This is a genomic window from Rhizobium sp. P1_B8, from assembly GCF_056406515.1.
In genome coordinates this window covers 1-114574 of sequence record NZ_JBFTZZ010000015.1, presented here as the reverse complement: position 1 = coordinate 114574, position 114574 = coordinate 1, and the positions used below count along the sequence as shown (strand labels likewise).

The 114574-nt window shown below is 61.0% G+C and carries 103 protein-coding genes and 3 pseudogenes (1 of these 106 cut by a window edge); 54 read left to right on the top strand and 52 right to left on the bottom strand.

Annotated elements, in window-relative coordinates; genetic code table 11:
• From AC1D2N_RS18265 to AC1D2N_RS18255, 3 genes are all read right to left on the bottom strand, one after another.
• A protein-coding gene (locus tag AC1D2N_RS18265) for a response regulator (RefSeq protein ID WP_018245930.1) crosses the window boundary here: on the bottom strand, nt 1–86 show its start. Its footprint begins 583 nt before the window's first position; only the first 86 of its 669 coding nucleotides appear in the window; its start codon is at nt 84–86; its stop codon lies off the left edge, out of view.
• 99 nt (nt 87–185) lie between these two features.
• Complete coding sequence (locus AC1D2N_RS18260; protein ID WP_018245931.1) at nt 186–1094, bottom strand: carbohydrate-binding protein; 909 nt, start codon at nt 1092–1094, stop codon at nt 186–188.
• 124 nt (nt 1095–1218) lie between these two features.
• Complete coding sequence (locus tag AC1D2N_RS18255) at nt 1219–3015, bottom strand: heparinase II/III domain-containing protein (RefSeq protein WP_018245932.1); 1797 nt, start codon at nt 3013–3015, stop codon at nt 1219–1221.
• Nucleotides 3016–3146: 131 nt separating this feature from the next.
• Between AC1D2N_RS18255 and AC1D2N_RS18250 the strand changes: the two genes are divergently transcribed.
• The 7 genes from AC1D2N_RS18250 (at nt 3147) to AC1D2N_RS18220 (ending at nt 11256) form a co-directional block, all read left to right on the top strand.
• Nucleotides 3147–4133 carry a carbohydrate ABC transporter permease gene (locus tag AC1D2N_RS18250; protein WP_131702024.1) on the top strand — a complete coding sequence of 329 codons (987 nt, stop codon included), beginning with the start codon at nt 3147–3149 and terminating at the stop codon, nt 4131–4133.
• Nucleotides 4130–4966, top strand: coding sequence for a carbohydrate ABC transporter permease (locus AC1D2N_RS18245; RefSeq protein WP_018245934.1), 837 nt, complete (start codon nt 4130–4132; stop codon nt 4964–4966). Before AC1D2N_RS18250 ends, AC1D2N_RS18245 begins: the two co-directional genes overlap by 4 nt.
• A 4-nt stretch (nt 4967–4970) precedes the next feature.
• Entirely contained in the window at nt 4971–6143 is a 1173-nt protein-coding gene (locus tag AC1D2N_RS18240) for a glycoside hydrolase family 88 protein (RefSeq protein ID WP_018245935.1), read from the top strand.
• A 15-nt stretch (nt 6144–6158) separates the two neighbouring features.
• Entirely contained in the window at nt 6159–7268 is a 1110-nt protein-coding gene (locus tag AC1D2N_RS18235) for an ABC transporter ATP-binding protein (protein ID WP_018245936.1), read from the top strand.
• A 20-nt stretch (nt 7269–7288) separates the two neighbouring features.
• Nucleotides 7289–8014, top strand: coding sequence for a DUF624 domain-containing protein (locus AC1D2N_RS18230; protein ID WP_018245937.1), 726 nt, complete (start codon nt 7289–7291; stop codon nt 8012–8014).
• A gap of 40 nt (nt 8015–8054) precedes the next feature.
• Nucleotides 8055–9329, top strand: coding sequence for an ABC transporter substrate-binding protein (locus AC1D2N_RS18225; RefSeq protein WP_026188722.1), 1275 nt, complete (start codon nt 8055–8057; stop codon nt 9327–9329).
• Between the two features lie 76 nt (nt 9330–9405).
• Nucleotides 9406–11256 (top strand): DUF2264 domain-containing protein, encoded by a 1851-nt coding sequence (locus tag AC1D2N_RS18220; RefSeq protein ID WP_020493440.1) that lies wholly within the window; start codon nt 9406–9408, stop codon nt 11254–11256.
• Nucleotides 11257–11303: 47 nt separating this feature from the next.
• Here the strand turns inward: AC1D2N_RS18220 and AC1D2N_RS18215 are convergent, their stop codons facing one another.
• Nucleotides 11304–11810 (bottom strand): HIT family protein, encoded by a 507-nt coding sequence (locus AC1D2N_RS18215; RefSeq protein ID WP_018245940.1) that lies wholly within the window; start codon nt 11808–11810, stop codon nt 11304–11306.
• A 249-nt stretch (nt 11811–12059) separates the two neighbouring features.
• Between AC1D2N_RS18215 and AC1D2N_RS18210 the strand changes: the two genes are divergently transcribed.
• Together AC1D2N_RS18210 and AC1D2N_RS18205 are read left to right on the top strand one after the other, a co-directional pair.
• The gene (locus tag AC1D2N_RS18210; protein ID WP_018245941.1) at nt 12060–12323 is read left to right on the top strand and encodes a hypothetical protein; all 264 of its coding nucleotides are present in this window, start codon (nt 12060–12062) and stop codon (nt 12321–12323) included.
• Between the two features lie 44 nt (nt 12324–12367).
• Nucleotides 12368–12637, top strand: a complete 270-nt coding sequence (locus tag AC1D2N_RS18205; RefSeq protein ID WP_018245942.1) for a hypothetical protein — start codon at nt 12368–12370, stop codon at nt 12635–12637.
• 148 nt (nt 12638–12785) lie between these two features.
• On the opposite strand, the gene AC1D2N_RS18200 is transcribed toward AC1D2N_RS18205, so the two are convergent.
• The 4 genes from AC1D2N_RS18200 to AC1D2N_RS18185 form a co-directional block, all read right to left on the bottom strand.
• Nucleotides 12786–13205, bottom strand: coding sequence for an HD domain-containing protein (locus tag AC1D2N_RS18200; protein ID WP_032981504.1), 420 nt, complete (start codon nt 13203–13205; stop codon nt 12786–12788).
• 5 nt (nt 13206–13210) lie between these two features.
• Nucleotides 13211–13537 (bottom strand): DUF2934 domain-containing protein, encoded by a 327-nt coding sequence (locus tag AC1D2N_RS18195; RefSeq protein WP_026188723.1) that lies wholly within the window; start codon nt 13535–13537, stop codon nt 13211–13213.
• Between the two features lie 53 nt (nt 13538–13590).
• Nucleotides 13591–13947 carry a hypothetical protein gene (locus AC1D2N_RS18190; protein WP_018245945.1) on the bottom strand — a complete coding sequence of 119 codons (357 nt, stop codon included), beginning with the start codon at nt 13945–13947 and terminating at the stop codon, nt 13591–13593.
• 108 nt (nt 13948–14055) lie between these two features.
• The gene (locus AC1D2N_RS18185; RefSeq protein ID WP_018245946.1) at nt 14056–14346 is read right to left on the bottom strand and encodes a hypothetical protein; all 291 of its coding nucleotides are present in this window, start codon (nt 14344–14346) and stop codon (nt 14056–14058) included.
• A gap of 351 nt (nt 14347–14697) precedes the next feature.
• Between AC1D2N_RS18185 and groES the strand changes: the two genes are divergently transcribed.
• From groES to AC1D2N_RS18170, 3 genes are all read left to right on the top strand, one after another.
• Nucleotides 14698–15012, top strand: a complete 315-nt coding sequence (gene groES / locus AC1D2N_RS18180) for a co-chaperone GroES (protein ID WP_018245947.1) — start codon at nt 14698–14700, stop codon at nt 15010–15012.
• 159 nt (nt 15013–15171) lie between these two features.
• Nucleotides 15172–16800, top strand: coding sequence for a chaperonin GroEL (groL, locus tag AC1D2N_RS18175; RefSeq protein WP_018245948.1), 1629 nt, complete (start codon nt 15172–15174; stop codon nt 16798–16800).
• Between the two features lie 54 nt (nt 16801–16854).
• Nucleotides 16855–17112 carry a hypothetical protein gene (locus tag AC1D2N_RS18170; RefSeq protein ID WP_018245949.1) on the top strand — a complete coding sequence of 86 codons (258 nt, stop codon included), beginning with the start codon at nt 16855–16857 and terminating at the stop codon, nt 17110–17112.
• Here AC1D2N_RS18170 and AC1D2N_RS18165 read toward each other — a convergent pair.
• Both AC1D2N_RS18165 and AC1D2N_RS18160 read right to left on the bottom strand, forming a co-directional pair.
• Nucleotides 17093–17842 carry an SDR family oxidoreductase gene (locus AC1D2N_RS18165; RefSeq protein WP_018245950.1) on the bottom strand — a complete coding sequence of 250 codons (750 nt, stop codon included), beginning with the start codon at nt 17840–17842 and terminating at the stop codon, nt 17093–17095. The two genes, AC1D2N_RS18170 and AC1D2N_RS18165, sit on opposite strands and share 20 nt — an antisense overlap.
• Nucleotides 17835–18584 carry an SDR family NAD(P)-dependent oxidoreductase gene (locus tag AC1D2N_RS18160; protein ID WP_018245951.1) on the bottom strand — a complete coding sequence of 250 codons (750 nt, stop codon included), beginning with the start codon at nt 18582–18584 and terminating at the stop codon, nt 17835–17837. The genes AC1D2N_RS18165 and AC1D2N_RS18160 overlap by 8 nt, the downstream gene beginning before the upstream one ends.
• A 98-nt stretch (nt 18585–18682) precedes the next feature.
• On the opposite strand from AC1D2N_RS18160, the gene ydiJ reads away from it, so the two are divergent.
• Both ydiJ and AC1D2N_RS18150 read left to right on the top strand, forming a co-directional pair.
• A complete protein-coding gene (gene ydiJ, locus AC1D2N_RS18155) occupies nt 18683–21742 on the top strand; it encodes a D-2-hydroxyglutarate dehydrogenase YdiJ (RefSeq protein WP_018245952.1) in 3060 nt (1019 codons plus the stop codon).
• Between the two features lie 45 nt (nt 21743–21787).
• Nucleotides 21788–22519, top strand: coding sequence for a FadR/GntR family transcriptional regulator (locus AC1D2N_RS18150; protein WP_018245953.1), 732 nt, complete (start codon nt 21788–21790; stop codon nt 22517–22519).
• 204 nt (nt 22520–22723) lie between these two features.
• Here AC1D2N_RS18150 and AC1D2N_RS18145 read toward each other — a convergent pair whose 3' ends face one another.
• From AC1D2N_RS18145 to AC1D2N_RS18120, 6 genes are read right to left on the bottom strand one after another with little or no spacing between them, the layout of a single operon-like run.
• Nucleotides 22724–24409, bottom strand: a complete 1686-nt coding sequence (locus AC1D2N_RS18145; RefSeq protein ID WP_018245954.1) for a thiamine pyrophosphate-binding protein — start codon at nt 24407–24409, stop codon at nt 22724–22726.
• 21 nt (nt 24410–24430) lie between these two features.
• The gene (locus tag AC1D2N_RS18140; protein WP_018245955.1) at nt 24431–25624 is read right to left on the bottom strand and encodes an NAD(P)/FAD-dependent oxidoreductase; all 1194 of its coding nucleotides are present in this window, start codon (nt 25622–25624) and stop codon (nt 24431–24433) included.
• A gap of 9 nt (nt 25625–25633) precedes the next feature.
• Nucleotides 25634–26446 carry an NAD-dependent epimerase/dehydratase family protein gene (locus tag AC1D2N_RS18135; protein WP_018245956.1) on the bottom strand — a complete coding sequence of 271 codons (813 nt, stop codon included), beginning with the start codon at nt 26444–26446 and terminating at the stop codon, nt 25634–25636.
• Nucleotides 26447–26458: 12 nt separating this feature from the next.
• Entirely contained in the window at nt 26459–27670 is a 1212-nt protein-coding gene (locus AC1D2N_RS18130) for a pyridoxal phosphate-dependent aminotransferase (RefSeq protein ID WP_018245957.1), read from the bottom strand.
• Nucleotides 27667–29334 carry a hydantoinase B/oxoprolinase family protein gene (locus tag AC1D2N_RS18125; RefSeq protein WP_018245958.1) on the bottom strand — a complete coding sequence of 556 codons (1668 nt, stop codon included), beginning with the start codon at nt 29332–29334 and terminating at the stop codon, nt 27667–27669. Before AC1D2N_RS18125 ends, AC1D2N_RS18130 begins: the two co-directional genes overlap by 4 nt.
• 10 nt (nt 29335–29344) lie before the next feature.
• Nucleotides 29345–31426, bottom strand: a complete 2082-nt coding sequence (locus AC1D2N_RS18120; protein ID WP_026188724.1) for a hydantoinase/oxoprolinase family protein — start codon at nt 31424–31426, stop codon at nt 29345–29347.
• Between the two features lie 308 nt (nt 31427–31734).
• On the opposite strand from AC1D2N_RS18120, the gene AC1D2N_RS18115 reads away from it, so the two are divergent.
• The 5 genes from AC1D2N_RS18115 (at nt 31735) to AC1D2N_RS18095 (ending at nt 36816) form a co-directional block, all read left to right on the top strand.
• The gene (locus tag AC1D2N_RS18115; RefSeq protein ID WP_018245960.1) at nt 31735–32850 is read left to right on the top strand and encodes an ABC transporter substrate-binding protein; all 1116 of its coding nucleotides are present in this window, start codon (nt 31735–31737) and stop codon (nt 32848–32850) included.
• Between the two features lie 179 nt (nt 32851–33029).
• Nucleotides 33030–33947 (top strand): ABC transporter permease subunit, encoded by a 918-nt coding sequence (locus AC1D2N_RS18110; RefSeq protein WP_018517823.1) that lies wholly within the window; start codon nt 33030–33032, stop codon nt 33945–33947.
• A gap of 15 nt (nt 33948–33962) precedes the next feature.
• The gene (livM, locus tag AC1D2N_RS18105; RefSeq protein ID WP_018245962.1) at nt 33963–35273 is read left to right on the top strand and encodes a high-affinity branched-chain amino acid ABC transporter permease LivM; all 1311 of its coding nucleotides are present in this window, start codon (nt 33963–33965) and stop codon (nt 35271–35273) included.
• Nucleotides 35270–36085: an ABC transporter ATP-binding protein gene (locus tag AC1D2N_RS18100; RefSeq protein ID WP_018245963.1), complete on the top strand. Its 816-nt coding sequence runs from the start codon at nt 35270–35272 to the stop codon at nt 36083–36085. The genes livM and AC1D2N_RS18100 overlap by 4 nt, the downstream gene beginning before the upstream one ends.
• Nucleotides 36082–36816 (top strand): ABC transporter ATP-binding protein, encoded by a 735-nt coding sequence (locus tag AC1D2N_RS18095; RefSeq protein WP_018245964.1) that lies wholly within the window; start codon nt 36082–36084, stop codon nt 36814–36816. The genes AC1D2N_RS18100 and AC1D2N_RS18095 overlap by 4 nt, the downstream gene beginning before the upstream one ends.
• A gap of 155 nt (nt 36817–36971) precedes the next feature.
• Here the strand turns inward: AC1D2N_RS18095 and AC1D2N_RS18090 are convergent, their stop codons facing one another.
• Genes AC1D2N_RS18090 through AC1D2N_RS18080 form a run of 3 tightly spaced genes read right to left on the bottom strand, consistent with a single transcriptional unit; the run spans nt 36972 to nt 39378 of the window.
• Nucleotides 36972–37250: a DUF6522 family protein gene (locus AC1D2N_RS18090; RefSeq protein WP_018245965.1), complete on the bottom strand. Its 279-nt coding sequence runs from the start codon at nt 37248–37250 to the stop codon at nt 36972–36974.
• A gap of 35 nt (nt 37251–37285) precedes the next feature.
• Nucleotides 37286–38416, bottom strand: coding sequence for an HPP family protein (locus AC1D2N_RS18085; protein ID WP_018245966.1), 1131 nt, complete (start codon nt 38414–38416; stop codon nt 37286–37288).
• Between the two features lie 56 nt (nt 38417–38472).
• Nucleotides 38473–39378 carry a LysR substrate-binding domain-containing protein gene (locus AC1D2N_RS18080; RefSeq protein ID WP_018245967.1) on the bottom strand — a complete coding sequence of 302 codons (906 nt, stop codon included), beginning with the start codon at nt 39376–39378 and terminating at the stop codon, nt 38473–38475.
• A 259-nt stretch (nt 39379–39637) separates the two neighbouring features.
• On the opposite strand from AC1D2N_RS18080, the gene AC1D2N_RS18075 reads away from it, so the two are divergent.
• Both AC1D2N_RS18075 and AC1D2N_RS18070 read left to right on the top strand, forming a co-directional pair.
• Entirely contained in the window at nt 39638–39949 is a 312-nt protein-coding gene (locus AC1D2N_RS18075) for a hypothetical protein (protein ID WP_018245969.1), read from the top strand.
• 428 nt (nt 39950–40377) lie between these two features.
• Nucleotides 40378–40578, top strand: coding sequence for a hypothetical protein (locus AC1D2N_RS18070; RefSeq protein WP_026188725.1), 201 nt, complete (start codon nt 40378–40380; stop codon nt 40576–40578).
• Between the two features lie 133 nt (nt 40579–40711).
• Here AC1D2N_RS18070 and AC1D2N_RS18065 read toward each other — a convergent pair whose 3' ends face one another.
• On the bottom strand, nt 40712–41632 hold the full coding sequence (locus tag AC1D2N_RS18065) for a GNAT family N-acetyltransferase (protein ID WP_018245971.1): 921 nt from the start codon (nt 41630–41632) through the stop codon (nt 40712–40714).
• 261 nt (nt 41633–41893) lie between these two features.
• Between AC1D2N_RS18065 and argE the strand changes: the two genes are divergently transcribed.
• From argE to AC1D2N_RS18035, 6 genes are all read left to right on the top strand, one after another.
• Nucleotides 41894–43015: an acetylornithine deacetylase gene (gene argE, locus AC1D2N_RS18060; RefSeq protein WP_018245972.1), complete on the top strand. Its 1122-nt coding sequence runs from the start codon at nt 41894–41896 to the stop codon at nt 43013–43015.
• Nucleotides 43016–43041: 26 nt separating this feature from the next.
• Entirely contained in the window at nt 43042–43965 is a 924-nt protein-coding gene (locus tag AC1D2N_RS18055) for a 2-hydroxyacid dehydrogenase (RefSeq protein WP_020493441.1), read from the top strand.
• Nucleotides 43966–43990: 25 nt separating this feature from the next.
• Entirely contained in the window at nt 43991–44344 is a 354-nt protein-coding gene (locus AC1D2N_RS18050; RefSeq protein WP_018245974.1) for a cupin domain-containing protein, read from the top strand.
• Nucleotides 44345–44473: 129 nt separating this feature from the next.
• Nucleotides 44474–45937 carry an aldehyde dehydrogenase family protein gene (locus AC1D2N_RS18045; protein WP_477981710.1) on the top strand — a complete coding sequence of 488 codons (1464 nt, stop codon included), beginning with the start codon at nt 44474–44476 and terminating at the stop codon, nt 45935–45937.
• Nucleotides 45938–45946: 9 nt separating this feature from the next.
• Nucleotides 45947–46990 carry a tartrate dehydrogenase gene (locus AC1D2N_RS18040; protein ID WP_018245976.1) on the top strand — a complete coding sequence of 348 codons (1044 nt, stop codon included), beginning with the start codon at nt 45947–45949 and terminating at the stop codon, nt 46988–46990.
• A gap of 28 nt (nt 46991–47018) precedes the next feature.
• Nucleotides 47019–48476: an NAD-dependent succinate-semialdehyde dehydrogenase gene (locus AC1D2N_RS18035; RefSeq protein ID WP_018245977.1), complete on the top strand. Its 1458-nt coding sequence runs from the start codon at nt 47019–47021 to the stop codon at nt 48474–48476.
• Between the two features lie 72 nt (nt 48477–48548).
• Here AC1D2N_RS18035 and AC1D2N_RS18030 read toward each other — a convergent pair whose 3' ends face one another.
• The 4 genes from AC1D2N_RS18030 to AC1D2N_RS18015 form a co-directional block, all read right to left on the bottom strand.
• On the bottom strand, nt 48549–49823 hold the full coding sequence (locus AC1D2N_RS18030; protein WP_018245978.1) for an NAD(P)/FAD-dependent oxidoreductase: 1275 nt from the start codon (nt 49821–49823) through the stop codon (nt 48549–48551).
• A gap of 13 nt (nt 49824–49836) precedes the next feature.
• On the bottom strand, nt 49837–50505 hold the full coding sequence (locus AC1D2N_RS18025) for a haloacid dehalogenase type II (protein WP_026188726.1): 669 nt from the start codon (nt 50503–50505) through the stop codon (nt 49837–49839).
• Between the two features lie 173 nt (nt 50506–50678).
• A complete protein-coding gene (otnC, locus tag AC1D2N_RS18020) occupies nt 50679–51353 on the bottom strand; it encodes a 3-oxo-tetronate 4-phosphate decarboxylase (RefSeq protein ID WP_018245980.1) in 675 nt (224 codons plus the stop codon).
• A 16-nt stretch (nt 51354–51369) separates the two neighbouring features.
• Nucleotides 51370–52368 carry a LacI family DNA-binding transcriptional regulator gene (locus AC1D2N_RS18015; RefSeq protein ID WP_018245981.1) on the bottom strand — a complete coding sequence of 333 codons (999 nt, stop codon included), beginning with the start codon at nt 52366–52368 and terminating at the stop codon, nt 51370–51372.
• Nucleotides 52369–52607: 239 nt separating this feature from the next.
• On the opposite strand from AC1D2N_RS18015, the gene AC1D2N_RS18010 reads away from it, so the two are divergent.
• From AC1D2N_RS18010 to AC1D2N_RS17960, 11 genes are all read left to right on the top strand, one after another.
• Nucleotides 52608–53924: an MFS transporter gene (locus AC1D2N_RS18010; RefSeq protein ID WP_020493442.1), complete on the top strand. Its 1317-nt coding sequence runs from the start codon at nt 52608–52610 to the stop codon at nt 53922–53924.
• A 69-nt stretch (nt 53925–53993) separates the two neighbouring features.
• Nucleotides 53994–54938, top strand: coding sequence for an L-threonate dehydrogenase (gene ltnD / locus AC1D2N_RS18005; RefSeq protein ID WP_018245982.1), 945 nt, complete (start codon nt 53994–53996; stop codon nt 54936–54938).
• A 14-nt stretch (nt 54939–54952) separates the two neighbouring features.
• Nucleotides 54953–55729, top strand: a complete 777-nt coding sequence (gene otnI, locus AC1D2N_RS18000; protein WP_018245983.1) for a 2-oxo-tetronate isomerase — start codon at nt 54953–54955, stop codon at nt 55727–55729.
• A gap of 3 nt (nt 55730–55732) precedes the next feature.
• Entirely contained in the window at nt 55733–57013 is a 1281-nt protein-coding gene (gene otnK, locus AC1D2N_RS17995) for a 3-oxo-tetronate kinase (protein WP_018245984.1), read from the top strand.
• A 202-nt stretch (nt 57014–57215) separates the two neighbouring features.
• On the top strand, nt 57216–58052 hold the full coding sequence (locus AC1D2N_RS17990) for a GNAT family N-acetyltransferase (RefSeq protein WP_018245985.1): 837 nt from the start codon (nt 57216–57218) through the stop codon (nt 58050–58052).
• Nucleotides 58053–58065: 13 nt separating this feature from the next.
• Nucleotides 58066–59442, top strand: a complete 1377-nt coding sequence (locus AC1D2N_RS17985) for an aspartate aminotransferase family protein (RefSeq protein ID WP_018245986.1) — start codon at nt 58066–58068, stop codon at nt 59440–59442.
• Nucleotides 59443–59663: 221 nt separating this feature from the next.
• Nucleotides 59664–60377, top strand: a complete 714-nt coding sequence (locus tag AC1D2N_RS17980) for an HAD-IA family hydrolase (RefSeq protein WP_018245987.1) — start codon at nt 59664–59666, stop codon at nt 60375–60377.
• 65 nt (nt 60378–60442) lie between these two features.
• On the top strand, nt 60443–62053 hold the full coding sequence (locus tag AC1D2N_RS17975) for an ABC transporter substrate-binding protein (protein WP_131705601.1): 1611 nt from the start codon (nt 60443–60445) through the stop codon (nt 62051–62053).
• Nucleotides 62054–62144: 91 nt separating this feature from the next.
• Nucleotides 62145–63095: an ABC transporter permease gene (locus AC1D2N_RS17970; RefSeq protein ID WP_018245989.1), complete on the top strand. Its 951-nt coding sequence runs from the start codon at nt 62145–62147 to the stop codon at nt 63093–63095.
• Nucleotides 63092–63958, top strand: coding sequence for an ABC transporter permease (locus tag AC1D2N_RS17965; RefSeq protein ID WP_018245990.1), 867 nt, complete (start codon nt 63092–63094; stop codon nt 63956–63958). The genes AC1D2N_RS17970 and AC1D2N_RS17965 overlap by 4 nt, the downstream gene beginning before the upstream one ends.
• On the top strand, nt 63955–65610 hold the full coding sequence (locus AC1D2N_RS17960; protein ID WP_018245991.1) for an ABC transporter ATP-binding protein: 1656 nt from the start codon (nt 63955–63957) through the stop codon (nt 65608–65610). The genes AC1D2N_RS17965 and AC1D2N_RS17960 overlap by 4 nt, the downstream gene beginning before the upstream one ends.
• A gap of 370 nt (nt 65611–65980) precedes the next feature.
• On the opposite strand, the gene AC1D2N_RS17955 is transcribed toward AC1D2N_RS17960, so the two are convergent.
• A complete protein-coding gene (locus AC1D2N_RS17955) occupies nt 65981–66457 on the bottom strand; it encodes an Lrp/AsnC family transcriptional regulator (protein WP_018445089.1) in 477 nt (158 codons plus the stop codon).
• A gap of 235 nt (nt 66458–66692) precedes the next feature.
• Between AC1D2N_RS17955 and AC1D2N_RS17950 the strand changes: the two genes are divergently transcribed.
• Entirely contained in the window at nt 66693–68018 is a 1326-nt protein-coding gene (locus AC1D2N_RS17950) for an NAD(P)/FAD-dependent oxidoreductase (protein WP_018517818.1), read from the top strand.
• A gap of 344 nt (nt 68019–68362) precedes the next feature.
• Entirely contained in the window at nt 68363–69544 is a 1182-nt protein-coding gene (locus AC1D2N_RS17945; RefSeq protein ID WP_018245993.1) for an aminotransferase class V-fold PLP-dependent enzyme, read from the top strand.
• A 172-nt stretch (nt 69545–69716) separates the two neighbouring features.
• On the opposite strand, the gene AC1D2N_RS17940 is transcribed toward AC1D2N_RS17945, so the two are convergent.
• Nucleotides 69717–71255, bottom strand: coding sequence for an FAD-dependent monooxygenase (locus AC1D2N_RS17940; RefSeq protein ID WP_018245994.1), 1539 nt, complete (start codon nt 71253–71255; stop codon nt 69717–69719).
• 67 nt (nt 71256–71322) lie between these two features.
• On the opposite strand from AC1D2N_RS17940, the gene AC1D2N_RS17935 reads away from it, so the two are divergent.
• The gene (locus AC1D2N_RS17935; RefSeq protein WP_164903070.1) at nt 71323–71976 is read left to right on the top strand and encodes a TetR/AcrR family transcriptional regulator; all 654 of its coding nucleotides are present in this window, start codon (nt 71323–71325) and stop codon (nt 71974–71976) included.
• Nucleotides 71977–71994: 18 nt separating this feature from the next.
• Here the strand turns inward: AC1D2N_RS17935 and AC1D2N_RS17930 are convergent.
• The 7 genes and pseudogenes from AC1D2N_RS17930 to AC1D2N_RS17900 form a co-directional block, all read right to left on the bottom strand.
• Nucleotides 71995–72143, bottom strand: a pseudogene (locus tag AC1D2N_RS17930) (sugar ABC transporter ATP-binding protein); the annotation flags it as partial.
• A 3-nt stretch (nt 72144–72146) separates the two neighbouring features.
• The gene (locus tag AC1D2N_RS17925; RefSeq protein WP_018245997.1) at nt 72147–72896 is read right to left on the bottom strand and encodes a ribonuclease activity regulator RraA; all 750 of its coding nucleotides are present in this window, start codon (nt 72894–72896) and stop codon (nt 72147–72149) included.
• A gap of 20 nt (nt 72897–72916) precedes the next feature.
• Entirely contained in the window at nt 72917–74080 is a 1164-nt protein-coding gene (locus AC1D2N_RS17920; RefSeq protein WP_018245998.1) for a mandelate racemase/muconate lactonizing enzyme family protein, read from the bottom strand.
• Between the two features lie 33 nt (nt 74081–74113).
• Nucleotides 74114–75211 (bottom strand): ABC transporter ATP-binding protein, encoded by a 1098-nt coding sequence (locus AC1D2N_RS17915; RefSeq protein WP_018245999.1) that lies wholly within the window; start codon nt 75209–75211, stop codon nt 74114–74116.
• 10 nt (nt 75212–75221) lie between these two features.
• On the bottom strand, nt 75222–76112 hold the full coding sequence (locus tag AC1D2N_RS17910) for a carbohydrate ABC transporter permease (protein ID WP_018246000.1): 891 nt from the start codon (nt 76110–76112) through the stop codon (nt 75222–75224).
• Complete coding sequence (locus tag AC1D2N_RS17905) at nt 76109–77068, bottom strand: carbohydrate ABC transporter permease (RefSeq protein ID WP_018246001.1); 960 nt, start codon at nt 77066–77068, stop codon at nt 76109–76111. Before AC1D2N_RS17905 ends, AC1D2N_RS17910 begins: the two co-directional genes overlap by 4 nt.
• A gap of 75 nt (nt 77069–77143) precedes the next feature.
• A complete protein-coding gene (locus tag AC1D2N_RS17900) occupies nt 77144–78622 on the bottom strand; it encodes an ABC transporter substrate-binding protein (RefSeq protein ID WP_018246002.1) in 1479 nt (492 codons plus the stop codon).
• A gap of 209 nt (nt 78623–78831) precedes the next feature.
• Between AC1D2N_RS17900 and AC1D2N_RS17895 the strand changes: the two genes are divergently transcribed.
• The 4 genes from AC1D2N_RS17895 (at nt 78832) to AC1D2N_RS17880 (ending at nt 83406) form a co-directional block, all read left to right on the top strand.
• Nucleotides 78832–79542, top strand: coding sequence for a GntR family transcriptional regulator (locus tag AC1D2N_RS17895; RefSeq protein WP_018246003.1), 711 nt, complete (start codon nt 78832–78834; stop codon nt 79540–79542).
• Between the two features lie 53 nt (nt 79543–79595).
• Nucleotides 79596–80762 carry a mandelate racemase/muconate lactonizing enzyme family protein gene (locus AC1D2N_RS17890; protein ID WP_018246004.1) on the top strand — a complete coding sequence of 389 codons (1167 nt, stop codon included), beginning with the start codon at nt 79596–79598 and terminating at the stop codon, nt 80760–80762.
• 68 nt (nt 80763–80830) lie between these two features.
• The gene (locus tag AC1D2N_RS17885) at nt 80831–82192 is read left to right on the top strand and encodes a mandelate racemase/muconate lactonizing enzyme family protein (RefSeq protein WP_018246005.1); all 1362 of its coding nucleotides are present in this window, start codon (nt 80831–80833) and stop codon (nt 82190–82192) included.
• A gap of 17 nt (nt 82193–82209) precedes the next feature.
• On the top strand, nt 82210–83406 hold the full coding sequence (locus AC1D2N_RS17880) for a mandelate racemase/muconate lactonizing enzyme family protein (protein WP_018246006.1): 1197 nt from the start codon (nt 82210–82212) through the stop codon (nt 83404–83406).
• 151 nt (nt 83407–83557) lie between these two features.
• Here AC1D2N_RS17880 and putA read toward each other — a convergent pair whose 3' ends face one another.
• Both putA and AC1D2N_RS17870 read right to left on the bottom strand, forming a co-directional pair.
• Nucleotides 83558–87265, bottom strand: coding sequence for a trifunctional transcriptional regulator/proline dehydrogenase/L-glutamate gamma-semialdehyde dehydrogenase (putA, locus tag AC1D2N_RS17875; protein WP_018246007.1), 3708 nt, complete (start codon nt 87263–87265; stop codon nt 83558–83560).
• A 28-nt stretch (nt 87266–87293) separates the two neighbouring features.
• A complete protein-coding gene (locus AC1D2N_RS17870; protein WP_018246008.1) occupies nt 87294–87500 on the bottom strand; it encodes a hypothetical protein in 207 nt (68 codons plus the stop codon).
• 151 nt (nt 87501–87651) lie between these two features.
• On the opposite strand from AC1D2N_RS17870, the gene AC1D2N_RS17865 reads away from it, so the two are divergent.
• On the top strand, nt 87652–88146 hold the full coding sequence (locus AC1D2N_RS17865; protein WP_018246009.1) for an Lrp/AsnC family transcriptional regulator: 495 nt from the start codon (nt 87652–87654) through the stop codon (nt 88144–88146).
• A 163-nt stretch (nt 88147–88309) separates the two neighbouring features.
• On the opposite strand, the pseudogene AC1D2N_RS17860 reads toward AC1D2N_RS17865, so the two are convergent.
• A pseudogene (locus AC1D2N_RS17860) lies at nt 88310–88399 on the bottom strand (winged helix-turn-helix transcriptional regulator); the annotation flags it as partial.
• Nucleotides 88400–89296, bottom strand: a complete 897-nt coding sequence (locus AC1D2N_RS17855; protein ID WP_018246010.1) for a LysR family transcriptional regulator — start codon at nt 89294–89296, stop codon at nt 88400–88402.
• Between the two features lie 94 nt (nt 89297–89390).
• Between AC1D2N_RS17855 and AC1D2N_RS17850 the strand changes: the two genes are divergently transcribed.
• From AC1D2N_RS17850 to AC1D2N_RS17840, 3 genes are read left to right on the top strand one after another with little or no spacing between them, the layout of a single operon-like run.
• The gene (locus tag AC1D2N_RS17850) at nt 89391–90578 is read left to right on the top strand and encodes an MFS transporter (RefSeq protein ID WP_018246011.1); all 1188 of its coding nucleotides are present in this window, start codon (nt 89391–89393) and stop codon (nt 90576–90578) included.
• A gap of 28 nt (nt 90579–90606) precedes the next feature.
• Entirely contained in the window at nt 90607–91353 is a 747-nt protein-coding gene (locus AC1D2N_RS17845) for an SDR family oxidoreductase (protein ID WP_018246012.1), read from the top strand.
• Nucleotides 91354–91366: 13 nt separating this feature from the next.
• Nucleotides 91367–91837, top strand: a complete 471-nt coding sequence (locus AC1D2N_RS17840; protein ID WP_018246013.1) for a cyclophilin-like fold protein — start codon at nt 91367–91369, stop codon at nt 91835–91837.
• 294 nt (nt 91838–92131) lie between these two features.
• Here AC1D2N_RS17840 and AC1D2N_RS17835 read toward each other — a convergent pair whose 3' ends face one another.
• Nucleotides 92132–93169: a class I SAM-dependent methyltransferase gene (locus AC1D2N_RS17835; protein WP_018246014.1), complete on the bottom strand. Its 1038-nt coding sequence runs from the start codon at nt 93167–93169 to the stop codon at nt 92132–92134.
• A 180-nt stretch (nt 93170–93349) separates the two neighbouring features.
• On the opposite strand from AC1D2N_RS17835, the gene AC1D2N_RS17830 reads away from it, so the two are divergent.
• Nucleotides 93350–95347 carry a putative bifunctional diguanylate cyclase/phosphodiesterase gene (locus tag AC1D2N_RS17830; protein ID WP_018246015.1) on the top strand — a complete coding sequence of 666 codons (1998 nt, stop codon included), beginning with the start codon at nt 93350–93352 and terminating at the stop codon, nt 95345–95347.
• A 336-nt stretch (nt 95348–95683) separates the two neighbouring features.
• The gene (locus AC1D2N_RS17825; protein ID WP_018246016.1) at nt 95684–97336 is read left to right on the top strand and encodes an acyltransferase; all 1653 of its coding nucleotides are present in this window, start codon (nt 95684–95686) and stop codon (nt 97334–97336) included.
• Nucleotides 97337–97351: 15 nt separating this feature from the next.
• On the opposite strand, the gene AC1D2N_RS17820 is transcribed toward AC1D2N_RS17825, so the two are convergent.
• Nucleotides 97352–98239 (bottom strand): LysR substrate-binding domain-containing protein, encoded by an 888-nt coding sequence (locus AC1D2N_RS17820; RefSeq protein WP_018246017.1) that lies wholly within the window; start codon nt 98237–98239, stop codon nt 97352–97354.
• A gap of 111 nt (nt 98240–98350) precedes the next feature.
• Between AC1D2N_RS17820 and AC1D2N_RS17815 the strand changes: the two genes are divergently transcribed.
• The 3 genes from AC1D2N_RS17815 to AC1D2N_RS17805 are packed head-to-tail and all read left to right on the top strand — an operon-like array spanning nt 98351 to nt 102013.
• Entirely contained in the window at nt 98351–99604 is a 1254-nt protein-coding gene (locus tag AC1D2N_RS17815) for an aromatic ring-hydroxylating oxygenase subunit alpha (protein ID WP_018246018.1), read from the top strand.
• Nucleotides 99594–100685, top strand: a complete 1092-nt coding sequence (locus AC1D2N_RS17810; RefSeq protein WP_018246019.1) for an FAD-binding oxidoreductase — start codon at nt 99594–99596, stop codon at nt 100683–100685. Before AC1D2N_RS17815 ends, AC1D2N_RS17810 begins: the two co-directional genes overlap by 11 nt.
• 47 nt (nt 100686–100732) lie before the next feature.
• Nucleotides 100733–102013: a M24 family metallopeptidase gene (locus tag AC1D2N_RS17805; RefSeq protein WP_018246020.1), complete on the top strand. Its 1281-nt coding sequence runs from the start codon at nt 100733–100735 to the stop codon at nt 102011–102013.
• A 6-nt stretch (nt 102014–102019) separates the two neighbouring features.
• On the opposite strand, the gene AC1D2N_RS17800 is transcribed toward AC1D2N_RS17805, so the two are convergent.
• From AC1D2N_RS17800 to AC1D2N_RS17740, 13 genes and pseudogenes are all read right to left on the bottom strand, one after another.
• Entirely contained in the window at nt 102020–103033 is a 1014-nt protein-coding gene (locus AC1D2N_RS17800) for a GlxA family transcriptional regulator (RefSeq protein ID WP_018246021.1), read from the bottom strand.
• A gap of 56 nt (nt 103034–103089) precedes the next feature.
• Entirely contained in the window at nt 103090–104088 is a 999-nt protein-coding gene (locus tag AC1D2N_RS17795) for a 4-hydroxyproline epimerase (protein ID WP_018246022.1), read from the bottom strand.
• A gap of 16 nt (nt 104089–104104) precedes the next feature.
• Entirely contained in the window at nt 104105–104956 is an 852-nt protein-coding gene (locus tag AC1D2N_RS17790; protein ID WP_018246023.1) for an ABC transporter permease, read from the bottom strand.
• Complete coding sequence (locus AC1D2N_RS17785; protein ID WP_018246024.1) at nt 104953–105801, bottom strand: ABC transporter permease; 849 nt, start codon at nt 105799–105801, stop codon at nt 104953–104955. Before AC1D2N_RS17785 ends, AC1D2N_RS17790 begins: the two co-directional genes overlap by 4 nt.
• 5 nt (nt 105802–105806) lie before the next feature.
• Complete coding sequence (locus tag AC1D2N_RS17780; protein WP_018246025.1) at nt 105807–106952, bottom strand: quaternary amine ABC transporter ATP-binding protein; 1146 nt, start codon at nt 106950–106952, stop codon at nt 105807–105809.
• A gap of 46 nt (nt 106953–106998) precedes the next feature.
• Nucleotides 106999–107850 (bottom strand): glycine betaine ABC transporter substrate-binding protein, encoded by an 852-nt coding sequence (locus AC1D2N_RS17775; protein ID WP_018246026.1) that lies wholly within the window; start codon nt 107848–107850, stop codon nt 106999–107001.
• Nucleotides 107851–107929: 79 nt separating this feature from the next.
• A complete protein-coding gene (locus AC1D2N_RS17770; protein WP_018246027.1) occupies nt 107930–109276 on the bottom strand; it encodes an NAD(P)/FAD-dependent oxidoreductase in 1347 nt (448 codons plus the stop codon).
• Nucleotides 109273–110790: an aldehyde dehydrogenase gene (locus AC1D2N_RS17765; protein ID WP_018246028.1), complete on the bottom strand. Its 1518-nt coding sequence runs from the start codon at nt 110788–110790 to the stop codon at nt 109273–109275. The genes AC1D2N_RS17770 and AC1D2N_RS17765 overlap by 4 nt, the downstream gene beginning before the upstream one ends.
• On the bottom strand, nt 110783–111694 hold the full coding sequence (locus tag AC1D2N_RS17760) for a dihydrodipicolinate synthase family protein (RefSeq protein ID WP_018246029.1): 912 nt from the start codon (nt 111692–111694) through the stop codon (nt 110783–110785). The genes AC1D2N_RS17765 and AC1D2N_RS17760 overlap by 8 nt, the downstream gene beginning before the upstream one ends.
• Complete coding sequence (locus tag AC1D2N_RS17755) at nt 111691–112407, bottom strand: GntR family transcriptional regulator (protein ID WP_018246030.1); 717 nt, start codon at nt 112405–112407, stop codon at nt 111691–111693. The genes AC1D2N_RS17760 and AC1D2N_RS17755 overlap by 4 nt, the downstream gene beginning before the upstream one ends.
• Nucleotides 112408–112906: 499 nt before the next feature.
• Nucleotides 112907–113479 carry an S-(hydroxymethyl)glutathione synthase gene (gene gfa / locus AC1D2N_RS17750; protein ID WP_018246031.1) on the bottom strand — a complete coding sequence of 191 codons (573 nt, stop codon included), beginning with the start codon at nt 113477–113479 and terminating at the stop codon, nt 112907–112909.
• A gap of 54 nt (nt 113480–113533) precedes the next feature.
• Nucleotides 113534–114370 (bottom strand): S-formylglutathione hydrolase, encoded by an 837-nt coding sequence (gene fghA, locus AC1D2N_RS17745; RefSeq protein ID WP_018246032.1) that lies wholly within the window; start codon nt 114368–114370, stop codon nt 113534–113536.
• Nucleotides 114371–114373: 3 nt separating this feature from the next.
• Nucleotides 114374–114574, bottom strand: a pseudogene (locus tag AC1D2N_RS17740) (S-(hydroxymethyl)glutathione dehydrogenase); the annotation flags it as partial.

Genomic DNA, 114574 nt, shown 5'->3' with positions numbered 1-114574 from the left:
ATGTCGATAGCGTATTGTGCCTGTCGCAGGGCTTTACCCAGCCAGGCCGCCAGATCCTTGTTGTCCTCCACCACAAGCAGTCTCATCTGACCTTCCTAGCACGTGCAAACGGTCTGACAAGCGTGACACAGTTTCCACCGCTGATACCTGGCCTCTGTTCCCGACCGAAGCAGAAGGAGATGGTATCACCTGCGATCGGTCTCCGCGTCGTCAAGACGAACGCTGACAGGAACGGAAGTTTTCAGGCGCCCATGAGCCCTCCCGGAATCGCCTTCGACCGCAACCGGGACGTCCTGGTCTCCAGCACCCGACGCCTCGATTCCCCAGATTTCGATCTGGGTCAGCGCCGGATAGGGCGAGGCGTCCTCGGCCTTGATCAGCCTGTGCAGTTCCACCCATTCGACGATGCAGGGCTCTATCAGAAAGGCTTGAGCGACGCCCGATTTCACCAACGGAAAACAGGAGGTCTTGCCGTTCGAGAAGGTGACGCTGGCCTTTTCCCACCAGGAATCATGCGGAAAGTCGGCCCGGAGATAGAAAACGATCTCGTCGATCCTGACCGGCCGGCCGAATTCCACCGTTAGCGCCGCGTGAGGATCGCGATTGATGCCCCAGCTCGTATAGGGCCAGAAGCCGTGATCATCGTTGGCCTTTTCGCCGTCGATCGCGTTACGCGCGGCAAAGACCGCTTCGCCCCGGGTTTCGACATTGGCGCGCGCATGCGGAAACAGCGTCCGATTGGCGTGATCGTCCCAGGGGTTGAGAGCGAGATTGCGCCGGTGAATGATCTCGTCCGGCCGCGTGCTTCGCGCTGATAGCCGGTGGATATCGCCCCTGAAGGCATTCGGGGAATAGGGCTTGCGTTTGTCGCCGAAGGGCACAGCGAGCGAATAGGCGCATTCCTTCATATAGACCAGGCCGGGTTGGATCGCGCCATCAAGGGAGAGGAAGACATGTCCGGGCTCGGAGACCTCCACGACCACGCGATCGCCTTCGCGATAGCTCTGGCGATAGACCAGGAACGTCTCGTCCCGGCCTGCGGAACTGGCCAGCACTGCCCCATCGGCATCCACGATCTTCAGCGTCAATTCCATGCTCGTCCTCCCCAGAGCATGATGCCGAAAAGTGTGAGCGATTTTCGGACGACATCATGCTCTAACTCTTTAATTTAGAACAGGATTCAGATTTTAGGCCGACCCGGCCTAAAATCATCCTGTTCTAGACGATCCGCAATCTCAGGAGCCTGCCGGCAAACGGCAGGCGCAGCCGATAGATTTTCTCGGGCCAGGCCGATCTCAGCCGGGCGTCGTCCACGACGATTTCATCAATTTCGATCTCGCCGGTGCCATCGACGAAAATTCTGCCGAGGTCGGCCAGATCGATCCTATCGGGGCCGACAGTCGGCACCACGCATGTCATCAGAGACAGGACCGCCGGCTTGCCCCCGTCATAGGTGTCGACGATCTCGACGTGGCGGCCGCGCAGCAGGGAAACGACGCGCCGGTAGCTGTGCAGCTGCGCCTCGGGGGAATAGGCGCCTGATATATCGAGCGATATGCGCGCGCTCCGTTCGTCAAACTCGACCTCGACATCGCGCGCGCCAAAGGCTTCGCCGGCCGACTGCATGACGCCTGCGAATGTCGGCAGGTTGTGGAAAGCCGACTGCATCGTCCATATCTCGTAGCGCCGCGCCGAAAAGGTCTTTGCGGTATAGGTCTCGACGCCGACATCGATCAGGAACGGATGTCCGTTCTTGTAAAGCGTGACACTTCCGACATCGTTATGATTGTGGCCCTCGCCATTGTTGCCGCCCTTGACGGCAAGCGAAAACTGCCGGTCGCGGGCGATGAACAGGCCGATGCCGGGATAGAAGATATCGCGCCCGGATGCAGGAGGTGGCTCGGCGGCGGCGGGGATTGCAGGGCCGACCAGCAGTTCCTGCACGCGATACCAGAGGTTCCATTCCCCGGGCAGGTGCGGATTGTCGGAAGCGGCCCTGTCGGATGCAGCGAACTCAGCCAGCATCTCAGAGCCGACCGCCTGTCCGAACAGGTATTCCCGCGCGCTGCAGGGTTCGACCACCGCGGAGGAATCCGCGAAGTTGAAATAGTAGCGGCCGGCCACATGCATATGGGCAATATATTCGGCCATGTTGCGGATCTTCGGCTGCTGCCAGACCCCGGCGAACAGGCCGGGCGCCACGGCATCCAGGATGGTCAACGCGCCATGCAGGCAGAGTGCGGCGTGGCGGTAGTAGAGCACGCCCTCCTCGCAGGCCCCGTCCTCGGCATAGTCCTTCAGGAAGGCGTCGAGGCTGCCGAGCGCCTTTCTGACGACGGCGTGACGCGTGGGCTGATCGGTTTTCAGGGAGAAGACCGTCAACAGGACGTTCTGGCTTATCCACGCCGTCCAGTTGTTCATCCGCTCCTGACCGCGGCCCATCCACCAGAAATGCCGGCCGAGATAGGGCGAAAGGATGCGGGTTTCGATCTCGCGTTCCACGCGTGCCGTAATCTCGGGGCTGATGCCGTCGAGCTCGTCGCGAAGCAATGCAACGATGGTGGCAAGCAGCGCCGCCGTTTCGGCGGCGAAGAGATCGACGACAGGCTGCGAATTGTCGGGAAGCGGCAGGCGCGCGCCGCTTCGTTCATAGGCGTTATGCGCCGGAAGCTGCCACCCGCTCTCCTCCGCAATCAGGAAGATGCCGTCGACGACCTTCGGCAGGAACCGCGCCTTGCCTTCGATGAGTTCGCCGAGCACCAGATTGTTGAGCATCCGCCGCCGCGTGAAATAAAGCTCCTCGAAGCGCGCGCGGTTGCCCGTTGCGGTGAACTCCCGGTAATCCGAAGCCGCAATCAGCGGCAAGGCGCGCGCAAGCGTCTCTTCGGCCTCGCGAATGATCAGATCCCGTACCGCTTGCGGCACAGCGCTCCATCTGGCGCGATCGGAGCAGACCGCCCCGGGCGTGAAATCGCCCAGCACATCCGGCAGCTCCCCTGAAATCTCGCTGAGCATGTCTCTCCCCGTACCGGAAAAGCATCGATGGGCGTTTGGTCTGCATGCTCACCTATCATATGTATTTTGCGCTTTCCATAAAATTCGTATGACCTATTCAGAACTTGTTTGACCAATACCGGATATGTGCTATGTCGTTGCTGGAGGAAGAGGAGGCATCGGTGTCCCTATCGAATTCGGTCATCGCGACGGATGGCGCCATGGCAACCTCCGGTCGGAAGGTCGCGGTCCTGTCCAAGCGCCAGCGCAGGATCCGCAACGCGATCGTCGCCTATTCCTTCATCGCGCCGAACTTCATCGGCTTTGCCGTCTTCACGCTCGGCCCGATCCTGTTCGCCTTCGTGCTTGCCTTCATGCATTGGGACGGTTCGAATGCGATCACCTTCGCCGGCCTCGACAATTTCTGGCGGCTCTTCGATGACAAGGCTTTTATCGCGGCGTTCTGGAACACGGTCATCTATACGGTCGCTTCCGTGCCGGCGACGCTCATATGCGCGCTTGGCCTTGCCGTACTTCTCAACCAGAAGATCGCGGGGCGCGATTTCTTCCGCACAGCGATGTTCTTCCCCTATGTCGCCTCGCTGGTGGCCGTCGCGGTCGTCTGGAACATGATCTTCAATCCCGAGATGGGACCGGTGAACATGATCCTCTACACGCTCGGCCTCGATCCCAAGAACATGCCGGGATGGGCGGCCGATCGCCACTGGGCGATGGTGACGGTGATCCTCTTCGGCATCTGGAAGAACATGGGCTATTACATGGTCATCTATCTGGCCGGCCTGCAGGGCATCAATTCGGAGCTCTATGAGGCCGCCGATCTCGATGGCGCCAATTCCTGGCAGAAGTTCATCCATGTCACGGTGCCGCAGCTCGGGCCGACGACCTTCTTCGTCACCGTCATGCTGACGATCCAGTCCTTCAAGGTGTTCGACCAGATCTACATGATCACCCAGGGCGGACCCGGCACCTCGACGCTCGTCCTCGTCTACCACATCTATAACGAGGCCTTCATTTCCTGGGATCTCGGCTATTCCAGCATGGTTGCGCTCGTTCTGTTCTTCCTCGTGCTCGCCGTCACCGTCTTCCAGTTCCGGCGCCAGAGGGAGGATGGTGAATGAGGATCGCAGGACGCAAGGTGACCCTCAAATCGGTCGCGATCTACGCCATCGTCATCGCCGTCACGCTCATCATGCTGATGCCCTTCGCCTGGATGCTCTCGGCATCCCTGAAGCTCAGCCGCGACGTCTTCGCCTTCCCGATCGAGTGGATACCGTCCGAGCCGCAATGGCATAACTACGTCGATATCTGGACGAAGATCCCGCTTGCGCTCTTCATCTACAACACCTCGAAGCTGACGATCATCGTCACGCTGCTGCAACTTTTGACCTCCAGCTTTGCCGCCTACGCCTTCGCCAAGCTGAATTTCCCCTACAAGAACACCCTGTTCCTCGGCTACATCGCCACCATCGCCATGCCCTGGCAGGTCTATATGGTGCCGCAATTCCTGCTGATGCGCGAATTCGGCCTCAACAACACCCATCTGGCACTGATCTGCCTGCAGGCTTTCACCGCCTTCGGCGTCTTCCTGATGCGGCAGTTCTACATGTCGATCCCGACCGAGCTCTGCGAGGCGGCCCGCATCGACGGCATGAACGAGTACCAGATCTGGGCGCGCATCATGCTGCCGCTGTCGAAGCCCGCGCTCTCGACACTGACGATCTTCACCTTCGTCACCACCTGGAACGATTTTCTCGGGCCGATGATCTACCTGACCAAGACCGAGCTGAAGACCGTCCAGATCGGCCTTCGCATGTTCATCTCGCAATATTCGGCCGAATACGGGCTCATCATGGCGGCCTCTGTCGTCGCCCTCATTCCGGTTCTCGTCGTCTTCCTCTCTCTCCAGCGCTTCTTCGTCGAGGGTATCGCCTCGACCGGACTGAAGGGTTAAATCCATGAACGCCGTCTCGTCCGTCGCCCCGCAGCCGATCACCGACCAGGAGGTCAAAGCCGCGCTCGATCTTGCCGTCGGGCAGATCAGGCGCAACCTTCCCGCCTTCACCCATGCCTCGCAGAACCATTCAAGCGTCGGAAATTTCTATCCCGCGGTGGCGAACGACCAATGGACCGCGGGTTTCTGGCCCGGAGAGCTGTGGCTCGCTTTCGAGCACAGCGGCGAGGCGGTTTTCCGCGATGCCGCGCAGATCCAGGTCCAATCGTTCCTGCATCGGATCGTGAACCGCATCGAGACGGATCATCACGACATGGGCTTTCTCTATTCGCCCTCCTGCATCGCCGCCTGGAAGCTTGTCGGAGATGAGGATGGCCGCAGGGCCGCCATCCTGGCAGCCGACCAGTTGATCGAGCGTTTCCAACCCGTCGGCCAGTTCATCCAGGCCTGGGGCCGCAAGGGGGTGGCGGAAGAATACCGCTACATCATCGACTGCTTGCTGAACCTGCCGCTTCTCTACTGGGCGAGCCGCGAGACCGGCGATCCGAAATATCGCGAGATCGCTCTCATTCACGCCCGCACCACGCTCGCCAATTCGGTTCGGCCGGACGATTCCACCTATCACACCTTCTACATGGACCCGGTCACGGGAGCGCCGGTGCGCGGCGCCACCAAGCAAGGTTACAGGGACGACAGCGCCTGGGCGCGCGGACAGGCCTGGGCCATCTCGGGAATGGCGCTCTCCTATCGCTATGAGCGGATCGAGGAATACCGCCAAACCTTCGACCGGCTGCTCGCCTTCTATCTCAACCGGCTGCCGGCCGACATGGTGCCCTATTGGGATCTCGTCTTTTCGGACGGCGACGGCGAGCCGCGCGACAGCTCGTCGGCGTCGATCACCGCCTGCGGCCTTCTGGAAATGGCCGATCTCGTCGAGCCGGAACCGGCCGCACGCTATCGCACCCTGGCGCGCCGCATGATGAAGAGCCTTGCCGATCACTACGCGGTCAAGGACCCAGCCGTCTCCAACGGCCTGGTGCTGCACGCCACCTATTCGAAGAAATCGCCCTTCAACACCTGCCGCGGCGAGGGTGTCGATGAATGCGTCTCCTGGGGAGATTATTATTACATGGAAGCTTTGACGCGCCTTTCGCGCAGCTGGTCTTCCTATTGGTGAATTCAGGAGGACCCGATGGCCAGCATTTCGCTTAAAGAGCTGAACAAATCCTACGGCGCGCTCACCGTCGTCCACGACATCGACCTCGAAATCGCTGACAAGGAATTCATCATCCTGGTCGGCCCCTCCGGCTGCGGTAAATCGACGACGCTGCGGATGATCGCCGGCCTCGAGGAGATATCGGGAGGAGAGCTCAAGATCGGCGGCGACGTCATGAACGACGTTCCCTCCAAGGATCGGGATATCGCCATGGTTTTCCAGAACTATGCGCTGTACCCGCATATGACCGTCTACAAGAACATGGCTTTCGGTCTGCAGCTGAGGAAGGTGTCGCGCGACTTCATCGATGCCCAGGTGCAGGACGCCGCCAGGATCCTCGACATCTCTCATCTCCTGAACCGCAAGCCGAAGGCGCTTTCGGGCGGGCAGCGCCAGCGCGTCGCGCTCGGCCGTGCGATGGTGCGCAATCCGGCGGTCTTCCTTCTCGACGAGCCGCTTTCCAATCTCGATGCCAAACTGCGCGGCACGATGCGTTCGGAAATCACCAAGCTGCACAAGCGCCTCAACGCCACCTTCATCTACGTCACCCACGACCAGGTGGAGGCCATGACCATGGCGGACCGGATCGTCGTCATGAAGGACGGGCACATCCAGCAGGTGGATACGCCGCAGAACCTCTACGACCGTCCCGTCAACATGTTCGTCGCCGGCTTCATCGGCGCGCCGCAGATGAACATGCTGCCCTCGACCATTTTGCGCCGGGACGACGGCTATATCGCCGTCTTCGACGGCCGGGAACTGCCGCTGCCTGCCCATTTCGACAAGGGCAGGATCGCCCCCTACGAGGGCCGCGAACTGGTGCTTGGCATCCGTCCGGAGAATTTCCACGAGCTGCCGCCGGCCGACATCGCACCGGAGAACCTGGCGCCCCTCAAGGCGGTCGTCGAACTGGCCGAGCCCATGGGCTCGGAAGTGCATCTGAACATGGTGGCAGGCGGGCGCAATCTCATCGCCCGCGTCTCGCCGCGCTACCGGCCTGATATCGGCGAGGAGGCGACGCTGGTCGCCGATATGACCAATGCGCAGCTGTTCGACAAGGAAACGGAACGCTCGATTCTATACTGAGGCGCCTGCGGGAGACGGCTATGCAGTGGTTGCGGGACATGTGGACGAGGGAGGGACCGGGCATTGCGAAGGATGCGCCGAAGAGGACCGGCCTTGCTCTGTTCGCCGAGATCCTCGTCCGCGAATGGTGGGAGATGGTCAAGCTGAACATCCTCTTCATCCTGGCCGGCCTCTTCGTCGTGACGCTGCCGGCAGCCCTCGCCGCCATGGCCCGGGTCTCGGTCGCCTTGGTGGAAGATCGCAACACCTATCTGCTGCGGGACTTCACGGAAGCCTTTCTGCGCTACTTCTGGCGCGCCACCGCCTGGGGCCTGGCGTTGAGCGGCGCGCTTGCAATCGGTATCCATGCGATTGTCACCTATGCCGCCGGCGCACGCGACAATCTGTTGCTGAGCGCACCACTGACGATCGCCCTCGTCGCCACCGCTTTCATCGCGGTCCTCGCCTGCCATCTCATCGTTCTCATGGTGATGCGCGATCTGCCGGCTTCTAGGCTGCTGCGCCTCGCCGCGCTCGCCTCGGTCATCCGCCCGCTCCCGGCGCTAGCCGCGCTCGCCTTCGCCGCCAGCCTGTGGCTGGCGCATATCCTCTTCTATCCGGTTTCGGTGTTCATGCCGGCAACCTTCAATTTTTCACTCGGAATGTTCGCCGTCGCATTCGGCGTCCATCGGGCGGCGGTGACGGTTCTAGACCTGCCAAACGCAACGCAGCCGCACCGCGAACCGCATATACGAGACGCTTCATAAAACAACTGATCCAGAGATGATCCAGGGAAGGAGAACGGGAATGTATTTGGATAAATTCGGGAGGACGATGAGACTTGCCTTGGCAGGTTTCACCTTGGCCGCAACGACGGCCGGCGCAGCGCTTGCCGAGGACGCCGTGACGCTCAAATGGGCTTTGTGGGACTGGGACAAGACCGCCTATTACAAGCCGTTGATCGAGGCCTATCAGGCCAAACACCCCAACGTGAAGTTCGAGCCGATGGACCTCGGCTCGCAGGACTATCAGCAGATGATCTCGACGCAGCTGACCGGCGGCTCCAAGGATATCGACATCGTCACCATCAAGGATGTGCCGGGCTACACCAACCTGGTGCGCGCCGGCAACATCGCCGATCTCAGCAGCTTCGTGAAGGATCAGAAGATCGACCCGGCTCCCTATGGCGGCCTGATCGAGGAACTGACCATCGACGGCAAGGTCTATTCGCTGCCGTTCCGCTCCGACTTCTGGATCGTCTATTACAATAAAGACATATTCGACAAAGCAGGCGTCCCCTACCCTACCAATGACATGACCTGGGCGCAATTCGACGCGACTGCCGAGAAGCTTACCGGCGGCATGGGCACCAACAAGACCTACGGCGCGCTCCTGCATACCTGGCGGTCGACCGTTCAGCTGCCCGGCGTCCTCGACGGAAAACACACGCTGGTCGACGGCGACTACGACTTCCTCAAGCCCTGGTACGATAGGGCGCTCACCCTGCAGAAGGATGGGGCGATTCCCTCCTACGCCTTCCTGAAGACGTCAAACACGCATTATTCGGCGCTCTTCTTCAACGGCACGATCGGCATGCTGCCGATGGGAACCTGGTTCGTCGGCACCCAGATCACCAAGGTGAAATCGGGTGAATCGAAGAGCAAGAACTGGGGCATCGTCAAGTTCCCGCATCCCGACGGCGTCGCGGCCGGGACAACGGCCGCGCAGATCTCCGGGCTGGCGGTCAACGCCAATTCCGACCACAAGGATGCAGCTCTCGATTTCATCAAGTTCGTCACCGGTCCTGAGGGCGCTGATGTCATCGCGTCGACGGGCACCTTCCCCGCGCTCAAGACGGATGACGTCAGCGCCAAGATCGCGGCAACGCCGGGCTTTCCTGAGGATGCGGCCAGCAAGGAGGCGCTGAAGCCGTTGAAAACCTACCTTGAGATGGCGGTCAACCCAAACGCCGCCAAGATCGAGGTGGTGCTCAACCGTGTGCATGACGCGATTATGACCGACAACACCACCGTCGACGACGGGTTGAAGGAAATGACCGAAGGCGTGAAGGCCATCAAGTAGGCCCACGAGATATCGACGGCCGCGGGTTACCATCCGCCCGCGGCCGATCGGGTTTTTCATGAATTTCGAGCTGACAATGATATATGATCCCGCCCGGGCCAATCCGCTTTTCGGCAATCCCCTGAAGACACGCGACGACCTCTCCAAGGCCGTCATCGATCTGTTCGAACCGCTGCTGCCGTATTTTTCCGAAGGCGGCGCTCGTGTGCGCCTCGGTGCAGCCGGCGCGATCTTCGACCGGGCAGCGGCGGACCTGGAAGGATTTGCGCGGCCGCTCTGGGGAATTGTTCCGCTCGCTGCCGGCGGCGGTGCGTTCCCGCATTGGGAGCTCTATCGGCGCGGGCTCGCAAACGGCACCAATCCTGCTCATCCCGAATATTGGGGCGATCTTACCGACCGCAATCAGCGGCTGGTCGAGCTCGCCGCCGTCGGCTTCGCCCTGGCGCTTGTCCCCGAGCATATCTGGGAACCGCTTGACGACAGCGATAAGAAGACGGTCGCTGCCTATCTTCTCAGAGCGCGCGAGCTGGAATTCATCGACAACAACTGGAAATTCTTTCGTGTGCTCATCGATCTCGGGCTGGAACGCGTAAGCGTGGCGTTCGATCACCGGAAAACCCTCGCCTATCTCGAAGAACTGGAAGCTTTCGACCTCGGGGAAGGCTGGTATCGCGACGGACCGGTCCGGCGGGTCGATCATTACATTCCCTTCGCCATGCATTTCTACGGCCTGATCTATGCGGTGCTGGCGCGAGGCGACGAGGCGCGCAAGGACCGCTTCCGGCGTCGCGCCCAGACCTTTGCCGGGGATATCCGCCACTGGTTCGGCCCCGATGGCGCGGCACTTGCCTTCGGCCGCAGCCAGACCTACCGCTTCGCGGCGGGCGGCTTTTGGGGCGCGCTTGCCTTTGCCGGCGTCGAAGCCCTGCCCTGGGCCGAGATCAAGGGCTATTACATGCGCCATATCCGCTGGTGGTCGGCGATGCCGATTGCCGAGCGCGACGGCGTTCTCTCCGTCGGCTACGGCTACCCGAACCTCTTCATGAGCGAGAGCTACAATTCTCCCGGGTCACCCTATTGGGCGCTGAAATTCTTCCTGCCGCTCGCTCTTGCGGGGGATCATCCGTTCTGGACCGCCGAGGAGGCGCCGCAGCCGGAATTTCCGGAGCCGGTCGCTTTGACGCCGGCGGGAATGGTCGCCATGCACACGCCGGGAAACGTGGTTGTGCTCTCCTCGGGGCAGCAGCACGACAAGATGCTCGGCGCAAACGAGAAATATTCGAAATTCGTCTATTCCACGCGCTACGCTTTCAACATCGAAGCCGACGACCGGAATTTCTCCGCCGCAAGCTTCGACGGCATGATCGGTCTCTCAGACGACGGCGTCCATTTCCGCATGCGGGAAACCCTCGAAGAGGCGTTGATAACAGGCGACCTGCTCTATTCGCGCTGGCGCCCCTGGAACGACGTCACCATCGAAACCTGGCTGCTTCCCGAAAACCCGTGGCACATCCGCCTACACCGCATCGCTACGCCGCGCGCCCTCAGCACCATCGAAGGCGGCTTTGCGATCGAACGCGCGGATTTCAATGCCGACCGCTCCGATGCAAGGGATGGCCGGGCTGTCTGGTACGGGCAGACCGACGTCAGCGCTATCGTGGATCTATCGCCCAATCCGAGGGCCGGCCATGCGATGAGCCCGATCCCAAACACCAACCTCATCCACGCCAAGACCCTGCTGCCGCAGCTGCGCGGCGAAATCGGCCCCGGAACCATCGTGCTCGCAACTGCGGCAATGGCCCTGCCCAGTCGCGAGAATTGGGCAAATGCGCTCGATAACCCGCCCGCCAACCCCCGCCTCGACGAGGTGGAGCGGCTCTTTCGAGAGAAAGGCGCGGGGGTGCCGGCATTCGCTCTCGGGACGTAGCTCGGAGGCACTGGCTTCCGGGTTTCAACCGCGAGCCGGACGGTTGATTATCGGGCGGTCAACTCGGAACGATATGCTTCGGCAATGCGCTGCGCCAACTGTGCCATTTGATCGTCAGGTATCTGCAGAACCCCGTACTCCGCCATCAGCGCGTGGTATTGCTGCTCTTCAAGAGGCACACCAGAGGCTAAGGGAACGACATGAAAATGCAGGTGGCTATTGGCTTGCTGGCTGCCGAGCGAAAGCACATAAATTCGTTCGGCGTCGAACACGCTTTTGAGCGCGCGAGACAAAATATGCACATTCTCCTGTAGTCGAAGATATTCATCGGTCGACATGTCTCGCGCCAGATCCTCGAGGTGCTCCCTCGGACAGACAAGGCAATAGCCGGGCAGAGTGGGATACTTGCTCAGGAAGATGATCGTCTCGTCGTCTTCAAAAACGCGATGATGAAAGAAGTCGGGGTCATTCCTGACCAATCCGCAGATAAAGCATGACCTTGTTCCGATGTCGTGCACATAGGCCCTGAGATCAAATGGTCGGCGTTCGTTCATCCTGAACCTCCGTCGTCTCTCGCGCGGCGGTCGCGGACGCCTGAACTATTGCGAAAGCCATTGCCGGAAAAATAACACGCGCCAAAACCGGTGGCCAACCGTAATATTTTCGGATTACTCCAAATAATTATATTTATATCTTCGGTAGAAATAGCAAAACACCCCCTCATCGCAATATTGTTGAACTAAAGTTTAGCAAAGCGTAGTGATGTACTGGCCTTTCATTTTTCAAGGCCAGAGGAGGATGCAATGCCTACCATAATGGTCCATCACAATGTCAAAGACACGAAGCACTGGCTCGCTTCACCCATCCGCAAGCAGGTATTGGAACCGATTGGCGTCACGAACATTCGCACGTTTACAGACCCTCAAACGTCTAATCGCGTTGGTTTGGTCATGGACGTTGCTGATATGGAAAAGTTGATGGCCTTCATGCAGACCAAGGCAGCGGCCGATGCGATGGCGAATGATGGTGTCTTGCCCGAGACCATGGTGTTCCTCGTGCAATCGTAAAACGCCTCTCAACCAAACCTGGAAATGCAACGCGGGAGGATGATATGACGACGTTATTCGTAAGGCACGAGGTCTCCGATTACGCCGCCTGGCGCAAGATATATGATGCGTTTTCGCCGGTGCAGAAGGCCAATGGGGTGACGGCGCAAGCCGTTTATCGAGCCATCGACAATCCGAACGATATTACCGTCACCCACGAGTTTGCCACGCTTGAAGCGGCGCAAACGTTCAGCAAGCTGGACGAGCTGAAGACGGCGATGCGCACGGGAGGCGTGCTCGGCGCGCCGACCGTGTGGTTTACCAACAAAGCATGAAATAGAGCCAACGACCTCCGCCGCTGCAACCGGAGGCCAGGTTGCAGTCGCGCTCGGCACATGACATGGAAGCCGAGCAGTGCGCTCTTGCGCCGATTGCCAACCTTGGTGGCAGTTGCAGGCGAACTGCGCAAATTTGTCCGAACTCCTATTGTCCGTTCCTGATGTCGCGCAGAAGATCCAGGCCGCGCTGGTATTTTTCCGTTTTCTTGCCAGCTTGTTCGGCCTGCCGGAGATTATCTTCGAGATCGGCCCGTTTGACGGGCAAGGCCAGCGGGTTTGATGCCGCACGTCTGACGAAGTCGTCATCCGGCTCGTCCGGCCGCCTTGTCAGAGCATTCACCGCCGAGATGATCGCCGGCGGAAAGCCTTCTTCCCTCAGCCTGTCGAGCGTCCAGCCGCTTCCCTTCTCGACGACGTCATGAAGATAGGCGACCGTTCGCGTCTCGTCACCGGAAACCAGAAGGGCTACCCGCTGGCAGTGCTCGAAGAACGGCCGGCCGGTTTTGTCCGCCTTACCTTCATGGGCCGTAAGAGCAATCTGGATGGCATGGTCGAGATGCTGCATGGCGATCACGGTCCCTCGGTCTTCCTGATCTTCCGTCGGGAAGGCTTTTCGCCCGTCGTCATCTCGATGCCAGGGACGGGAGCCACGGCGGCCTGGACAGGCCTCGCCGGCCGCCGATCGAGATCGCCGCTCTCACCGGCGCCTTGAAGCAGCGCTGCATCATCCCTATCGTCTTCATCGAGCAGGTTCTGCAGCGTCTCATGCTCATCCTCGCCGGCAAGTTCGTCGCAGGCTTGAAGCCAATGGCGCTCGTCGGCGCCATCCGGGCGGCCCTCGGCCTCCCAGATCTCGTAGGCACGGCGACGGATCTGCTCGTGCTTGTCTATAGCCATGATCGCCTCCAGGGGCATTTGATGAGCCATCCGAGGAACGGGCCCAGTCGCTTTCACGGCGTGTTGACGGTTGGAAGAAAATCCTCCACCTGTTTGCGCTTGCCCTTCGAAAGCGTCTCCACCCGTTCCTTCCAGAACCGCTCGGCCTCGGGCGGATCCTCATCCCATTGGCGAACATCGGTGATGTTGTCGTCGATCATGGACCGACGGTGGCCGCCAAGGCTGAGATATTCTTTCGCAAGCTTCAGGCTTGGGGTTTCAGTGCCGCTATCGCGATCTGATGTCGAACTCACGTTGCGCCGGGCATTTTCCAATGCTCGCTTGCGATCGGTCTCGGCTCGCTCCGTATCGGCGGAACGAGCGTCATCTGTCCCGCTCTCGGGCGGCACGTTGGATCTGGAAGTCATCATGGATCACCTCTCGATGTTGTGATCCAATAACCTTTGCAAGCAGTGAGAGTTCCGCGTGGGTTGCGATTGATTTGAGCGGGCGATCGAGCCGCACCGTCCGGGCGGCAATCAATGAACGGCCATACTCACCATTCGATAGGGGTGCACGGCCTCGAATTGCGAGATCATCGCCGTCGCCTGCTGAAATACGAGCTCGGCATTTTCTGGATCGTCACGGGCGAGTTCATCGGCATTGACGCGGATCGCTTCGGCCATGTTGTTGGAAAGTGCGGCGAAATGCGTATTGCCTTCGACATAGGCCTCACGCGCCGTGTCCTCCAGCGTTCGAGCGATATCGACGAGGATTTCCTCGCGTTCCTCGATACTGAGGTCTTTGATTATATTGGTCTTCTCTTCCATGTCACTCACTCCAAAAGACGTGGGACGCTGCTCGAGCTCATTAAGCCTCGATCATCAAAGAGTTKGGAACGCCGAAATCCGGATTCAAGTTCAGTATAGCTCGAACTCGCCTCCGGTACGGCGCCATCGCCTTCATCATTCGAACGCGGGAGCCGATTTTCTGTTCCCTGACAGGCGTTGGCACTCACGGGCAGGGAGTGCTAATTTTTCTTTCATCCCTCTTGAATTGCAAAGCCGTCGAACCAAATCATTCTCGCACGGCTCGCGGCTCGCGCGCTGCGCACCCGCCCGGATTGGTCATCCGGTCCGGCTAGGGAACAACGTCATCATTGTTTGTCGATGGAGGAAGACATGTCGTTCCGACCGCTTCATGACCGCATTCTCGTCCGCCGGGTCGATTCAGAGGAAAAGACCAAGGGCGGCATCATCATTCCCGATACCGCCAAGGAGAAACCGCAGGAAGGCGAGGTCATCGCCGTCGGCCCCGGCGCACGCAACGACGCCGGCCAGATACAGGCGCTCGACGTCAAGGCCGGCGATCGCATCCTATTCGGCAAATGGTCCGGTACCGAGATCAAGATCAACGGCGAAGACCTGCTGATCATGAAGGAAAGCGACGTGATGGGCATCATCGAAGCCCAGGGCGAAAAGAAGCAGGCCGCATGAGATCCCTGCGGACATCAGTCAATGCAGGGCAGGAGCGCATCAGCTTTTCATGGAAACGCAGAACCGCTCGAAGCTTTTATTTCTGACGCAATTCCGAACGGAAAAACCGCTACGCACTTTTCCTGGAATTGCTCTGGCTGCCTATGAAGGAGTGAGGACATGGCTGCTAAAGAAATCAAATTCAGCACCGAAGCCCGCGAGAAGATGTTGCGTGGCGTCGACATCCTGGCCAACGCCGTGAAGGCGACCCTCGGTCCGAAGGGCCGCAACGTCGTGATCGACAAGTCGTTCGGCGCCCCGCGCATCACCAAGGACGGGGTTTCGGTCGCCAAGGAAATCGAACTCGAAGACAAGTTCGAGAATATGGGCGCCCAGATGGTCCGCGAAGTTGCTTCGAAGACCAGCGACATTGCCGGCGACGGCACCACCACCGCAACGGTGCTGGCCCAGGCGATCGTCAAGGAGGGCGCCAAGGCAGTTACCTCAGGGATGAACCCGATGGACCTGAAACGCGGCATCGATCTTGCGGTCGCCGCCATCGTCGCGGAACTGAAGGCCAATGCCCGCAAGATCTCAAACAATTCCGAAATCGCCCAGGTCGGCACGATCTCCGCCAATGGCGATGCCGAAATCGGCCGCTTTTTGGCGGAAGCCATGGAAAAGGTCGGCAATGATGGCGTCATCACCGTCGAAGAAGCCAAGACCGCCGAAACCGAACTCGAAGTTGTCGAAGGCATGCAGTTCGATCGCGGCTATCTCAGCCCCTACTTCGTGACTAATGCCGACAAGATGCGGGTGGAGTTCGAAGACCCTTATATCCTCATCCACGAGAAGAAGCTCTCGAACCTGCAGTCTATGCTGCCGGTTCTCGAAGCCGTCGTCCAGTCCAGCAAGCCGCTGCTCATCATCGCTGAAGATGTCGAAGGCGAAGCCCTCGCAACGCTCGTCGTCAACAAACTGCGCGGCGGCCTGAAGATCGCCGCCGTCAAGGCGCCCGGCTTCGGCGACCGCCGCAAGGCCATGCTCGAAGACATCGCCATCCTGACCGCCGGCACCGTCATCTCCGAAGATCTCGGCATCAAGCTCGAATCCGTCACGCTCGACATGCTCGGCCGTGCCAAGAAGGTGTCGATCGAGAAGGAGAACACCACAATCGTCGACGGTTCGGGCGCCAAGACGGACATCGAAGGTCGTGTGGCCCAGATCAAGGCTCAGATCGAAGAAACCACCTCCGACTACGACCGCGAGAAGCTGCAGGAGCGCCTTGCCAAGCTCGCGGGCGGCGTTGCCGTCATCCGCGTCGGCGGCTCGACGGAGGTCGAGGTGAAGGAGAAGAAGGACCGCGTCGACGACGCGCTTCACGCAACCCGCGCGGCGGTCGAGGAAGGCATTCTGCCGGGCGGCGGTGTGGCGCTGCTGCGCGCCGTCAAGGCGCTCGACGCCGTCAAGACCGCCAATGGTGACCAGCGCGTCGGTGTCGACATCGTTCGCCGCGCGGTCGAGGCGCCGGCTCGCCAGATCGCAGAAAACGCCGGCGCGGAAGGCTCGGTCATTGTCGGCAAGCTGCGCGAGAAGAGCGAGTTCTCCTACGGCTGGAACGCTCAGACGGGCGAATATGGCGACCTTTATGCACAGGGCGTCATCGATCCGGCCAAGGTGGTTCGCACCGCGCTGCAGGATGCGGCCTCCATCGCCGGCCTTCTCGTCACGACGGAAGCCATGATCGCCGAGAAGCCCAAGAAGGACGCGCCGCCGCCAATGCCCGCCGGCCCCGGCATGGATTTCTAAGGCGTTTGCCGGCCCGCCGGCCTCGCCGGGCGGGCCTCATCCGAGGGAATAGAGATGGTTCAAACGATCAAAAACCGATCGCAGGTGCCGCTGGACTCCCGCGATCTTGAAACCTGCCAGCGCGTCTTCGACAGGCTCAGCGCCGATTACGGGGTGGCAAGGGACAGCGACGAAGCCGAACGAATGGCGAGCATCGTCATCGAGCTCTACCGACAGGGCGTGCGCGACCCCGATCACCTGCAGTCGATGGTCGAGGCGGCCCGCGGCCTCTTCGAAGCGAGCGAGCGCCCGCCTACTGCTCCGGGAATTTGACCATGGTGCCGCCGCCGGTCGCCTGGTCCGTCGGGAAGACCTCTATCCTGGCGACGTCGACGAAGACGGGAAGCTCGATGGCGTTGGAGATGATCGAGGCGATGTGGGAAGGCTGGATCGGACGGTAGCCGTCATAAAGCAGGGTCCGCGCCTGGTTGCCCGCTATTGCGGTTCGATAAAGCTCCGTCTGGACTCGACCCGGCACCACCTCGGTCACGCGAACCGAGGTCCCGAGCAGGTCGCAGCGCAGATTGTCGCAAAACAGGCTGAGCCCGGCCTTCGACGGGCCGTAGGCCGCCATGTTCGGATAGGGTGCCTGGCCGCCGCTCGAACCGATATAGATCAGGTGGCCGCGCTTTCGCTCGACCATAGCAGGCAGGAATGCGCGGGTCAGATGCATCGGGGCTTTGAGATTGATGTCGATCATGGCATCGATCTCGGACGGTTCGATCTCGCTGAATGTCGCCCGTGTCGAGAGAATGCCGGCATTGTTGACCAGGATGTCGACGTCTGTTCCGTGAAGCTGCTTGACGATTTCGGCGGTATCGCGCACATCGGCACGGACCGGCTTCGCCCCGCTTTCCCGCGCCAATTCCTCGAGCGCCTCGGCGTTTCGGCCAACGGCATAAACCGTCAGCCCCATCTCGCGTAGTTTGCCGACGGTGGCGCGACCGATGCCGCTCGTCGCACCGGTGACCAGGGCAACCTGATAGGGCAGCGGCTCAGACATAGATGTAGCCTCCGCTGACGACGACGTTTTCGCCGGTGGCATAGGTGTTGCGGCTCGATGCCATCATGACAATCCACTCCGCCATTTCGACCGGCTCGGCTGCGCGGCCAAGCGCGCTGGCCTTGGCCAGTTCCGGAAGAAATCCCAGCTCCCTGGCGCGATCCGTCGCAAAACCGGCAGGAGCGACGGAATTGACAAGGATCTGGTCCTTGGCGCATTCCTGGGCAAAAGATTTCGTCAGACTGACGACAGCCGCCTTGGTTGCGGCGTAATGCGCATTCTGGGGATGAGCCTTGAAAGCATCGACCGAGGTCACGTTGACAATCCGCCCGGTAACCTCGGGCGCGTTCACGTGCTGGCGCATATGAAGAACGGCGGCCACCATCATATGATAGGTACCCTTCACGTTGATCGCATTTTCGAGGTCCCATTCCTCGTCGGTGATCTCGAGGATAGGGCGTCTCGGATAGATGGCGGCGCTGTTGACGAGCACGTGAATCCGACCGAGCTTGCCGGCGATCTCATTGAACCCGCGATGAGCCGTTTCCGCCCGGGAAATGTCGGCAACCGCCGTTTCCACCTCGGCGCCCAGAGCGCGAAGCGCATCGGCCGAGACGCCGAGCAGCTGCTCGTTGCGATCGATGAGCCCAATCCTGGTCGCCCCATGCGATATCATCAGCTTGGCCGTCGTCAATCCGAGCCCGGAAGCGCCGCCGACGATGATTGCGGTCTGGTTCTTCAAAGTTCCACCTCAGTATTTTCAGTTACGCCACTAGCATTGTATGTTATCACTTATATGCCAACTTCGACAAAGCTCAAGTGCATTCTGAAGGTCTCGAAATGATTCCACGCCTCCGGCCGAACGGTTCAATCCCCCTTCCCGCTGTGGGATTCTTCCAGCGGCTCATCGAGGCAGGGTTCGATGGCGACATCGAAACCGGTGCGGCGAGCCGGACCGTTTTTTCGACCGACAATTCCATCTATCAGATCGAGCCGACCGGTATCCTCTTCCCCAAGGGCATCGAAGACCTGCAGATTACGGCGGCCGTGCTGTCGGAACCGGCCTTTCGCGGGATCACTGTCGCCCCGCGCGGCGGCGGAACCGGCACGAACGGTCAATCCCTCACGTCGGGCATCGTCGTCGACTGCTCGCGACATATGAATTCCATTCTCGAGATCGACCCGATCAGGAGAATTGCGCGGGTCCAGGCGGGTGTGGTCAAGGATCAGTTGAACCGGGCGCTGAAACCCTACGGCCTGTTTTTTGCGCCTGAACTCTCCACCTCCAATCGCGCCACCATCGGCGGCATGGTCTCCACCGATGCCTGCGGCCAGGGTTCATGCCTCTACGGCAAAACCAGCAACCATGTGCTGGGATTGCGCATCGTGCTTGCGAATGGGACCGACTGGTGGTCGCGCCCGCTCGATCCTGAGGTACTCGCGGAGATCGCCGGGCGACAGGACCGTGTCGGCGAAATCCACAGGACGGTCGACCGCATCGCGCGCGAAAAACGCGACCGGATCGCCGAGATTTTTCCGAAACTCAACCGCTATATGACCGGTTACGACCTCGCTCACATCCGGCGGGACGACGGACGCTTCGACCTCAATGCCATCCTCTGCGGCTCGGAGGGAACGCTGGCGATGATCGCCGAAGCCGAACTCAACCTTCTGCCAATCCCCGCCCATGCGGCATTGATCAACATTCGCTACGGGGACTTCAACACCGCATTGGAGGATGCCCGCACGCTTGTGGCACTCAAGGTCGCCTCGGTGGAAACGGTCGATGAGAAAGTTCTCGGGCTCGCCAGGGGCGACATCGTTTGGACGGGCATTGCCCGCTTTTTTCCCGACAATGCAGGCGGAACCACGAACGGCATCAATATCGCCGAAGTGCTCGCCGACGATGAGGCTGAACTCGAACGCAAACTGGCCGAGGTGACCGCCGCGCTTGCCACGGGCGCGAATGCCCGTCACCTGGGTTATACGATCGCGCGGGATCATGCCGATGTCGAGGCGATCTGGTCGATGCGCAAACGGGCGGTCGGCCTGCTCGGCAATGTGGACGGACCGGTCAGGCCTGTCGCCTTCGTCGAGGACACCGCCGTGCCGCCGGAAAACCTCGCGGCCTATATCCGCGAATTCCGCGCATTGCTTGATGGCGCGGGCCTTTCCTACGGCATGTTCGGCCATGTCGATGCCGGCGTCCTGCACGTGCGGCCTGCCCTCGATCTCACCCGCGATGACCATGTCCGGCTGGTCCGGGAGGTCAGCGACGCCGTCGTGGCGCTGACGCGTAGATATGGCGGCGTGCTCTGGGGGGAGCACGGCAAGGGGGTACGTTCCGAATATGTGCCTGAATTCTTCGGCGACCTCTATCCCAGCCTGCAGGAGATCAAACGGGCTTTCGATCCGGAAAACCGCCTCAACCCTGGCAAGATCGCAACGCCTTCCAGCGGCCAAGAGCTGCTGAAGATCGACGAGGTTCCGCTGCGGGGAGACGTCGACCGCATCATCGGCAACGAGATCCGCGCAGCCTTCGACAACGCTGCCTATTGCAACGGCAACGGCGCCTGTTTCGATTTCGACGAAACGAGCCCCATGTGCCCCTCCTACAAGGCGACACGCGATCGGCGTTTTTCGCCCAAGGGCCGCGCCGCTCTGATGCGGGAATGGCTGAGGCAGCTTGCCGAGAAGGGCATCGATCCCCGCCAGGAGGCAAAACGCCTGCGGCAGAGCGTTCCGCTCGCGAGCTTCGCGCGGCGTGTCTTCAACTCCCTGAACCCTCAAAATCGGGACGACTTTTCCCACGAAGTCCGCGCTTCGATGGACACCTGTCTGGCGTGCAAAGCCTGCGCGGGACAATGTCCCGTAAAAGTCAGCGTCCCGGCCTTCCGCTCCAAATTCCTGGAACTTTACTACGGGCGCTACCTCCGTCCGCTGAAGGATCCGCTGGTAGCAGCCATCGAGACCACCCTGCCCCTGGTCCATCGGATACGGCCGGCCTACAACCTGGTCGTCGGCACGCGAGCCGGCAGGATGATGATGCGCGTTGCCGGACTGACGTCCCTGCCCCACCTGCCGCGGCTCTCTCTGGCGAAGGAGGCCGCCCGCCTTGGCGTGCCGCTTGCGACCCCTCGGCGGATCGAGGCATTGTCGCCGCGTGAGAGGGAGCAGAGCGTCATCTTCGTCGCCGATGCGTTTACCGCCTATTTCGATCCTGAGGTCGCTCTCGCCGCGATCGGGCTTGCGCGGAAAATGGGGCTTTCGCCGTTCCTCGCCGCGTCCCACGTCAATGGCAAAGCCCTGCACGTTCATGGCTACCTCGGACGTTTCGAGGCTGCGGCCGGGCGGACCGCGCACTATCTTCAGCAGTTGAATGACGCGGGCGTGGCGCTTGTGGGGCTCGATCCGTCGATGACGCTTGCGTTCCGCAGCGAATACAAGGGGGTGCTGAAGGCGAGCATCCTCCTTCCGCAGGAATGGCTGGCCGCCAACCTCGGCCGCCTTGCCGCATCACCCTCCGCCGCCAAAGGCAGGAGCTTCCGGTTGATGGCCCATTGCACCGAACGCACCAATGCGCCCGCCTCCATTGCGCAATGGAAACAGGTGTTCGGCAGCCTCGGCATCGACCTTCAGGCAGCAGAAACGGGTTGTTGCGGAATGGCCGGTACCTTTGGCCACGAGGCCCGCAATCGACCGATCTCCGAGCGCCTCTATGCGATGAGCTGGAAGCCGGAGGTCGATGCCGCCGGCGACAACGACAGTCTCATGGCCACCGGATATTCATGCCGCTCGCAGGTGAAGGAAATCGACAACAAGCGCCTCCCGCACCCCTTTCAGGTCATCGATAAGATAATGTCTGAAAGAGCCGACATTCCGCAATCAGACGTGGCATGATATGTGATATGTGCTAAATTTGATCGTGAAAATCGGAGCAAACCAGTGTCAATCATCACGCAACGAGGCAATCTCGCGGAAATCGTCGTTGCGAAGCTGATGGAACGGATCGACTCCGGTCTTTATGCTCCCGGCGAGAAAATTCCGTCAAGTGCCCAGCTGTGCGAAGAGTTCGGCGTGTCCCGAACCGTCATTCGCGAGGCGCTCACCTCTCTCAAGGTTGGCGGACGTGTGACCGCGCGACAGGGTGCCGGCGTCTACGTGAGCGACAAGGACGCAAAGACCCTCAATTTCGAAATCAGCCGCATCGAGGACATTCGCTCCGCGATGCAGATCCTGGAATTGCGGCTCGGCGTCGAGATACAATCCGTCGCCCTTGCAGCGTCGAGGCGCACGCCGGAGGCGCTGGCTGAAATTGCCCGCGCCTACGACAACCTTGAAAACCTGGTGACGGACGATGCCGAGGTCGAAGCACGCGCCGATTTCGAGTTTCACCTTGCGATCGCCCGTGCCACCCGCAATCCCCACTTCCCGAGTTTTCTGGAAGCGGTGATAGAGAGCATCAATTTCGACCTCGTACTCAAGCATCGCCAATCGGCGCGCGGCTACAGCACCTACCTGAAGAAGATCAACAAGGAACATGCCGCGATCCTGGCCGCCATCACCCAGGGTGATGCCAAGGCTGCGAAGGCCGCGCTGATCGTCCATCTGGAGGAAAGCCTCCATCGTTACCGCACGATGCTCAATGAGCCGACGAGCAGCGAAACGGAGAATTAAGTCAGGGGAAGGAAAGGATGATCCGCCTGCTGCTACGCTTCCTGCGCTCCTATCTTACCGTTTTCCACGACCGAAAGGATCAAGGATCAGCGCCGCTGGCTTACCGTTGGGGGTGATCCTTGTCGGCGCCCCTCAAGCGACTTCACTTTCCGCTGGTCTGCTGCGGCGCCGCCCGGCTTTTTGAGGCGGCGCCTTTTCCTGCGATCACTTTCCCTGTGCGATCGCCTGGTCGCGAATTTGCGTCAGGCTCATTTTCGGCGTCAGCGCTTCCGGGTCGATCCGGATTTCGATGAGACCCGGCTTGCCGGAAGTCTCGCAGCGTTGGAAGGCGCCGGCGAAGTCCTCGGTCCTTTCCACGGTCTCACCATGGAGGCCATAGGATCGCGCCAGCGAGGCAAAGTCCGGGTTCGTCAGGCGGGTGCCGGAGACGCGGCCGGGATACTCACGCTCCTGGTGCATGCGGATCGTGCCATACATGCCGTTGTTGATGACGAGAAAGATGACGCGAGCGTCATACTGCATGGCGGTTGCGAGTTCCTGACCGTTCATCAGGAAACATCCGTCGCCGGCAAAGGCAACGACCGTGCGCGCGGGATCGGTGATCTTGGCGGCGATCGCCGCCGGCACGCCGTAGCCCATGGAACCATTCGTCGGTCCGAGCTGGGTGCGGAAGGTGCGATACTGATAGAAGCGATGCGCCCAGGCGGAATAATTGCCGGCGCCGGTGGTCAGAATGGCGTCCGGCTTGAGATGGCCGCGCAGCCATTCCATGATATCGCCCATCTGCACCGGACCGGGCACCTCAGGATGCGCGAGATTTTCGAGATAGTCGGCATGGGCCGTCCTGGTCCAGTCCTTCCACACCGGCGCAGCCCGCGGCTTCAGCTTTGCCGCCTGCGAGAGGAAACCCGCGACGCTGGCATTGATCGGCAATCGCGCGTGATAAACGCGCCCCAGCTCCTCCGCGCTCGGATGAATGTGAACGAGCAACTGCTTCGGGACCGGAATGTCGATCAGCGTATAGGCGCCAGTGGTCATCTCCCCGAGACGGGCGCCGATGGAGATCAGAAGGTCGCAATCCTTCACATGGCGGATCAGCTTCGGCCCTGCGGCAAGACCGAGGTCGCCGGCATAGTTTTCGTGCGTATTGTCGAACAGATCCTGGCAGCGGAAGGAAGCTGCGACAGGCAGGCAGAAGGCTTCCGAAAACGCCTTCAGGTCGGCAACGGCCTGCTGCGTCCAGCCGCCGCCGCCAACGACAACCATCGGGCGTTTCGCCTCGGAGAGAAGGCCGAGCAATTCCTCGAATTGCGGCGGGCCGGCAAAGCCCTCAACTCGCTTGTAGGGCGGGGTGTCGGCGACATCGACCATATCGGTCAGCATGTCTTCAGGAAGAGCGACGACCACCGGTCCCGGCCTGCCGTTGACAGCTCGGTGGAATGCCTGGCTGATGAGCTCAGGGATGCGGGCGGCATCCTCAATTTCGACTACCCACTTTGCCATTTGGCCGAACATGCGGCGATAATCGATCTCTTGGAACGCTTCGCGCTCCATCTGATCGCGCGCCACCTGCCCGATGAACAGGATCATCGGTGTCGAATCCTGGAAGGCGGTATGCACGCCCACGGACGCGTTCGTCGCGCCCGGCCCGCGGGTGACGAAGCAGATGCCGGGTTTGCCGGTCATCTTGCCGTAGGCTTCCGCCATGTAGGCGGCGCCGCCTTCCTGCCGGCAGACGATGAATTCGATGGCGTCTTCCACGTCGTGAAAGGCGTCGAGGGCAGCAAGATAGCTTTCGCCCGGCACGCCGAACACGCGCTCGACACCATGGATGCGCAAGGCATCGACGAGCGCCTGGCCGCCGCTGCGCTTGGATGTTTCGTTTTTCATCGGGAGCCCCTCTCCTATGCTTTAAATGACGGCGTCTTCAAGGAAGGGGCGGTCAGCTGCCACCCGCTCGTAGCCGAATGGCGAAAGATCAAGCGTCTTGAAGCCGCCATAGGCAATCAGTTCCGAGAGACCCCGTCCCATTGCCGGCGACTGCTGGAGACCGTGCCCCGAGAAGCCGTTTGCGAAGAGGAAATTGCTGACCTCAGTATGCGGTCCGAGGACGACATTGTGATCGAGGGTGCAATAGTCGTAGTGGCCGGCCCAGGAATTGACGACCTTGATCGCCTCAAAGGCCGGCACCCGGTTCGCCAGGATCGGCCAGATTTCCTCGTCGAATTCGTCATGCATGACGTCGAAATCGTTCGGATCTACCTCAGGGTCATGTTTGGGATAGGTGCCCATCAGATAGAACTTGCCCTCGGGCCGGAAGAAAACGCCGGTGGGGTCGATCGTCAGCCCCACCTTTCCTTCCAGGGGCGTTCGGCAATCGACGACGAACAGCGAGCGTCGGCGTGGCTCCACGGGGACGTCGAGCCCAGCCATCCCAGCGACTTTCTTGCCGTTGGTGCCTGAGGTGTTGACCATCGTGCCACAGGCAATCGTCTGGCCGCTCTTCGTCGACACGGAAACGATGCGGTCTCCCTCTCGGTTGATGGCGACGACTTCGTCTTCGATGTATTCGACGCCGAGCGAGCGCGCCTTCTTGCGAAAGCCCTGCAGCAGACCGACACTGTCGAACCAGCCCTCGCCCCGCTCGCCGGTGCTGCCGAGCGTCAATCCTTCGAGGTTCAGCCAGGGAAACCGGCGGCCGAGACCATCCGGATCGAGCAGCGTCACCTCCGCGCCGCACGAGACCTGGGTCTCGTGGTTGCGCCGGAGAACCTGATCGCCGCGATCGTCCTCGGCGAGGAACAGATAACCGGCCTCGTGAAAACCAATCTCGGGCGTGTCGTCGTCGACAATGACGTTTTCCTTGAAGTGGCGGATGAACTCCGTCCCGAACTGCGAGACTTTGACATTGATCGCATTCGAAAACTGGTGGCGGATGGAGCTGGAGGATAGCGCCGTCGCCGAACGCTGATAGGTCCAGTCCTTCTCGATCACCAGGACCGATCCGTTGAAGTCCGGGTTGGTCGCCAGAAAATATGCCGTCGAACTGCCGACCACTGCACCGCCGACGATCACCACGTCATAGGACGACTTGGAAGCTTGCATCAGGGCGTCTCACTTCTTCTCGTCTTCATAGTGGCCGGCGGCGGCAAAGCTGCCGCCCTGGAAGCGCACCGCCGGATCGTTGGGATCGCCCTGTTTCGTATTCTCGAAAACCTTGTCCGCGTAATCGTCGGCGCTGTCTTCCGGCCTGTATCCGAGCGATGCCGCCGTGCGGTTGTCCCAGAACGCCCGGCTGTTGTTGGACATGCCATAGGCGACCATGAAGCCGACGCGTTCGGCCGACAGGCTCTTTTCGACGAGCTGGCGGCAATCGCGATAGGAAAGCCAGGTGATGAGATGGCGCCGGTCCGTCGGCTCGGGGAAAGACGAGCCGATACGCAGGCTCACGGTCTCGATCCCGAACTTGTCGAAATAGTAACGGCTGAGGTTTTCGACGAAGGTCTTCGACACGCCGTAGAGACTGTCGGGGCGGGTCGGAACGTCGCCGTCGATCGTCTCGGTGCGCTCGTAAAAACCGATGGCGTGAACGGAGCTGGCATAGACGATGCGCTTGACGCCATGCTGCCGGGCTGCCTCATAGATGTTGTAGCTGCCGACGATGTTGGCGTTAAGAATGGTGTTCCAGGGGGCCTCCAGCCCTTGACCACCCATATGAATGATGGCGTCGCAGCCCTCCACGGCTTTCGAAACAGCGTCGAAATCGGAAAGGTCCGCCGGGAAATCCTCCTCGTGCGGCTCGAGGTTCTCGCAAGGCTTGCGTGCAGACAGCCTGAGGATCTTGCCAAGCCTTGTTCCTGACTTGCGCAGCTGGGTTCCCAGAGCGCCGGCCGCGCCGGTCAGAAGCGTGCGCTGATAATCGGTCATCGAATTTTCCCTTTAGCGAAGTTTGGCCAGTGCATCGGCGGTGCGCTCGATGGCAATGGCAAGATTGTCACGCGATGTCGCGAAGGAAAGGCGAATATAGGGTTCGACACCGAAAGCGGCACCGGGAACGGTGGCGACCTTGCCTTCCCTGAGGAGATAGGAGGCCAGTTCCGTATCGTTGGAAATCCTGGCGCCGTCTGGCGCCGTCTTGCCGATATAGTGGGCGCATTTGGGAAAGAGGTAAAAGGCTCCTTCCGGAGCCCGCACATCAAGACCGGGTATCGCGCTGAAGCCCCTTGCGACCAGTTGACCGCGCGCCTTGTATTCGGCAACCGCCGTCGTGACGAAGTCCTGGGGACCGTTGAGCGCGGCGGCGGCGGCAAACTGGGTGATCGAGGACGGGCAAGTCGTGCTCTGGGACTGAAGCTTGTTCAGCGCCTTGGTCAGTTCGCGCGGACCGGCCGCATAGCCGAGGCGCCATCCTGTCATGGCATAGGCCTTGGATACGCCGTTGATGATGAGCGTGCGGTCCTTCAGCTCCGGGCACGCGACGACGAACGACGTGAAGGGCACGTCGCCGCAGACGATATGTTCGTAGATCTCATCCGACATGATCGCCACGTGGGGATGCCGTGCCAGCACTGCACCAAGCGCCCTCAGTTCGTCCGCCGTATAGATCGCCCCCGTCGGATTGGACGGAGAATTGAACAGGAACCAACGCGTCTTCGGCGTGATAGCTGCTTCCAGCCGCTCGGCTGTGATCTTGAAGGCATCCTCGACACCGCAAGGCACGATCTTCGGAATGCCGCCGTGCAGGACGACGATGTCGGTGTAGGAGACCCAGTAAGGCGCCGGCACGACCACCTCGTCGCCGGGCTCCAGCGTGGCCAGGAATGCATTGAAGAGGATCTGCTTGGCGCCGTTGCCGATGGAGATCTCATCCATGGCGTAGTCGAGGCCGTTCTCGCGTTTGAACTTGGCGACGATCGCCTCGCGCAGCTCCACCAGGCCGTCCGGCGCGGTATAGCGGGTAAGCCCCTTGCGCATGGCCTCGATCGCCGCCTGAACGATATGATCAGGAGTGTCGAAATCTGGCTCGCCGAGCGACAGGTCGACGACATGCTCTCCTTTGGCCCGCATCGCCTTGGCGGCGACCGACACCGCCATGGACGGCGAGGATTTGATCGTCGCGACGCGTGTGCTTTCGAATGCAATCATGTTCATGCCTTGCCTCCCTTAGTCCGGCTCCTGCCATAGGCTTCAGCCTGTTCTTCGGTGATGTATCCATGCTTCAGGTCCTGCTCGATCGCCTCAGCCGGGCGATGTGCCGGATCGCCGTAACCGCCGCCGCCCGGAAGCGACAGAACCAGGCGCCTGCCTTCCGGCACGAATTGCAGCCCCTTGCCCTTGAGAACCGTACCGTCGTCGAGCGCGACTGCGCCGGCCGTGCCGCTCAGTCCGCCTTCGCGGCCGCGGGCGGGGTGGCCAAGCCTGTCGAACATGGCGGAGAAGCGGAAGCTGAAGCCTTCGGCCGCTTCGATCTCGATCATCTGGCCGAGACCGCCGCGTTGCGCGCCGGCACCCCCTGACCCCTCGCGCAATTCCTTGCGCCAGACGATGACGGGGCCGACATTCTCCGTCGCCTCGATCGGCATCGTGTGGACGCCGCTCGGAAAGGCAGTGGCGTTCAAGCCATCGAGAGCGGCGCGTGCGCCGGTGCCGCCGGAATTGAACATCAGGATTTCTGCGCCCCTGCCGCCGATCTGATCGGAGACGGGGCGCACGCTCATATGCAGGTTCCAGAGTGCGCTGGCACCTTCCGCAGGCACCTGGCCTGGAAGCGCCTGATGCAGCGCGCCCAGCACGAGATCCGGGACAAAATGGCCGAGAACGTGGCGGACAGCGACCGGCGCCGGCCGCTTGGCATTGAGGATGCAACCTTCCGGCGCCACCACCTCGAAAGGTGCAAGCGAGGCAGCGTTATTTGGAATTTCCGGCGCCACGACGCATTTGATGCCGTAGCAGGCATAGGCCTTGGCATAGACGAGCGGCACATTGATGCCGAACTTGCTCATGCCTGAGGTGCCGTCGAAATCGACCACGATCCCCTCGGGGCCGATGCTCAGCTTGGCGGCGAGATGCACCGGCTCATCATAGCCGTCGAGATCGAGGCTGTAGTTCCAGGAGCCATGCGGCAGCTTCTTCAGCCGCTCCAGCGTTGCCTCGCGGCTGTGCTTGAGGATGAAGCCGCCGATCGTCGACAGATCAGGGAGATTGAATTCCGTCAGCATGTCGACGAGCCGGCGCTGGCCCGTTTCGTTGCAGGCGGCGAGCGCATAGAAGTCACCGACGACCTTATCGTTTTCGCGAACATTGTTTCGGACGATATGGATCAGCGTCCGGTTCAGCTCGCCGCGCTCGAAGAATTTCATGATCGGGATGAAGAGGCCCTCTTCATAAACTTCGCGGGCATCCGGGCCGAAACCGCGGCCGCCGACATCGACGACATGCGCGGTCGAGGCGAAATAACCGACCAGCTTGCCGCGATGGAAGGAGGGCGTGACGACGGTGATGTCGTGCAAGTGGCCCGTTCCCTTCCAGGGATCATTGGTGATGTAGACGTCGCCTTCAAAGACATTGTCCGGCCCGATGTCGCGAATGAAATGCGCGACGGATTCCGCCATGGCGTTGACGTGGCCGGGCGTGCCGGTAACCGCCTGCGCCAGCATACGGCCTTCCAGGTCGAAGACGCCGGCCGACAGATCGCCCGCCTCGCGCACGGAGGTGGAGAAGGCCGTGCGGATCAGGGTCTGCGCCTGCTCTTCAACGACAGAGATCAGCCGGTTCCACATGACCTGCATATGGATATCGATCATGGATTGGTTCATGTGACTATCCTCAGATCCGGGTTGCGAGAAGGCAGCCGTCGTGCTGAACGATGGCGTTGAAGGAGGAAGTGAGAACGGTTGAGGTCTCACGCTCGACGATGACGGCGGGACCCTTGATCACGTCGCCGGACTTCAGGCCGGTGCGCTCGTGAATGCCGGCTTCGAGATAGGCGCCTTGGGAGGCCTCGAACAGGCGTCGGGTCTTGCCCGGCTGCACGATATTGCCTTCGGCGACGGAGGGAATGCGTTCGACCGGCGGGAGCGGCGAACTCGCCTTGACCGACCAGCTGACGATCTCGATATCGAGACCCTCGATGGCGCGGCCGAAGAAGCGCTCATATTCCTTTTCGAAAGAGGCCGCGATCGTCTCGGCGCTCGCAGGGTCGAAATTGTCGTCGGCAAGCGGGACCGGGATATCCCAGCCCTGCCCGGCATAGCGCATGAACAGCGTGCGCTCGATCACCGGGGAGCCGGTGTCGAGCCCGCCTTCGACAAAGCCGAGTGCTTCGGCCTTCATGGCTTGCAGCAGGCGGTTGGCCTCTAAATATTCGAAATTCGACAGGCTGAAGACGGCGCTGCGGACGGATTCGTAGCCGAACGGCGCCTTGAGGAAGCCGATCGCGGAACCGACGCCGGCGCCCGGCGGAACGAGGAAGGTCGAGATCCCCATCTTTTCGCAGAGGCGTGCGGCATGCAGCGGTCCTGCGCCACCGAAGGTGATCATGGTGAAATCGGAAATGTTCTTGCCGTTCTCGACGGTGTGGACGCGGCCGGCATTGGCCATGTTCTCGTCGACCATTTCGCACGTGCCGTAAGCGGAAGCCTCCGGGTCGAGGCCGATGACCGCGCCGATATCGTCGCTCATCGCCTGGCGGCTCGCCTCGACGGAAAGCGGGATCGCGCCGCCCGCGAAATTGGCGGGATCGAGCTTGCCGAGGATCAGATCCGCATCGGTCACGGTGGGGTTCTTGCCGCCGCGCTGGTAACAGGCTGGGCCCGGCTCGGAGGCTGCCGAATGCGGGCCGACGCGGATCTGGCGCATTGCGTCGACCGAAGCGATCGAACCACCGCCTGCGCCGATTTCGACCATCTCGACGACGGGAATGGAAATCGGCATGCCGGATCCCTTGCGGAATCGATAGGTGCGCGCGACCTCGAAAGTCTTGGCCGTCTTCGGTACCTGGTTTTCGATCAGGCAGATCTTGGCAGTCGTGCCGCCCATGTCGAAGGAAAGAACCGTATCGAGACCGTATTGACGGGCGATGTCGGCCGCGAAGATCGCGCCGCCCGCTGGACCGGATTCGACGAGGCGCACCGGAAATTCGGAGGCGCTCTCGACCGAGACGATCCCACCGCCGGAGTGGATCATGAAGACCGGGCAGCGGACGCCGATATCCTTCAGCGACACGACGAGACGGTCGAGATAGGATTTGATCGCCGGCTTGACGTAGGCATTGGCACAGACCGTGTTGAAGCGCTCGAATTCGCGCATCTGCGGAGAAACCTCCGACGAGATCGAAACGGAGAGGCCAGGAAGGCGCTTCAGGATCGCGTCGCGGACGGCGATCTCGTGTGCGCCATTGGCATAGGCATGAATGAAGCCGATCGCGACACTTTCATAGCCGCCTGCCGCGACCTTCTCGACGACGGCTGCAACCGAAGCATCGTCCAGATCAAGCAGAACCTTGCCCGCCGCATCGATACGCTCACGCACGACGAAGCGGTCAGCGCGCGCGATGAGAGCCGGCGGCAGGGAAATATTGAGATCATACTGCTCGAAACGGTTCTCGGTGCGCATCTCGAGCACGTCGCGAAAACCTTCCGTCGTCACGAAGGCGGTCCTGGCGCCGCGCCGCTCGATCAGCGCGTTGGTGGCAAGCGTCGTGCCATGGATGAGGATGCCGATCTCTGAAAGAGCGACGCCCGCCATGTCGGCGACGGCCTTCACACCCTTGAGGATCGCCCTCTCCGGCGCCGTATAGTCCGTCAGGATCTTCGTCGAGTGAAGCGTCCCGTCGAGGTCGAGAGCGATATCCGTAAAGGTGCCGCCGATATCGACGCCCACCCGGCAGTTTCGTGGCGTGCTGCTCACCGTCTTGTTCCCCGCTTTCTTAACGTTCGAGGCCGCGCTTGCGCGATCATCGATCCTGCCATTCTTCACTGTTGCAAGCGATGCCGCAACATTTCCGCTTGACGGTCTTCGTATATGTCACTTATCATATAAGTGTCAATTAAGAAAAGGACCGGAAATCTCGAAAATCGCTCTTCGCAGCGGCTGAGACAAAGAGAATTTACCTAACAAAAATAATAGCTTCACCTTCAAGGCGAAGCATGAACGCGGGCTTAAACCGCGTCGAGAACGACTAAAAATCGAACAGCTTCAACCAGAGGGAAAAACACATGAAATCCATATCGACACTTCTTAGCGCCACCGCCGTCGCCTCCGCCTTGCTGTTTTCCAACGCTTTGGCGGCCGACACGATCAAGATCGGCGTCGCCGGCCCCTTTACCGGCGCCAATGCGACCTTTGGCGAGCAGGTGTTCAGCGGCGTGTCCGCCTACGTCACCGACGTCAACGCGTCGGGCGGCATCAACGGCAAGAAGATTGAACTGGTGAAGGGTGACGACGCCTGCGAACCGAAGCAGGCCGTTGCCGTCGCCAATCGTTTCGTCGACCAGGACAAGGTCCAGGCGGTGATCGGGCATTTCTGCTCGTCCAACACGATTCCCGCTTCCGAAATCTACAATGATGCCGGCATCCTCGAAATGACGCCGTCCTCCACCAATCCGACCGTCACCGATCGCGGTTTCGACAATCTGTTTCGTGGCTGCGGCCGTGACGACCAGCAGGCCGTCGTCGCCGGCAGCTTCATTCTGGATACGCTGAAGCGGGACAAGATCGCCCTCATCCATGACAAGGACACCTATGGCCAGGGCCTGGTGGACGCCGTCAAGAAGACGATCGAAGCGCGCGGAATCAAGCCTGTGATGTACGAAGGCCTGACCCGTGGCGAACGTGACTTCAATGCGCTCGTCACCAAGATCAAGAGCTCCGGCGCCAACGCCGTGTACTTCGGCGGTCTCATTCCCGAAGGCGGCCCACTGATCCGCCAGCTCAAGGAGCAGGGTGTCGACGTGGTCATCGTCAGCGGTGACGCGTTCGCCCAGACGGAACTGGTCGCGGCAGCCGGCGGCGCTGAGAACCTCAAGAACGTCTATTATTCGGCAACACCGGATCCGCTGGCGGATCCCTCCACGCAGGGCGTCCAGGACGCGCTGAAGAAAGCCAACATCACGCCGGCAAACTACGTGCTCTATGGCTATGCCAATGCGCAGGCCGTCGTTGCCGCGCTGAAGGCCGGCGACGAACTGAAGGCCCAGGCCGACTATCTCCGCAGCAACACCGTCGATTCCGCCATCGGCAAGATCACTTGGGACGCCAAGGGCGACATCAAGGACTTCAAGTTCGTTTTCTACAACTTCGACGACAAGGGAACCCCTGTCTTGGTGAAGTAAGGCATTTTGCCCGAGCCGGCCGGACCTAAAGCTTGTCGCGCAAAAGTGTGCAGCGGTTTTGCGGTAGCGACATGCGGAAAAATAAAGACCTAAAGCGCGATCAGAGACTCTGAAAGATCGCGACGCGCTTTAGGTTCGGCCGGCTTATCCATCCCCGAAAACCATAAGAGGGGTTCACCATGGACTTTTACATCCTGGTTCAACAATTGTTCAATGGCATCACGCTGGGGACGATCTACGGCCTGATCGCGGTCGGATACACCATGGTCTACGGCGTCATCCGGATGATCAACTTTGCTCATGGCGACGTCTATATGGTATCGGCCTATATCGCCGCCATCACGCTTGCCGTCCTTGGCTATTTCGGCGTTCAGTCGGTTCCCTTCGCCTTGATATCCGTGCTGGTGATCAGCTGCGCAATCACGGCCGTCTATGGCTGGGTGATCGAGCGCGTCGCCTATCGGCCGCTTCGCGGCTCGACCAAGCTTGCTCCGCTGATATCGGCCATAGGCATCTCGCTGATGCTGCAGAGCTACGTCCAGATCGCCCAGGGCGCACGCGACCAGGGCGTGCCGACGCTCATCCAGGGGGCGTTTCGCATCGGCAACGATACCCACTTCGCACAGATCACCTACATGCAGACGGTGATCCTGTTTGCGTCACTGATCGCCATGGGGGTGCTGACCTATGTGATCAACTACACCAGGATCGGCCGCGAATGCCGCGCCACCCAGCAGAATATCCGGATCTCCGCGATACTCGGGGTCAATACCGACCGGATCATTTCGACGGTCTTCGTCATGGGTGCGGCCACTGCCGCCGTCGGCGGCACGCTCGTCACCTTCAACTACGGCTCTTTCAACTTCTTCATCGGCTTCGTCATGGGTATCAAGGCTTTTACGGCCGCGGTGCTCGGCGGGATCGGCTCGCTGCCCGGCGCCGTGCTCGGCGGCATCGTCCTCGGCCTGACCGAGGCGCTGTTCGCCGGCTATGTCAGCACCGACTACAAGGACGTCTTCGCTTTCGCATTGCTCATCACCCTCCTGTTTTTCCGACCCTATGGCCTGCTTGGCCGGCCGGAAATCCAGAAAGTCTGAGGAGGAGCAAGAACGATGGAATCCAACCGCCTTCGCGCACTCCTCAAGCAAGCGCTCCTCACTTTTACAGTCTCCCTTATCCTGTTCGGCCCGATCTCGGGGCTGGTTCTCGCCGGATTTTCGTTCACGAACGAACTGATGCGCGCGGTACTCCTAGCGGCCGTCGTCACGGCAGGACGTCTAGCGCTCTCGCTGTTCCAGATCAGCAGCCTCGGCCGAAAACTCACCCGGCGCATGGCCGGCAACGGCGCCGGTGTGACCGTCATGACCGGCAAGGAAAGGTCGCCGCTGCTGGTCCTTTCCCTGTTGTTTGTCGCCGGGTTGAGCTTGCCGTTTTTTGCCGACAAATACCTCCTGGGTATCGCGATTCTTGCCCTGATATACTGCCTTCTCGGCCTGGGGCTTAACATCGTCGTCGGGCTTGCTGGCCTGCTCGACCTCGGCTACGTCGCCTTCTACGCCGTGGGCGCCTATCTCCTGGCGCTCGGATCGCAATATCTCGGGATCGGCTTCTGGGGCGCTCTGGTGCTCGCCCCATTCCTGGCCGGCCTCTTCGGCATGATCCTCGCCTTTCCCGTTCTGAAGATGCATGGCGACTATCTTGCCATCGTGACGCTCGGATTCGGCGAGATCATTCGTCTGGTGTTGAACAACTGGCTGGAATTCACCGGCGGGCCGAACGGCGCCCCGGTTCCGGCACCCACCTTCCTCGGCCTCGAATTCACCCGTACCGCCAAACAGGGTGGCGTTCCCATTCATGAATATCTGGGCATCGCCTACAGCGCGGACTACCGGTTCTGGTTTCTCTATTTCGTGCTGTTTCTTGTCGTCTGCTTCGTCATCTACGCCGTGGAGCGACTGCGCGTCATCCCTCTCGGCCGCATGTGGGAAGCGCTGCGGGAAGACGAGATCGCCTGCCGTTCGCTCGGCGTCAATCACGTCTTCACAAAGCTCACGGCCTTCATGCTCGGCGCCTCCACGGGCGGCCTCGCCGGCGTCTTCTTCGCCGCACAACAGGGCTTTGTGAACCCGACATCCTTCACGTTCTTCGAATCCGCGCTCATCCTGGCGATCGTCGTCCTTGGCGGCCTCGGATCGACGGCGGGCGTCATCTCGGCCGCACTCGTTCTCACCATTCTTCCGGAGCTTCTGCGTGAGTTCGCCGAATACCGCGTTCTGGTCTTCGGTATCCTGATGGTGGTGATGATGTTCTGGAAACCGCGCGGCCTGGTCCGCATCAAGCGCCCGGCATTCTTTCCGAGCTCGATGAAAGAAGGCATCGGCAGCGAACTGTCCTTTGAGGGCAAGGCGGAGGCTGGACGATGAGCCCCATCCTCGAAGTACAGAATGTCACCATGCGTTTCGGCGGCATCGTCGCCAACCGGGACGTCAGCTTTTCTGTCGAACGCGGCACGGTGACCGCCCTGATCGGTCCCAACGGCGCCGGCAAGACGACGATGTTCAACTGCATCACCGGATTCTATCGCTCCAGCGAAGGCCGCATCATGCTGAACGGACGCGATGGTCCGACGGATATCGGCCAGTTGGTGACCAAACCGATGACCGGCGGCTCACACCTTGTGACGCGCGCCGGGATTGCCAGGACGTTCCAGAACATCCGCCTGTTCAAGGAAATGTCGGTCATCGAGAACCTTCTGATCGCCCAACATCTCGCCACCCGCAACAACATCCTCAGTGGCGTTTTCCGGACCCGGGCGTTCCGCAAGGCCGAGGCAGAGGCTGTCGACCGCGCCTATCACTGGCTTGGGCAAATGAAGCTTGCCGACGACGCCAACCGCCTGGCCGGCGAACTGCCTTACGGCCGGCAGCGCCGCGTCGAGATCGCCCGCGCCATGTGCACGGGCCCGAGCCTCATATGCCTCGACGAACCGGCTGCCGGCCTCAACCCTTCCGAAACGCTGGATCTGGCCGAGGTCATCCAACGGCTTTGTGCCGATCACAAGCAGACGGTTCTCGTCATCGAGCACGACATGGGTCTCGTCATGCGCATTTCGAACCACATCGTCGTGCTCGATCATGGCGAGGTGATCTCCGACGGCACGCCGCAGCATGTCGCCAACGATCCGGCCGTCGTCGCCGCTTATCTCGGTGTGAGCGAAGAAGAGGTACCAGCATGAGCCAGTCGTCCGACACGCAGGTACCGCTTCTCGAATTCGCCGGCGTTCATGCCCATTACGGCCCGGTGGAAGCGCTGAAGGCGGTGAACGTCCATATCTCAGCCGGTGAGATCGTCAGCCTGATCGGCGCAAACGGCGCCGGCAAGACCACGCTGCTTTCTTCTATCTTCGGGGCGCCGCGCGCCTCATCGGGCAAGATCCTGCATCGTGGCGAAGACATCTCGCAGATGCCGACCAGCAGGATTTCCAGGCGCGGCATAGCACTCGTCCCGGAAGGTCGGCAGATTTACCAGGAGATGTCGGTCGAAGAGAATATGATGATGGGCACGACGCCGATCGGCATGGCCCACTTCGAAGAAGACCGGAACACCATGTTCGAGCTCTTCCCGCGCCTGAAGGAGCGCCGAAATCAGACCGCCGGCACCATGTCGGGCGGCGAACAGCAGATGCTCGCCATCGCCCGCGCCATGATGGCGCGGCCGGAACTGATCCTGTTCGACGAACCGTCGCTCGGCTTGGCGCCGCTGATCGTCAAGCGCGTTTTCGAAGTTTTGCGGGAGATTGCTGCGATGGGCAAAACGATATTTCTCGTCGAGCAAAACGCCAACCATGCACTGAAGCTTTCGCAGCGGGCCTATGTCATGGTCAACGGCCGCATTCATCTCTCCGGCGACAGCGCCGCCCTGCTCGATAACCAAGACGTCCGCAAGGCCTATCTCGGACTGCACTGAACAAGGGGCTTCCAGCCGGCATAGTCAATTTGCCGATGGCCAGCGTCGACTTCCACCTGCCGCTCGGCGGCCGCAAGGGATCGTTCCTTCGATCGGCGCGAACAGGGCCGAGCGGTGCAGCAAACCGGCGTAACGCACCATGCATAAGGACGGGGTCAGACCGGATGCCGTCCGGAGGATTTACCCCGAAGAACGGTCATCTGCTCTTGCTGCACTTCATTTTCATCGTTCAAAACGGCTTGCCAAAGCCTGTTGCCGAGCCGAAGCGACACCCGTTTCGTCCCCTCGTGTTCGGCAGTACCGATTTCCACGGAGCTGACGACGGAGCCATGGCGCATGTGGCGGCGAAGATCGGCCAGCGACAATCCGAACCGTCTCGCGAGCTCCGATGATTCCAGGATAAAATCGCCATTTGAATCGCGCTCGATCAGCACCGACTTTTTCTCCAGCTACGTTCCACGCTCACCGCTCAGGCCACCGCCCGAATCGCATTGTCCCCCTTTGGCAGCAATCGCGCCACTGCGCTCAGGAGATCCGTCTGCGATATCAGGCCAAGGATCCGGTAGTCGTCGTCGACAATGATGACGGCATGCGTGCGACCGTCCGTCAGAACAGGCAACAGCGACAGAGCAGAATCCGAAGGTCTGGCCACCGCCGGCCTCGAGATCGCGTGCGCGATGGTCTCGGTGCTCATGGACAATTCCCGCAAGCCGACGGCGCCGACGAGGCGGCCCTCCGGATCCTTCACCGGCAAGGTGCGGATATTGTGCTTCAAAAGAAGATGCCGTGCAGCATCCGGTTCCGAGGCTTCGCCAATGGCGATCACGTCACGCGACATGATATCGGCACAGCTGATCTTGCCGTTTGAGCGGATGGCCGATTGCAACTCGACCTGCTGCAACAGCCGGCCGAGGTCTGCCCGATCGATATCAAAGGTTTCGTCGAGCGCTTCGAGGGCCGCATCGACATCCTCTTCGCGGAAACCCACCCGCACGGCAGACGGCAGGTCCACTGTCTGATGGGTGTTCTCCGCGGGTTTCGGAACGACGTGCGGATAATTCCGCTTGGAAAGCTTGTGGAACAACAGGCCAAGGCCGACGAGGATGCAGGAGTTCAAAGCGACGGGCACGAAGGGAAAAAGAAATCCCCAGCCGGCAACGACAGGACCGCCGAGCACGGCGGTCAGTGCGGCGGCTCCTCCCGGCGGATGCAGGCACCGCGTGAAGGACATCGCGCCGATGGCAAGCGAAACGCCGACGCCGGTCGCGATGATCGGATCGCGAATGAAATAGGCGGCAATAATCCCCATCAGAGCGGAAATCGTATTGCCGCCGATGATCGACCAAGGCTGCGCAAGCGGACTTGCCGGCACCGCGAAAAGAAGCACCGCGGACGCCCCCATCGGCGCGACGATCAGGGGAAGATGCGGCCCCTGGCCGAACAGATAGCCGCTGATGACGCCGGTGAGACCAATGGCCAGCAAAGCGCCGAGACATCCAATCAATCGCTCTCGTAAGGTCGCACCGGCCAGAATAGGTGAAAACAAACGGAAGCGGCGGAAGCGGCTCGGTCTCACCTTCGGGGAAACGGGATACTGCATGACAAGACCAATTTTAAGCGAGGATTATCTGGCGGCGAAGGAGGAAGACGTTCAGGTTAGTTTGTTGCCAGCCTGATATCTCTGCCCCTTGTCGCGCTGAGGACTTCGTGGAATGCGTTGAACGCGCTTGGGCGATCATTCCTGCGGTAGACGAGCAGCGTCTCGACAGGCCCGAGCTGATGGGTCTGGAGAGGCGTCGGCCAGTGCATGAGATCAAGGACGGATCGCGGCATGACGCCGGCCGTATTGCCCGTCGCAACGCTCGCCAAGATCGCGTGGTAGGAGCCGAGTTCGCTCGTCGGCAGGGTGCTCGATTTGCGCGCCCAGTTTTCGGCGATCCGGCGATAGGTGCAGCCGGGTTCCAAAGCGGCGAGTGATCCGACACGCAGGTCTGCGGCTGACTTGATGGAGGGATGCCCGGACGGCAACACGATCAACAGATCCTCGACGAAGACCGGCTCCATTTCGAGCGCCTTGAGTTCAGCATCGAAGCTCGAGTCTTCCTCGCGCATCGTCTTCGGTGGGCGGGCAATCAGCGCGCAATCCAGTGCATCAGAGAGAACGTCGCGGATCAGATCGCGGGACGCCCCCATCGTCAGATGAAGCGACACCTCCGGCCACATCTGATTGAATTGCGTCAGCGCCGCCGGCAGCCTGCTTGCCGCCGTGCTCTCCATGGTGCCGACCCGCAATGTCCCGGATGGGGCCAGAGGCCGCACCGCCTGGCGCGCTTCGAGCGCAAGCGCCATAAGCCGGTTGGCATAGGCGAGAAACGTCCCGCCCTCGCGCGTCAACGTCATCTTCTTGCCGTCACGGCTGAAGAGCGAAACGCCGAGGTCCTCCTCCAATTGCTGGACGCGCGTCGTCACATTCGACGGCGCCCGCCCTACGGCCTTGGCAGCCTTGGTAACGCTGCGGTCGCTGGCAACGGCGAGGAATATCTCGATCGATGAAAGGTCCAATGAAAGGATCTCGTTTGCAGAATTAAGACGATAGATAATTCTCTATATAAAAATCATTGCTCCAGCTCAAGCCAGTTTCGGATCGGACGAAAAACATGAGCCCAAGCAGACGAGCGATTGCCGAAAAAAGGGTCGCGACGCCGAGGAAATAGCCATGCAAGCCGCGACGTTGCCTCTGTCGGACGACGTTTTGAGGGTTTGAGGCTGGCATGAGGTTTGCATGCTTAGGGCTATCTGCGGATCGATCGGCGACGACCCTATGTTGCAACTTGTCTTGACCTGTCTTCTTCTGAGCGTCGCTTCAGGCTTGAGCATGCGGCGTTTTCTTCTGCCGTATTTCCCAGGCGGCGATCTCGCCGAGAAATCTGCCCCTGTGACAATCGTCGCAAGCGCCGTCTTTCTGGCGGCAATCGCTTTCACCGTCTCCGATCAAGATCTCTGGGCAAAATCCGTCATCCTGATGCTCGGCCTTTCGCTGGCAGCCATGTTCGACGATGCGAGACCCAGGCTGACGATCGCTCTCTCCGCCATCAGTCTGGCAGCCTACCTCGGGCTGCGTTCGATCGGCTGAGCATCCAACCATCACGCAAACAGATCAGTGGCGATTGAACACCGCAACTTATCGCCGGTGTCGAAGCCCAATCGAGGCGACTACATCCACCGACGAAATCATTCGTCAACAGAGCCACATCTCACAACCTGAAACATCTCCCGACGGGGGAAGAGGAAGAGTTCGCGCAATACGAGAAAATGATCTCTATTGAAGAATATTCTTCCGCTGCTATTCTGTATTATAGAACATTCGCCGCGGCACGCTGGGATCGCAGCAAGCAGAAATCGGACCTCTCGCGATCGGTGTCTCTCGACTCCAGGAAATCGAGACCATCGATCCCAGGAGCTGATCGTGACCGATGCCGAAAGCCGGTTTCGTAACGACAACGGCTCCCGTGCCGCACGGATGTTCGAGTTGCGCTGACGATGAGGAGGCGAGTGGCGATCATGGACAACGACCCGGCAGGAAAAATCTGGTCGGAATGGTATGCTTGGCATCCTGTCTTGCCGATCGATGACTCCGTGTTCTGGCTCGAGACCGTATACCGCCGGGAAAGCCCGGAAGGTCTCTGGCAATATCGTTCGTTCCGGCCCGAATTTGAACGCCGGCAGGCTCTGATCGACATACCGGTCTGTCCCGGCGCTTAGAGCAATTCCAGGAAAAGTGCGAAGCGGTTTTCCGTCCGGAATTGCGTAAAAACAAAAGGATAGAGCGGTTCTGCGCTTCCGTTAAAAGCTGAACCGCTCTAGAATCCGACAACGATCGCCAGGTAGGCCTGCGTCAACCGAGTGCCTGACTGACGAGTGCATAGGTTCTCGGCTCGTGCGCCGCCTGATGTCCCGGAACCGGAAGCCAAGGGCCGCCGAGCGACATGGTCGTCACGATGTCGTAAACGGGAAGACCGCAGCGAGAGAGGAAATCGGAAAAGGTCCCGCCCTGCTCGCGTGTGTCGAGGCGCAGGAACGCTCCTGCATGCTCGGCGGCATGTGGGCGGACGACGGCGATCGCGTCTGCGTCACTGCCCGCCACAATAGGACCGATGACATGGCCACGCCCGAACCGCCGGCAAAGCGAAAAAGCCTCGATCCTGCCGGCACGGGTTAACACGATGCCTTTGGAATTTGCCATCAACCGGGCCAGGAGCAGCTTGCGATCGGTGCCGAAGGCCACGCAGTCCAATTCGGCGATCGCTTCCAGATCGCCGGCCTCCACTGCCCGTATCACAGCACCGGACGGCAGCTCCACATCCGGCGGCGATATCGCTTCGCCCTGGCATTGAAAGACGAGTGCCTCGCGAACAAAGTTCAGGGAACGATAGAGACGTCGCGCCGCGCGCGTCGCATTCAGCCCGAGGTTGCGCCCGGCGACCTGCTCCAGCGCGTGGCCCATGAGCCATTGCCCGGCGCCATTGGTTTGAAGACGCGGCGAGGTGATGACCATACCGATCGTTGCAAATTGGGCATCGTAGGGAAACCACATCGCAGAGCCCAGGATGCGGCCGATTTCATCGATCGCCACGATGCCCTGGCCGAATTCCCGCAAGAACTGCCAGTCTTCGCCACGATGCGGCCAGGCGACGGTCATCGACAGCGCATGCAACTTGTCGAGGGCGACGCTGTCGATCCCGGCAATGTGCGTCTCGAAACTGTCGACGAACCTGGATTCGGATGTCAGTTCGCTCACTCCCACCCCCTGCCGCATTTTTCTGGCCAAGCCTGCGCCCGGAAACTTCTCTGACCAGACTAGAACAGATCGTTCGATACAATTCACTGGTTGGGCCGGCGCAAACACAACAATCGACCAAATCCGCTGCGCTTTCGGCAAATAAAGCCTGGACCGTCCTCTAAAGTCATTGACTAGGCCCGACCGGCCGCAGTCGCCGTTCACCGTGAGCCTGGAATGTCGCCTCCCGTCAGCCCAGTTGCAAGCACCCTCAAAGATCCCCGCACTGTGAGGAATCCCATGCAGGCAATTGAAATTCTCGAAAGGCTCGTTGGCTTCCCCTCCGTCGTCGGCACGCCGAATGGCGAGATCGTCGCGTGGATCCGGCACTATCTGCAGAGCCACGGCGCTGTCGTCACCGAGCTTCCCGGCCCGGAAGGCGATCGGTCGAACCTCTTCGCCACGATCGGCCCGAAGGAAACGCCGGGCTATATCCTCTCAGGCCATATGGACGTGGTCCCCGCCGCCGAAGGCGGCTGGACCAGCGATCCGTTCCGCCTGCGCGCCGAAGCGGACCGCCTCTACGGACGCGGCGCCACCGACATGAAGGGCTTCCTGGCCGTCGTTCTCGCCGCCGTCCCGGCGCTTGCGGCCATGCCACTTCGCCAGCCCGTCCACCTTGCCTTTTCCTATGATGAGGAGGCCGGCTGCCGCGGCGTGCCGCACATGATTGCCTGCCTGCCGGAGCTCTGTGCAGCCCCGCTTGGTGCAATCATCGGCGAGCCGAGCGGCATGCGGGCGATCCGCGCCCACAAGGGCAAAGCCGCCGCCCGGCTGACGGTCAGGGGCCGGTCCGGCCATTCCTCGCGCCCGGACCAGGGACTGAACGCAATCCATGCCATCACGGATGTTCTGGCCTGCGCTCGCGCCGAAGCCGAACAGCTCACCTCCGGCCCGTTCGAGCATGTCTTCGAACCGCCCTACTCCTCCCTTCAGGTCGGCACGCTGAAGGGCGGCCAGGCAGTCAACATCATTCCCGACAGTTGCGAGGCCGAGTTCGAAGCGCGGGCTATTTCCGGCGTCGATCCAGTCACGCTGCTGGCGCCGCTCCGAGTGGCGGCCGAGGCGCTGTCGCAGTTCGGCTTTCAGGTGGAATGGCGCGAACTCAGCGCCTATCCGGCACTTTCGCTTGCCGCCGATGCGCCGCTTGCGACACTGCTTGGCGAGCTGACCGGCATCGAGCCGCTCGCCGCCGTCAGCTACGGCACGGAGGCCGGCCTTTTCCAGCGCGCCGGCATCGACGCGATCATCTGCGGCCCTGGCGACATCGGCCGCGCCCACAAGCCGGACGAATTCATCCTCACCGGCGAACTGCTCGCCTGCCAGGCGATGGTCGAGGCGCTTGGCCGCCGCTGTGCCTGATGACATCCGATCAAGGAGCCGACGCAATGACCTTTCTCTTCAATTCCGACGCGAAGCGCGGCGCCATCTTCGCCGAAGCCTTCGCGCGCGAATTGCCCGACATTGCCTTCTCCATGGATCCCAAGTCGGTCGAAGCGGACGCCGTGCGCTACCTGATCACCTGGACGGTGCCGGATGATCTCGCGCGCTATCGCAATCTCGAAATCCTCTTTTCGATCGGCGCCGGCATCGACCAGTTCCGCATCGATGCCGTGCCAGCATCGGTCAAGGTCGTGCGCATGGTCGAGGACGGCATCATCAGAATGATGCAGGAATATGTGACGCTGGCCGTGCTTGCGCTCCATCGCGACCTGCCGACCTATCTCGACCAGCAGCGGCGCCGGACCTGGCAGACGATCGCGCCGGTGCAAGCCTCTGAACGCCGCATCGGCGTGCTCGGCCTCGGCATGCTTGGAAGCGCGGTGCTCGAGCGTCTGCAGCCCTTCGGTTTTCCGCTTTGCGGCTGGAGCCGCAGCCCGCGCGAGATCGACGGCATCCGATGCCTCAGCCGCCGCGACGGCCTCGATACCCTGCTTGCAACCACCGACATTCTCATCTGCCTGCTGCCGCTGACGGATGAGACGCGCGGCTTCCTGAATGCCGAGCTCTTCGCCAGATTGCCGGCCGGCGCTGCGCTCGTCCATGTCGGTCGCGGCGCTCAGCTCGATCATCAGGCGCTCGTCGACGCGCTCGACACCGGACATCTCTCCGGCGCCGTCGTCGACGTCACCGATCCGGAACCGCTGCCTGAGGACCACGCCTTCTGGAACCATCCGAAGATCCTGCTGACGCCGCACATTGCAAGCGTCACCCAAGCTGAAACCGCCGCGGCGGCCGTGATCGGCAACATCAAGCGGCACCAGGCAGGCCTCGATCCGATCGGACTGATCGATCGCAGCCGCGGCTACTGAGCTCTCAACCTAGGAAAGCAAAATCATGTCCCTCCTCAAGACGATCGACACCAATCCATCCTTCGCGCCGCGCGAGTCCGGCCCACTTCCAGAACGGCTGATCTCGGGCAATCCGGCCTTCAAGACCTGGGCGCAGGACGTCGCCCGCGGCGAGACGGTTCATAGCGGCGTGTGGGAGGCGACACCCGGCGAGACGCGCTCGATCAAGGGTGAGACGTTCGAGTTCTGCCACATCCTTTCCGGTCTGATCGAACTCACGCCGGAAGGCGGCGAACCGGTGGTCTACAAGGCCGGCGACAGCTTCGTCATGAAGCCGGGCTTCGTTGGCGTCTGGAAGACGATCGAGACGGTGCGCAAGATCTACGTCACCGTGTCGTGATGCCGACGCCGTAGATTTGACTGCCGCATCGGCGAAAACGCAATTTTTCGCCGCTGCGGCATCACCGGTCGATGCATGCTGCTCGCATTCCCCAGTTAGGCTTGCCTCAGCCCATCCCGAGGACATGCGATGACACTCAGCTTCGATCCGAACACGATATCCTTGCCCGTCGGACATTTCATTGGCGGGCGGCTGGTTCCGGCCGAGGCGGTCATCGACATGCATCGCCCATCCGACGGCAAGGCTTATGCCGGCTGTCCGCTGGCCGACGAAGCCCTTGTCGATCACGCCGTCGAAACCGCCAGGACCGCATTGAAGACGAGCAATTGGGGCGGCATGCGGCCGCGCGAGCGCACCGTGGCGCTGCAGCGCTGGGCGGACCTGATCGAAGCCGAGGCGGAGACCCTCGCCAGGCTCGAGGCGCTCTCCTCGACGCGGCCCATCGGTCATCTCGTCGCCGGCGACATCGCCGTCACCGCCGAACAGATCCGCTTCTTTGCCGAGTTCGCCGACAAGGAAGGCGGCGACCTCGTCCCGACCGACGATGCGAACTTCGGCATGATCATGACGGAACCCTATGGCGTCGTCGGCGCCATCACACCCTGGAATTTTCCCTTGTCCATGGCCGGCTGGAAGCTCGGTCCGGCGCTGGCGGCAGGCAATGCGGTGGTGTTGAAGCCGTCGGAAATGACGCCGTTTTCGACGCTCTATCTCGCCGAACTTTCGGTGCGAGCCGGCCTGCCGGCCGGTCTCGTCAACATCGTGCTCGGCGACGGCCCGACCACCGGAAATGCCATCACCGGACATCCGGGCATCTCCAAAGTCAGCTTCACCGGCTCGACGGCGGCCGGCTCGGCGATCATGACCAATATCGCCCGCACCGGCGTCAAGCCGATGACGCTGGAACTCGGCGGCAAAAGCCCGCAACTGGTCTTCGCCGATGCCGATCTCCAGCTTGCAGCCGGCGCAATCGCCGGCAGCATTCTCTCCAACGCCGGTCAGGCCTGCGTATGTGGATCCCGCCTCATCGTCGAGGCGACGGTGGCGGACGAACTCGCGGCAGCGCTCGTGGCCAGGCTGGCGGCCATCCGCCCCGGCCCCACCTGGGACGAGGCGACCGATTATTCGCCCGTCATCTCCGAACGCCAGATCGCCCGCATGGACGGCATCATCCGCGCCGCTATCGACGACGGCGCCGAATGCCTCACCGGTGGCCGCCGCCTCGACCGCGAGGGCTATTTCTACGCACCGACCCTGATTTCCGGCGTGACGGCAACATCGCCGGCGGTTCTCGAGGAAATCTTCGGACCGGTGCTGACCATTCAGACCTTCGATGACGAGGAGGAAGCGCTGAGGCTCGCCGACCATCCGGCCTATGGGCTCGCCGCCGGCCTCTTCACCCGCRACCTCTCGCGTGCCATCCGCGTGACCCGCCGCCTTCAGGCCGGCACCGTCTGGGTCAACCGCTACGGCCGCTCGCGCGACCATATCCTGCCGACCGGCGGCTATAAGCAGTCGGGCATCGGCAAGGATCTCGGCCGCGATGCCTATCTCGCCAACCGCAAGAGCAAGAGTGTGCTCATCAGCCTGTGAGGACCTGCGATGAAGACCTACAAGATCGCCCTTCTGCCCGGAGACGGCATCGGCCGCGACGTGACGGCAGCAGCCTGGGCCGTGCTCGTAAAGGCGGCTCAATCGAACGGATTTTCTCTTGATGCAACCAGCTATCCCTGGTCCTGCGACTACTATCTGGAGAACGGCAGCATGATGCCCGCCGATGGCATCGAAACGCTCAGGTCCTTCGATGCCATCCTGCTCGGTGCCGTCGGCTGGCCTCGCAAGGTACCGGATTCCGTGTCGCTGCACGGACTTCTGCTGCCGATCCGCAAGGCTTTCGTGCAATATGCCAATATCCGCCCGCACCGGCTGCTGCCGGGTGTGCAGGGGCCGTTGCGGTCTGACGGCTTCGACATCCTCTGCATTCGTGAAAATACCGAGGGCGAATATTCCGGCGCCGGTGGCCGCGTCCACCAGGGCGCCGATAATGAGGTAGCGGTCGAGACTTCGATTTTCACCCGCAAGGGGGTTGAGCGCATCCTGCGTTTCGGCTTTGAGCAGGCGCGTGCGCGCAGCGGCAAGCTTGCCTCGGTGACGAAGTCCAACGCCCAGAAATATTCGATGGTCTTCTGGGACGAGATCACCCAGAAGCTTTCTGCGGAATATCCCGATGTCGAGGTGACCAGCTACCATATCGACGCCATGGCCGCCCGCATGGTCATGGCGCCTGATAGTCTCGACGTCGTGGTCGCCTCCAACCTGTTCGGCGATATCCTGACCGACCTCGGCGCTGCCATCCAGGGGGGGCTCGGCTTTGCAGCCTCCGCCAATATCAATCCCGATCGCTCGGCGCCATCGATGTTCGAACCGGTCCACGGCTCCGCGCCCGATATCGCTCATCTCGGCATCGCCAATCCGATCGCCGCCATCTGGTCGGGCGCGATGATGCTCGAGCATTTGGGAGAAGCGGCTGCCGCCGCAAGGGTGATGGCCGCAATCGAGGCGACGACGGCACGCGGCATCGGCGCAATTCCCGGCAAGGACAAGACGGACGCGATCACGGCATCGGTGCTTTCGGCACTTGGCTGATCAATGGGGCTGATCAATGGAGAACAGAATGAACAGATTAAGGGATAGCGGCCTGTTTCGTGAGCAAGGGCTGATCGATGGAGAATGGCGCGGGGCCGCAGCCGGGCGCACGATCGAGGTGATCGACCCGGCGACGCAGCATGTGCTGGGCACAGTGCCCGACATGGACGGAGCCGATACGAGGGAGGCAATCGCCGCGGCGGAGAAAGCCTTTGGTCCATGGCGCGCAAAGACCAATGCCGAGCGTGGCGCATTGCTGGAAGCCTGGCACGATCTGATGCTCGACAATATCGAGGATCTGGCGCTGATCCTCACCCGCGAGCAGGGCAAGCCACTGACGGAAGCGCGCGGCGAAATCCGCTATGGCGCCTCGTTCATCAAATGGTTTTCCGAGGAGGCGCGCCGCATCGGTGGAACGACCATTCCCTCGCCGACGACGGACCGGCGGATCGTCGTTCTGAAGGAGCCTGTCGGCGTGTCGGCGATCATCACGCCGTGGAATTTTCCGAATGCGATGATTACCCGCAAGGTCGGGCCGGCACTCGCCGCAGGCTGCACCGTCGTCATCAAGCCATCGGACCTGACTCCCTATTCGGCGCTGGCACTTGGCGTGCTGGCGGAACGCGCCGGCATCCCGAAGGGCGTCATCAATATCGTCACCGGCATGCCGGCTGCGATCGGCGACGAGCTGATGGCCAACCAGACCGTCCGCAAGATCTCTTTCACCGGCTCGACCCGCGTCGGCTCTCTGCTGATGCGCGGCGCGGCCGACAGCGTCAAGCGGCTCAGCCTCGAACTCGGCGGCAACGCGCCCTTCATCGTCTTCGACGACGCCGATCTCGATCTTGCCGTGGAAGGCGCAATCGCATCGAAATTCCGCAATGGCGGGCAGACCTGCGTTTGCGCCAACCGCCTTCTCGTCCAGTCCGGTGTCTATGAGGCCTTCGCCGCCAAACTTTCCGCACGCGTATCGGCCATGAAGGTCGGGGCCGGCACGGATGCCGGTACGGATATCGGGCCGATGATCAACAAGGCGGCGATCGAGAAGATCAAGCGTCATGTCGACGATGCGGTGGAAAAGGGAGCAAGGATCCTCGCCACCGCGGGTTCCGTGCCTGAAGGCGATCAATATGCGGTGCCGATGGTGCTCGGCGGTGCGACGACCGAGATGCAGCTTGCCAGCGAAGAGACCTTCGGCCCCGTTGCCCCGCTTTTTCGTTTCGACAACGAGGAAGAGGCGATCCGCATTGCCAACGCCACGCCCTTCGGCCTTGCCGCCTATTTCTATACCGAAAGCCTGAAACGCTCCTGGCGTGTCGCCGAAGCGCTCGAATTCGGCATGGTCGGCCTGAACACAGGGGCCATTTCGACCGAGGTCGCTCCCTTCGGCGGCGTCAAGCAGTCCGGCCTCGGCCGTGAAGGCGCGCAGTGCGGCATCGACGAATATCTGGAAATGAAGAGCTTCCACATCGGGGGGCTCAACTGACCAGCGGTAGAGCAAAAGAAAATGGGCGCCGTGGACTCATCCTCGGCGCCCTTTTTCGTACTCGCTGATGCTTTACTGAAACCGGTCGAGTGTCTTGTAGTACAAGCCCACCAGCGGCAGGAACCAAGGTTTTCCGAAATGGCCGGGGACGGCGGGCCAGTCGAGCCCCTTGATCGGGTTACGGTCGGCCTTGCCAAGGATGGCGTCGGCCATGATCATGCCGAGATGGGTGGAGAGTTGGGCGCCGTGGCCGGAATAGCCCATGGCATACCAGACACCATCGACATAGCCGGCGCGGGGATAGCGGTCCTTGGTCATATCGACGAGCCCGCCCCAGCAATAGTCGATTTCGACGCCGGCAAGCTGCGGGAAGATTTCAGCAAGGCTGGCGCGCAGAATATCGCCGCTCCTTGCGTCCGATCGTTGATCCGACGTCGCGGAAAACCGGGCGCGACCGCCGAAGATCAGCCGCTTGTCGGGCGACAGCCGGAAATAGTTGCCGATGTTCATCGACGTGACACAGGTGCGGTTGCCGGGCATCGTAGCGGCGATTTCGGCGTCGGTCAGCGGACGGGTGGCGATCAGGAAGCTGCCGACGGAAACGATCCGGCGGCGGAAATAGTTAAAGAGCGACGGCGTATAGGCGCCTGTCGCGACCAGCACGTGGTCTGCTGTGACGGTGCCCCGTGCGGTCGTCAGGCTGTGGCGACCATTGCCCTGCCGGTGTGCGCTCACCGCCGCCCCTTCGAAGATGGTGGCGCCGTGGCGGGCGGCTGCCGTGGCGAGCCCGGCGACATAACGGCCCATATGCATCATTGCACTCTTCTTCGAGAGCATGGCGCCATGGAAGGGCGAGCAGACCTCGCTTTTCAGGTCACTCGCGGTCAGAAGTGCCGTGTCCGGATCGACTTCTCTGTGAACAGCCTCGAAATTGCGGGCAATGGCATCGAAATGCTGCGGCTTGGAAGCGAGCTTCAGCTTGCCGGCGCGGCGGAAATTGCAGTCGATTCCCTCTTCGGCAATGATCGCCTCGATCGTGTCGATGGAATCGTCGAACGCCTTGTAGAGGGCGACGGCCCGCTCCACGCCGAGTGCGGACTTGGCGGACAGGAAACTGTGGGCGAGCCCGTTGTTGAGGTGGCCGCCATTGCGCCCCGACGCTCCCCAGCCGACCCGTTCGGCTTCCAGCACCACGACCTTGACGCCGGCCTTTGCAAGCTGGCGCGCCGCGGCAAGCCCGGTAAAGCCGGCGCCGATGATGGCGACGTCGTAATGTCCTTCGACGGGGCCTTGTGCGCCGCCGGCAAAGGCTGGAGCCGTGTCGTGCCAGTAGGATTCGAACTGCATCCGCGTGTCTCCGTCAGAGCCCGACGACGCCAGGCAGGCCGGAGATGTCAGGAATTTCGACATAACCGTAATAGGGGTTGGCAGGCTCATGGCCGCGATTGACCCAAACCTTGTTCTTGATGCCGAGATCGTGGGCCGACATCAGGTCGTAGCGGAAGGAGGACGAGCAATGCAGCACGTCTTCCGGCCCGCAGCCCAGCATATCGAGCATGTATTCAAAGCCCTTGAAGCGTGGCTTATAGGACTGCGCCTGCTCGGCGGTATAGACCGCATGGAAGGGCGCGCCCAGTTTTTCGACGTTCGACATGATCTGCGAATTCATGGCGTTGGAGAGGATGACCAAAGGGATTTCCTTGGCGACCTTGGCGAGACCGGCCGGGACATCCGAATGCGGCCCCCAGGTTGGGACCCGCTCATAGATCATCCGGGCGGCTTCATCGCGAAATGTCACGCCGTTGCGCTTGCATGTCCGCTCGAGCGAATTGTGCACCACCTCGGCATAGGGTTTCCAGTCGCCCAGGATCTCGTCGAGCCGATAGGCGGCGAAATTCTTGATGAACTCCGCCATGCGCCGCTCGTCGAGCTCTTCGCCGTAGAGGTCGCGCGCCGCTTCCGCCATCTGAAAGTTGGTCAGCGTGCCGTAGCAGTCGAAGGTGATGTATTTCGGACGGAACGTCGTCATCTGCGTATCCTTGAGCGATCGGAACTGGGGACGTGTCACAATCATAGGCACCGCTTCACCCACAGCTCGCCTGAATTGGCGGCATCGGAAGCAGAATCTATCGTATCGAAAGCTGGGTTTGGCAGAAGGTTGCGCGCTTTCACCCGCGGTCAACGGCCAGCGGAGTGACGCCTTCAATCGCCGTCGTGATCGTGATCGTGATGCGACGGGAGGTCGAGGCCGAAGGTGTTGACGAGATCGGCCACCTGCGCCGGACTGAGAAAACGGGGATTGAGGTTGCGCAACAGCAGATAGAGCTTCGCCGTTTCCTCCAGTTCCTCGGTCGCAAAGACCGCCGCCTCCAGGCTGTCGCCGGCAACAACAGGTCCGTGATTGGCCAGAAGCACCGACGAATACTTGCCCGCCAGCCCGCGGATGGCGTCGGCCACATCAGGATCGCCGGGACGATAATAGGGCACCAGCGCGGTTTCGCCGGCGCGCATGAGATAATATGGCGTCATCGGCGGCAGGGCGGCGCGCGGATCGATTTCCGGCAGCATGGTCAGTGCCACCGCATGGGTGGAGTGAAGATGGACGATGGCGCGGGCGCTGCCGCGCGTATCGTAGAGGGCGGTGTGCAGCGGGATCTCCTTGGTCGGCTTGTCGCCGGACAGGAGCCGGCCTTCAGCATCGAGCCTGGAAATCCGTGCCGGGTCGAGAAAGCCGAGCGAGGCGTTGGTCGGCGTGACCAGCCAGCCACCGTCCTCCAGCCGCAACGATATGTTGCCCGACGAACCGGGCGTCAGCCCACGCTCGAACAGCGAGCGGCCGTATCGGCAGATTTCCTCACGCAGGCGCGCTTCGGACATGACAGTTCCTCCAATATTACGCAGTTGCCCCTTCGATCAGTTCAAAGCCGAGATCGACGGCCTGCGGTGGCGCATTAGCGACGACCAGCTGCGCGGCTATCTGCCCCGTCGCCACGCGCGGCGTTCGGATGGTCGACAAGGGTTGCGGTGTTGCCCGGCCGATATCGAGGCCGTTATAGCCGAAAATGGCAAGCTTCGAGGGGATCGCGATCCCTTGAGCCAGACAGTGAAAATAGCCGCCCAGCGCCATGTCGTCGTTGGAGAAATAAACCGCATCGAGATCGGTCGTGCGGGCAAGCAACCGCTCCAGCCCCAACCTGCCGTTTTCCACGGATGAAGCGCCTGCGAGAATTTCACGGCCGACGAGAGGGGCGTCATGCGCTTCGAGCGTTTCGCAAAAGCTGGAAAACCGCTTGCCGGCACGGGTATCGCGGTTCAGGTCGTGACCGACATAGCCGATCCGGCGATAACCCCGCTTGAGCAGGAAGGCAGCGCTCTCCCGTCCGGCCGCGCGGTTCGAGAAGCCGACGGCGATATCGAGAGCATCGCCGTCCAGATCGAGCAGTTCGACGATCCGACACCCGCTGGCGCGCAGCATCTTCACCGTACCCTCAGTATGCTCGTACCCTGCCAGCATGACCGCCGCCGGCCGCCAGGCAAGCATCGCGGCGGCGAGCGCTTCCTCCTTGCCCGGATCATAGTCGGTCACGGAGAATACCGCCTGATACCGGTTTTCCTCCAGAACGGCGCTGGCACCGCGCAGCACATCGGGGAAGACGATGTTGGACAGCGAGGGAATGACGAAGGCGACAAGACGCGAACCGGTGGAGGCAAGCGTTCCCGCGATCCGGTTCGGCACATAGCCCAGCCGCTCGACCGCGGCCATCACCCGCTCGCGCGTCTTGCCGGAAAACGAACCGTGGTTGCGCAGCACGCGCGACACCGTGCTCTCGCCAACACCGGCCGCTTCCGCGACCTCGGCAAGCGTTACCGTCGGTTGATGTTTGAATTCCATCGTTACGTTTGAACCCGACTGTTGAGGTGGTTATCCGGCCTGCCCGCCCGATGAGCACCGCGTTGCCACCATTTTTCACCGCTCCCGCCAAGAAGCAAGGTTTTTTTGGCAGCGCTACCAATTTGCTGTTGGCAGCGCTGCCAAAATGAATTAATGAAAATGGCAGCGCTGCCACAAATGGCTCGGCGTGCCGCGGGAGGATCGACAGGAGACCGCGGCAACAATCGGAGGAGAAAATCATGACGCTGCAGACGCAAGCGCCAGTCGTTGGCGCACATCCCGCTCAGACGCTCGAAGACCGTGCCTATGGCAAGGTATTCTGGCGCATCGTACCCTTTTTGATGCTGTGCTACGTGGTCGCCTATCTCGACCGCGTCAATGTCGGCTTCGCCAAGCTGCAGATGTCGAGCGAGCTCGGCCTCTCGGAAGCCGCCTATGGCATCGGCGCCGGCATTTTCTTCATCGGCTATTTTCTGTTTGAAGTGCCGAGCAACATCATCATGAACAAGGTTGGCGCACGGGTGTGGATCGCCCGCATCATGCTCACCTGGGGCGTCATTTCGGCCGCTTTCATGTTCACCTCTTCGGAAACCGTCTTCCATGTCCTGCGTTTCCTGCTGGGCGTTGCCGAAGCCGGATTTTTCCCCGGCATCATTCTCTATCTGACCGCGTGGTATCCGGCCCATCGCCGCGCCAGGATTATCACCACCTTCATGTCGGCGATCCCGATCTCCGCCATTTTCGGCAATCCGCTTTCGGGTCTCCTGATGGACAGTTTTCACGGCACGCACGGACTTTCCGGCTGGCAGTGGATGTTCCTGATCGAAGCCATTCCGGCCATTCTTTTCGGCGTTGCGACGTTGTTCTACCTTGATGATACGATCCAGGGCGCGAAATGGCTGAACGATGAGGAAAAAGGCGTGCTGACGGCCAATATCGAGGCGGAGAACCGGGCCAAGACCGCAAGCCCACACAGCATCGGCGCAACGCTGACCGACCGTCGCGTCTGGCTGATGTGCCTGATCTATTTCTGCTTCGTGCTCGGGCAATATGGCCTGAATTTCTGGATGCCGACCATCGTCAAGGCCTCGGGCGTCAGCGGAAACCTCAATATCGGCCTGATTTCCGCGATCCCCTATATCTGCACATTCGTTGCCATGCTGGCGCTCGGACGTTCCGCCGACAGGCTGCGCGAACGCCGCTGGCACCTGGTCGTCCCGGCCCTCATCGCCGCCGGTGGTTTCGTTGCGGCGACGATGGCGACGAGCACGACAGTCTCGATTGTCTGCCTCTCGCTGGCTGCTGCCGGCGCCATCAGTTGCGCGCCGCTATTCTGGTCGCTTCCGACGGCTTTCCTCGCCGGCACGGGCGCTGCGGCCGGCATTGCCTGGATCAATTCGGTCGGCAACCTCGCCGGGTTTCTCGGGCCGTTTCTGGTAGGCTATCTCAAAGACTTCACGGGCACCAACAGCGCCGGCATGTATCTGCTGGCGGCTGCCTTGGTCGTTGGTTCGCTGGCCGTGTTGACGGTTCCTGCGAAAACCGTCAATCGCTAAACCACAGCCCCTCCGGGATAGCACCCGGAGGGGCGCAGACCTTTCCTCACAAGACTGGAGAACCTCCTCATGCCACCGCTTGCTGAAAACTCGGGCTCGGCCGTTGTCGCAGCCGTCATCGGTCTTGGTTCCATGGGGCTTGGAATGGCCCAGTCGATGAAGCGCGCAGGTCTCGACGTCGTAGGATATGACATCACGCCGGCGGCGGTGGACCGCTTCATCGCCGACGGTGGACGTGGCGCGTCAACCCCTGCCGCTGCGGCAAAGGACGCCGACATCGTCGTCTCCGTGGTCGTCAACGGCGCGCAGACCGAGGCGGTGCTGTTCGGGCCCGAAGGTGTCGCACGTGCGATGAAGCCCGGCGCCGTCTTCATCTCGTCGGCCACCATGGATCCCGCGGTCGCACGCGATCTGGCACAGCGGGCGGAGGCTCTCGGCCTGCATTATCTCGACGCGCCGATTTCAGGCGGCGCGGCCAAGGCGGCGCGTGGTGAACTGACGATCATGGCGTCCGGCTCCATCCAGGCCTTCGACACGGCACGCCCGGGTCTCGACGCCATGGCCGGCAAGGTCTACGAGCTTGGCGACGAGGCCGGAAAAGGCGCGGCCTTCAAGATGATCAACCAGCTTCTCGCCGGCGTGCACATCGCCGCCGCCTGTGAGGCCATAACCTTTGCCGCCAAGCAGGGCCTCGACCTCGACAAGGTCTATGAGGTGATCACCGCTTCGGCCGGCAATTCCTGGATGTTCGAAAACCGCGTGCCGCATGTGTTGGCCGGAGACTATACGCCGCTCAGCAGCATCGAGATTTTCGTCAAGGATCTCGGTATCGTCCAGGACATGGCCCGCTCCGAGCGTTATCCCGTACCGCTCGCGGCAGCCGCCTTGCAGATGTATCTGGCCGCCTCCGGGGCGGGCATGGGCCGTGACGACGATTCCTCGCTCGCGCGGCTCTATGCCGAGCTTTCCGGCGCTGAATTACCCAGCTCCACCAAAGAGCCGCAGAGCCTGTAAAAGGAACGCTAGACATGCCGGTTTTCGCCGCCAACCTGACGATGATGTTCAACGAATGGGCGTTCCTCGACCGCTTCGACGCCGCAGCCGAAGCCGGCTTTGCCGCCGTCGAATACCTCTTTCCCTACGAAGCCACGCCGGAGGCGATTGCCGAACGGCTTGCCCGCAACAATCTGCAGCAGGCATTGTTCAACCTGCCGCCGGGCGACTGGGCAGCAGGCGAGCGTGGCATCGCGGCTCTTCCCGGACGGTTCGATGCGCTGAAAGCGGATGTCGAGCGGGCCCTGGACTATGCGGCGGCGACCGGCGTCAGGCGGTTGCATCTGATGGCAGGCATCGCCGACCCTCATGACCAAGACGCCGCCTCCTCTTATCGGCGCTCCGTCACCTACGCTGCCGGGCGGCTTGCGGAAAAGGGCATCGATCTCCTGCTCGAGCCGATCAACGGGCGCAACATGCCCGGATATTTCCTCAACGACTTCGCCGCGGCCGAGCGGCTGATTGCCGAATGCGGCCTGCCGAACCTGAAGCTCCAGTTCGACATCTATCACCGCCAGATCATCCATGGCGACGTCACTATGGCGTTGCGACGCCTGCTGCCGATCACCGGCCATATCCAGATCGCCAGCGTGCCGTCACGCAACGAGCCGGACGGGGAGGAACTGAACTATCCCTATCTGTTCGGCGAAATCGACCGCCTGGATTACGACGGTTTCATCGGCTGCGAATACATCCCGCGCGGCCGCACATTGGACGGTCTTGGCTGGTTCAAACCTTTTGCACGGAGCTAGACGATGGCTATTTTGCTCGGATCAATCGCTGACGACTATACCGGCGCTTCCGACCTCGCCAACACGCTGACGAAGAACGGTCTGCGCACGGTGCAGACGGTCGGCATCCCCGATCCGTCGCTCGCCCTGCCGGATGTCGACGCTGTGGTCGTTTCCCTGAAGATCCGCTCCGTCCCGGCCTCGGACGCCGTGGCGGCGGCGGCAAGCGCCGAGCGATGGCTGCGCCAGCGGGGCGCCGGCCATGTGCTTTACAAGATCTGCTCGACCTTCGATTCCACCGATGCCGGCAATATCGGTCCCGTCACCGAGGCCTTGAGCGAGGCGGCCGGCGGCGGCTCCGTGCTGGTGACACCCGCCTTTCCGGAAACGGGACGCACCGTCTATCTCGGCCATCTCTTCGTCGGCGGACAGCCGCTGAACGAAAGTCCGCTCAAGGATCACCCCCTCAATCCAATGCATGACGCCAATCTCGTGCGGGTTCTCACCCGACAATCGCGCAATGCCGTCGGACTGATCGATCTCACGACCATCGCGGCCGGACCCGGCGCCGTCAAGGCGAAGCTCGATGCTCTGCGCGCGGCAGGCGTCACTGCTGTTATCGCCGATGCGATTTTCGAACGCGATCTTGAAACGCTCGGCGAGGTCGCGTTGAAAACGCCGGTGTCCAGCGGTGCGTCCGGCCTCGGCCTCGGCCTTGCCCGCGCGCTGGTCAGCTCTGGTCGAATATCGTCCGGCGGTGCAACGACGGCGGACGCCATTCGCCCTGTGGGCGGGCTGTCGGCGATCGTTGCCGGCAGTTGCTCCAAGGCGACGCTCCACCAGCTCGCCATCGCCGAACGGTCGATGCCCGTCCTGCGGCTCGACCCGGAACGGCTGCTTGCCGGTCCCGATGAGATCGCCGCGGCGATTTCCTGGGCCGGAGACCGCATCTCCGCCGGCCCCATCGTCATCGCCGCGAGTGCTGCGCCTGAAACCGTGTCCCGGCTGCAATCGCTATACGGGCGAGAGGCCTCCGGCCACGCGATCGAGACCGCGACGTCGATCATAGCAGCCGAACTGGTGGAGAGAGGCGTGCGGCGCCTTGTGGTCGCCGGCGGCGAAACCTCAGGCGCGGCGGTCGACAGGCTCGCCATTCCGGCATTTCTGATCGGCCCGGAGATTGCGCCTGGCGTGCCGGTGCTGCGCACAGTCGGCAATGCGCAGGGCGACATGCTTCTGGCATTGAAATCGGGGAACTTCGGAGGCGAAGATTTCTTTACGGCAGCGCTGGCGATGATGCACTGACATGCCCATCGCATGTCTATGAACTGTCGAGCGCCAGGACCCACCGCCAGGATCTGGATAGGACGCATATCGGTTGATTCTAGCATAAGATGCGGCGGCCGATGATAGCAAAGCCATAAGATACTGCCTGAACCATGGCCTTCAGACGATCTGCCCGCCGGCGCTCCGGCAGACTGGCGGGCACGACATGAAGGACGCCCCCATGCAAGCAAGTCAGATCGAAATCGTCCCGTTCGGCCCGGACCATCTGGAAGCCGCCGTCGCGCTCTCCCGACAGGCGGGCTGGCCGCATCGGACGGAAGACTGGCAGTTGGCGCTCGCCTTGAGCGAAGCGATGGTTGCGGTCGAGGACGGCAAGGTCGTCGGCACCGTGCTCGTCACGCCATACAAGGGGGATTGTGCGACCATCAACATGGTCATTGTCGACGAGACGATGCGCGGTCGCGGCCTCGGCCGCAGACTGATGGACGCCGCATTGCTGACCGCCGGAGACCGACCGCTGAGGCTGGTGGCGACGACGGCAGGCCTGCCGCTCTACCAAAAGCTTGGCTTCCGCGAGACGGGAACCGTGCTGCAGCACCAGGGCCTTGCCGGAGAAATGGCCGCGCCGATGGAAACGGAAGTGGCTACCGACGCCGATCTCGCTGCCATCGCGGGGCTCGACCGACTTGCCTTCGGCGCCGACCGTGAAGGGCTGCTCTCCTATATCGCCGGGATCGGCGAATTCGCCGTCATTCGCCGCGACGGCCGCATTTCCGGGTTCGCTTGCCTGCGTCCTTTCGGCCGCGGCGAAGTGATCGGACCGGTGGTGGCCGCCGATCTCGGCGAGGCCAAGACACTGATCGAACATTTCATCGCCAGACGGCCCGGACGGTTCCTCAGGGTCGATACAACTGCCGAGACCGGGCTTTCCCCATGGCTCGCCGAACAGGGGTTCGCCCATGTCGGCGGCGGAATCACGATGAGAAAGCCGTTGGCCAACGACGCCGCCGATCCGACCGCCACCACCTTTGCCCTCGCCAGCCAGGCACTCGGCTGATCCGGAGATCTCCATGTACAGCAATTCCCTCATCGAACTCGATCGCGCCCACCTCATCCATCCGGTCGCCTCCTACCGCGGCCATGAAAAGCTTGGCGTGCGCGTGCTCGCCTCTGCCAAAGGCGCGACGGTCACCGACGCATCGGGCAAGCAACTGATCGACGGCTTCGCCGGCCTCTGGTGCGTCAATGCCGGTTACGGCCACGAAAGCATCGTCGAGGCGGCGGCCCGGCAGATGCGGGAACTCCCCTATGCGACGGCCTATTTCGGCCTCGGCTCGGAGCCCGCGATCCGGCTTGCCGGCGAACTCGCCGACCGTGCGCCGGGCGATCTCAACCACGTCTATTTCACCCTTGGCGGCTCCGATGCGGTGGACAGCACGATCCGCTTCATACGCTACTACTGGAATGCCCGTGGAAAGCCTGAGCGCGATCAATTCATCTCGGTCGAACAGGGCTATCATGGCTCCTCGACGGTCGGCGCGGGCTTGACGGCGCTGCCCGCCTTCCATGCCGGCTTCGGCGTTCCCTTCGACTGGCAGCATAAAATTCCGTCTCACTACGCCTATCGCAACCCGGCGGGCGATAATCCGCAGGCGATCATCGACGCCTCGCTTGCGGCGCTGAAAAGCAAGGTGGAGGCGATCGGGCCGGAACGAGTCGCCGCTTTCTACGTCGAGCCGATCCAGGGCTCGGGCGGCGTTCTGGTGCCGCCGACAGGCTGGATGAAGGCCATGCGCGAATTCTGCCGCGCGCATGACATCCTATTCGTCGCGGACGAGGTGATCACCGGCTTTGGCCGCACCGGCCCGCTGTTTGCCTGCAGCGAGGATGAAGTCGTGCCCGATTTCATGACGACCGCCAAGGGCCTGACCTCCGGCTACGTCCCCATGGGCGCCGTCTTCATGGCCGATCACGTCTATGAAACGATTGCCGAGGGTGCGGGTGCTGCCGCTGTCGGCCATGGTTACACCTATTCGGCCCATCCCGTCAGCGCCGCGGTCGGCCTCGAAGTCCTGAGGCTCTACGAAAACGGCCTTCTCGAAAACGGCGTCAGGGCCGGCGCGCGGCTGATGCAGGGCCTGGAGTCGCTGAGGGATCATCCGCTGGTGGGCGACGTCCGTGGCCGCGGCATGCTCGCCGCCGTCGAGCTTGTGGTCGACAAAGTCAACAAGACGCCGTTGCCTGCATCCGCCGAACCCGCCCGCCGCATCTTCGATCGCGCCTGGGAGAACGGCCTCGTCATCCGCGCCTTCGGCAATGGCGTGCTTGGCTATGCTCCACCGCTCTGCTGCACCGAAACGGAGATAGACGCGATCGTCGAGCGCACCCGCATCACCCTGGACGAGACGCTGGAGGACCCGGATGTGCGTCGGGCGCTGCGGGCCTGAGAATACCGCGAAACGGTCAGATTCGGTATTTTGTGCCGCCTCATGGCGCCTATTCGGCGAATCCGGTGCGGTGCAGGTGACACACTGAAATCAACGAAAGGCCTGGATCCCGGCACATGCGGGCCTTCCATATAAGAGCGGGACAATGACCCCGCCGGCGGAACAGAATTTTCTTCTTCGAGAACCGCGCTCCCACCGGAGCCGAACACTGGGGAATTCACGTGAGCAAGAGCCTTCCGGAATTCAAATATATGACCTTCGATGTTGTCGGCACGCTCATCGACTTCGAAGGCGGCCTCAAGACCTGCCTCGCCGAGATCGCGACCGAGGCGGGAACTGAAATCGACGGCGAGCAGGCGCTTGGCCTCTACCGTGCAGCCCGCTACTCCAAGGATGCCGACCTCTTTCCCGACGATCTCGTGCGCGTCTACCTGGCGATCGCCCCGAAGCTCGGCTTGCCCGCCGATCAAAAATATGGCGAACGGCTTCGGGATTCGGCGAAGGGCTGGAAGGGTTTCGCAGACAGCGCCGCAGCGCTGGCCAGTCTTGCGAAGGATTACCGCCTCGTTGCGATGACCAATGCCCGCCGCTGGGCATTCGATTTCTTCGAGAAAGAGCTCGGCAATCCCTTTTATGCCGCCTTCACGGCGGATGATACGGGGACCGAGAAACCCGATCCCGCCTTCTTCGAGAGGGTGTTCGACTACGTCGCCTCGGAAGGACATTCGAAGGACGACATCCTGCATGTCGCCCAGAGCCAGTACCACGATATCGGGATTTCCAGGAAACTCGGGCTGACCAATTGCTGGATCGAGCGGCGACATGCTGAGAAGGGTTACGGCGGCACGATCGAACCGGCCGAGTTCACCAAACCCGATTACCATTTCACCTCGATGGCCGGCCTTGCTGATGCCGCGGCCGCCGCGCGCGCCTGACTTTGAAAGCAGATCGGGCCCGCCCGTAACGGGCAGCCCGCCACACAAGAAAAAAGGGGAATGAGATGAACGACAAAATCACCAACTGGACCAGATCCGACGATGCCATGGTCGAAACCGCCATCCGTCGTGGCGCCACTCGTCGCGAGTTGCTGCATATGATGCTCGCGGGCGGCGTGGCGATATCAGCCGGCGGGCTCGTGCTTGGCCGCGCCGGCAAGGCGCTCGCCGCAACGCCTGTTTCCGGCGGCACGCTCAAGGCGGCCGGCTGGTCGTCCTCCACGGCCGATACGCTGGACCCCGCCAAGGCGTCGCTCTCTACCGACTATGTCCGGTGCTGCTCCTTCTATAACCGCCTCACCTTCCTCGACAAATCAGGCACGCCGCAGATGGAGCTCGCCGAAGCGATCGAGTCCAAGGATGCGAAGACCTGGACGGTCAAGCTGAAGAACGGCGTTACCTTCCATGACGGCAAGCCGCTGACCGCCGATGACGTGGTTTTCTCGCTGAAGCGCCATCTCGACCCGTCCGTCGGCTCGAAGGTCGCCAAGATCGCCGCCCAGATGACCGGCTTCAAGGCCGTGGACAAGCAGACCGTCGAGATCACGCTCGCCAGCCCGAACGCCGACCTGCCGACCATACTGTCGATGCATCACTTCATGATCGTTTCCGACGGCACGACCGATTTCACCAAGGCCAACGGCACCGGCGCTTTCGTCAAGGAAGTCTTCGAGCCGGGCGTTCGTTCGGTCGGGATCAAGAACAAGAATTACTGGAAATCCGGCCCGAACGTCGATTCCTTCGAATACTTCGCCATCAGCGACGACAATGCCCGTGTCAACGCCCTGCTTGCGGGCGACATCCATCTCGCGGCCGCGATAAATCCCCGTTCCATGCGCCTCGTCGAGGCCCAGGGCGACGGCTTCACCTTGTCGAAGACGACGTCCGGCAACTATACCAATCTCAACATGCGACTGGATATGGAGCCCGGCAACAAGCGGGACTTCATCGAGGGCATGAAGTATCTCGTCCACCGCGAACAGATCGTCAAATCGGCGCTGCGCGGTCTCGGTGAGGTCGGCAACGATCAACCCGTTTCGCCTGCGAACTTCTATCATGACGCAAACCTGAAAGCGCGGGCTTTCGATCCTGAGAAGGCGAAGTTCCACTTCGATAAGGCCGGCGTCCTCGGCCAATCCATTCCGATCATCGCTTCCGATGCGGCGAGCTCGTCGATCGACATGGCCATGATCATCCAGGCCGCCGGCGCCGAAATCGGCATGAAGCTCGATGTCCAGCGAGTGCCATCTGATGGTTACTGGGACAATTACTGGCTCAAGGCGCCGATCCACTTCGGCAATATCAACCCGCGACCGACCCCTGATATCCTCTTCTCCCTGCTCTATACCTCGGACGCTCCGTGGAACGAAAGCCAGTACAAGTCGGAGAAGTTCGACAAGATGCTGATCGAGGCGCGCGGGTCTCTCGATCAAGAGAAGCGCAAAGCGATCTACAACGAGATGCAGAGCATGATCGCCCAGGAAGCCGGCACTATCATTCCGGCCTATATCTCGAACGTCGATGCCACGACGGCCAAGCTCAAGGGCCTGGAAGCCAACCCGCTCGGCGGCCAGATGGGATACGCCTTCGCGGAATATGTCTGGCTTGAAGCCTGATAAAGCAAAGGAGACCGGGGCTGCAGCCGCGCCCCGGCTCTTCCATCTGCATTGGTGGAACTCAACTCGAACGCACAAAGGGAAGACGCCCGTGAATAGCCAGGTCTTATCCCTTGTACTGAGCAGATTGTTCGTCGCCTTGATCACCCTGGTGATCGTCTCCTTTGCCGTCTTCTTCGCGACGACGCTGTTGCCCGGAGATACGGCGACGATCCTGCTCGGCCAAGCCGCCACGCCGGAAGCTGTCGAAGGCCTGCGCAAGGCCATGCATCTCGACGAACCAGCGCTCTTTCGTTTCCTGCGCTGGTTAGTCGGGCTGCTGCAGGGCGACCTCGGCACCTCCTATGCCAACGAAATGCCGATCGCCGCTCTCATTGCCGGTCGCTTCGTCAACACGCTGAAACTTGCCGGCGTCACCGCGCTTTTCTCCGTGCCGATCGCGCTCACGCTCGGGATCACTGCGGCGATGCTGCGCGGCACCCTTTACGATCGGATTGTCACGGTGATCACGATCGGCGTCATCTCCGTACCGGAGTTCATGGTCGCGACCTCCGCCGCGCTCATCTTCGCCGTCTACCTGAAATGGCTGCCGGCGCTTTCTTTCGCCAATGAGGTCCATAGTATGACCGACCTGTTGCGCGTCTATGCCATGCCGGTGATCACCCTCACCTTCGTCGTCTCGGCCCAGATGATCCGCATGACGCGCGCAGCTGTTATCGAGACGCTCAACACGCCCTATGTCGAGATGGCATTGCTCAAAGGCGCCTCCCGGCCGCGCATTGTGTTTCGCCATGCACTGCCCAATGCGCTCGGCCCGATCGTCAATGCCGTTGCGCTTTCGCTGTCCTATCTGCTCGGAGGCGTCATCATCGTCGAGACCATTTTCAACTACCCCGGTATCGCCAAGCTGATGCTGGATGCCGTCGCCACCCGCGACCTGCCGCTGATCCAGAGCTGCGCGATGATCTTCTGCCTTGGCTACCTGCTGCTGATCACCATCGCCGATATCATCGCCATCCTTTCCAACCCGAGGCTCCGATGACCATGACCCGTTCCGAAACCGCTTCCGGCCGGCTGTCCGGAACCCGGTTTGGCTATCGCTTCAACATCGTCGGCGCGATCGGCCTTACCATCATCCTCGCGTGGGCGCTCGTCGCGATCTTTGCGCCGTTGATAATCCCCTACCCCGTCGGCGAGATCGTCGATCTCGACTATTTCGGCCCGATGAGCCGGGAACTCTGGTTCGGCTCCGATTATCTCGGCCGCGACATGCTCTCGCGAATTCTGATGGGCGCGCGCTATACGGTCGGCATCTCGCTAGCGGCGGTGACGATCGCCTGCTTCAGCGGCGTCGTGCTCGGCATGATCGCAGCGGTCGCCGGCGGCTGGCTGGACACGATCCTCAGCCGCTTCCTCGACGCTCTCAACTCCATCCCGAGCAAGCTGTTCGGTCTGGTGGTTGTCGCTGCCGTCGGCTCCTCGGTCCCTGTTCTGATAATGACGCTGTCGGTCATCTACATCCCCGGCGCCTACCGCTTCGCCCGGGCGCTCGCCGTCAACATCAATGCGATGGATTTTATCACGGTCGCGCGCATCCGTGGCGAAAGCACCCTCTATCTCATTCGCTCGGAAATCCTGCCCAACATCGTCGGGCCGGTTCTTGCCGATCTCGGCATCCGCTTCGTCTTCATCGTTTTGCTGCTCTCCGGGCTTTCCTTCCTCGGCCTTGGCGTCCAGCCGCCCTATGCCGATTGGGGTGCGCTGGTGCGCGAGAATATCGGCGGCCTGCCGTTTGGTGCGCCGGCGGTGATGTTTCCCTCGCTTGCCATCGCCAGCCTGACGATCAGCGTCAACCTGCTGATAGACAATCTGCCGCAGAAAATTCGCGACCGGAGCACGTCATGAGCAATTTCATAGAAATCCGTGACCTGAAGGTCGAGGCCACCACCGATTCCGGTCGCCGCGTCGAGATCATCAAGGGTGTCAGCCTCGATGTTGCCGAGGGCGAGATCGTCGCGCTGATCGGGGAGAGCGGCTCGGGCAAGACAACGATCGCCCTGACCCTCATGGGCCATACCCGCGCGGGCTGTCGCATCTCCGGCGGCAGCGTTTCGGTCGGCGGCAAGGACATGGTCAGGCTCAGCGAGAAGCAGCGCGCCAAGGTGCGCGGCACCGAAGTCGCCTATGTCCCGCAATCGGCGGCCGCCGCCTTCAATCCCGCCACATCGATCATGGACCAGGTGATCGAAGTCACGCGTATTCATCAGCTGATGTCGCCGGACGATGCGCGTGCCCGGGCAGTCGAGCTCTTCCGGGCGCTGTCGCTGCCGGAACCCGAGACGATCGGCAGCCGTTATCCGCATCAGGTTTCCGGTGGCCAGCTGCAGCGTCTGGCCGCCGCCATGGCGCTGATCGGCGACCCGACCCTCGTCATCTTTGACGAGCCGACGACGGCGCTCGACGTGACGACCCAGATCGAAGTGCTGCGTGCTTTCAAGTCGGTGATGAAGAAGGGCGGCATATCAGGCGTTTATGTCTCGCACGACCTTGCCGTCGTCGCGCAGATCGCCGACCGCATCGTGGTCTTGAAAGGCGGAGAGACCCAGGAAACCGGCACCACCGAAGAGATCCTCAACAACGCGAAGCACCCCTATACCAGGGAGCTGCTTGCAGCCTTCGAACCGAAACCGCGCGGCGCAGCTGGCCCCGCCGAACCCGCGACGGCTCCACTGCTGAGGATCGAAGATCTCGTAGCCGGCTATGGACAGCGTCAGGCTGACGGCCTGCCGCTCGTTCGCGCGGTCGAGCACGTGAGCCTGAAGGTGGAAAAAGGCCGTAATCTCGGCATCATCGGAGAATCCGGTTGCGGCAAGTCGACGCTCGCCCGCACCATCGCCGGCATCCTGCCGGCCGCGGTCGGCAAGATCGTCTTCGACGGCACGGAACTGCGTCGCAGCGCTCGCGAGCGCTCGCGCGACCAGTTGCGCGAGATGCAGATCGTTTTCCAATATGCCGATACCGCACTCAACCCGGCGAAATCGGTTGAGGAGATCCTCGACAGGCCCTTGGTCTTTTACCACGGCATGGATCGAAAGATGCGGAACGCCCGGATCGATCAACTGCTCGACATGGTGCGCCTGCCTCGCAATCTGCGTCATCACCGGCCGGGAGAGCTCTCGGGCGGACAGAAACAGCGCGTCAACTTCGCCCGGGCGCTCGCCGCCGATCCGAAGCTGATCCTCTGCGACGAGATCACCTCGGCGCTCGACACGGTGGTCGCCGCAGCGGTCATCGACCTGCTCAAGGAATTGCAGCGCGAACTCGGCCTCTCCTATATCTTCATCAGCCACGACCTCTCGGTGGTGGAGGCGATCTGCGACGAGATCGTCGTGATGTATGGAGGCCGTAAGGTCGAGGAAATCACATCCTCGACAGTGAAGACGCCGCAACATCCCTATTCGCAGCTGCTCTTCTCGTCGGTGCCGACGCTCGATCCGGCCTGGCTCGATGGGCTCCAGCAGGATCCGGAACTGGTGCGGGCCTATTGCCGGCACTGACCGCCGCTTCCAGGTGTTACCGCGCTGCCCTCCTCGAAACCACAAGCAAGACGCTTGCCAGACCCGGCGCGCACCCGGGCAGGTCATGTTGAAAAGCCTGGGCTCCACGGCACAAGATCTGCAAGTGGCAGCGAATATGGCTTCGGAAAGAAAGCCCGAAATTCTGTCGCAAGTCCTTCCAACCAGTATGAAGCTTTAATTATAGGGAGAACAACCTGCGACAGAGAATCGGCATCTGCGCAGGACCGATTAGATCGGAGAGATGCAACGGGTGAGGTCGGTCTGGAACCCTGAGAGATTGCGTTGGGACGCTCGGCCAAGGGGAGTTTGCGGATCAGGAGCGGGGCCCGGCCGCGGTCCTTCTCGCCGGCTAAAGCGGAAACAAGGTGGTAAGCGGCATGTGGGCTTTGACGATCGGCGATTTCAGGACGACGAAGCTGAAATACTTATCGATACCGACGTCCAGGTCGGTAAGCCGCTCCATGATCGTCTGATATTCGTCGATGCCGGCGGTGACGAATTTCAGCAGATAATCGTAGCCGCCCGAAACCAGATGACATTCGATCACCTGATCGACCTTCTCGATCGCCGCCAGGAAGCGGGCGAAGTCGATTTGCCGGTGGTTCTTCAGGGTGATCTCGGTAAACACCGTCAGCGTCTGCCCGAGTTTGCTGACGTTGATCTGGGCCGAATAGCCTTCGATATAGCCTTCCGACTGCAGCTTCTTCACCCGCATCAAGCAGGGGCTAGGCGACAGATTGACCAGTTCGGCGAGCTCCACATTGGTGACGCGGCCATTCTTCTGCAGTTCGTAGAGAATTTTTACGTCGATCCGGTCGAGTTTCATCTCACACGGCCCTCACTTGCTCGAGATCGCCAATGACGCAGCAGATTATGCTGCCGTATTCCCGACATCGACCTTAACACATAAGTCAGACGTGTCGACCGCGTTGCGGGACAGGCCGAAGCACAAACCGCTGCTGGCATCCTGCCAAGACGGAATCTTCTGCTGTCACCAACCGATCTCCAGCAAAGCCGTAGCTTTGGATCCGCTAGACTACGCCTGAAACGGAGACTGTCCCATGCCCGCACCGCTCAATCGCGTCGCCACCACGCCGGAACTTCCTTCCACCGCCGATGTGGTGGTAATCGGCGGCGGCATCGTCGGCGTTTTTGCGGCCTATTATCTCACCCGGCGCGGATTGAAGGTCGCCCTCGTCGAGAAGGGCCTCATCGGCGCCGAACAATCGAGCCGCAACTGGGGCTGGTGCCGCCAGCAGAACCGCGACGCCCGCGAACTGCCGATGTCGACGAAGAGCCTCGATTTGTGGGAGCGCTTCGCCACTGAGACCGGTGAGGATACGGGCTTCCGTCGCTGCGGTCTCTTCTATCTCAGCAATAGCGACGATGAACTGTCCGGCTGGGCACGCTGGCGCGATTTCGCCCGCTCGGTCGGCGTCACGACGCACATGCTGAGCAGCGCCGAAGCGACCGAACGCGGGCGTGCCACCGGCGCCTCATGGAAGGGCGGGGTGTTTTCACCGACCGACGGCATCGCCGATCCGGCGAGTGCTGCGCCGGCCGTTGCACGTGCGATTCTGACACTCGGCGGCACGGTGCATCAGTCCTGTGCGGCCCGCGGCATCGACATCGAAGGCGGCAGGCTCTCGGGCGTCGTCACGGAACATGGCACGATCCGCACGAAAATCGCGATCCTTGCCGGCGGCGCCTGGGCCTCCTCCTTCTGCCGCCAGCTCGGCATTCGGTTTCCGCAAGCCTCGGTGCGCTCCTCGATCCTCTCCGTGTCCCCAGGAGCAAGCGGCCTGCCGGACGCGCTGCACACATCTGCGGTCTCCGTTACGCGTCGCGGCGATGGCGGCTACACATTGGCGATCAGTGGTGGCGGGCGTGTCGACTTGACGCCGCAGCAATTCCGTTACGCGCCTCAATTTCTGCCAATGTTCGTCCGGCGTTGGAGAAGCCTCGCGCTAGGCGGATTGGAGGGATTCAGGTCTGGGCACGAAACCCTGGCGCGATGGCGATTGGACGCACCCACTCCGATGGAACGAATGCGCATCCTCGATCCGAAGGTCGACCAAAGAACAATTCGGCTTACCCATTCGCGCGCGCTTGAACTCCTGCCTGCCCTGAGGAACACAAATGTCAGTGCCGTCTGGGCCGGTTATGTGGATAGCACCCCCGATGGGGTGCCGGGAATCGGTGAGATCACCACCGTTCCAGGCTTCATTCTCGCCGCCGGTTTCAGCGGCCACGGCTTCGGAATCGGTCCCGGCGCCGGTCATCTGATCGCCGATATCGCCACCGGTGACACGCCGATCGTCGATCCCCGGCCTTATCACCCGGAGCGGTTCCAGAGATCGGCCTGGGGCAAAGTCGCCGACTTCTGAAGGTGGAATGGCTCGCAGGCATTCGACCATGGCGTGCCGCAAGCCGGTGTCCTCAAGGTAAGACACGCCGCCCTAGCGGACGAGAATGCGAAATTTCCGGCATGTAAAGGCCCTCGGATAGGGGAACGAATTTCCGGACGTTCTAGCGTCGGCGCTGTAATGCTTTGAATTGCTGCTTAAATTTTGGCGCGGCACGCAGAGTGACGACATGGTGTTGCATCGTTTTGGCAATCATCGACATTCGGTATTAAGTTCTGCGTGGGGATGCAGGATAGGCGGATTACGCCGGCTCGGTCCGCCTAGCATCGAGGGGTCAATGAACTGCCCGAAAAGGAATAGCTTTCATGAACCTCTTTGCTCCAGATCTGAAGGCCGAAACCAAGGGCGAGGAATTGTGGGAGCGCGTCCGCGCCCAATACCCTGCCCAGGAACCGCTCCTGAATTTGAACAACGCTGCCGTCAGCCCGCCAACGATAGCGGTACAGGAGGCCACGATTGACGCCTATCGCTTCATCAGCCGCAATCCTGACTATAACATGTGGAGCAACCTCGATGCTGCGCTGCCCGGTATCAAGCGTGATTTGGCCGAGTTGATAGATTGCACGCCAGACGAGATTGCGCTCAACCGGAATTCCTCGGAAGGACTTTCAGCGGCGATTTTTGGAATACCGCTGACCAAGGGCGACCAGGTGTTGATCTCGAACTGGGACTATCCGAGCGTCCGTGCCGGATGGCTGCAACGGCATCACCGCGACGGAATCGAGGTCGTGAACTGCGCCTTCGATATCATGGACAGCGACGAGGATATCATTGATGCCTATGTGGAAGCGATGACGCCCCGGACTTGCGTCCTGCAACTGACGCATATGTATCACTGGAATGGACGCGTTCTTCCCATCGAGCGACTCTGCCGGATCGCGCGGGAGCGCAACATCATCACGATAGTCGATGGCGCCCAGACGTTCGCTCAAATGCCGGTCAGTTTTCGGCAACTGGATTGCGATTTCTTTATCACGAGCCTTCACAAATGGCTCGGCGCACCTGTCGGCAACGGAATGCTGATCGTCAACCGACGCCAGATCGACCGAACTTGGCCTCTGCTGGCGCCCTTCGACCAACCCGCAATGAACATAGACAAGTTCGATCACTGGAATCTGGGTACCTATAATTCCGCAATTCAGGCCGGAATTAAACCGGCGATCCAATTCCATCGGGAAATCGGCGCAGACAGGATGCACGTCCGACTGCGCGAACTCACTCGACACTGGGTCGGTCAGGCTCGCGACATTCCCGGCTTCAGGCTTCACACGCGGACCGACACTGAGAGCCTAGGTGCAATATGCCTGTTTTCAATCGACAACACCGACATGAAAAAACTGGAGAACACTCTTCGAGAGAAATACCAAATCCACACGAAATATCGCCAAGTCGAGCATGTCGAAGGTCTGCGGGTTTCGCCGCATATATATATGCTGAAGAGTGACCTTGACATGTTCGTCAGCGCGCTCAGAAATGCGTTGGCTTGAACCGGAAGCCCGTTCCTGAAGATAGAGGCGCCGGCATCGACACCTCTCAGCCAGCAAAGATAACGTCCTCAGGAGACCAGGGATATCGTGCCGGGGATCGGCGAGATCGCCATCTTGCCCGAAAATGCGGCTCGGCCAGCCCCACTCGAACCTCGAACTGCGGCAGAAATGATCACTGTCCGGATCGCTGCATAGACCCATCATCTCGCGTTGGCGTGAACCAGCCACCGAGCGTTTCCTCCAATCCGTCCGTATTGTTCTCTTCGCCGATCCAAGCAATGCAAGCGTCGGGACGGATCAGCATCGAGGGGCCCCGATCGACGGCGACGCAACGTATCCTCTGCTTGCTGGCTGCAACGAGCCTGGACGCCGTCCGCTCAGGCGAGGCGTCGAGAAGAACGCCCATGCCATCCTGCATCAGATCATAGAGCGAGACGGCGGCATCGCCGTCGCTAATCGACCTGTCGCCGATCAGCCGCCCGACCTCGTCCAGCTCCGAGCCGAGATCGTAGCGGGTGGAAAGGCCGCTCATCATCTCGCCGATGAACCGGTTGACGTTGTCGAATTGCATGAGGTTCGCCACGATGTCCCGCATCGCACCCGCCTGTGGATCGGGCCGCAGGATGGCGACCTGGGCACGGGTGTTGGCTAGAACGGCTTCGGCGACGGGTCGCCGCTCGGCCGTGTAGGTATCGAGCAGGCTTTCCGGCATGTCGCCGCGAATGACCGCCGCGAGCTTCCAGCCGAGATTTGCAGCATCCACCAGCCCGAGGCTCAAGCCCTGACCACCAAACGGCGAATGGACATGCGCCGCATCGCCGGCAAGCAGCACCCTGCCGCGGCGGTAGCTATCGGCAAGCCGGGTGTTGTCAGTCCATCGGCTGCCGCTTTCGAGCGCTTTCACGCGGACATCCGTGCCGCTGATGCGGCGCAGTACGGCTTCGATCTCCTCAGCTGTGACCGGCGCTTGCCGATCTTCAGGCGGACCGCTGAAGTCGAGCATGAACAGTCGACCGGGGAAGGGCCAGTAGGAAAATACGCCACCCGATGTGCGATTCCAGCCAATCGGCAGCAGGCGTTCGGGATGATCGATCTCGGCGACGGCCTGGTAGAACGTCAGGCTTGGGGCTGTGCCGGGGAACTCAAAGCCGGCCATCTTGCGGATGAGGCTACGCCCGCCGTCGCATCCAACGAGGTAGGAGCAGCCGATTTGGCCTGCGCCTGTCGGAGCTCTCAACTCCACGTCAATGCCGTCCGCCTGCTGCACGAAGCCGGTAACGTCAAAGGCGCGGCGCACCTCGATCCCAAGAGCGCGGGCGCGATCGGCCAGCATGGCTTCGAGGCTAGGTTGATCCACTGCGTGAGCACGCCGTTCCGGCTCTTTCTGCGCGTCCTTTCGGATAAGAGGCAGGCCAGCGAAATGACCGCTGAATTTGGACGACCGGCCACGCAGCTCCGCCCCGGCCTGCTCGGCGAACTGCTTCATCGCCGCGAGGCTCTGCGCTTCCGCGGCGGCGATGGCCGCAGCCATCCCACGACGCTGGAGTGCCTCGCTTCCAAGCGGCCCGAGCGACATTGCCTTCATGGCCATACTGGCCGACGCCAGACGCTCCAGCACGAGGACGCGCACGCCTGACAAAGTCAGCTCGATGGCGGTCAGGAGTCCGACCGGTCCTGCGCCCACAACAACAACATCAACTTGTTTTTCCATCTCACATTCCATATACTGGATATCAATATGTACTCAGTACATAAATAAATGCGCAATCAGAGACAACATGTCAATGCCATCGGACTCAATGCCACCGGACCGGCGATCCCGTAAGCGCCTCGCCACGCGACAAGGCATCTCCAACGTCGCCACGCGCCTCTTCCTGGAGCGGGGCTTCGATCATGTGACGGTCGATGAGATCGCGGCAGCCGCCGATGTCGGACGGATGACGGTGTTCAATCACTTTCCCCGCAAGGAGGACATGTTCTTCGATCGCGACGAGGAGGGTCGCGAGATGCTGCGCGAAGCTCTGCGGCAGCGCCATCCCAGCGTCTCTCCGATCGAGACGTTACGTCTGCTCGCTCATCATCTGGTTGCGGAGGAGAGCCCTTACCTCCGATTTACTGCTAGGAGCCAAAGCTTCATCGAGACGATCGAGGCCAGCGACACCCTCAAGGCTCGGGCGAGGGCAATTCGCGACGAGATCGCCCACGTCGTCGCGGTGGCGCTATCCGAAGGCGTCGGCCGAAAACCTGATGATCCTGATGCCCATCTGGCGGCCGGTATTCTCCTGGCGACGTGGACCGTGGGCTTTATCCAGGCTCACCGGACCTTTCGGCAGAGGCAAGATACAGAGGAAGCAAAAGCCGTCTTTCTCGCCGCTGTAGATAAGGGAACTACCGGCCTGAACGCTGCTCTGGCAGGCACACCTTATGCCTGAGCAATCACCCTCTGGTGGGGCCGGAATGCCCGTCTCCGCAATGTTGAGGTCTTCCGGGCGGATGCCGCAAGTGCGCGCCGCGCTTTGGCTCAATTGCGGCGGAAACGGCAGCGAACACCGCCGTCGATACGGAAGCCGCCGTCGCTGATGCCACCCTCGAAGAGGTTAGGCTAACTTCGGTTCTCCAAGCGGTTTGTTTTGCGCCACTCTTCGTACTCTCCGCGGGCATCGTCATGCAGCGGATAGTAGCGCTGTAACGACCCGCCCTCCATAAGCTTCACTCGGGAGAACTCCTCCCAATCGTGATGCTTTTGCGACTCTTCGATTACCTTCGAGGCCATTGCGACTGGAAGCACCACCACCCCGTCGTCGTCGGCGACGATGATGTCTCCGGGGATGACCGTGACACCGCCGCAGGCAATCGGAACGTTGACGGCATTGGGATAGATGCTGGTCTGCACATGGTAGTTGGGAGTCCAGCCACGCAGCCATAGGGGGAGATCTAGCTTGTCGACATTGGGCCGATCGCGCATGCACCCGTCGATTACGATGCCAGCGCCGCCTCTGCCTTTAAAATACGTCGACATCATATCGCCAAAGACACCCGAGCTCATGTCGCCGCGCGCGTCGACCACGACCACATCGCCCTCCTGCGCGTGATAGAGCACGTGCCTGTGCAACTGCGTCTCCGGATCGGCATATTCTCCCTCGGTGAAGAGGTCCGGCCGCTGCGGCATGAACTGGAGAGTCAGCGCCGGCCCGACAATCGACTTCCCGCGGTTCTGCGGCACGGGACCGACCATGTGCGGATTGCGGAAGCCCATGTGGCCAAGCGTGCCGGCAACCGTCGCGGCGCCGATTTCCTTCAGTGCGTCGATCAGCTCTTTGGGCGGTCGCGTAATGTCGGGAGTATGGGTCATTTTAGACTCCGGTGGATGAACTACCAGTTCGTAACAGAACCGTCGCGGCGCTTCAGGTGAGGCGCTTCCCAGAAACGAAAGCTCTCGGCCTTGACCGCCTCTTCGTTGACCTCGACGCCGAGCCCCGGCAGATCGCTGACCGGATAGTCGGGGCCGTCGAGCCGTGGTTGCACGGGGAAGAAGTCGGAATTGTCGAAGCCCAGCTTTGTTTCGGGCACCCTGGTCTCGAGCCAGGCGAAATTCGGCACCGCGGCGGCGAGATGGATGGTCGCGGCCGTGCAGATTGGGCCAAGGGGATTGTGCGGCATCAGGTCCACATAGTGCGCCTCGCTCCAGCCAGCTACCTTCATCGCTTCAGTGAGCCCGCCAACATTGCAAACATCGAGCCGGTTGAACTGATGGATGCCGCGCTCGATGTAGGGCAGGAACTGCCACTTGCTGGCAAATTCCTCGCCGATGGCAAACGGGATGTCGGTCATCGTGCGCAGGGATTCGTAGGCCTCCGGTGTCTCGTCTCGTATCGGCTCCTCGAGGAAATCAAGCACGCCACGGCCGAGCTTGTTGCAGAAGCTCGCCGCCTCTGCCACCGAAAGCCGATGATGATAGTCGATGCCGAGGACGACGTCGTCGCCCAGCGCCTCGCGCGCCTTGTTCAGCATGCTTGCTGTAGCGCCGATCGATTCGCGCGGCTCAAAGATGTCCTTGCTGTTTTGCCCGATGGGAAAGAAGCGGATCGTCTGCCACCCCTGTGCGCGTAGTTCGCGGGCTCGTTCGATGGCAACATCGCCCTCGGCCTCGTCACCGGTCGAGGCGAAGGTAGGAATGCGGTCGCGCTGCTTGCCGCCCAACAGATCGTAGGCCGGCACCCCCAGCGCCTTGCCCTTGATGTCATGAAGGGCAATGTCGATGGCGGAAATTGCCGCCTGCAGAACGCGCCCGCCTTCGAAGTATTGGCTGCGATAAACTTCTTGCCAGATCCGACCAATCTGCATCGGGTCGCGGCCGATGAGAAACTCGCGATAGTGCTCGATCGCGCCGGCCACGGCCTTCTCGCGACCGCTCAAGCCGCTCTCGCCCCATCCGAAGATGCCGTTGTCGGTCTCGACCTTGACGAGCATCTGGTTGCGCGTTCCTACCCATACTGGATAGGGCTTGATCGCGGTGATTTTAAGCTTCGTAGTCATCCCCACCCTCGTTCCAGACGCATCGGCTCTGTCTCAGTTGGCCTTGAGGGCCATTTCTGTTTCGCCGTCGAACAGATGCATCCGCTCCTGGTCAAACTCGAGCCAAATCGGCTCGTCGGGCGCAACGGCAATGGTCGGCGGCACGCTGACGTTGACGATGGCGCCAGACAGGAACGCCTGTACGAAGGTGACGTCGCCGGTCGGCTCCACCGTGTAGGCCTTGGCAGGAATGCTTCCTGGCACCGCACTCTTATGCAGCTTGATCGTCGAGTGACGTGCGCCGAGCACGACTTTCTTGGTGGTTGCCCTCGCGACCTTCTGGGCGTTGTGTGGCGAGAGCTCGAGGCGCCAGCCCTCCGCGCTGGTCAACACTGTATTGCCGCTTGCCGTTGATGCCTCCAGCGGAACAAGGCTCATCGCCGGGCTGCCGATGAAGCTGGCGACGAACATGTTCACCGGATGGGCAAAGACCTGCGCCGGTGAATCGTATTGCTGCAGGTAGCCGCCGTTCATCACCGCCATCCTGTCGGCCATGGTCACAGCTTCGAGTTGGTCGTGCGTCACATAGATGATCGTTGCCTTGAGGTCCTGGTGGAAGCGCTTGATCTCCGACCGCATCTGCACGCGCAGCTTCGCGTCGAGGTTGGAGAGTGGTTCGTCCATCAGGAATACCGCCGGATCTCGAACGAGGGCGCGGCCCAAGGCCACACGCTGCTGTTGCCCGCCCGAAAGTTCGCGCGGCTTGCGCTCGAGCAGTTGCGTCATGTCGAGCACTCGCGCTGCTTCCTTGACCTTCCTGTCGATCTCGTCCCTTGGCAGTTTGCGCATCTGCAGCGGGAACGCCAGGTTTTTATAGACCGATTTTTGCGGATAGAGCGCGTAATTCTGGAACACCATTGCGATGTCCCGGTCCTTGGGGTCGAGGTCGTTGACCACCCGGTCCCCGATGACGATGTCGCCCGATGTGATGGGGATCAGCCCCGCTACAAGATTGAGCGTGGTTGTTTTGCCGCAGCCTGAAGGGCCGACGAGCGCAACGAATTCGCCGTCATTGACCGTCAGCGAAACATCGTTGACAGCTTTGAAGCTGCCATAGGTCTTGACAAGATCTTTGAGGACCACGTGGGCCACCGGCAACTCCCTAGTGCTTAACGGCGCCTTCTGTCAGGGCGCGTACGAAGTATCGTTGCAGGACGAGGAACAGGACCACGACGGGCACGCTCATCATAAAGCTGGCCGCCATCAGGCCCGGAAAGTCCGTCGTATTTTCCGAGAAGAAGCGCTGGATACCGACCGGCAGTGTCAACTGGTCGTTCTTGGAGAGGAACGTGTAGGCGTAGATGTACTCGTTCCACGCGCCGATGAAGGAATAGATCGCCGTGGCGATGATTCCTGGCGCCGAGAGCGGCATCACGATCAGGACAAAGGCCTGGAACCGCGTCGCTCCGTCGATGCGCGCCGCCTGCTCGAGCTGCACCGGGATGTTGTCGTAGAAGCCCTTGAGGAGCCAGATTGCCAGCGGCAGGCCGAATGTGAGGTAGGTGAGAATGAGCGATCCATGCGTGTTCACCAGCCCGATCGCGCGCATCAGGATGAAGAGCGGCACGAGAAAGATCACAGCCGGAAACATATTGCGAAGCAAGACGGCGAAGAACAGAAAGTTCCGGCCCGGGAAGGTGAAGCGCGAAAACGCGTAGGCCGCAGGAACCGCCACGATCACCGAAAGGATGGTCGTGGCAGTGGAGACGAAAAGGCTGTTCCAGAAGAAACGAAGGAAGTCCTGGCCGACGCTGTTTTGCGGATCGAGCAGCTTCTGGTAGCTGTCAAGGGTGGGTTGGTCAGGCCACCATTGCGGCGGGAATTGCATGGCCGCGAAGCCGGACTTGATCGAGGTGATCAGCATCCAGACCATCGGCAACGCGGTGTAAAGCAGCATGAACGCGAGGAAGATGCGTCCGCCCCACCGCCATCCGTCGATGCGCATACGGCGACGGGCCTGGCCTCGAGGAGCAGTCTCGGCAATCGTGTTCATGCGGTCCCATCCTTCCGCTCGTTGCCGCTTAGAGCACGGACGTAGAAGTAGCCGAGCGACATCAGGATCAGGAACAGCAGCACCGAATAGGCCGATGCCACCCCCCAGCGCTGGCGGCCGAAGGCGAGCTCATAGATGTGAGTGATCCAGATATGCGATGCGTTCGACGGCCCGCCGCCGGTCATGATCCAGGGGATGATGAATGAATTGAAGTTGGCCACTGCCAGCAGAAGGATCGTCACCGTCGAGACGTTTCTCAAATGCGGGAAGGTGACGTGCCAAAACCGCTGCCATGCATTGGCTCCGTCGACTCTTGCGGCGCGCAGCAACTGATCGGGAACCGTCTGCAGGCCAGCCATCATCATGATCATGGCAAACGGAAACTCCCGCCAGATATTGACGACGATCAGGGAGGGCAGCACTGTGCTGACGCTGTCGATGAAATTCGGCGGCCTGTCGGCCAATCCGAGGCCGACCAGCACCGCGCCGATAATCCCAAAGTCTGAATGGTAGATCCACTTCCAGATATAGGACGCGGCGACCGCGCTGATGACCCAGGGAATGATCAGGATCGCCCGCAGGATGCCGCGGCCGACAAAGTCGCGATGAAGCGCCAGGGCGCAGGCAAACCCCAGGACAAATGAGATGAAAGTGGATCCCAATGTCCAGATCAGAGTGTTCGAGGTGACCTTCCAGAACACCGGACTTGTGAGGATGGCGGTGTAGTTGCCGAGGCCGATGAAAATCTTGTCCCGGAGCTGCAGGCCAGGCGGCGTATTAAAGAACGACAGCTCGATCGTGTAGTAAATCGGATAGGCTATGACGATGAGCATCACGGCGATCGCAGGGAGCACGTACGCGTAGTCGGCGCGATGCTCCCAAATCTTTCGCAGCACACCGGACCTATCGGGTTGCAGTCTCCGGCTAGCCTCTGCCTTGCCGATCAAGATCGTCACCGTGGCGTGCCCTTATTCTTCGGAACAACCGGCCGCACTCTTGGCGCAGCCGGTCAGATCGTGGTCAGGCTTGGTCTAGAGTCCGCCGTCCATCAGGTCTTTTACCTTCTTGGCCGCGTCGTCCGCTGCTTGGTCGACGGTCATGGCTCCGGTCAGGGCATTCTGCAGCATGTCCGGGACGATGATATTCATGATCTCGGGGGACTGCGGCAGCGCCGGGAACGGGATGCCGTATGGCAGCATCGAGGTCGTGACATCAAGGAACTTGATGTTCTCCAGACGCTCCTTCATCCATTTGGTCTTGAAGCCGTTAAGGTTTCCCGGGTTCGAGCCGGCATAGGCCATCTTCAGCGACCATTCAGGGCTCGTCCACATGCAGATGATAGCCTTTGCGGCCGGCTCGTCTACCTTGCCGCCCTCGACATATTCGGGCTTCAGGATGTGAATGTTCGAGCCGCCAAACACGACAGCACGCTTGCCGTCGGGGCCAGTCGGAATCAGGCCGTAACGCATGTTGTCGATGACGGTCTGCGCCTTGTCCTTGTCGGTAGCCGTCGCCTTTTTCTGCAGGTCGAGCATAACGTTGTAGTCGGACGGGTGCGAGATCATCATGCCGAGCTGGCCACCGAGGAAGAGGGGCTGGTTGTCGGCCTGCTGGTTGGTGAGCGCCGAAACCGGAACCGACTTGTCGCGAACATACATATCGTACGAGGCTTGCAGCGCCGCCTTGCTCTGCGGGCTATTGAGCTCGACCTGCTTATAGGTCGGGCTCGCGGTAGCTTCGTCGAAGACGCCTCCGCCATAGGCCCACAGCTGCGGCATGAAGCGATACGGCGTATTGCCGGCATTCTTGCGAGCCACGAGGCCGTAACCGGCAATGCCGAGCTTGTCGTGGATCTGCTTGGAATACTTGACGACGTCGTCCCAGGTTGCCGGAGCCTTGTCCGGATCCAGGCCTGCACGCTTGAAGATGTCGGCGTTCCAGATGAACGCCATCGTCTCGTTGTTGGTTGGAATGCCGTAGGTCACATCCTCCCAGGTCACGGCCTTCATTGCGCCGGGCCAGAAGTCCTCGGTCGAATACCCAACATCCTCGGGTTTGAGCGGCTGCAGATAGCCCTTTGAGGCGAACTCGGTGCCACCCAGGATTTGCAGGCGGACCGCCATGGGCGCTGCATTACCCAAGAGCGCGGTCCGGAACTTGTCCAGAAGGTCGTTATAGGTGAGGGCTTGTTCCTCAAGCTGGATGTTTGGATAGGTTTTGCGGAAGGTCTCGAAGAACTCCTTGTAATACTGGCGCAGGAGGTCGGGGTCGCCCTCGAACACGCCCTGATACCAGAAAGTCAGTCGCCCCTTGTAGTCGAGCGGCGTGACCTTGGCGCAATCGCCCGCCGTGTCAAAATCCTGCGTGCCGGCAATGGAGCGGACATATTCCGGCGACCACTTGCTCAAGTCGACCGGCGCACCCAGCGCCGACGCGGACATCAGCGATACCATCAAAGCAGTGGAGACAGTGCCGCGCAGGACGGCACCGCCGAGTGAAATCCTCGTCATAAGGTATCCTCCAGGTTCTCCCATGCCGCTCTGCATCGAGGCGAGCGGTCTTTGCTCATCGGCCGCGGGACGCTTTCAGCCAATGTATCCCTTCGATATTTTTATACATTTTCAGATCGCGAATTGCCTGTCAACTAGACAAATCGTACATTGTCTATAGCAATCTCGCGTGATAACGAGATCAATGTGTGTATTGATTGGGGACAGCCTTGGCCGAAACAAGCGATTTTAAAGCAAAGCCCCCCGAAGGGATCGACGCTCTCGGGGCCTCCAGCGAGGGCGCCTCGCTGTATCAACTGATCAGGGAAGACATCATCGAAGGGCGGCTGGCTGCCAACGAGCGGCTTGTGGTCACCGATCTCGCCCGGCGCCACGGCACCTCAACCAACCCGGTGCGCGAGGCTCTGCAACTGTTGCGCGGGGAAGGCTTTGTCACCCTCGTTCCCAACCGCGGAGCACGCGTGCGGCCCATAGATCAGGATTTTGTTCGGGACATCTACGAGATCGGAGTCTTGATCGAGCCGGCACTGACGCGATGGTTCGTGAATATGGCCACCGTCGAGGACATTGCTGAACTCGAACGCATCCAAGGCCTGATTGAAGAAAACGACTTCGCCGACACGTTGAGACATAGCGAGTTGGACACCGCCTTTCACACCGTAATGTACCAAAAGCACTACAACCGCCATGCCGCCGAGCTTTGGTGGAAGCATCGCGAAGTGCTTCGAGCCGTGAGCCGGCGCTTCAACTTCACGCTCGCCCGGCGTGCCGCGATCCTTAGCGAGCATCGTGAGCTCATCGCACATGTAAAAGCGGGAAATGCGAACGAGGCAGCCGAACTCATTGCACGCCATGTCGAGGGTTCCGGCCGGCACATCCTCGAACACATGCGTGCGCGTAACGCCGCTCGGGCAGGATAGAATACGCAGTCTGGAATATCGTTATCCCGACCACGTCAGTAAAGGCAGTTGAGATGAAAATCACCAGCGTTCGGCCGTGGCTAATCAGATCCGATGCTTCCTATTGGGGAGAGTTTCTGTTCGTCGAAGTGACGACCGACGAGGGGGTGAGCGGCTGGGGCGAGATCACCACCACGACAAGGCTCGCCAATCGCGCACTCTGCACGATCCTGCGGCAGATCGGTGCCGCTGTAACAGGCGAGGACCCGGCGCGTATTGAGTATCTGTGGCACAAGATATTCCGCAGCTTCACCTATATGGGCAGTCGCGGCGCCGCAGTCGAATGCGTAAGCGCCATCGACATAGCCCTTTGGGACATCCGCGGCAAAGTTCTTGGTAAGCCGATTTACGAGCTGTTGGGCGGACCGGTACGCGATGAAATCGCGCTCTACACCCATCCCAACCAGGCCAAATTCACCAGCAAGGAGGCTGTGGTCCGCGAAATTAGAGACATCGTCGAGTCCGGCCACACTGCGCTCAAGTTCGATCCTTTCCCCCACCAGGGCCGCACAGCCGATGGACAGTCCCGCGAGCAGCGGGACGGCTACCTCGATGGCAGCATGACCCGCAAGGATGAGCGCGAAGCCGCCGAACTCACGGCTCTGATCCGCGAAACGGCGGGCTCTAATGTCGACATCCTCATCGATGCGCATGGCCGCTTCGACGTTCCCACCGCCATTCGCCTCTGCCGGAGCCTCGAGGAAGCCGGTCAGATCGACTGGTTCGAGGAGCCTTGTCCGCCCGAGAGCCTCAATGCCCTCAAGCAGGTCCGTGAGAAGGTCAGTGCCGCTATCTCGTGGGGCGAGCGCGGCCACACGAAGTGGGATTTCGTGCCGGTGCTCGAAAACAAGCTCGCTGACTACATCATGCCTGATGTCACCTGGACCGGCGGCATTACCGAACTCAAGAAGATTTCGGCCCTATGCGAAGCCTACTACATCCCGGTCTCGCCGCATGACGCCGCAGGGCCGATCAACGTGGTTGCTGGAGCGCAGGTGATGATGACCGTTCCTAACTTCTACAAACTCGAAACGTCGGAGTGGAATCTCGGCAAATACGATCACCTCATCGACAGACCACTCGATGTTTCGAACGGCAGCCTCAAGCTTACGCCGAAGGCTGGTCTCGGCGTTGAGATGAACCGCGACTACCTTCAAAACCACGAGATAGAGCTGGACTAGCTAGCAACGCTCTGCGCCGCCTCAGCATGCGCGACGACGAGCCCCGCCGACCAGAACGAGGATAAATCATGCCAGAGGCAGATGGAGCCGACGAGGCGCTCAATCGGGTGAACACGCATTCCAAGCCATCCGACCTTCGGATCACCGACATGCGGGTAGCCGAAATTGTCGGCGCGCCGTTCACTTCAGCGCTGCTCAAGATTTACACCAACCAGGGCATCGTCGGGCTTGGCGAGGTGCGCGACGGCGCCAGCGCCACCTACGCGCTGATGCTGAAGAGCCGGTTGCTTGGCGAGAACCCTTGCAACATCGACCGACTGTTTCGCCGGATCAAGCAGTTCGGCGGGCACGGCCGGCAAGGCGGCGGCGTATCGGCCGTCGAAATCGCGTTGTGGGATCTTGCCGGCAAGGCCTATGGCGTCCCCATCTACCAGATGCTCGGCGGCCGGTTTCGGGAGAAAGTGCGCGTCTACTGCGACACCGACGCCACCGTGCCGAGCGGCACCGAGACCGGCAGGCGCCTCAAGCAACGCATGGAGCTCGGGTTCACCTTCCTCAAGATGGATCTGGGGCTGATGCAGATCGCGGATGTGCCCGGTGCGGTCGTGTCTCCTGCCGGCTCACTTGAAGGGTACCGCAACCACCCCGGCCGCGGCCCGCTGAAGACCATTGAAGAGCGGCGCCTCCGCAACGCTGCGTACGATTTGCATAACGTCCCACACCCGTTTACCGGCCTGCACTTTTCCGACAAGGGCCTCGACTTCCTTGAGCAATACATTGCCGAGGTTCGTGAGGTCATCGGCATGGATATTCCGCTCGCCATAGACCACATCGGCCACATCTCAGTGCAGAACGGCATTCGCCTTGCCAGGCGAATTGAAAAATACGTGCCAGCCTGGCTCGAGGATGTGATCCCATGGCAGTACACTGAGCAGTACCGACAACTGCAGGACGCCACTACGGTGCCGATCTGCACCGGTGAGGACATATACCTCAAGGAAGGCTTCGAGCCTCTGCTCAAGAGCGGCGGCATCTCCGTTATCCACCCAGACCTGCTCACCAGCGGGGGCATCCTCGAGACCAAGAAGATCGGAGATATGGCGCAGGACCGTGGTGTCGCCATGGCCATCCACATGGCAGAAAGTCCAATCGCCGCAATGGCCGCGGCACATGTGGCGACCGCGACTGAAAACTTCATGGCGCTCGAATACCACTCTGTCGATGTCGACTGGTGGGACGATATCGTCACCGGCCTTCCCAAGCCGCTCGTGAAGGACGGCTTTATCACTGTTCCGGACAAGCCGGGCCTGGGGATTGACGACGTCGTCGACGAGGTGATCTCGCAGCATCTGCAGCCGGGTGTCACCGGCATCTGGCAGCCCACGGATCACTGGGACGATGAGTATTCCTGGGATCGCACCTGGAGCTGAGGCGAAAAGGAACGAAGATGAAGATCACCGATCTCCGCTGCGCCGTTATCGGCAAACACCCGATCGTCCGCATCGTAACCGACGAAGGCCTCCATGGCTTGGGCGAAGTCGAGTTCACCAAATCCTACCTCAAGCCCTGGGTACTGCATTTCCGCGAGGCGCTGATCGGCGAGGACCCGACTGACGTCGAGAGAGTCATGCTGAAGATCCGTCAACGCGGCTCTTTCAAGCCGTACGGCGCGGCGGTAAGCGCTATCGAGCATGCGCTGTGGGATATTGCCGGCAAGGCCGCGGGCGTGCCCGTCTATAAACTGCTGGGCGGCAAGGTGCGCGACAAGGTGCGCGTCTACAACGGCTCGATCCGCCGGCAACGCACGGGCGACCGGCCGGAGGATTACGCCGCTGACGTCAAATGGATGATGGAGCAGCCGCAGAACTTCTTCATGATCAAGCAAGGAATCTCGTTCCACTCCAACATGAAGGACACCATTGAGGGCTTCCACTACGGCGTGACGCAGAAGGCCGGCTATCACGGTGCCATGGATCAGGGCGTGATCAGCGAGCGCGGTTTCAATCACATGCTCGACTGCGTGATCGCGATGAAGGAAGTGCTGGGCGACAAAGTCAGCCTGGCGCTCGACTGCGGTCCGGGCTGGATGCTGCCCGATGCGATCAAGTTCGCTCGCGCGGTCGAGAAGTACAATTTGATGTGGCTCGAGGACATGCTGACTGGCGACTATGTGCCGTGGGTCAATCCGCAGGCCTATCGGGAACTGACAACCTCCACCTCCACGCCAATCCACACTGGTGAGCAGATCTACCTGCGGCACAATTTCAAGGAACTGATCGAGACGCAGGCGGTGCGCGTCATCGGCCCAGATCCAGCCGATATTGGCGGTATTGCCGAACTCAAATGGGTCGCCGAGCACGCCTACATGCACTCGATCCTGATGGCACCGCACGGGGTCGCCAACGGCCTGCTAGGCCTCGGCGCGTTGATCAATGTCTGCGCCACCTTGCCCGCAAATTACATCGCGTTCGAATATCCGAGCGCCAGCGACCCCTGGTGGGAGGATCTGGTCGTCGGCTTGCCACCGCAGATCGTGAAGGACAGTATGGTGGACCTGCTGGAAGCGCCGGGGCTGGGCCTCGATATCGACGCCGAAGCGGCCAGGAGATATCTCAGGGAAGAGGATGCGGGCTTCTTCGACTGAACCTCCCTCCTCACGCCAACAATACCGTGTCGCGACCAGATCGCCGCCCGTCGCCCTTATAGGCCGAGGTATCGAGATTGAATCCCGGGAAGAGAGCCACTTTCCCGTCTGGAGTTTCGAGGGCGCATTTTCTGCGCCCTCGTATTGCAACTCAGCCGATGGCCATGAGGCTTGCATTGCCGCCGGCGGCCGCGGTGTTGATCGACGTCGACACCTCCTCCAGCAGCCAATTCAGGCAATAGGCTTCGGGATCGCTCGCCAATTCCTCGGCCGTCGCGGCCTGGACCAGCAGAAGCGGACCGGGCAGGTGAGCGATCTTCTGATTGACGGCCAGAACCCTGTCGCGATCCCCTTCGACGAGGGCACCCGAGAACGGTCCGTCCTTTTCCCAATCCGATGTCCAGGAAATCCGGCTGGCGACAGCCGCGGGAAGATCCGCCAGGACTGACTTCGATAGGGAACCCGCGTCCACGACGATATGGTTACCGGTCGACAGGGCTGCGGCGATCTGGCGATGAAGCCCGCTTTCCGTCTGCGGCACGAGGAGTATACGGCCGCGGGGATGGAGCGCGTAGAGATTGAGCTCCCCGACCGGACCGGTGAGTTCGCGTTCGAGCCCGAGCGCCGAACGGCTCGCATATCCACGCGCCGCCTCCCCCTCGCCCGGCAGGCCCTTCTTATCGAGCCAGACAATGTAGCCGCGAAGGGCGAGGTCCGTATGAACGGAATCCTGCTGCGGCGGCACCGGAGCGCGTTGCACCAACCGGCCGATATAGAGCGGACCGCCGGCCTTCGGACCTGTTCCCGACAAGCCGCGACCGCCGAAAGGCTGCACGCCGACGACGGCGCCGATGATGTTCCGGTTGACGTAGAGGTTGCCAGCCTTGATGCGGCTGGTCACATGCGCGATCGTTTCATCAAGCCGGGTGTGAAGCCCGAATGTGAGCCCATAACCCGATGCGTTGATGTCGTCGATCAGACGGTCGAGCCCGTTTCGCTTGAAGCGGATGACGTGCAGGACCGGTCCGAAGACCTCCCTCGTCAGGTCCGACAGCGACTTGATTTCGATAATCGTCGGCGGAACGAAGGTCCCCGCCGCGGCACTTTCGGGCAGCGGCAGCTGATCCACCTTGCGGCCTAAGCCGCGCATATGCTCGATATGCTGGTCGATCTCCGTCTTTGCGCTGTCATTGATGACTGGGCCGACGTCGATGCTCAGCCGATCGGTACGGCCGATCGTCAGTTCGCGGAAGGCGCCCTTCAGCATGTTGAGGGTCCTGTCGGCGACATCGTCCTGAAGGCAGAGAACTCTGAGCGCCGAGCAGCGCTGACCGGCGCTATCGAAAGCCGAGGCAATGACGTCGGCCACCACCTGCTCGGCCAGTGCCGAGGAGTCGACGATCATGCCGTTCTGACCGCCCGTTTCGGCGATCAGCGGAATCGGCCTGCCGCCTGCTGACAGCCGTTCCGCCAGCTGCGCCTGGATCATGCGGGCAACTTCGGTCGACCCGGTAAACATGACGCCTGCCGTTTCCTCCGCCCCGACCATGCCGGCGCCAAGGCGGCCGCTGCCGGGCACGAACTGCAAGGCACCGACAGGCACGCCCGCCTCGTGGAGGATCTTCACGCTTTCCGAAGCGATGATCGGCGTGACGCCGGCCGGTTTGGCAAGCACGGGATTGCCGGCCACCAAGGCTGCGGCGACCTGCCCGGTGAAAATCGCCAGCGGGAAATTCCACGGGCTGATGCAGACGACCGGGCCGAGGGGCGCATGCGAGGGACCGAGGGTCTTGCGCGCCTGTTCGGCGTAGTAGCGCAGGAAATCGATGGCCTCACGCACCTCGCCGACGGCATTGGCCGCGGATTTGCCGGCTTCGCGCATGACGATGCCCATCAGCGTCTTGATGCGGGCCTGCATGATGTCGGCCGCACGCTCGAGACAGGCGGCACGCTCGGCCGGCGGCACGGCGGCCCATTGTGGCGCATGCTCCGCAGCCATGCGAACGATGCGCGCTGCCTCCTCGACCTTCACTTCGGTCACCGTGCCGACAACATCCCGGTGATCGGCAGGATTGAGAACCTCCCGCGTCACCCCATCTGTAGAGCCGTCGGCAAGGATGGGAAGTGCGTGCCATAGGGTCGCAGCCGTGGTGGCGAGCGCCTCTGCCAAATCCGAAAGGGTGGCCTCATTCGAGAGATCGAGGCCGTCGGAATTGGCCCGGGCGTTACCGTAAAGAGCCTTCGGCGAGGCGATCTGCGCGTGGGGCGCGCCAACGACCGGCATGGCTGCGACGATTTCGGCGGGATCGGCGATCAGGGCCTCGACCGAGACATTCGGATCGGAGATGCGGTGCACGAAGGAGGAATTGGCGCCATTTTCCAGAAGACGTCGAACCAGATAGGCGAGCAGCGTCTCATGTGTTCCCACAGGCGCATAAATGCGGCATGGCCGGTCGAGTTTTTCCTTTCCGACAACCTCGTCATAGAGAGGTTCGCCCATGCCATGCAGGCACTGGAACTCGTATTTGCCGACGGTGAAATCAGGGCCGGCCAGACGATAGATCGTGGCGAGAGTCTGCGCATTATGGGTGGCAAATTGCGGGAAGACCGCATCCGGAGCGTCGAGCAGCTTGCGCGCGCAGGCGATGTAGGCGACATCGGTGTAGATCTTGCGGGTATAGACCGGATAGTCGTCGAGGCCGTCCAGCTGGGCGCGCTTGATCTCCGCATCCCAATAGGCGCCCTTGACGAGACGGACCATGACCCGGCGCCCGGAACGGCGTGCGAGATCGATGATGTAGTCGAGGACGAAGGGGCAGCGCTTGCCATAGGCCTGCACGACGAAGCCCAGCCCGTTCCATCCGGTGAGCTCAGGGGCAAAGCAAAGCTCCTCGAGGAGATCGAGTGAAAGCTCCAGCCGATCGGCCTCCTCCGCGTCGATATTGAGGCCGATATCATAGGTCCTGGCGAGAACGGCCAGCGCCTTGACCTTCGGCAGCAGCTCGCTCATCACCCGGCCGGCCTGCGACCTCACGTAACGCGGATGCAGGGCCGAAAGCTTGATCGATATGCCCGGGCCGTCATAGATGCCGCGCCCGTCCGACGCCTTGCCGATGGCATGAATCGCCTTTTCGTAATCCCGGTAATAGCGCTCGGCGTCAGCGCCCGTCGTGGCGGCCTCGCCCAGCATGTCGTAGGAATAGCGGAAACCACGCGCTTCCAGCGGGCGGGCGCGCTTCAGCGCCTCTGCGATCGTTTCGCCGGTGACGAACTGCTCGCCCATCATGCGCATCGCCATATCGACGCCGCGACGGATGACCGGCTCGCCGGCGCGCGCGATCAGCCGTGTCAGAGCTGCCGACAGGCTTCGGTCGTTAACCGTCGAGGTCAGCTTGCCGGTGACGACGAGACCCCAGGTGGCGGCGTTGACGAACATGGATTTTCCGCCACCGATATGGGAGGTCCAGTTGCCCTCGGCGATCTTGTCGCGGATCAGCGCGTCCCGGGTTTCGGTATCGGGAATGCGCAACAGCGCTTCGGCGAGGCACATCAGCGCCACGCCTTCCTGGCTGGAGAGTGAGTATTCCTGCACCAGCCCTTCGACACCGGTCCCCTTGTGCTTGGCGCGCAACGCCTCAATCAGGCTGCGGGCCGTGCTGCGAATGTCATAGCGTTTTGCCTCGGAGACACGCGCTGCGGCAACGAGCGGCGGCAGGCATTCGGTTTCCGGCCGGCGATAGGCTGCCGTGATGGCCCGGCGAAGTTCGGATTGCGGTCGGATCGGTGGGGCAAAGCCGGAGAACGGCGCGCCGTCGACGGGATCATGGGAGGGCGTGGAGGGGGGCGCTGCGTTCAACATGGGAGTCCCTATTCAATCGATGTTTGGTCTAGCGGATAAATGGAACAGCGGGCTCGTCGTCCCAGAGCGCATCATCCGTGAAGGCCGGGCCGGAATATTCCGTCTCGCGCAGCGGGCGCGCATCTGGTCTGTCGCGCTTGAAGGTGAGCGCCGCCGCCACAGCCCTTATTGCCACCGGCCGGTAGTGAACGAGCAGGTCGGGTTTTTGGTCATCATCCGCTTCGTTGTCATGCATGTATGATCCCCCGTTTTGAGGTCGACGCCGATACCGATCACAGCGCTCTTTCACCCGGCGCCCAATCTATCACAGCCCCAGATCGCGATCTCACTTGATTTTTACAGTTTCTAGGCCGTATGAACTTATTAATACGTCATCGAGAGTTCAAATGGCCACAGAAACTGACATCTTTAGTGAATTGGACCAGTTCGATAAAAAAATCCTCGCCGCACTCGCCGAGGACGGAAGGCTGTCGATCACCGATCTGGCTACGCGTGTCGGACTGTCGAAGACGCCATGCCAGATCCGCTTCAAAAGGCTGATCAGCGAAGGATACATCGAAGGCTTCAAGGCCATCCTCAATCCGTCGAAAATGCAGCTCGACCACATTGCTTTCGTCGAGGTGAAACTCTCCGATACCCGCGAGCATGCGCTGAAAAGCTTCAACGATGCCATCAAGAAGATCGGGGAAGTCGAAGAGTGCCATATGATTGCAGGCAGGTTCGACTATCTCCTGAAGATCCGCACCCGAGATATTGGCCGCTACCGCCGCGTCCTCGGCGAGCGCATCTCGACCCTGCCCCACGTTGCCAGCACCTCGACCAACGTCGCAATGGAGACGGTCAAGGAAGGCTGGGACAAGTCCGGTTCGAGTTTTTCGTGAATGTGATCCGTAGGAAGCTATGACGAGCTGCCGGTGCGTTGCCGCCGGAGGGACTGCGATATAGTCATTGCCATCGGCTGTCGCGCCAATGCGATCATTCCGACCATTCGCATGAAGCGATGGCTAAAGCGGTTGCGGCAAGTAGCAATCCACCCACAGCCATTCAGCCATCTCTCGCTTTTCGACCGCGTGGGCTCGATTTCACCGGCACGCTCTTGCCGTACTCTTTCCACCACGCCGTCTCGAGTGTTGGTTACCGATGCCGGTAGCGAAAGGCTTCGACGAAGGCGGAGAAAGCAGGGGATGGATGGCGCCGGCTGGGGTAATAGAGATGATACCCTTGGAACGTTGGCGCCCAGTCCGCCAGCACTTCGTGCAGTTGACCGCTGTCACAATATTGCCTGATGAGATCCCTCGGCACATAAGACAGCCCCGCCCCATCGAGAGCGGCATTGATCGCAGGTCCTATGTTGCTCATCACGAGCTGGCCTTCCACACGTACGCTGAACTCGCGGCCATCCTTTTCAAACTCCCAGGCATACAGAGCGCCTGACGTCGGAAGACGCAGGTTCACGCAATTGTGGTCCGTCAAGTCTTGCGGGGTCGAAGGTGCAGTGCGGGCCGCAAAATATTCCGGTGATCCGACCACGGCATAAGAGATATCGGGCCCGATGCGAACGGCCACCATGTCGCGCGCAATCGCCTCGCCGAGCCGCACGCCGGCATCGAATTGGCGCTCCACGATATTTGTGAAACCGTTGTCGACCATGAGTTCCACGGTGATATCGGGGTAATCCCGTAAAAATGCCGACAGCCTCGAACGGAAAACCAGCTCCACGGCATCATCGGGACATACGAGGCGGACTGTGCCCGAAGGCTTGTCGCGCAACGCGCCGAGGGCACTGATCCCGGCGGCGATGCTCTCGAAATGCGGCTGGATAGTTTCCACGAGGCGCGCACCGGCCGCCGTGGGAGCCACGTCACGCGTCGTGCGGGAGAGAAGCCGGACGCCGAGTCGGGCTTCGAGCGCGCTGATCGTATGGCTCAACGCCGAGCGCGTAACTCCCAATTTTGATGCAGCGCGCGTGAAACTCCGCTCCTGAGCCACCTCCAGAAACGCACGCATTTCCGTGAACTCGTCTCGCCGCATTGTTGAATCTCCTTCATCACGACATTCAGATTATAGCTTCTAGTCGCGCAAAACCAGTCCGGCTATCTATCTGGCAACGGACAGGAGAACGTGAATGACCGTCGAGTTGACATTGAATGAGACCTCACTGATGGACGACAGGGCGACCTCGTGGTCTGCTGTGACCTGTCTCTCGCTTCTCACTTTCCTTTTGGTGGGTCTGGAATTTCTCCCTGTGAGCCTTCTGACCCCAATCGCCAGGGACCTCTCTATTTCAGAGGGGCAAGCCGGATTGGCGATCACCGTGTCGGGTGTCTTTGCGGTTCTCACCAGCCTTTTCGGCAATGCCTTCCTGGCGAGGATCGACCGGAAGTCTGTCGTCTTGCTCTATACGGCGGTTCTTGTTGCATCGAGCTTGGCGGTTGCTCTCGCACCCAACTTCCCTGTCTTTCTCGTCGGGCGGTCCCTGGTCGGCGTTTCGATCGGCGGCTTCTGGTCGCTGTCGACGGCTATTCTGGCACGCTTGGTTTCGGACCGTGATCTGCCCAAGGCCATTGCGCTTCTGCAAGGCGGCACCGCGTTCGCGCTCGTCCTTGCCGCGCCACTCGGCAGTTTTCTTGGCGGGTTCATCGGATGGCGCGGAACCTTCTTCATTACCGTGCCGATCGGAATTGCCGCACTCGTCTGGCAACTGGTCGTTCTGCCGAGGATGCCGGCGACATCAACCGTCTCGGTGGCCAGAATATTCGGGCTGCTGCGCAATCGCACATTCGCAGTTGGAATGGCGGCGACCGGCTTGGCCTTCATTGGCCAGAACGCACTGTCCATTTATCTTCGCCCGTTCCTCGAAGGCGTCACGGGACTGGAATTGAATGTTCTGTCCATGGTGCTTCTCGGCCTCGGAGTCGGCGGGCTAGCTGGAACCTCCGTGATCGGCTTCGTCGCCCGGCGCCACCTCCTACTCGTTCTCGTAGGTCTGCCGGCTGCTCTTGCTGTCCTTGCCCTGCTGCTGATCGCTCTCGGGACGTTCGCAGCGATTACGACATTGCTGCTCGTCTTCTGGGGATTCTTCTCGACCCCGATTCCGGTGGCCTGGAACACCTGGATGGCCGCCATCGTTCCCGGTGAATTGGAAGCGGCAGGTGGACTGCAGGTGGCGCTGATCCAGCTCGCCATCGCAGGCGGCGCTTTTGCTGGCGGCATGCTGTTTGACGCCGCGGGATGGCGGAGCACCTTCCTTCTGGCCGCCTGCCTTCTCGCCGGCTCGGCTGTCCTGGCCGCGCTCGCCGGCCGCCGTTCCTGAGCCTTCAGAAACCAAACAGGAGATCATCATGTCCCAAGGAATTGAAAACAAAGTGGTCGTCATCACCGGGGCAAGCAGCGGGCTTGGCGAAGCCACCGCGCGTCACCTTGCGGAGCGCGGCGCGTCCGTCGTCCTCGGCGCGCGGCGTAGCAACCGCATCGCTGCGCTGGCTGAGGAGCTGTCCACCAAAGGCTATAAGGCCAAGGCAGTCCAAACCGACGTCACGGACCAACATCAAGTCAAAAAGCTCGTCGACACGGCCGTCAACGCGTTCGGTCGCATCGACGTGATGCTGAACAATGCCGGCCTGATGCCACTTGCGCCGCTCGAACGGCTCAAAGTTGACGAGTGGGATCGCATGATCGACGTAAACATCAAAGGGGTGCTCTACGGTATCGCAGCAGCGCTTCCGCACATGAAGGCGCAGAAGTCGGGGCACATCATCAACGTATCCTCCGTCTACGGTCATGTGATCGATCCGAGCGCCACCGTCTATTGCGCGACGAAATTCGCCGTGCGCGCCCTCTCGGAAGGGCTGCGGAAGGAAGTGAAGCCGTACAACATCCGGACCACGATCATTTCACCCGGCGCAGTGAGCACCGAACTCCTCGAACACATCAGCGAAAAGGACATCCAGGCGGGCACAAAGGAGTTCGTCAGCAAGATCGCCATCAGCGCGGACACGTTCGCCCGAACGGTCGCCTTCGCGGTGAACGAGCCGGACGATGTCGACATCAACGAAATCCTGTTCCGGCCGACGGCTCAACCTGTCTGACGCGAGGCGCGCTATGTCGATGACATCCAAGTTCATGAGCCGTCGCGCGGTGCTGGGCGGAACCTTGGCGGCCGCCGCTCTGCCTCTCGTGGCGCAAGGGCAGGACGAGCGCGGCCCGGCGGAGCCCGAGGCGACAGGCGTCAGGATCAGGATAGGCTTCAACAATCTAACCCTGACCGCGACACTCGCCGACAATCCGACGGCGCGTGATCTCGTTTCCATGCTGCCCCTGAACCTTAAGATCGAGGACTATGGCAGGAACGAAAAGATCGTCCATCTGCCGCGCAAGCTCACCGAAGAAGGCAGCGGTGCGTTCGGAAACGAGCAGCCGGGCGACCTTTGCTACTTCAAACCCTGGGGTAACTTGGCCCTGTTCTACGCGGATTACCGCTGGGACGGGCTGATCAGGCTCGGCCGCTTCGACAATGACTTCGAGCCGTTGCTGGTGCGCGGCGAGTATCCGGTCCGCATGGAACGCATCTGACAAAGGTTGCATGAGCAGAAATCTAAAATAGCGTTCCTCTCGGGCGTCCGTTGAGCCGAGATCGGCCAGCACGTCAAACCGATATCTGCTTCGGATGACAACCGTTGGAGAAATGGCAGGAATACTGCCACCGAAGCGTCCCCCGTTCGCCGCTTGGCATCGCCATCTCCTCCCGTGCGAACGCGGAACCGGGGCGCCGCAGATTGGTCGTCAGCAGCGGGTGAACGAGCGAGCGAGACCTTGGTGGCCGAGTAGACGCTGAAGGTCGGCAAGCCCTTCAAGCCAACAAGCGGCCTACCGCGGTCTTTGGATTTCACAGTAGACAATGCTGCGGTTTGAGCCGGACCAAACCGACACCTTCACATCCGCCCCACTCACGCTTTCACTGGCGATCAAGCCCATCTCTCGTTCTGACCGCAACAGCAGCGCCCAGTTCATGAATGTCTCCATATAGCCATCGACCTCCGTCTCCGGGGAGAAGTTGGCGAATAGGAATGTGCCGCCAGGCTTAAGCATGCTGACGCACTTCTTGGTGAGTTTTACGGCGACCGCGTCCGGCAAATAGTCATAAAGACCCGCGGCATAAACGAAATCGAACATTCCCAGCGCATGCCTTCCACCGAGCAGGGATTTGACCGACCCGTTCACCGCTTCGACGGACGTGCCGGCGAAATCGCGGGTGACGGTTCCAACGCTCATCGGGTCTTGATCCAAGGCTACCCAGCGTTTGATCGCGCCGGCGCCGAGAGCACGCGACAAGGGCCCCTCACGAAGATGCCCGGCCGCGATGGCGAGGACTTCGGTGGAACCAGGCCGGGCCAAAGCGATTTCGTCAACGCGGCGAGCCAGAATGTCTCGACGCTCTCTTACCGCGACGGATGACGAAGCATTTCGAGTGTAGGCGTAGATCGAGCGTCCCAGGTTGCTCGCTGATAAGACGGCGTCCTCAATCTCAGGTCTGCCGTAGATGAAGTCGAGAAGGCGTGCGTCGCCAGAATAGCCGCGCGGCTTTTCGAACGACCAGCGGGTCAATGGATCTTGATGAAGATAGTGAGCAACGGGATGAGATTGCGCGATCGGAACGATGACGTCCCACACCTCCGGATGAAAGCGCCGCCGTATCTGATGCAAGGCGTCGGTAAGACGCTCGATTATCGCATTAGGCTCGATGCCGGATTTGAACTGACGGATCGACACGTCAAGGCTGAGGGCAAGCTCGGCTCTGGCAACGACAAGGTGGCCGGGATCTGGGGCAGCAACCCTTCTTGCCGCCCGACGAATTTCACCCGGCGCAACAAGACTTTCACCGTCCAAGACCAGGCTTTGTGCCATTTCGAGACCCCTTTGACATAGCGTTAAGCATAAACAACCTCGAAATAGGATGCGACTAGAATCTACACGGGATAAGGGTAATTCTACTCTTGCGGGTCCGATGCTACCCCTCTAACAAAGCTAAGCAACAAGACAAACCGGTTGCAGGTTGCCGAACGCAACTCTGGAGGGCGCCGAAGTATGGCTTACTTTTCGACATACTTTAGATGGCTGTCAGTCCAGCGTTTTTGCAGGACCGCGGCCTACGCTAATGTCCAGCGCGACGAATCCACCGCCAGCTTTTCATTCGCCGAGGCCCTCAAGTCTTTGAAAACTGAAAATGATGCTGTCCGAGGGCGGAGTTCACGGCATGGTCTTTGGATCGCGGTTGCCGTTTATGTGTCCTTCGCACTTCCCGACCGTTGGCTGATCCCCGATGTTGCGCCTGTGACGATCGCCGCGCGATTCGTCGTTGCAACGATCGCTCTGCTGGTTTTCGAGACCCTGCGCCTGGCAAAAGCGCAAACCGTCTGGCTTGACGTCACATGCGCCTCGGCACTGCTTGCGGGCTATGTGGGCTGGCTTTACCCGGCGATCGCCACCCGCGACGTCACCGCCATGTCATACTACATGATATTCGGCGCCATCTTCATGATGGGCGCCAACCTCTTTTTCAGTTTCCCGTTTCGGCTTTCGGTGATCACCTCGAGCCTCGTTCTTTGCGCATTTTTCGTTACGATCGAGGAATTTTTCCCGTCAAGCCAAACCTACAAGTTTGCCTTCGGGTTGTTCTACATTTCGTGCTTTATCTTCACGTCTTTCGTCAATTGGCGATTGAACGTGGAGCGTCGAAACGTGTTGTTGAACGCGGCGGAGGCTCGCCACCAGCACTGGGAAGCGTCCGAGCGGGGAAGGTCACTTCTCGAGCTTTCACATACTGACTACCTGACAGGCATAAGCAACAGACGCGCGCTGGATCGGCGACTCGACGAATGCTGGGCCGCCTGGAAAGACGAACGACGCGACTTCTCCGTGTTCCTCATCGACGTCGACTTTTTCAAACGCTTCAATGATCGCTACGGACATCAGGAAGGAGACCGATGTCTGACTGTCATCGCCAATGCGCTGAAGGCAGTTGTAGAGTCGTCCGACGGCATGATCGGCAGGTATGGTGGCGAGGAGTTTATCGTGGTCATGCCGGATGCCCTCCCCAGGGTCGCGATGACTCTCGCCGAGAAGATCAGAGTGGAAGTCGAGTCTCTTGCGATTGCTCACGACGAGCGACCAGATGATATGTCGATCGTAACCGTCAGCATTGGCGCCGCCTTCACCCGCGAGAAAGTTGGAGAGAAAGTTGAACGAATAGTGCGTGAAGCCGACCTTGCTCTCTACAATGCCAAAGCAAGTGGCCGAAACTGCATTCGTAGTTTTGATCCGTTGTTGCCTCGCCCCGACGACTATGCTGGTAAACTCGTCCCACTGCTGGCGGCCGCCATTGATCGCAAACTGGTTTCGCTCGTGTACCAACCGATCTTCGACGTGACGAACGAGAAGGCAAGAGCTGTCGAGGCTTTGATGCGCCTCAGGATGCCGGACGGCACCGCGGTTTCGCCGAAGACATTCATTCCGGTGGCAGAACGAAGTGGCGCTATCCTCGAACTGGGCAGGTGGGCGATCGAGACGGCATGCCGCGATATATTGATGACCGATCGCATGGCTACCGTCAGCGTCAACGTGTCGCCAATACAACTGCGTTCCCCCGGCTTTGCTGCCAGTGTCGCTGATATCCTTGCTCGGTGCGGGGTCTGCGGATCGCGACTAGCCTTGGAAGTCACTGAGGGCCTGGACATGGATATGCAGTCGGAGGTGCTGAAATGCATTGCCGATCTGCGGGCACTCGGCGTCGAGATATGGCTTGACGACTTCGGCTGCGGTTTCGCGGGCCTCTCTTGGCTGAGGGCAATCGAGTTTCAGACGGTCAAGGTCGATAGAACCTTCCTGCACGACTGCTCGAACCCACGCGGTCTGATGATGCTTCAGGACATGATTGCTCTCATCCGCAATCGTGGGAATACGATCCTGGTGGAAGGCGTCGAAACTGCAGCACAGTTTTCCCTTCTCAAGGATCTTCGCATCGACCGCGTCCAGGGCTTTCATATGGGAATGCCGGTTAGCGCTGAACTTCTGAGCGCGGCATAACTCGCCTCACGGTTTCCAGATGGCTCAGCACGTTGCCGATGATCGGTGCGTGGTGCATGACGTCTCTGCCAATTGCGAATTCAGAGGTGAGCGTGGCAAGCATACCCTTATCTTCTCGCCGGGCGGTGCGCTTTCCGTACAGGCGATGAACCCGGGCGCCTCGGCCGAACCAATTACCTACACGGCAACTAAGGCAATTGGAGCCATCGCAACGAGGGCTGTGCCACCATTGTCAGAAGTCTTGCTTTTAGACGGATCACGCCGTCTGATGCAGCGAGGCAACGGATCGCTGAATCAGACGAATATTCGGCGGTTGAACCTGAGAATGAGGATCAGATGGATCACGCCAATGGCCCGCAAGCCCCGGTGAACGAACAGAGGGAAGCGCGCAGGCTTCAATACCTTACCTGGGAACACATTGTGTCCGACCTCGGCCATCCAGCCCACCTTGCCCGCAAGGCGGAACTCAGGCGATCATGCGGTGCGGAGTTGGCCGAGACGTCCTACATCGCCGAGAATGCCGCGATCTTCACCGAAAGCCTGACGATGGGCGAGCGATCCTGGATCGCCGGGCACGCGCTCGTCCGCGGCCATGTGATCCTCGGCGACGATTGCACCATCAATCCCTACGCCTGCGTTTCCGGGAAGGTGACGTGCGGCAACGGCGTGCGGATTGCTTCGCATGCCTCGATCGTCGGCTTCAATCATGGCTTCGACGATCCGGCAGTTCCCATACACCGCCAGGGTGTCGTCAGCATCGGCATAGTGATCGGTGACGATGTCTGGATCGGCGCCAATTGCGTGATCCTCGATGGCGCAACAATTGGAAATGGCGCCGTGATCGCCGCCGGAGCGGTGGTTACCGGAGACATTCCCACCATGTCGATTGCCGGTGGCGTGCCCGCCCGGGTACTGCGGAGCCGAGGCTCGGCACCCAGGAAATCCGGCACTGGAGACATCGAAGATCAATTGGTCAGGCTGGGGCAGAAGGCGAAAGACCAGTGGCCGGACATTCTTGCACGCTGGAAAACGCAGGGAGCCTATGAATCCCTGGAAGCGGACGGCGTCCGGAGGCCGGCGATCCGGCATTTATGCGATGCCATCGAGATCGCCGCCGGGTTCGGTCACCTGCCGCCCGACCTCAATCTCTCGGAAACCGTCGAGCTTCTCCAAGGCCTCCAGGAACGAGAGACCGGGCTGTTCCCGGATGAGCATTCGCGCATGCACGACAAGGCGCTGAGGGATGATCCAAAGGCGCTCTACAACGTCCTTTCGGTCGGATATGCGCTTGAGCTGCTTGGCTCCAGTCCACGGCAACCCGTCCATGCCGTCGAGTTTGGCATCGGAGAGCTTGACGAATGGCTGAGCGCCCTGCCCTGGCCAACCCGGGCATGGCACGCCGGCAGCGTGGTCGATGCGATCGGAACCGCCATGTACTTCAATGCCAAGTATTTTGGCATCGGGCATTCACGGCAGCAGCTCTTCGAGTGGCTGAGCCGGAATGCCAACAGCGTTTCAGGGCTCTGGGGCGAGCCGACCGCGGGGGAAGGATGGCTCCAGCCTGTGAACGGCTTTTATCGCCTGACGCGTGGCACCTACGCCCAGTTCGGCGCGGCACTTCCCCACCCGCATGCCTCGCTCGAAACAGTTCACCTCAATTATCGCAACCATAAGGGCTTCGTTGCTGCGAAATACAATGCGTGCAACCTGCTCGATACGATTCATCCTCTGCTGCTGATTGCCCGGCAGACCGACTACAGGCGGGCTGACGGAGAGGCGATCGCCCGCAATCTCATATCAAGGGCTCTGGGCAGATGGCGGGATGGCGAGGGATTCCCGTTTGCCGACGGTGGTGAACCGAGCTTGCAGGGGACGGAAATGTGGCTTTCCGTCATTCACCTGGCGGCCGATTTCCTGGGACTGGCAGATCACTTCGCCTTCGTCCCCAAAGGCGTCCACCGAACGGCCACTGTAGGATTGGGCTTGTGAATACGGCAGTTTCGATCAACCGTGCAATGATGCCGTCAGCCAGCCGGCGGCAAGGTCCCGCGCGTTGTTTCGCTTGGCTTTGACGGGCACGATCACGTTGTAACGATCTTCCGCGGCAAGCTCACCGCCGCCGATCCGCACCAGGGTTCCATCCTCCAGAAAAGTGCCCACCAGCATGCGCCATCCCAAGGCAATCCCTTGCCCTGCGCGCGCGGCGGCGATGGTTTCGGTATAATGGTTGAACCGAAGCGACGGCTTTACCTCGAGCTTGGCGCCGGTCAGAGAAAACCACTGCGCCCAGCTATACCAGGAACGATCAAGAACGTCCGTTTCGATGAATTCGTCGACGGAGCCTAGCGGGCCATCTCCTCGACGCCTGAGGTAATCGGGAGAGCAGACGGGGCAGATGACGTCGCCGCGCGAGGCGATGACGGTAGCATCGCTGAAAGGGGGCACACCATAGCGAATTGCCACATCGACTTCTCCGTCGTCGAGAGCGATCGGGCTGTCCTGGGATATCACTCGCACCAGAATGCCCGGGTTCGCCCGGCGGAATTCGGCCAGCCGCGGCAGCAGCCAGAAGGAAGAGAATGCAACGGTCGCCCCTATCGTCAACACGTCCTGGCTGCGCGACTGGATCGCTTCCACGCTCTCGGCGATATCGGCAAAGCTCTTCGCCAGCGTGGCTCCGAGGTTGATGCATGCCGTTGTCGGTTCGATGGCTCGATGCTTGCGCACGAATAGGGGCTGGCCGAATTCCTCCTCCAGCAACGCAATCTGCCTGCTGACTGCCGCCTGGGTGACACCCAATTCGGTCGCAGCCGTGGTGAAGCTCTTCTTCCTGAGCACCGCCTCCAGGGTCACCAGTGCCGTCAGCGACGGGATCCGTCTTCGGAAATGCATCGCAGAACTCCTCTTCACATGATAAAAACTCATGCGAACGTGATTTTTTATGCCGTTGAAACGTCAGCGTTGCAAGGGCAATCTCGGGAAACTCTCGCATAAGAGGTTCTCATGCTAAACAGGCTTCCATCTACCATTTCAGCCCTTCTCGACGCCCGCGCCGACGGTCACTCGCTGCCGGCCGGCCTTTACGTCAGAGAAGACGTGTTCGAAGCAGACCTCGAGGTCTTTTTCCACAAGCACTGGATCTGTGTCGGCCTGGACTGTGATGTTCCCGAACCCGGCGACGCCACGGTGGTCGATATCGGCAAGACGAGCCTGATCCTTCTGCGTGACGACGACGGAGAAATCCGCGTCCTGCACAATGTCTGTCGCCATCGCGGCTCCCGCCTTCTCGATCCGGGCAAGACGATCGTCTCAAAACTCGTCTGTCCCTATCACACCTGGACATATGAACTGACGGGTGAGCTCAGCTACGCGCCTCACATGGGCAAGGACTTCGACAAGGAGTGTCGGAGCCTCAAGTCCGTCACCTTCAAGTCGATCGGCGGACTGATTTATGTCTGTCTTTCCGACAATCCGCCCGAGGACATCGCTCTCCTCGAGCAGGCCATGACCGAGCGCCTCGCCCCCTACGACATCCGGAACGCAAAGATTGCCTTCCAAACTGACGTCATCGAGGACGGCAACTGGAAGCTGACGATGGAGAACAATCGCGAATGCTACCACTGCTCCGCAAACCATCCGGAGCTCTGCGTCTCCTTCGTCGATCTCGACTTCGGCTTCGACCCCGAAACTCTGAGCCCGGAGGATCGTGAACAGGCCGAAGAGCATTTCAGGCTGTATGAAGAACGGACCAAGGCGTGGGAGGCTGACGGCTTCCCCTCGGCTGCCGTCGAACAACTCGCCGACTGCGCCACCAATTTCCGCACCCAGCGCCTGATCATCGCAGGCGCCGGTGAATCCCAGACCCACGACGCCACTGCCGCATCCTCCAAGCTTCTCGGGCAGATGACCCGCAAGGATCTCGGTGACACACATCTTTGGGGCCACAACAGCTGGAACCACTTCATGGGCGACCACGCCGTGGTGGCCACCGTCATTCCGCTCTCCGCGGGCAAGACGCTGGTTAGAACCAAGTGGCTGGTCCACAAGGACGCCGTCGAAGGCGTGGATTACGATCTCGACAAGCTGACGGACGTCTGGGTCGCGACGACCGACCAGGACGCCGATCTCGTCGCCCGCTCCCATGCCGGCGCTCTCGACCCGGCATATCAGCCCGGCCCCTACTCCCGCTTCTCCGAGACGAACCTCGACAAGTTCGCCGCCTGGTACATCGACCGGATGCGCGCCCATGGATACTAGAAGCCCGCAGGCGCCCGCGCCCAGAGCCGCCCTTCACGACCTGTGGAACCCAGAGGAAGACGACGCGCTGGTCTGCCTCGACGTTCAGCAGGAGACCCACGACGTCAAGACATTCACCTTCGCCTCCCGTGAGGGTAAGCGGTTCGCGTTCAAGGCCGGGCAGTATTTTCTGTTCGACCTGGAACATAATGGAGACGCTGAAAACAGGTGCTACAGCATCTCCTCCTCGCCGCATCGGACGAACGCCTTCTCCGTGACGGTGAAGCGCGTTCCCGGCGGCAAGATCTCCAACTGGCTTCATGACACCCTGGTTCCCGGGGCAACCGTCAAGGCGAACGGCCCGCTTGGCCATTTCGTCAGGCCCGCGACGTCGAAACCGAAGCTTCTGCTGCTGTCCGGCGGTTCCGGCATTACGCCCGTCATGTCCATCCTGCGTGAGATCGCCGACAGTTGCGAACCCGCCGACGTCGTCTTCATGCATGCCGGCCGGACGCCGCAGGATCTGATCTTTCGCGACGAACTCGCCTGCATCGCCCGCAGGCTGAAAGGCCTTCGCCTCCACTTCCTCCCGGAGACCGTTGCCGGCGAGCCATCCTGGCCCGGCCTGACCGGCCGTATCTCGGCAGACTATATGCGGCTTGCGGTTCCCGATATCGCCGAGCGAACCGTGATGTGCTGCGGCCCCGCCCCGTTCATGGCCGCCGCGCGCGGCATTGCCGCCGAACTCGGCGTGCCCGGCTCGAACTACCTGGAGGAAAGCTTCGACGCCGCGGTCATCGACGAACCCGAAATCCCTGCGGTTCAGGAGGCCGCTGCCAAGGTCTTTCAGGTCACCTTCTCGAAGCAGGCCCGCAGCATCGACGTCTCCGGCGACCAGAGCGTGCTCTCATGCGCGAAGAAGGCAGGCGTCAGGATCCCGTCGTCCTGCGCGAACGGCGTCTGCGGCACCTGCAAGTCGAAGCTTACGTCAGGCACGGTCGACATGAACCACAATGGCGGAATTCGTCAGCGGGAAATCGACGCCGGCCTCTTTCTGCCCTGCTGCTCCAAGCCGCTTAGCGATCTCGTCATCGAGCGCTGAGCGCCCGGTAACGTCGCGTCACCCACCGACAACAGGGACTCACTGAGATGTTGCGAGAGGAAAGCGATTCCGCCGAGCTGACCGGCCCGACGGTCTTCAAGGATGAGCGAAAGCAGGAATATCTCAATCCCGAGGGAGTGGATCGGCCTCTCATCAGTCCTTTGCCGGCCACGACGCTCGATCGGGCTCGCCGCTATCGTCTGGAGCGCCTGCGCACGAAGATGCGCGAATGGGATTGCGGCGCCCTGCTCCTCTACGATCCCGTCAACATCCGATATGCCTTCGATTCATCGAATATGAGCATCTGGACGATGCACAACGCCTCGCGCTACGCTCTGATCCTGGCCGATGGTCCGGCCATACTTTTCGAATTCGAAGGCGCCGAACATGTCAATGACGGGCTTCCCGGCATCGACGAGATCCGGCCGGCGAAGTCATGGATATTCTTCACGGCCGGGAACCTTATGGAACCCCGGCTGAAAGCCTGGGCGGAGGAAGTCGCGGACCTCATAAAGAGCAACGGCGGCAACAAGCGCGTGGCGGTGGACAAGCTCGAACCCGCCGGCGCGTTCGAATTGCGGGAACGCGGCTTCATGCTCTTAGACGGTCAGGAGCTGGCCGAGCGGGCGCGATCCATCAAAAGCGCTGACGAAATCGAGCTGATGAGATGGACGATCCGTGTCTGCGAAGCAGGCATGGCGCGGATGTACGAGGCATCCGAGCCCGGCCGCACCGAAAGAGAGATCTGGGCCGAGCTTCACTTCGAAAACGCACGCAGCGGCGGCGAGTGGCTCGAGACCAAGCTCCTGACCGCAGGCCCGAGAACGAACCCCTGGTATCAGGAATGTTCGGACTATGCGGTCAAACGCGGGGAGATGATATCCTTCGACACCGATATGATCGGACCCTACGGCTATTGCGCCGACCTCTCGCGCTCGTGGACAGCAGGGCACGTCGCGATGAACGCCAAGCAGAAGCAACTCTACGCCGCCGCCAGGGATCAGATCGAGCACAATCTCGCCATCCTGAAGCCCGACATGACGTTTGAAGAGTTCAACGCGCTGTCGTGGCGGATTCCGGAGAAATACCAGCCTTATCGATACACGCTTGCTCTGCACGGAACCGGAATGGCGGACGAATGGCCAGGGATCCTTCTGCATCCGGATTTCGACCCTGAATTCAGCGGCCTCATCGAGGAGGGCATGGTGCTCAACGTCGAGAGCCTGATAGCCGAAGCCGGATCTGAAAGCATCAAGCTTGAAACCCAGGCTCTGATCACGGCAACGGGCGCGGAGCGGCTGGACACCTTTCCGTGGGAGGATATCTGAATAAGCTCAGTGTGCTCTCGAAGCGGCTGCACGATGCTGTGAGGGGGTCTGCCCGAATGTGCGTTTGAACGTTCGCGTGAACTGCGAGGCATTTTCAAAGCCGACATCCAGCGCGATCTCGATCAGTGGCGCCTTCGACTGGGCCAGGATCGATTTCGCCCGCTCCATGCGAACACGATTATAGGCCTTGGCAGGAGACATCCCGGTCTTGTCGATAAAGATCCTCTCCAGTTGCCGCCGAGACAGGCCCACCGTGGCGGCAAGCTTTTGAATCGACATGCTGCCATCGACGAACTGTTCCATCGTAATCATCGCCGCCTTGACGCGGGCGTCGTCATAGTCGTCGTAGAGCGGACGCCGGGGCTGTATGTCCGATGGAGTCCGGGCCTTTTCGATCTGAAGCACTTCAAGCGCGTTTCGTTCAGCGTCGCGGCTGATATATTTTCTGACCAGCAACGCCGCCATGTCGGCGGAACTGCTGCCGCCTGCGCACGATCCGCGCTGGCGATCGAGATTGAAGAGCCGGTCGGAGCGAACGCTAAGGTCGGGGAACCGCTCCCGAAACTCCTTGTAATGCAGCCAGCTCACACAGGATTCGTGCCGCTTCATCAGGCCTGCCGCAGCAAGAATGAACGAACCCGTGCACACGCCGATCAGCGGCACCTTCTTGACGTCGGCCTGCTTCAGAAAAGTGATGGTCTGCTGGTCGACAGGGTTCTCCACCGTCAGAAGGCCGCCGACGACCACGATGTAGTCGAACCTCGACGGATCGACGAAATCGGATGTCGGAGCAACCTGGACGCCGCAACTCGCGGTGATCAAGTGCCTCGTGCTGCCGATCACCTGCCAGTCTGCAAGGACCCTTCCGGAACGATCCTGCTCGTCGCTGGCAAGCCGCAGCGTGTCCACGAAGAGCGCAAAGGCGGACAGCGTGAATGATCGCGCCAGAACAAAGCCCACCTTGAGCCGGCCAGCCGACTTCGCGTCGGCGTCTGTCTGTCGATGCTGCTCAGGTCGCATAGTCATCTCCTTGCCGGCTCTTATCGCGCCGTCCGTCTTTTCAGACGAAAAGGCGCTCATCGGATCTGAAAGCCATGCGCCAGCGGATCCCGATCGTCAACGAAAATGGTGTTGTGTCCGATGACGCGTGCCCAGCCTCCGATGCTTGGAAGAATACCGCTATAGGGCCCAATGCGTGCCTCGGCTTCGACCCGGCCCTCGAAGACGGTTCCGATCAGGCTTTCATGCCGATATCTCGACCCGACGGTAAGCCGTTCCTTCCCATAGAGCTGGGCCATGCGAGCGGAGGTGCCGGTGCCGCCCGGCGAGCGATCGATGGCCTTCTCGCCATAGAAGACCGCGCAACGGCCATCCGAGGTGTCGTTCACGGGGCGGTCACACCAGATGGCATGATGCACGCCGCGAATTCTCGGATCGTCGGGATGAACGGGATCGCAAATATCGGCAAGCGCTGACCTGAGCTTCTGGCTGCAGCCGACGATATCCGATGCGGTCATGCGGTCGAGCCCGCTCCAGTTATCCTGCGGTTCGATGACCGCATAATAGTTGCCGCCATAGGATATATCGACGCGCAGGCGGCCCATTCCCGGCACATCGACCTCGACATCAGCCTCGTGCAGATAGCTTGCAACATTGTGGAGACGAACGGATTCGACATATCCGCCCTTTTCCTCATAGGTGACATCGACCCTTCCCGCAGGCGTCTCGATGGCAACCCTTCCCGGCTCCCGCGGCTTGACGAGCCCTTCCTCGATCGCGGCGGTCACGACGCCGATGGTGCCGGCGCCGCACATCGGCAGGCAGCCGCTCACTTCGATGAAAAGAACGGCAAAATCGCAATCCTCCCGGTAGGCCGGATAGATGATCGCCCCCGACATGATGTCGTGACCCCTTGGCTCGAACATCAGCGCCTGGCGCACCCAGTCGTGATCGCGGACAAAAATCTCCCGACGCTCGCTGATGGGCGCATGCGGAAGCAGTGGACCGCCTCCGGCAACAAGGCGCACGGGATTTCCTGACGTATGGGAGTCGATGCAGAAGAAGCTGTTTCTCATCTTTTGGTGTCCTTGCTCATCTCGTCTTCGGCAGCCTGTCACGGTCGAGCAGACCGCGGGACAGCCGGTCGAGCAGAAGGGCGATTGCGACGATCGCCAGGCCCGCCCGCAGGCCAAGCCCCATCTCCATGCGCGTCAGGCCGCGCGTCACCTCCGCGCCGAGACCGCCGGCGCCGACGAGCCCGGCCAACACCACCATCGCCAGGGACAGAAGGATGCATTGGTTGAGCCCGACCAGGAGCGTCTGCCTGGCCAAGGGGATCTCGATCTTCCAAAGCACCGAACGAGGCGGCGCGCCGATGGCGCTGCCGAGTTCCACGAATTCTCTCGGCACCTGGTTGAACGCCAGCGTGGTCAAGCGGAGCATCGGCGGAATGCCATAGACGATGGTGGCGATGATTGCCGGCACACGTCCAAGGCTGAAGATCATCACCGCAGGAATGAGGTAGACCCAGGGCGGCACGGTCTGCATCACGTCGAGAACCGGACGAACCATCGCCTCCAATGTCTTGTGGCGCGAGCACAGGACGCCGATCGGGAAGGCGATGAGCACGGAGATCAAGACAGCGACCGTGACCAGGGAGAGGGTCTGCATCGATGCCGTCCACAGCCCCATGAGGAGACAAAACCCCAGGCAAAGACCGGCAAGGATTGCGGCGCGCAGACCGACGGCGACAAATGCCAGGATGACGACGATCGCGATAAGCCCATAGGGCGGCACGAAGAGGAGGGCCGCCTCGAATCCGGAAAGAACCGCTTCGATCAGATAGCTGATCGCCGCAAACAGCGGATGAAGGTTGGTGTTGAGCCAATCGACTGACGGCGCCAGGAAAGCGCCGGGCGAAAACTGCAGGATGGACGGATTCATGACTTCCTCCCCGTTCCCAAACGAGCCGCGCTCTGAGTTATCCGGTCAAGCACCATGGTCAGAACCACGATGGCTATCGCTCCATTGATGGAGGTCGCGATGTCGAGCGTTCTGATCGCGCCGTAAATCGTCTCGCCGAGCCCGCCGGAACCGACGATGCCTGCGATGACGACCATGCCGAAGGCCATCATCAGGCTCTGGTTGATCCCTGCCATGATACTCGGCAGCGCAAAGGGAAGGCGAATCTTGAAGAACATCTGCGCCGGTCTGATCCCAAGCGCCTCTCCAAGTTCGATGAACTCCCTGGGCGTCATCCGGATACCGAGAGACGTCAGGCGGATTGCCGGCGGCACGGCGACGATCACCGTCGCGATCAGTGCCGTCGCCGGTCCATAGCCGAGCAGGGCGATCGCCGGCAGCAGATAGATGTATGGCGGAAGTGTCTGGATCAGATCCAGACCGGGCTCCATGAAACGATCGAGGGCGGGGAAAAAGCCGGCGGCAATACCGATCGGGATCCCGATCGCCAGGGCGAGTGCGGTTGCGGTCAATACCAGCGCCAGGGTGCTCATCGTCTCCGGCCAGAGCCCCATGGAAAAACAAAGCGCCAGCGCGACGCCGCTGAGCAGGGCGAACCAGACATTGACCAGCCGCCAGCCGATGAGCGCCACGATCAGCGCGACCAGGTAGAATGGCGGAAGCTGCAGAAGCCAGAGGATCCCGTCATAGAGCCCTTCGAGAACCTGTCTGATAGTATCGAAGAGGAATTCGCCGTTGTCGCTCACCCACTCGAGCGCCGAGTCCGTCCATTCGTCAAAAAGATCGGTGAAGCCTGAACTATCCATGTCAATCAGCTCCAGTTGTGGGACGCCGCCGTGAGATCGTGGGTGGACGTCCCCTTGACGCCCATCAGCAGGCTGCGTGGCGTGACAACGCCGACGATCTGATCATTGTCGACGACGGCGATGGCATCGCGCTCCGACTGCATCGTCAATGTGATGAGTTCGTCGATGTCGGCATCCGGCGTCGTGCGCGCCAGCGACGCGATGTCGGAATTCGGCGCGCTCTCATGGAATTCGGCGACGCTGCGCATGACGGAATGCGCCTTGATCAGATGGAGGCGGGATATGCCGGCGACGAATTCGGCGACATAAGCATCTGCCGGGTTGAGGATGATCTCTTCGGCCGTGCCGGTCTGGATGATGACGCCGTCCTTCATGATCGCAATGCGGTCACCGATCCGGATCGCCTCGTCGAGATCATGGGTGATGAAGACCGCGGACTTGCCCAACGCTTTCGTCAACTGCCGGAATTCGTCCTGAAGCTGACGCCGGATGAGTGGATCGAGGGCGCTGAACGGCTCGTCCATCAGAATGATCTCGGGGTCGGAAGCAAGCGCGCGGGCGAGCCCGACGCGTTGCTGCATGCCGCCGGAAAGCTCGTTCGGATATCGATTCACCCAGTCGGCGAGGCCGACCTTCTCGAGCGCTGCAACGGCCGTCTTGTTTCGCTCCGGCTTGGCAATTCCCTGAACCTCGAGGCCGAAGGCTGCATTTTCCAGGACTGTGCGATGCGGCAACAGAGCGACGCTTTGAAACACCATGCCGATGTTCCTGGCGCGCATCTGCCGGAGATCGACCGGCGACAGGGCGGCGAGGTCGCGTCCCTTGACGAGGACTTTCCCAGAGCTCGGCGTGATCAGCTTGTTGAGAAGGCGGATGAGCGTCGATTTTCCGCTTCCCGACAATCCCATGATGCAGAAGATTTCGCCGCGCCGAACCTCAATGCTCGCGTCGGACACGCCGACGACGCAGTTGAACTCCTTCAACACCTCCTTTTTGCCGAGGCCGCGCTCCTTGATCGACTTCATTGCCGCAGCGGACTTGTCACCGAAGACTTTCCAAAGGGATTGGCAGTCGATCAGGACGTCATTGATATCGGCATTTATGGCTTTCATAGCGATCCCCTTTGAGCCATTCGGCGCTGGCTTCTTCATTAGGTTTCAGGGTGACCGTCCGACGGATCGGACGGCCACGACGCGTTTAGTTCTTCTTGATGTTTTCCCAGCGCTTGATCAGGTCGGCATGGGCGCCGATCCAATCCTGCACGGCCTGGTCCATGGTCTTGCCTTCATTGACCGCGCCGTTGATGGCGGTGATGTCGGCGATCGGGACGTAGACGCTGGCCATTACTTCACGCGCATGCGGGTTCTCTGCGGAGAAGCCCTTGTGGCCGATCCAGTAGTAGCTCTGCGGCGGCGGGAATACGCCCTTCGGGTCCTTGAGGTACTTGACCTCGTACTTCTGAACCATCCAGGACGGCTCCCAGATCGTTACCGCAATCCACTCCTTGCGATCATAGGCGGACTTCAGCGCCGCCGTCATCGCGGCGGTGCTGCCCTCGACGAGCTGGAGCTTGAGGCCGTAGTCCTTGACCGCGTTCGAGGTATCGCGCATCAGGCCGGAACCCGGTTCGATACCGATGATCTTGCCGCTGAACTTGTCGGCGTTTTCGTTGAGCTGTTCCAGCGAGTCGATCGGGACATATTTGGGAACCGCAACGCCCTGATAGAGGCCATGCGAAACAGGCGAAATCTTTTCGAGGCGGTTCTTGTTCTTGTCCCAGTAGTCCTGCGCAACATAGTCCGTCTGCGAGGTGAGAACCTGGATGTCGCCCTTGGCGAGAGCGGCATAGGCGATGCCCCATTCGGAGAACTCGGTCACCTTGACCGTATAGCCGGCGTCTTCGAGAACCTTCTTGGTGATTCCGGTGATGGGCGTCAGGTCCTCCCAGGACATCGTACCCATGGTGATCGTTTTTTCTTCCGCGCGAGCAGGAAGGATGCTGACCCCGATCATCGCAGCGGCGCAGAGCGCCCTCCACAAATTTTTCATTGTTCTTACTCCTGTTTTACGTTCCCATTCTCATTGAAGTCTGCGAGCGGGCAGTCTTCATATTGCGTGGGCCGAGGGATCATCCCTCGCGGCCTGCGCGCAATTCCTGCAAACGGATCATCGCGTTTATGCCCAGCCAGGCGAACGGCTCCGGCGGGAGCCTCGAAGGCTCAGGGTGATCCATGTATTGTTCGAGATGCCGGGAGGCCGTTCGGGTCGCCAGTTCCGCCGCCATCATACCGGCGAGTGTGCTCTTGACCGTTCCAAGCCCGTTTTCGCAGCATGCGGAAAACAGTCCTTCTTCGATCTCGCCGAAGGCGGGCACGTGGTTCCGGCTGAGGCACAGACGACCTGCCCAACTATGTTCGAAAGGGACATCCGCGAGACCCGGGAACCGCGCGTCGAGCGCGTCTCGATGGGCCTTGGCCATCTTGCCCATGCGCCAGTCCGACGCCTCCAGCTTGCTTTCGTAGGTGTACTTCGTGCGGATTACGATCCGCGACTGGCCAGCGGAGGTAATCTTTCGAATCGTGGCTCCCATCGCATCTGCCGGGAGCAGCGCCCACTTGTCCTGCCCTGAGGCCTTCTGGCCGAAGTCGTTTGCTGGAAACGGCGCTGTCATCGAGGCATAAGCAAAGATGTGCATCAGGCGGCCGCGATAGTGCCCGAAATCGTCGATGTGGCCATTGACCCCGAGGATCACCTTTGGAGCGGTGACCTTCCCTCGGTTTGTCATGGCGGCCCAGGTGCCGCTGTCTTGCTTCAATGAAGTGACAGGAGAACGCTCGAAAATACTGACCCTGCCCGGCAGGCCCGCCGCAAAAGAGCGGATGTAATCGGCGGGCTGGATAAGCACCGCTCCGGGCGTGTACAGACCGCCGGTGTAGTAATCCGATGCGGTGATCTCCCGCATCTCTTTCGCATCGAGAAACGTATGCTTCTCGCCAGCGCCCCTCAGGGATTCTCCGAAGCTCCGGTTGAGCCTCATGCCGCGAGCGGTGGCCGCGGCGTTGATCTTTCCCGCCGGGTCGAATGTCGCGCGCGACATCCCGTATTCCTCCGCCGCTTGCGCGGCAAAGGCTATCGCTGAGCGGTTCTGGGCCATCTCCAGCCGAGTGGCGTCCGCCTCTCCACTAGAATACTCCCCGCCTGAAAGGTTGTGCGGAACGTCGATCATGAAGCCGGAATTTCGGCCCGACGTCCCCTTCCCCACTTCGCTCGCATCAAGGATAACGATCTTGTCATCCGGCCGAAGTTCGAGAAGACGGCGGGCCGCCGAGAGGCCAGCAAACCCCGCGCCGACGATCAGCCAGTCCGCGGTCACGTCGCCGTCGAGGGTCCGGACCGGGAAAGGGCGCTCGCTGACCGCCTCCCAGCCCGAGACGCCATTCTCAACAGGCAAACGTTTGACCGACTTCGAGATCATCGGATGGTCTCGTCGACCGAGCGATCCGAGACGTCGATCCAGATGGTCTTGAGTTCGCAGTAATTGTCGTGGGCGAAGACCGACTTGTCGCGGCCGCCGAAACCGGACTCCTTGTAGCCGCCGAACGGCGTGCTGGCGTCGCCTTCTCCGAAGCAGTTGACGGTGACGACGCCGGCGCGGATTTCGCGCGAGAGCTTGATGGCGTTCCTCAGGCTGCCGGTATAGACGGACGCCGTCAGACCGTAATTCGTGTCGTTGGCAAGAGCGATTGCTTCGGCAAGCGAATAGAAGGTGGTAACAGACAGCACCGGCCCGAAGATCTCTTCCTGGAAGAGGCGGCTGGCGGGCGTTACACCCTCGACCACCGTCGGTTCGATAAAGATGCCGCCATGCGTTTCGCCACCATGGGTGACCGTCAGCTTCTCCTTCCGGGCGTCGTCGAGGAAGGATTTCACCTTCTCGAAATGAGCCTTGCTGACAAGCGCGCCGATGCGGTTTGCGGGATCGAGCGGATCGCCGGTCTTCCATTCGCGCATATAGGCGCCGATGCGTTTCAGCAGCTCATCCTTGACCTTGGAATGAACGATGAGACGCGACGTGGCCGAGCAGTTCTCGCCCATATTCCAGAAGGCGCCGTTGACGACCTGCTCGGCAACGAGGTCTAGGTCTTCGGCATCGTCGAGAACGACGGCGGGGTTCTTGCCGCCGCATTCGAGCACGACGCGCTTGAGATTCGAGTCCGCTGCATAGCGCAGGAAGCGGCGGCCGGTGGGCGTCGATCCGGTAAAGGCCACCATATCGACATCCATATGCATGCCGATCGGTTCTCCGACTTCCTTGCCGCCGCCGGTCACGACATTGAACACGCCGGCTGGAATGCCCGCTTCATGGGCAAGCTCGGCGACACGCAGCGTGGTGAGCGTCGTTTCCTGCGCAGGCTTGACGATCACCGAGCAGCCGGCAGCGAGCGCCGGACCGATCTTCCAGGCCAGCATCAAAAGCGGAAAATTCCACGGAAGCACGCATCCGACGACACCGACCGGCTCACGCACGATCATCGTCAGTGCATTCGCGCCGACAGGCGCGGTGTTGTCATAGAGCTTGTCGATCAGTTCGGCGTGCCAACGGATCGTATGAATGGTATCGGGAACATCGACCGTCTGGCATTCGCCGACCGGCTTGCCGCTGTCGAGGCTTTCCATCACGGCGAGCTCGTGACGATTGTCCTCCAGCAGCCTGGCAAGCTTGAGGAGCACCGCCTTGCGTTCAGCCGGCGAACGCAGCCGCCAGCGGCCGTCGTCGAAGGCTTGCCTTGCCTTGGCGACGGCGGCGTCGACATCGGTGGCATCGCATGCGGCAATCTCGGCGAGAACCTCGCCCGTCGCGGGATTCGTCGAGGTGAATGTCTGCCCTGAATTGGCCGGACGAAATGCGCCATCGACGAAGGCATTCGTCGGAAACTGAAGACCGGCGGCGATCGCCTTGTATTCGGAAGCGGTCAAGGGTTCATGCATGATTTGCTCCCGAGGTGATCTGGCCGACCGTGCGCTTCAACGTGGCGACGACGGTCTGGAGGGTTCGTTTTTCTTCGGAGTTGAGCGGACGCAGCGGCGCACGGACCGATCCGACATTCAGCCCGATCAATTCGCATCCATGCTTGATAGATTGGACGAACTTCCCGCATTCCAGGAAATCCATGAGCGGCAGCATCGCCGTCATGATGGCGCGGCCCTTGTCGAAATTCTTTTCGAGCAAGCAGGCTTCATAGAGGGCGACATGTTCGCGCGGGAGGAAATTGGAGCCGGCGCAGACCCAGCTCTTCGCGCCCCATGCGAAGAATTCGAGCGCCTGGTCGTCCCAGCCGCAGGACAGCGCAATATGGGGAAATTTCCGGGCCAGCAGATGCAGATTGCCCATGTCGCCGGAACTTTCCTTGATGGCGATCACGTTCCTGGACTTGCCGAGCCGGGAGAAATACTCCTCGCCCATCATCACGCCCATACGAGCCGGATAGTTGTAGAGCATGATCGGCAGGTTCGCCGCGCGGTCGACGGTCAGGGCGTGGACCGCATTCTCGCGCTCGGTCGGCAGCGCGTAGGGCGGTGACGACACCAGGATCGCATCCGCGCCGATTTCCTTCGCCGCCTTTGCGTATTCGACCGAATCTTCGGTTCGCGTGGCGCCGGTCCCGATAATGAGCGGCAGCCGCGTGCCGATGACTTCCCGCGCATAGGCCGCGAGCTCGAAACGCTCCTGGCTGCTCTGGGCATAGTACTCGCCGGTCGAGCCGCCGACGATGATGCCGTGGACGCCCGCCTCGATCAGCGACTCGAGCACGGCGGCAAATCCAGCCCTGTCGATCTGACCAGTTTGGTCGAGCGGCGTCACCGCCGGCGTATAGATCCCCTCAAACTTCACGACGATTTCTCCAAGAGTTGGGTGGCGGGGCCGCCGAGGAAGGCGTCCGCCTTGAGACCTTGCGGGGCGATGAACATCTCCATGTTCTCGCGGGACAATTCCCAGTGTTCGAAAACGAGGTCGACGACGGCATTCTCGTCGTGAGCGCCGAGCGCATCGATGAAGCCGTCATGATGGCCGACGGCCACTTGAAGCCGTCGCTTCATGTCCTCGTTCCTCGGCCGGAAGAAGGTGTGGCCGATACGCGCGTGGTCGATGAGCAGCCGGCCAAGGCTCGGCTGCAGATAGACGTTGCCCGACATCTCGCCGAAAATTTCGTGGAAGCGATTGTTCTCGAGGACCATCGCCAGGGCGTCCATGTTCTCGCTGGCGGCGCGGAACCGCTCCTGGGTCTGCTTCAGGTCCGAAAGCTGAGTGGGCTTGAAGTTCTGCACGGCGAGACGGCCGATTGCCGCGTAGATCATCGGCGCGACGAGAAAGAAATTCCGCAGGGTGGAGTGGTTCATCGGGATGACCCGTGCGCCCCTGTTCTCGCGGATGTCGATATAGCCCTCACCGGCAAGGCGACGGAATATGTCGCGGACCGGCGTCCGGGAGAGCCCGTATCTTTCGCTCAAACTGGCCTCGTCCAGATCGGCGTCCGGGTCCAGTTCCATCGTCAGAATCTGCCGTTTCAGATCTTCGTAGAGATTGCTCTTGGGGGTCTTCGCCATCGTCATTCTCCGGCCGCGGGTTGCTCTACGCCGTGAAAATGGCACGCCTCTCGGGGCGAGTCAATAATTGTGTACATTACGTACACAATTAGTATTTCTTAAATACACAATGATGCCGAGCAAAGCGTCCCCGGCGCGCGTCAGGCGTCATTTCAAAGCGCTGTCCAGGGATCGGCGTTCCGCGGCGGCGGCCATTGCGGAACTTCCCAAGCGAATTATGGTGGCGGGTCTGTGAGAATTTCGGTGCAGTCGAGGTTGATGCGATTTTTATGCGCATCAACCTTGATCATCAGGCGTCGGAAGCTGGCTGCCGGCAAGCCGGTGCGCGGCCATCACGGACTATCTCGATATCCGGTGGCGGCGGTTTTGTCGGGGAGCGCCGGCTCGGCGTCCCAGAGCATTTCCGCTTCTCTCAAGTCACGGAAATGCTCTCTTTTGTTTTTACGCAATCCCGGACGCAAAAACGCTGCGCACTTTTGCTGGGAATTACTTTAGCCGATCACGAGGCCAGCACGCCGCTCTTCTTGGCGGTCCAGGTTGCGATGTAGTCCATAAGGCCAGGGTTTAGGCAATCGTAAGGCTCGAGGCCTGATGTCCTCAGCTGTGCTCTGACGGCGTCCATCTTCGCGGGGTCGAAGCCGCTTTCGATGATCGACGACACGAAGGCAGCAAAGCCCGGCTTCGCCCAGCCGCTTTCCTGGAAGCGTTCCGGATGGATGAACGACAATCCCTGAAACGGATGTTCGCGCACGACTGGCCCATACATATGCACGCCGCATTCCTTGCAGGCGGTGCGCTGGATCAAGGCAGCGGAATCGACGACAGCGAGCTTATCGCCATTCTCCAAGACTTCGACACTTTCGGTCGGAGCGACCGCCACGACCGAAAAGACTGCACCTTCGGGCTTCCAGCACTTCGTGCAGCCGCAGGCGTGATTGTGGGCGATATCGCTCTTGATTCTTACCTTCACCGGATTGCTGGCGCACTTGCAGACGAGCGTCCCGCCCGCAAAAGCAGCGTCAGTCGCCCGAAAACCTGAATCCACTGCCGGATGTATGGCTATGCTGGTCATGGGTTTCTCCTCCCCTTCTGGGCCGTTTGCGATATGCCCGGCCAAGCTCTGCAATCAGTCTCCCAATCTCCGCGCGTGCCAGCGCAGATGGTCTTCCATGAATGTCGAAATGAAGAAGTAGGAGTGGCCGTAGCCTTCCTGCATGCGAAGCCGCAGGCTGATGCCGGCCGTCTCGCAGGCTTGCCTCAGCTCTTCGGGGCGCAATCCATCCTCCAGGAAGCTGTCCGCCGTCCCTTGGTCGACGAGGAATTCCGGGAACCGGTGCCCGTCTTCGATCAGCGAGCAGGCATCATATGCCCGCCAGCGCGTTTCATCCGATCCGAGGTATTTCTGGAACGCCGGCTTTGACCAGCCGGAGACGGATGGATGGCTGATCGGCGCGAAGGCCGAGCAGCTGCTGAAGCGTTCGGGGTTCTTGAGCGCGATCGTGATCGCGCCATGTCCCCCCATCGAGTGACCGAAGATTCCCTGTCGCGTCATGTCGACCGGAAATTCGGCCGCGATAAGCTTCGGCAATTCATCGACGACGTAGCTGTACATCCGATAGTTCTGTGCGAATGGCGGCTCGGTGGCGTCGACATAAAAACCGGCACCCTTGCCGAACTGCCAATTATCCGGCTCGTCCGGGACGGCATCGCCGCGTGGACTGGTGTCGGGGCAGACGATGACAATACCGAGTTCTGCGGCAAGACGCCGATACTCTCCCTTGTCCATGACGTTTGCATGGGTGCAGGTCAGACCTGAAAGGTACCACAGAACTGGCAGCTTCCGTCCTTTGGCCTGCGGCGGTAGAAATACCGCAAAGGTCATGTCACAGTCGCAGACATCCGAGCGATTGACGTAAACGCCCTGGGTGCCGCCATGAGAATTGTCGGTCGAGATGGTTTTCATGACTCAGTAGACCACCACGCCGCGGATGCTTTTGCCCGAATGCATCAGCTCGAAGCCCTTGTTGATGTCCTCGAGCGGCATGGTGTGGGTGATCATCGGATCGATCTGGATCTTGCCCTGCATGTACCATTCGACGATCTTCGGCACGTCGGTGCGGCCGCGCGCGCCGCCGAAAGCCGTGCCCATCCAGTTGCGGCCGGTGAC

Coding starts and splice junctions, on each gene's coding strand:
- AC1D2N_RS18260 (WP_018245931.1), bottom strand. CDS start 1,094: ATGGAATTGACGCTGAAGATCGTGGATGCCGATGGGGCAGTGCTGGCC.
- AC1D2N_RS18255 (WP_018245932.1), bottom strand. CDS start 3,015: ATGCTCAGCGAGATTTCAGGGGAGCTGCCGGATGTGCTGGGCGATTTC.
- AC1D2N_RS18250 (WP_131702024.1), top strand. CDS start 3,147: ATGTCGTTGCTGGAGGAAGAGGAGGCATCGGTGTCCCTATCGAATTCG.
- AC1D2N_RS18245 (WP_018245934.1), top strand. CDS start 4,130: ATGAGGATCGCAGGACGCAAGGTGACCCTCAAATCGGTCGCGATCTAC.
- AC1D2N_RS18240 (WP_018245935.1), top strand. CDS start 4,971: ATGAACGCCGTCTCGTCCGTCGCCCCGCAGCCGATCACCGACCAGGAG.
- AC1D2N_RS18235 (WP_018245936.1), top strand. CDS start 6,159: ATGGCCAGCATTTCGCTTAAAGAGCTGAACAAATCCTACGGCGCGCTC.
- AC1D2N_RS18230 (WP_018245937.1), top strand. CDS start 7,289: ATGCAGTGGTTGCGGGACATGTGGACGAGGGAGGGACCGGGCATTGCG.
- AC1D2N_RS18225 (WP_026188722.1), top strand. CDS start 8,055: ATGTATTTGGATAAATTCGGGAGGACGATGAGACTTGCCTTGGCAGGT.
- AC1D2N_RS18220 (WP_020493440.1), top strand. CDS start 9,406: ATGATATATGATCCCGCCCGGGCCAATCCGCTTTTCGGCAATCCCCTG.
- AC1D2N_RS18215 (WP_018245940.1), bottom strand. CDS start 11,810: ATGAACGAACGCCGACCATTTGATCTCAGGGCCTATGTGCACGACATC.
- AC1D2N_RS18210 (WP_018245941.1), top strand. CDS start 12,060: ATGCCTACCATAATGGTCCATCACAATGTCAAAGACACGAAGCACTGG.
- AC1D2N_RS18205 (WP_018245942.1), top strand. CDS start 12,368: ATGACGACGTTATTCGTAAGGCACGAGGTCTCCGATTACGCCGCCTGG.
- AC1D2N_RS18200 (WP_032981504.1), bottom strand. CDS start 13,205: ATGCAGCATCTCGACCATGCCATCCAGATTGCTCTTACGGCCCATGAA.
- AC1D2N_RS18195 (WP_026188723.1), bottom strand. CDS start 13,537: ATGGCTATAGACAAGCACGAGCAGATCCGTCGCCGTGCCTACGAGATC.
- AC1D2N_RS18190 (WP_018245945.1), bottom strand. CDS start 13,947: ATGATGACTTCCAGATCCAACGTGCCGCCCGAGAGCGGGACAGATGAC.
- AC1D2N_RS18185 (WP_018245946.1), bottom strand. CDS start 14,346: ATGGAAGAGAAGACCAATATAATCAAAGACCTCAGTATCGAGGAACGC.
- groES (WP_018245947.1), top strand. CDS start 14,698: ATGTCGTTCCGACCGCTTCATGACCGCATTCTCGTCCGCCGGGTCGAT.
- groL (WP_018245948.1), top strand. CDS start 15,172: ATGGCTGCTAAAGAAATCAAATTCAGCACCGAAGCCCGCGAGAAGATG.
- AC1D2N_RS18170 (WP_018245949.1), top strand. CDS start 16,855: ATGGTTCAAACGATCAAAAACCGATCGCAGGTGCCGCTGGACTCCCGC.
- AC1D2N_RS18165 (WP_018245950.1), bottom strand. CDS start 17,842: ATGTCTGAGCCGCTGCCCTATCAGGTTGCCCTGGTCACCGGTGCGACG.
- ydiJ (WP_018245952.1), top strand. CDS start 18,683: ATGATTCCACGCCTCCGGCCGAACGGTTCAATCCCCCTTCCCGCTGTG.
- AC1D2N_RS18145 (WP_018245954.1), bottom strand. CDS start 24,409: ATGAAAAACGAAACATCCAAGCGCAGCGGCGGCCAGGCGCTCGTCGAT.
- AC1D2N_RS18140 (WP_018245955.1), bottom strand. CDS start 25,624: ATGCAAGCTTCCAAGTCGTCCTATGACGTGGTGATCGTCGGCGGTGCA.
- AC1D2N_RS18135 (WP_018245956.1), bottom strand. CDS start 26,446: ATGACCGATTATCAGCGCACGCTTCTGACCGGCGCGGCCGGCGCTCTG.
- AC1D2N_RS18130 (WP_018245957.1), bottom strand. CDS start 27,670: ATGAACATGATTGCATTCGAAAGCACACGCGTCGCGACGATCAAATCC.
- AC1D2N_RS18125 (WP_018245958.1), bottom strand. CDS start 29,334: ATGAACCAATCCATGATCGATATCCATATGCAGGTCATGTGGAACCGG.
- AC1D2N_RS18115 (WP_018245960.1), top strand. CDS start 31,735: ATGAAATCCATATCGACACTTCTTAGCGCCACCGCCGTCGCCTCCGCC.
- AC1D2N_RS18110 (WP_018517823.1), top strand. CDS start 33,030: ATGGACTTTTACATCCTGGTTCAACAATTGTTCAATGGCATCACGCTG.
- livM (WP_018245962.1), top strand. CDS start 33,963: ATGGAATCCAACCGCCTTCGCGCACTCCTCAAGCAAGCGCTCCTCACT.
- AC1D2N_RS18100 (WP_018245963.1), top strand. CDS start 35,270: ATGAGCCCCATCCTCGAAGTACAGAATGTCACCATGCGTTTCGGCGGC.
- AC1D2N_RS18095 (WP_018245964.1), top strand. CDS start 36,082: ATGAGCCAGTCGTCCGACACGCAGGTACCGCTTCTCGAATTCGCCGGC.
- AC1D2N_RS18085 (WP_018245966.1), bottom strand. CDS start 38,416: ATGCAGTATCCCGTTTCCCCGAAGGTGAGACCGAGCCGCTTCCGCCGC.
- AC1D2N_RS18075 (WP_018245969.1), top strand. CDS start 39,638: ATGTTGCAACTTGTCTTGACCTGTCTTCTTCTGAGCGTCGCTTCAGGC.
- AC1D2N_RS18070 (WP_026188725.1), top strand. CDS start 40,378: ATGGACAACGACCCGGCAGGAAAAATCTGGTCGGAATGGTATGCTTGG.
- AC1D2N_RS18065 (WP_018245971.1), bottom strand. CDS start 41,632: ATGCGGCAGGGGGTGGGAGTGAGCGAACTGACATCCGAATCCAGGTTC.
- argE (WP_018245972.1), top strand. CDS start 41,894: ATGCAGGCAATTGAAATTCTCGAAAGGCTCGTTGGCTTCCCCTCCGTC.
- AC1D2N_RS18055 (WP_020493441.1), top strand. CDS start 43,042: ATGACCTTTCTCTTCAATTCCGACGCGAAGCGCGGCGCCATCTTCGCC.
- AC1D2N_RS18050 (WP_018245974.1), top strand. CDS start 43,991: ATGTCCCTCCTCAAGACGATCGACACCAATCCATCCTTCGCGCCGCGC.
- AC1D2N_RS18040 (WP_018245976.1), top strand. CDS start 45,947: ATGAAGACCTACAAGATCGCCCTTCTGCCCGGAGACGGCATCGGCCGC.
- AC1D2N_RS18035 (WP_018245977.1), top strand. CDS start 47,019: ATGAACAGATTAAGGGATAGCGGCCTGTTTCGTGAGCAAGGGCTGATC.
- AC1D2N_RS18030 (WP_018245978.1), bottom strand. CDS start 49,823: ATGCAGTTCGAATCCTACTGGCACGACACGGCTCCAGCCTTTGCCGGC.
- AC1D2N_RS18025 (WP_026188726.1), bottom strand. CDS start 50,505: ATGACGACGTTCCGTCCGAAATACATCACCTTCGACTGCTACGGCACG.
- otnC (WP_018245980.1), bottom strand. CDS start 51,353: ATGTCCGAAGCGCGCCTGCGTGAGGAAATCTGCCGATACGGCCGCTCG.
- AC1D2N_RS18015 (WP_018245981.1), bottom strand. CDS start 52,368: ATGGAATTCAAACATCAACCGACGGTAACGCTTGCCGAGGTCGCGGAA.
- AC1D2N_RS18010 (WP_020493442.1), top strand. CDS start 52,608: ATGACGCTGCAGACGCAAGCGCCAGTCGTTGGCGCACATCCCGCTCAG.
- ltnD (WP_018245982.1), top strand. CDS start 53,994: ATGCCACCGCTTGCTGAAAACTCGGGCTCGGCCGTTGTCGCAGCCGTC.
- otnI (WP_018245983.1), top strand. CDS start 54,953: ATGCCGGTTTTCGCCGCCAACCTGACGATGATGTTCAACGAATGGGCG.
- otnK (WP_018245984.1), top strand. CDS start 55,733: ATGGCTATTTTGCTCGGATCAATCGCTGACGACTATACCGGCGCTTCC.
- AC1D2N_RS17990 (WP_018245985.1), top strand. CDS start 57,216: ATGCAAGCAAGTCAGATCGAAATCGTCCCGTTCGGCCCGGACCATCTG.
- AC1D2N_RS17985 (WP_018245986.1), top strand. CDS start 58,066: ATGTACAGCAATTCCCTCATCGAACTCGATCGCGCCCACCTCATCCAT.
- AC1D2N_RS17975 (WP_131705601.1), top strand. CDS start 60,443: ATGAACGACAAAATCACCAACTGGACCAGATCCGACGATGCCATGGTC.
- AC1D2N_RS17965 (WP_018245990.1), top strand. CDS start 63,092: ATGACCATGACCCGTTCCGAAACCGCTTCCGGCCGGCTGTCCGGAACC.
- AC1D2N_RS17960 (WP_018245991.1), top strand. CDS start 63,955: ATGAGCAATTTCATAGAAATCCGTGACCTGAAGGTCGAGGCCACCACC.
- AC1D2N_RS17955 (WP_018445089.1), bottom strand. CDS start 66,457: ATGAAACTCGACCGGATCGACGTAAAAATTCTCTACGAACTGCAGAAG.
- AC1D2N_RS17950 (WP_018517818.1), top strand. CDS start 66,693: ATGCCCGCACCGCTCAATCGCGTCGCCACCACGCCGGAACTTCCTTCC.
- AC1D2N_RS17945 (WP_018245993.1), top strand. CDS start 68,363: ATGAACCTCTTTGCTCCAGATCTGAAGGCCGAAACCAAGGGCGAGGAA.
- AC1D2N_RS17940 (WP_018245994.1), bottom strand. CDS start 71,255: ATGGAAAAACAAGTTGATGTTGTTGTTGTGGGCGCAGGACCGGTCGGA.
- AC1D2N_RS17935 (WP_164903070.1), top strand. CDS start 71,323: ATGTCAATGCCATCGGACTCAATGCCACCGGACCGGCGATCCCGTAAG.
- AC1D2N_RS17925 (WP_018245997.1), bottom strand. CDS start 72,896: ATGACCCATACTCCCGACATTACGCGACCGCCCAAAGAGCTGATCGAC.
- AC1D2N_RS17920 (WP_018245998.1), bottom strand. CDS start 74,080: ATGACTACGAAGCTTAAAATCACCGCGATCAAGCCCTATCCAGTATGG.
- AC1D2N_RS17910 (WP_018246000.1), bottom strand. CDS start 76,112: ATGAACACGATTGCCGAGACTGCTCCTCGAGGCCAGGCCCGTCGCCGT.
- AC1D2N_RS17900 (WP_018246002.1), bottom strand. CDS start 78,622: ATGACGAGGATTTCACTCGGCGGTGCCGTCCTGCGCGGCACTGTCTCC.
- AC1D2N_RS17890 (WP_018246004.1), top strand. CDS start 79,596: ATGAAAATCACCAGCGTTCGGCCGTGGCTAATCAGATCCGATGCTTCC.
- AC1D2N_RS17885 (WP_018246005.1), top strand. CDS start 80,831: ATGCCAGAGGCAGATGGAGCCGACGAGGCGCTCAATCGGGTGAACACG.
- AC1D2N_RS17880 (WP_018246006.1), top strand. CDS start 82,210: ATGAAGATCACCGATCTCCGCTGCGCCGTTATCGGCAAACACCCGATC.
- putA (WP_018246007.1), bottom strand. CDS start 87,265: ATGTTGAACGCAGCGCCCCCCTCCACGCCCTCCCATGATCCCGTCGAC.
- AC1D2N_RS17870 (WP_018246008.1), bottom strand. CDS start 87,500: ATGCATGACAACGAAGCGGATGATGACCAAAAACCCGACCTGCTCGTT.
- AC1D2N_RS17865 (WP_018246009.1), top strand. CDS start 87,652: ATGGCCACAGAAACTGACATCTTTAGTGAATTGGACCAGTTCGATAAA.
- AC1D2N_RS17855 (WP_018246010.1), bottom strand. CDS start 89,296: ATGCGGCGAGACGAGTTCACGGAAATGCGTGCGTTTCTGGAGGTGGCT.
- AC1D2N_RS17850 (WP_018246011.1), top strand. CDS start 89,391: ATGACCGTCGAGTTGACATTGAATGAGACCTCACTGATGGACGACAGG.
- AC1D2N_RS17845 (WP_018246012.1), top strand. CDS start 90,607: ATGTCCCAAGGAATTGAAAACAAAGTGGTCGTCATCACCGGGGCAAGC.
- AC1D2N_RS17840 (WP_018246013.1), top strand. CDS start 91,367: ATGTCGATGACATCCAAGTTCATGAGCCGTCGCGCGGTGCTGGGCGGA.
- AC1D2N_RS17835 (WP_018246014.1), bottom strand. CDS start 93,169: ATGGCACAAAGCCTGGTCTTGGACGGTGAAAGTCTTGTTGCGCCGGGT.
- AC1D2N_RS17830 (WP_018246015.1), top strand. CDS start 93,350: ATGGCTTACTTTTCGACATACTTTAGATGGCTGTCAGTCCAGCGTTTT.
- AC1D2N_RS17825 (WP_018246016.1), top strand. CDS start 95,684: ATGGATCACGCCAATGGCCCGCAAGCCCCGGTGAACGAACAGAGGGAA.
- AC1D2N_RS17820 (WP_018246017.1), bottom strand. CDS start 98,239: ATGCATTTCCGAAGACGGATCCCGTCGCTGACGGCACTGGTGACCCTG.
- AC1D2N_RS17815 (WP_018246018.1), top strand. CDS start 98,351: ATGCTAAACAGGCTTCCATCTACCATTTCAGCCCTTCTCGACGCCCGC.
- AC1D2N_RS17810 (WP_018246019.1), top strand. CDS start 99,594: ATGGATACTAGAAGCCCGCAGGCGCCCGCGCCCAGAGCCGCCCTTCAC.
- AC1D2N_RS17805 (WP_018246020.1), top strand. CDS start 100,733: ATGTTGCGAGAGGAAAGCGATTCCGCCGAGCTGACCGGCCCGACGGTC.
- AC1D2N_RS17800 (WP_018246021.1), bottom strand. CDS start 103,033: ATGCGACCTGAGCAGCATCGACAGACAGACGCCGACGCGAAGTCGGCT.
- AC1D2N_RS17795 (WP_018246022.1), bottom strand. CDS start 104,088: ATGAGAAACAGCTTCTTCTGCATCGACTCCCATACGTCAGGAAATCCC.
- AC1D2N_RS17790 (WP_018246023.1), bottom strand. CDS start 104,956: ATGAATCCGTCCATCCTGCAGTTTTCGCCCGGCGCTTTCCTGGCGCCG.
- AC1D2N_RS17785 (WP_018246024.1), bottom strand. CDS start 105,801: ATGGATAGTTCAGGCTTCACCGATCTTTTTGACGAATGGACGGACTCG.
- AC1D2N_RS17780 (WP_018246025.1), bottom strand. CDS start 106,952: ATGAAGAAGCCAGCGCCGAATGGCTCAAAGGGGATCGCTATGAAAGCC.
- AC1D2N_RS17775 (WP_018246026.1), bottom strand. CDS start 107,850: ATGAAAAATTTGTGGAGGGCGCTCTGCGCCGCTGCGATGATCGGGGTC.
- AC1D2N_RS17770 (WP_018246027.1), bottom strand. CDS start 109,276: ATGATCTCGAAGTCGGTCAAACGTTTGCCTGTTGAGAATGGCGTCTCG.
- AC1D2N_RS17765 (WP_018246028.1), bottom strand. CDS start 110,790: ATGCATGAACCCTTGACCGCTTCCGAATACAAGGCGATCGCCGCCGGT.
- AC1D2N_RS17755 (WP_018246030.1), bottom strand. CDS start 112,407: ATGGCGAAGACCCCCAAGAGCAATCTCTACGAAGATCTGAAACGGCAG.
- gfa (WP_018246031.1), bottom strand. CDS start 113,479: ATGACCAGCATAGCCATACATCCGGCAGTGGATTCAGGTTTTCGGGCG.
- fghA (WP_018246032.1), bottom strand. CDS start 114,370: ATGAAAACCATCTCGACCGACAATTCTCATGGCGGCACCCAGGGCGTT.